The organism is Kineococcus gynurae, from assembly GCF_042433995.1.
GTDB classification, from domain to species: domain Bacteria; phylum Actinomycetota; class Actinomycetes; order Actinomycetales; family Kineococcaceae; genus Kineococcus; species Kineococcus gynurae.
Window position 1 is genome coordinate 226,519 of the sequence record NZ_JBHLUI010000003.1, and the last position, 113,185, is coordinate 339,703.

Here is a 113,185-nt window from a genome sequence, read left to right on the forward strand (position 1 = left end):
GGACCCCGCCCCGCCCCGCCCCGTCGTGCCCCCGGCCGCCCTGTCCCGCCCGTGGCACCTGCTCGGCGTGCTCGTGCTCGTGGTGGCCGCGCTGCCGATCGTCCACCGTTACCTCGTCGCCTACCCCGACGACCAGTGGCAGGTCGACCTGGAGGTCTACCGCGAGGCCGGGATCAGCCTGCTCGTCGGACGACCGGTCTACGACGTCCTCACCGAGGCGCCGCAGCTGCTGCCCTTCACCTACCCCACCTTCTCGGCCGTGCTGGCCGTCCCCCTGGCCTTCGTCCCCTTCCTGGTGGCCGGGTGGCTGTGGACGGCGTTCCAGCTCGCGTTGCTCTACGTGACCGTCGGGCTGGCCTTCCGCCCGCTGCTGGACCGGGTCGACCTGACCGGGCGGGTGCCGCGCGGACTGGTCCAGGGGCTGGTGGCGGCCGCCTGCGTCTGGGTGTCCCCGGTCGGGGAGGGGATCCGGTTCGGGCAGGTGAACGCGATCCTGGTCCTGCTCTGCCTGCTGGACGTGGTGCGCGGGCAGGAGGGTGTGCGCGTCGGACGGTGGTGGCTGCGCTGGCCGCGGGGGCTGCTGATCGGTCTGGCGGTCGCGATCAAGCTGACCCCGGGCGTGTTCCTCGTGCACTTCGTCGTCACCCGGCAGTGGCGGGAGCTGCGCAACGCCGTGGCGGGTGCGGTCGGGGCGACGGTGGCGGCGTTCCTGGTCGCCCCGGAGGCGAGCGCGGAGTACTGGACCTCGGCCCTGCTCTCCTCCGACCGCCTGGGTCCCAACGCCGGCAGCTCCAACCAGTCGTTGCGCGGGTTCGTGCTGCGCCTCTACCTCTCCGACGGGGCCACCCAGCTCCTCTGGCTGGGGTTGGTCGCGGTCTTCGGGACGGCCGCCTTCCTCGTGGCCCGGGCGATGTACCGGCGGGGGTCGCGCTACGGCGAGGTGGCGGCCTGCGGGCTGGCGGCGATCCTCGTGTCCCCGGTGTCCTGGTTGCACCACCTGCACTGGGGGGTGCTGGCGATCGCCGCGGTCCTCGGCGCGGCCCGCGTGCGCCGACGCGTCGTGGTCGCCGTGGCCCTCTACGCCGGGCTGGTCGTGGCCTGGCCGTGGTGGGGGGCCAACCTGCTGGCGGGCTCGGCGCCGGTCGTCCTCGCCCGCTTCGTGCAGAACGGGGACCTCTGGTGGGCCATGCTCGCGCTGCTCGCGTTGCACCGCTGCGTGCGCGACACGGCGGGCGACCACCGAAATATGACGAAGAGTGACCAAAGCGTCGCTTAGCGTTTAGATTGGGTCACCCACGGGCATGAGCAGCATGACCGTGCCGCGACACCTCGTGAGGGGGACCCATGAGCGCCGAGACCACTCGCCCGACGTTCCTCCAGCCGCCCACTTCCCTACGCCCGACCAGTGACGACTGGGAGTGGCAGCTGCGGGGGGCCTGCCGCGAGGTGGACCCCGACCTCTTCTTCCATCCCGAGCTCGAACGCGGGGCGGCCCGGCAGCACCGGGACGCCGCGGCGCTCGCGGTGTGCGCCGAGTGCCCGGTGCTGCTGCAGTGCCGCCGCCACGTGCTGCAGCACCGGGAGGCCTACGGCGTCTGGGGCGGGTTGACCGAGGACCAGCGCGAGGGGCTGCGCTCGGGCGGCACCCGGCGGCTGCGCCGGGCGGGCTGAGCGAAGGCCCGGCCGGAGGACGGGCCGCGCCCGGTTACCCTCCGGCTGTGCCCAGCCCCACCACCGCCCCGACCGTCCTGAGCTACGCCTACTTCGGCCCGGAGGGGACCTTCTCGGAGGCGGCCCTGCGAACGGTGGTCCCGGACGCCGTCGCCCTGGCCCAGAGCAGCGTCGACGCGACCATCGACGCCGTGCGGACGGGGGCCGTCGACATCGGGTGCGTGCCGATCGAGAACTCGGTCGAGGGCGGCGTCCCGGCCACCCTCGACGGCTTGGCCGTCGGCGACCCGCTGGTGGTGGTGGCCGAGGTGGTCATCCCCGTGACGTTCGTGCTCGCCGCCCGACCGGGCGTACGGCTCGCCGACGTGACCCGGGTCAGCACCCACTCCCACGCCTACGCCCAGGTGCGGCGCTGGCTGCACGCGAGCCTCCCCGGGGTCGCCTACGTGCCGGCCACGTCGACCGCGGCCTCGGCGCAGGCCCTGGCCGGGGAGCAGGCCGGGGGCGAGCCCGCCGGTTTCGAGGGCGCGATCTGCGCCCCCTTCGCCGCCGCTCGTTTCGGTCTGGACGTACTGGCCGAGCAGATCGAGGACCGGGCCGGGGCCCAGACCCGGTTCGTCCTGCTCGCCCGACCCGGTTCGGCCGCCACCCCGCCGCCCACGGGGGCGGACAAGACGTCCCTCGTCGTCTTCCTGCGCGAGGAGCGGCCCGGGGCCCTGGTCGAGGCGCTGGAGCAGTTCGTCACCCGCGGGATCAACCTCACCCGCATCGAGTCCCGTCCCTCGGGGGACGCGCTCGGCCGCTACTGCTTCTCCATCGACTGCGACGGTCACGTCGCCGACGCCCGCGTCGGGGAGGCCCTGATGGGTCTGCACCGGGTCTGCGAACGGGTCCGCTTCGTCGGCAGCTACCCGCGGGCCGACGCCGGGCACACCATCCTCGGCTCCGGTCCGACCGAGCAGGCCTTCGTGGACGCGCAGCAGTGGCTGGACCGGATCCGGGGCGGCGGGGCGGTCTGAGCCGCGGAAGCCGTCGGGGGCTCCCGGTCAAGGACGGCTCGCCGGGGAGGTCCGGGCCAACCGGGTGATCGTCGCGCCGGTGATCGGTCGGGGGTGAAGGTCGCGGCGTTCCCGGCCGATGGACTGTCCGTGCAGAGTGCAGACGAGCGCCGGCCCGGCGCCTCGCGACGGTCGGGGGGCACCCCCGTCCATTGGCGCACCCTGCCCGGGCCGCTCGCCCTGGCCGCGGCGGCGCTGGTGCTGCTGGCCTCGATCGGCTTCCACGAGCACCACCAGCACGACGGGGTCCCGCTCCGGCTGGCCCTGCCGGGGGCGCTGCTCGTCGTCGCCGCGATCCTGTTCACGCTGCTGCAGCGGGCCGAGGCCGGTCGTGACCGGCAGCTGCACGATCCCCTGACCCAGGTGCTCAACCGGGCCGGCCTGCTGGCCTCGGGGTCGCCGCTCGGCGTCGGGGGCGACGAGGCCCTCACCGTCGTCGCGGTCGTCAAGTTCGACGACCTGCGCCAGATGCGGCTCACGCTCGGCACCGACGCCGCCGACTCCCTGCTGGTGATCGCGGCCCGACGCCTCACCGAGGTCCCCCAGGCCCGCGTCGCCCGCATCGACTCCGACGCCCTCGCCGTCGTCATCACCGACACCTGCGCCGGGGCCGTCTCCCCGACCGACATCGCCGCCGGCGTCGGCGAGGCCGTCCGCTTCCTCCTGGTCGACCCCATCAGCGTCAGCGACGGGGGTCTGCTGGTGCGCCCCGAGACCAGCGTCGGCGTGGCCTGGGCCGGTGAGCACGGTGACGACCTGGCCGCGCTGCTCGCCGCGGCCGACCTCGCCACCATCACGGCGGCCGGCAGCACCGGCCGGGTCGCGCTGGCCGAGCGCGGTGACGCCGACACCGACCGCGACGCCCTGGCCCTGCAGGCGGAGCTCCCCGGGGCCATCGAACGGGGTGAGCTGCGGGTCTTCTTCCAGCCCCTGCTGGACGCCCACCACGGTCGGCTCGTCGGGGCCGAGGCCCTCGTGCGCTGGCAGCACCCCGAGCGCGGCCTGCTCGGACCCGGCGCCTTCGTCCCGCTGGCCGAGCGCAGCACCACGATCGTCGCCCTGACCCGGTGGGTCCTCGCCGCCGCGGTCGCGCAGTGCGCGGCCTGGCACGAGGATGGTCTGCCCATCGGCGTGTCGGTCAACCTCTCCGCCGCCATGCTGGCCGAGTCCGACCTGGTCGAGAGCGTCGAGGACCTCCTCCTCGCCTACGACCTGCCCCCGTCCACGCTCACCCTCGAGGTCACCGAGAGCAGCCTCGTCGAGGACCCCGACCGGGCGCGCGACGTCCTCCGGGCGCTGCGGGCCGCCGGCACCAAGGTCTCCATCGACGACTTCGGCACGGGGTACACGTCGCTGACGCTGCTGCGCCAGCTGCAGGTCGACGAGCTGAAGATCGACCGGTCCTTCGTCGCGGCCGCCGCCGACACCCCGGCCGACGCGGCCATCGTGCGCGCCCTCGTCGACCTGGCCCACCGCATGTCCATGGAGGTCGTGGCCGAGGGGGTCGAGGACGAACGGACCTCCCGCCTCGTCGTCCGGCTCGGTGTCGACGTCCTGCAGGGGTTCCACTACGCCCGCCCCGTCCCGGCCGAGCAGTTCCCCGGCCTCGCCGGCACCCCCGTGCACCCGGCCTCGGCCCTCAGCGGCCCGGTCTCGCGGGAGGAGGCGGCGCGGCTCACCGCTGGGCTGCGGATGGGGGACGTGTTCTCCGACAGCCGGGTGTTCCTGGAGCAGGTGTGCGCCCTCGCGGGTGCGGTCAGCGGTCGTCCGGTCGCCGTCGTCGCCCGCGTCGAGGCGGACGTCGTGCGCGAGCTCGCCGCCTTCCCGCACCGGACCGAGGCCTCGACCTGCTCGCGCGAGCGGTCCATCTGCTCGTGGGTGGTGGGGACCAACCAGCTCCTCGACGTCCCCGACCTCAGCACCGACCCCCGCCACGTGCTCGCCCCCGGTACCGCGGGGCCGGTCCGGGCCGCCGCCTGCTTCCCGGTGCGCGACCCCCAGGGCCGCGCGGTCGCCGTCCTCGGCGTGTACTCCCCGGAGGCCGGCGGGCTCGACGCCCGTCGGCGGCTCATCCTCTCGGGGCTGGCCGACCTCCTCAGCGAGCACCTCGCGGGCGCCGACAGCGCCCGGATCGTGCGGCGCATGCAGGCCGCCCTCGTCGACGCGGGTACGCCCGTCCCGGCGCGGGAGGAGACCGGCACCGCACGCGTGCACCTCGCGGCCCGCCTCGCCGCCCTCTCCGCGACCCTCCTCGGGGCCGAGGGGGTCGTGGTCGCCGAGGCCGACCCGCCCCACCGCTGGACCGACCCCGGCTCCGGCTGGCACAAGCTCGCCTGCTGGGGCACCGCGCCCGCCACCGACCGGGTCCTGCTCGACGTCGGCGGCGAGGTCCTCGACGCCGTCCGGCGCAGCGGACGACCGCTGTGGATCCCCGACGTGTCCGCCTCCCCGCACGTCAGCGCCGAGCTCGCCGACCGGCTGGGCGACGCCGGGCTGCTGCTGCTGCCCGTCGGCGTCCCCGGCCGCCGGCCGTGGGTGCTGGCCGCCCGCTGGTCGCCGGGTCTGGAGATCCTGGCCCCTGCCCTGCGGGAGACCGCGCGCGGGCTCTGCCTGTCCCTCGGGGAGGCCATGGCCGCCCTCGAGGTGCCCGCGGCGCCCCCGGTCACCGGCAGGGCCGGGTCCGACGCCGGGTCCGACGCGCTCCCCGCCCAGGCCTCCCGTGCGGATCGCGTCCCCGTGCGGACGCTGCCCCAGGGACTCCCGGCATGACCGGCTCCCGGCGCGCGGTGCTGGGTGGCGCGGTGCTCACGGGACTGCTCGCCCTGCTCGGCGACGTCCGCTTCGGCTGGGGACCTCAGGCCCCGGCCCTGCTGATCCTGCCCTCGCTGGTCGTCCTCGGCGTCCTCGTCGGGGTGGTGCGTCGGCGACCGGACCGGCGGCGGTGGTGGCCGCTGCTGCTGGGTCAGGTCCTCGTGCTGGTGGCCGACGCGCAGACGCTGCTGCTCGACCCGGGTACGCACGTCCACGTCGCCCCGATGCCCGCGCACGTCCCGCACGGCTGGGGGACGAACCTGACCCTGGTCGCGGCCGGCGCGTCCACCCTCGTGGGCGCCCTGCTGCTGCTGCGCCGACCGGGCGGTCCGAACCGCCGGGGGCCGATGCTCGACGCCCTCATCGCGACCGTCTCCGGCGCCTCGTTGATCGCCGTCCTCGTGCTGCTGCCGCGCCTGGACCACCTGCCCGACGACCCGTGCCGCTGGGCGGTCGTGGCCGGGCTGGCCCTGGACGTGGCCGTCCTCTGGGTGGTGGCCCGCTCGCTCGCCGCGGCCCCGCAGGTCGGCACCACCCGTCGCTGGGTGGTGGCCGTGCTCCTGGCGGTCGTCCTGGCCGACACCGTCCGGATCGCCGGGGTCGGTCCCGGCGACCCGGGCCTGGCCGGCTGCGCCCCGTTGATGCTCTGGCTGACCCAGGGCGTGGCCTTCGCGGCCCGGCTGCTGCTGCTGGTCGCCGCCTGCTCCACGGGCTCGGTGGGCCGCGGCGAGCCCGCCGCCGTGCCCGGGGAGGAGCGCCCGCTGCTGCTCATGGTCGCCGCGTTCGTCTGTCCCGTGGCCGACCTCTCCCTCGTGCTGGTCGGCAACGACCAGCACGACGTCGGCATTAGCATCGCGGCGGCCTCGGTCGCCGCGCTCGTGCTGCTGCGCACCCGCGAGCTCCTCGCCGTCGTCACGCGTCAGGCCGCCCACCTCACCCGGCTCGCGGCCACCGACGCCCTCACCGGCCTGCCCAACCGCCGGGCCTGGGACGCCGAGGTCGACCTCGCCCTGGACGGCGCCCGACGCAGCGGCGACCACCTCTCGGTCGCCCTCCTCGACCTCGACCACTTCAAGGCCTACAACGACCGCTTCGGCCACGAGGGGGGCGACGACCTGCTGCGGTCGGTCGCCGACCTCTTCCGCCGTCGGCTGCCGGGCGTCCTCGTGGCCCGGTGGGGCGGCGAGGAGTTCGCGATCCTGCTGCCCCGGACGACGGCCGGGACCGCGGTCGCGCGGCTGGCCGGGTTGCACCGCGGCATGCCCGCCCGCCAGACCTGCTCGATCGGGGTCGCCACGCTGACGGGGGACGAGGACGCGGGGACGCTGCTCGCCCGGGCGGACAAGGCCCTGTACGCCGCCAAGAGCCAGGGCCGGGACCGGACGGTCGCGGCGGAGGACGCCGCCCCGGCTCCGGCCGACGCGGTCCCGACCCGACCCCGCCCGTGGCTGCCCGTGCTGCTCGCCCTCCTCGCGGGCGCCCACGTCCTCACCTCGGGGGGCACCCAGGTCGCCCTCTACCTGGCGCTGGTCACCGTGACGACCCTCGCGCTGACCGCGCACGTCGTCCGCCTGCCGCTGCGGCGCCGGTGGCTGCCGTTGACCGCGGCCAGCTGGCTGTTCCTGGTCGGGGCCGGCACCGAGCAGTGGCTGGACCTGCACGGCATCGACGGGACCCCGTCGGCGGCCGACGTCGCCTACACCCTGGGGGCGATCTGCGCGGTGGTCGCGATCCCGGTGCTGGTCCCGGTCGCCGACGCCGTGCTGCGGCGGCAGATCGTGCTCGACGCGGCGATCCTCATGGTCACCCTCGGGGTGCTGCTGGCCGTCTACGTGATCCTGCCCGGGCAGGGACTGACCGGGACCCCGGTCGACCGCGCGATCCTCGCGGTCTACCCGGTGCTGGACCTGCTCAGCGTCTACCTCCTGGTACGGGCGTTCGGGGCCTACCGTCGACCCCCGGGCGCCCTGCGCTGGATGGCGCTGAGCGTCACGTTCATGCTCGCCGCCGACGGCACCTTCTTCGTCCTCGGCAGCGTGTGGGACGTCAACCCCCCGGCCTGGGTCGAGTTCGGCTGGGTGCTGGCCTACGCCGCCGCGGCCTTCGCGGCCCGGCACCCCTCGGCCCGCGAGCTCGGTCGTCCGCCGCGCCGGCAGATCGCGACCACCCGACCGCGTGCCGCGATGTTCCTCGTCGCCGCGCTGCCCCTGCCGCTGGCCGACGTGGCCGGGTCCTTCTGGCTCGACGGCACGGCCAACCTCCTGCTGGGCATCGGTTCGGCCCTGGTGCTGGCCATGGTCCTGGTGCGGATCGCCGACCTGCTCAGCCTGTCGCGGGCCCAGGCCCGGGTGGTAGCAGAGCTTGCCGAGACCGATCCGCTCACCGGGATGCCCAACCGTCGCGCGTGGGACGCGCGGGTCCGCCCCGAGTTCCAGGCCGCCCGGGCGAACGGGTGCGGGGTGGTCGTGGCGATCGTCGACCTCGACCACTTCAAGGCCTACAACGACCGGCACGGCCACGACCAGGGCGACGTCCTGCTGCGCGGGATGGCCGACGCGTTCGCGACCGCGCTGCCCGGGACGTTCGTCGTGCGCTGGGGTGGCGAGGAGTTCACCGTCCTGCTGCCCGGGCTGGACCTCGACGAGGCCGAACTCCGGCTGCGGGCCGTGCACGAGGCCATGCCCGAGGCACAGACCTGCTCGATCGGGGTGGCCCGCTCCGAGGGCGACGAGGAGCCGCTGGCCGTCCTCGCCCGGGCCGACGACGCCCTCTACCGGGCCAAGGCGGCCGGCCGGAACCGCACGATCCGGGCGGTGGACCCGGTGCGCCGCAACGCCTCGGCGGCCCCGGACACCCCGGCCCCGCGGCGTCCGCTCGAGCCGTCGGGGACCGCGGGGGCCTCAGCCGGGGGCGCGGACCAGTAGCGCCCCGGCGTCGACCTCGACGTCGAGGCGTCGGGCCGGCCCGATCGGGTCCCCGTCGAGCTGCACCTCCTGGGCCTGCTCGCTGACCACCGACATCCGGACCCCGCGCAGGTGCTGGACCCGGCGCTGGCCGCGCCGGTCGCGGGTGAGGATGGCCCAGGCCACCTCGCCCCAGCCGATCCCACCGCGCGGGGAGATGGCCACGGCGTCCAGCAACCCGTCGTCGATCTCCGCCGCCGGCATGAGCACCAGGCTGCGGGTGAGCTTGCCGCAGTTGCCGACGACGACCGCCCGGGTCCGCAGCGAGAACGGCTCCCCGTCGTCGATCCGCATCCGCACGCGCGCCTGGGGACCCCACAGCGCCCGGGCGCCCGAGACCACGTAGGCGCCGTACCCCAGCCGCTGCTTCAACCGCGGCGGGGCCCCCGCGACCATCGCCGCGTCGAAGCCCATCCCGGCCATCACCAGGAACACGAAACTCTCGACCTCGGTGTCCTTGCCGGTGCGGTTCACCCGCAGCCGCCCGACGTCGATCCGTCGGTCGGGGGCGGTGAAGATGAGGTCGAGGGCCTTGGCCAGGTCGGCGTGCGGGACGTCGAGGTTGCGGGCCAACAGGTTCCCCGTCCCCGCCGGCAGCAGCGCCATGGGCACCTCCGAACCGGCCATGGCCTCGGCGACCGCGCGCACCGTCCCGTCGCCGCCGCAGGCCACGACCACGTCGACCCCGGCGGTCAACGCCTCCCGGGCCTGCCCCGGGCCCGGGTCGGCCACGGTCGTGGACAACCACAACGGGTCCGCCCACCCGTGCGAACGGAACACGGCGTCGACGTAGGCCCGCCGGCGCTGCTGCGCCGCGTCGTCGAGGTCGGCGAACTTGGCCGGGTTCACGATCATCGCGGCGCGCTGCGGCCGCGGGGTTGTCTCCTCGGGCGGGCTCGGCAGGATCACCGGCGTCAGCAGCTCGGCCCGCTCACGGGTCCGCCGCAGGGCCCGGTGGTCGCGCCACCAGAGCAGCGCGGTGACGACGAGCAGCGCGAGCAGCACCCCGGACGCGACCGTCGTGTCCAGGATCTCCGCCACCGTCATGTCGGCAAGCTACCGGGGTCCGGCCCCCGCGCCCGCCTGCGCGACCGTCCGGGTGAGAACCGGTGTCCGCACAGGTGAACGCGGGCGCGCGGGCTCCGGCCCGCCCCGTCGACGCCCGACCCTGGTCAGGAGCGTCCCGGTCCCGGGACCGACCGGGACGGAGGTGGTCCAGTGCCCTCGGAGGCCCTGCGCGGACTCGGCCGGGCCCGTTTGGAGATCCCCGCCGGGTTCACGCCGCTCCCGCTCGGACCCTCGCTGCCCGAGGGGTCGCCCGCCGCCGACCTGACCCGCCACCTCGACGCTGAGGCGGTGGCCGCCGGGGCCCGGTTGTGCCTGCTGGCCCTCGACGTCACGCCGTCGTGGCACCAGGTGCTGACCCTCGCGGTGACCGACGGGGTCGCCGATCCCGAGCGCGAGGTCCGGGCGCTCGCCGCCGTCACCGAGGCGGAGTTCGCGACGCGCCCCGACCTCGCCTGCGGGGTGCGGGTCCTCGACCTCCCCGGTGGACCGGCCGTGCTCGACGGGCACGTCGAACGGGTGAGCGTGCCCGGGGCGGCGGTGGTGGAGCAGGCCCGGTTCACCGTCACGCTGCCGACCCCCCGGCTGACGGCGCTGCTGACCCTGGCGACCTCGCAGACCCGCGGTCCCGACCCCGCCCGGTTGCTCGCCGCGACCGCCCGCACGCTCCGCGTCGAGCCCTGGGGGCGTGGCGGATAGAGTCGGACGGGTGATCGACCTGCGACAGCTGCGCGACGACCCCGACACGGTCCGCGCCAGCCAGCGAGCCCGGGGCGAGGACGAGAGCCTCGTCGACGCCGTCCTCGACGCCGATGTCCGCCGCCGCGGGGCCATCGCCGAGTTCGAGCGCCTGCGCGCCGAGCAGAAGTCCCGCGGCAAGGACGTCGCGAAGGCGAGCGGCGAGGAGAAGCAGGCCCTGCTGGCCGGGGTCAAGCAGCTCGCCGAGCAGGTCAAGGCCGCTCAGGCGGAGTCCGAGGCGGCGGGGGAGGAGTTCGACGGCCTGCTGCGCCGGATCCCCAACGTCGTCGTCGACGGCATCCCCGCCGGCGGCGAGGACGACTACGAGGTCCTGCGCGAGGTCGGCACCGCTCCCGAGCTGCCCGCGGGCCTGGACGCCTGGCGCGACCACCTCGACCTCGGCGAACTGCTCGGGGCGATCGACGTCGAACGCGGCACCAAGGTCTCCGGCTCGCGGTTCTACTTCCTCACCGGGGTGGGGGCGCGGCTCGAACTGGCCCTGCTGAACCTGGCCGTGGCCAAGGCCGTCGCCGCCGGTTTCACCCCGATGATCACCCCCACGCTGGTGAAGCCCGAGGTCATGGCCGGCACCGGTTTCCTCGGCGCCCACGCGGCCGAGATCTACCACCTCGCCGACGACGACCTCTACCTCACCGGGACGAGCGAGGTGGCGCTCGCGGGCTACCACGCCGACGAGATCCTCGACCTGTCCGCCGGGCCCAAGCGGTACGCGGGCTGGTCGGCGTGCTACCGCCGTGAGGCCGGTTCCTACGGCAAGGACACCCGGGGGATCATCCGGGTGCACCAGTTCCACAAGGTGGAGATGTTCTCCTTCTGCCGCGTCGAGGACGCCGCCGAGGAGCACGCCCGCCTGCTGGCCTGGGAGGAGGAGATGCTCGCCGCCGTCGAGCTGCCCTACCGGGTCATCGACACCGCCGCGGGCGACCTCGGGAGTTCCGCGGCCCGCAAGTTCGACTGCGAGGCGTGGGTCCCGTCCCAGGGTCGCTACCGCGAACTCACCTCGACCTCGAACTGCACGACGTTCCAGGCCCGTCGCCTCGGGATCCGCGAGCGGGTGCCCGAGGGCGACGGCGGGACCCGTCCCGTCGCCACGCTGAACGGCACGCTGGCCACCACCCGGTGGCTCGTCGCGATCCTGGAGAACCACCAGCAGGCCGACGGGTCCGTGCGCGTCCCGGCTGCGCTGCAGCCGTTCCTGGGTCTCGAGGTGCTCGAACCCGTCCGCTGAGGTCGCTGGAGGTCGCGCCCGTGCCGCACGGAACCCGGACACCTCTCCGTCGCCGCGATCTGAACCCTCGGGTCAGCGCGCTGCGGTGACGACCAGGTACCGCGCCTCGGTGGACCCGGGGTTGGCGAACGTGCAGTCGGCGGCGGGGCCGAGTTCGAGGCAGTCGCCGGGTCCGAGGGTCGTCGTCCGCGAGCCCTCGGTCAGCGCGACGGTCCCCTCGAGCACCCACACCTGCTGGTGCAGGCGGACGTAGGCCTGGGCGGGGTAACCGACGCTCGCGCCCGCCGGGAGGCGGATCTCGGTCAGCTGGACGGGCCCGGCGGGTGACGGGGAGAGCGTCCGCCGCCGGTACCCGGTGGCCGGGTCGGTCCAGACCGGGGCGTCGACCCCCCGCACGAGCCGCCCGGCGTCGGCGCGCGTCTCCTCGACCCGGGCGAACAGTTCCGACAGGGTCAGCCCGAGCGGGGCGCAGACCCGGCCGAGCAGGGCGGCCGACGGTTGGGTCGCACCCGCCTCCAGCTTGAGGACCGACCCCCGCGACACCCCCGCCGCGCGGGCCAGGGCAGCCGTGCCCAGTCCCCGGTCGAGGCGGGCGGCCTTCAGCGCCCCGGCCAGCCGCGCGGCCAGGGGGTCGTTCTCGGCTGCCGGCTGCTCGTCCACCACGGTGTGCACTCTAGTGACGCACATGCCTACTGTGGTGCGCATGACCGCCGAGACCCGTCCCGACCGTGCCCCCGTCCCGCCGCGTCCGGCCCCGCCGGGGGCGCACGCCCTGGTGGTCGGGGCCACCGGCATCACGGGGTCGGCGCTGGCCCGACGCCTCGTCGACGAGGGGTGGCGGACGTCGGGGTTGTCGCGGCGCCCCCCGACCGTGGAGGGGGTCGAGCACGTCGCCGCCGACCTGTTCTCCCGCGACGACCTGGCCGCGCGGCTGGGCGAGCTGGCCCCCACCCACGTGTTCATCACCGCCTGGTCCCGGCAGGAGACCGAGGCCGAGAACATCCGGGTCAACGGGGGCATGGTCCGCGACCTGCTCGCCGTCCTCGGCCCGCAGCGGTCGGTGCGGCACGCCGCGCTGGTGACGGGGCTCAAGCACTACCTCGGCCCGTTCGAGGCCTACGGCCAGGGCGACCTCCCGGACACGCCGTTCCTCGAGGACGCCCCCCGCCTGGATGCCGAGAACTTCTACTACGCCCAGGAGGACGAACTCTTCGCCGCCGCGGAGGGGTTCGGGTTCACCTGGTCGGTGCACCGCGCCCACACCGTGATCGGGTACGCCACCGGCAACGCGATGAACATGGTCCCGACGCTCGGGGCCTACGCCGCGATCGTCGGCGCCACCGGGCGACCGTTCCGGTTCCCGGGGTCGCGGACGCAGTGGGACGGCGTGGTCGACCTCACCGACGCCGACCAGCTGGCCGACCACCAGCTGTGGGCGGCGACGACCCCCGCCGCGGCGGACACCGCGTTCAACGTCGTGAACGGCGACGTCGTCCGCTGGCGACGGTTGTGGCCGCAACTCGCCGGGCATCTCGGCGTCGACCCGCTCGGGCCCGACGACGAGCCCGCCCCGCTCGCCGAGCAGATGAGTGGCGCGGAACCGGTGTGGGAACGGCTGGTCGCCGAGCACGGCCTCGTCGAACCCGACCTGGGCAAGGTCGCCTCGTGGTGGCACAGCGACAGCGACCTGGGTCGGGAGGTCGAGGTGCTGGCCGACATGACTCGCAGCCGGCTGGCCGGGTTCACCGGGTACGTCAGCACCGAGAGCGCGCTGCTGAACCTGGTAGACCGCTACCGGCAGGCGCGGATCCTGCCGCCCGCGGTCAGTCGCGGGTGACGACCAGGAGCCCGTAGATCACGCCCGGGACGTGACCGAGCACCTGCAGCAGCAGGGCGATGAGCACCTTCCCGCTCAGCCCGTCCTTGAGGAACACGGCCAGCGGCGGCAGGAAGAAGCAGAGGACGATCAGCGCGATCTTCATGTCGGGATCATGGTCCCGGTCGGGGCGTGCCGCACGCCGGGGCGATCAGGCCACCGGGGCGGTCGACCCGCGCTGGACGACGCGGCACCCGTTCACCACGACCCCGGACTCCGGTCGCCCGTCGATGGCCGCCGCGAGGGCCTGCGCGGCTCGTCGCCCCAGTGACTCCAGACGCATGTCGACCGTGGTCAGTGCCGGTCGCGACTCCCGGGCGATGGCCTCCCAGTTGTCGAACCCGATCACGGCGACGTCCTCCGGCACGCGAAGCTGCGCCTCCTGCAACGCGTCGAGCACGCCCCGGGCGATCTGGTCGGACCCGGCGAAGATCGCGTCGACCGGCTCGCCCTCCTGCAGCAGCCGCCGGGTCGCCCCGCGTCCCCACCCCTCGGTCCAGGCGCCGAACCACACCCGGCCGGTGACGAGGCCCAGGCTCTCCTCGGCCAGGCGCTCCTGCGCGCCCCGGGCGCGGTCCTGGGCCGCGCTGTAGTCGGGTTCCCCGGTGATGTGGGCGATGCGCGTGCATCCCGCGGTGCGCAGATGGTCCACCGCGAGCCGACCGCCTCCGACGTTGTCGCACACCAGGGACAGGTCGGCCGGGTTCTCGGAGGGGGAGTAGGCGTAGACGACCGGGACGGACAGGCGGGCGCCCAACGACGGGCGGGAGTCGGGTCGGGCCCCCACCACGATCAGACCGTCGACCTGTCGGGAGAGCAGGGCCCGGAGGTGGTGCTGCTCGCGGATGGCGTCGCCCCGCGCGTCGCAGAGGAAGACCGAGGTCTGCTCGGCGCCGAAGGCGTCCTCCGCCCCCATCAGGATGGGCAGCGAGAAACGCCCCTCCAGGTCGGAGGTCAGCAGGCCGACCGTGCCCGTCCGCCCCGCCGAGAGACTGCGCGCGACGGCGTTGGGGGAGAAGGACAACCGGGACGCGGCCGCCAGCACCCGGGCGCGGGTCGCGGCGTTGACGTCCGGTCGTCCGTTGAGCGCCTTCGACGCGGTGGCGGTCGAGACCTCGGCCAGCCGGGCGACGTCGCGGAGCGTCACGGCGCGCATCGGCCGGTCCAGGGCCACCGGCGGGCCCGCGTCGTCGCTCACCTGCACTTTCTACCCCCTCCTTCCTGCCCGTCCCGCATCCGTGCACGGAGAGCCCGCCGACGGGGTCGACCGGATCGTGACCGTTCGGACGGTTGACACCCGCAGACCGTGGGTCTAGCGTCGAAACCGGTTACGAAACTGCACGCCGGATCTCGCGGGCAACGCGGCTTGAAGGCCTGGCGATGCAGCTCACGGCCCTCTGCGTGAGTTCTGCCGTTTCGAAACGCACTTTCGGGGACGACGACGGACGTCGTCCCCGGGCGGTCTGCTCGAGGAGGAGCGCATGAGAGTCAACCGGTACGGGCGTCGTCGTGGAGGTCTCGCCGCCCTGGCGGCCGCCACCCTGGTGCTGGGCCTGTCCGCCTGCGGGGGCGGGAACGGCGGGTCGGGCCAGACGGCCGACATCAGTGGTCCCGAGGGCACCGACGACGGCACCGAACTGACCCTGTGGACCCGGGCACCGCTGGAGCTGCAGGCCAAGGCGCTCGTGGAGGCCTACAACGCCTCCCACGAGAACCAGGTGACGCTCACGGTCGTCCCCAACGACGACTACGTGACCAAGGTGGGCGCGGCCGCCGGCAGCGGGGGGTTGCCCGACCTGTTCGCCGCCGACATCGTCTACACGCCGAACTGGACGTCGCAGGGGTTGTTCAAGGACATCACCACCAACATCGACGACCTCCCCTCGGCGGACACCATCAACAAGGGCCATCTCGAGGCGGGGACCTACGAGGACAAGGAGTACGTCCTCCCCTTCGTCCTGGACCTCTCCGTGATGATGTGGAACAAGGACCTCTACCGCGAGGCGGGGCTCGACCCGGAGAAGGGCCCGACCACCCTGGCCGAGTTCGAGAGCCAGGCCCGTGCGGTGCAGGGACTCGGGAAACCCGACACCTACGGCACCTACTTCGGCGGGAACTGCGGTGGCTGCAACGTCTTCACCTGGTTCCCGATGATCTGGGCCGACGGTGAGGAGGTCATGAACGAGGACGGGACCGAGTCGCTCCTGGACGGCGAGACCGCCCAGGAGGTCTACTCCACCTGGCACGACCTGCAGGCCGCCGGGGCCATCGCCCCGGGATCGCGCGACGAGACCGGCGCGACCTGGACGGGTGCCTTCCAGGAGGGGAAGGTCGGCGTCATGCCCTACCCGGCGACCCTGCTCTCCACGGTCTCCAAGACCGTCGACGTCGGGGTGGCGCCCATCCCGGGGGTCGACGGCGGGGGTTCCACGTTCATCGGCGGGGACGGGATCGGCATCTCGAAGGACTCGTCGAAGTCGGACCAGGCCTGGAACTTCCTCTCCTGGCTGATGTCCGACGCCGCGCAGGTCGACGTCCTGGCCGCCAACGGGACGACCCCCTCGCGCACCGACCTGGCCGAGAACTCCTTCACGGAGGACGACCCCCGGCAGCAGGTCATCAACGAGGTCGCCGGCGCCGCCGACAGTCGCACGCCGTTCTCGCGGAACTTCCAGACGGCGTTCAACGCGACGGGGAGTCCCTGGGTCACGTTGATCCGCGACCAGGTCTACAACGAGAACCCGGGCGACCTCGAGGCGCAGAACGACGCCATCACCGCGGCCCTCGCCGACTGAACCGGCGAGAACTCCGCGGGACGGTCGGGGGCGCGGCGACGGGCGCGTCGTCCCCCCGACCGGCCGCCCCGGCAGCGGGGCCACCCCTCCGCCCGAACGAGCGAAGAGAGTCGATCTCGTGGCCGTCACCACCACCCCCTCCACCCCACCGGCACCGGTGGCCCGGACCGCGCGGTCCCGGTCCCGGGCGAGGGCCGGTGCGGGCTGGCTCTACGCCGCACCCACCGCCGTGTTCGTCGTCGTCTTCTTCCTGGTCCCCACCCTGCTCGTCCTGCAGATGTCCGTCTCGGACTGGGGCCTCTTCAACGGCAACCAGGGGTTGAACCTGCCGGACAACTTCACCGCGGCGGTGTCGCAGACGTTGTTCTGGCCGGCCGTCCGGTTCACCCTGCTGTACACGGTGATCACCACGGTGATCCTGCTGGCGCTGGCCCTCGGGCTGGCCCTGCTGGTGCAGGAGTCCGGCCGCTGGAACTCGGTGCTGCGCACGGCTTTCCTGCTCCCCAGCGCGCTCGGGCTGGCCTCCGCCTCCCTGCTGTTCTACGCGCTCTACTCCCCGCAGGCGTCTCCCGTCCCGGGCCTGCTGGCCCTCGTGGGCATCGACGTGGGTCCGATCTCCTTCCTGGGGACCCCGGGCGCCGCCCTCGCCTCCACCGTCGTGCTCGTCGTCTGGCGGTTCGCGGGTTTCTACATGCTCCTGCTCCTGGTCGGCCTGCAGGGGATCCCGGGCGAGGTCTACGAGGCCGCCCGGATGGACGGGGCCAGACCGCTGCAGATCTTCCGGCTGATCACCGTCCCGCTGCTGCGTTCCTCGTTGGCCCTGTGCACGATCCTGTGCGTGACGGGGTCCCTGCTGGCCTTCGACCAGTTCTACATCCTCACCAAGGGCGGACCCGACAACAGCACCGTGACGATCGTCCAGCTGGTCTACAACGCGGCCTTCCAGGGGCAGAACGACCTCGGACGCGCCGCGGCCCTGTCGATCATCGTCCTGGGCGCCCTCGTGGTCCTCAACGTCCTGCAGTTCCGCGGTCTCCGCGGGAAGGAGAACTGACATGGCGCAGAACGCCACGATGGAGCTCGTCGAGCGGAGCACCCCTCCGGCCCCGCGGTCGGGGCGTCGACCCTCCGCCTCCATGCCCCGGCACGTCCTGACCGGCGCCCTCGCGCTGCTGTTCGTGGCCCCCCTGCTGTGGGCGGGCGGTGCCTCGGTGAGTCCGCAGGGCGGCACGGCCCAGGCCGTCGGCTGGGGGTTCGGGAACTACGAGACCCTGGCCGGGTACCAGGCCGGTCTGCTGCGGTACCTGTGGAACTCCACGTACCTCTCGCTGCTCACCGTGGTCTTCACCCTGGTCGTCTCGACGCTGGGCGGTTACGCGTTCGCGGTCTACCGGTTCCCGGGCAAGAACGTGCTGTTCCTCTCGGTGCTGGCCATCCTCATGGTCCCCTACGCGACACTCCTCATCCCGCTCTACGTCCTCCTCAACCAGCTCGGGCTCCAGAACAGCCTGGTCGGGGTGGCCCTCGTCATGACGATGTTCCAGCTGCCGTTCGCCACGTTCATGATGCGCATCGCCTTCGAGGCCGTACCCCGCGAACTCCTCGAGTCGGCCCTGGTCGACGGGTGCAACTCGGTGACCGCCCTGCTCCGCGTCCTGCTGCCCGCGGTGCGACCCGGGCTCGTGACGGTGGGGTTGTTCGCCTTCCTCGCCGCCTGGAACGACTTCATCACCCCGCTGGTCCTCATCAGCGACACCACCAAGCAGACGCTGCCGCTGGCCGTGGCGAACCTCCGCAGCCAGGTCATGGGCGTCGTCGACTACGGCGCGACCGAGGCCGGGGTGGTCGTGCTCGCCCTCCCGTGCGTGCTGCTGTTCCTGCTCCTGCAACGCCACTACGTCGCCGGCTTCATGTCCGGTGCCCTCAAGGGGTGAGGGCCGTGACCGCCGACCAGCTGACCGAACCGAAGGAACCTTCCGTGACCACCTTGACCGACCCCTCCGTCGTCACCGTGACGTCCCGCCCGCTGGCCCCCGGGTCCGCCGTCCTGCACGACGCGTTCTGGGCCCCGCGGATCGAGACCGTCCGCCGCCGCACCCTTCCCGCGCAACGGGACCAGTTCGACCGGGTCGGGCACCTGCGGGCGCTGGCCGGCACGCCGGCCCCGGGGGACGCCGCTCCGCACGTGTTCTGGGACAGCGACGTCGCGAAGTGGATCGAGGCGGCCAGCTACAGCCTCGCCGCGCACCCCGACCCGGAGCTGGAGGCCCGGGTCGACGAGGTCGTGGCCGTCCTGGCCGCGGCCCAACGACCCGACGGGTACCTGAACACCTACTACACGACCGTCGACCCGGCCGGGCGCTTCACCGACCTGCGCGACGCCCACGAGCTCTACTGCGCCGGGCACCTCATCGAGGCCGGGGTCGCCCACCACGCCGCGACCGGCAGGACCACCCTGCTCGACGTGGTCCGCCGCTACGCCGACCTGGTGGAGCGGACGTTCGGGACGGGGCCGGGGCAGCTCCGGGGGTACGACGGTCACGAGGAGATCGAGCTCGCGCTGGTGAAACTGGCCCGGGCCACGGGGGAGGAACGCTACCTGCGCCTCGCCGCGTACTTCGTCGACGAACGGGGTCGTGAGCCGTACTTCTTCGACGAGGAGGCCCGGCGGCGGGGGACCCCGGGCTGGTTCGCAGAGCACTTCGCCGGGGTGGAGCACCCCGGGCGGACCCGGGAGTACCTGCAGGCCCACGTCCCGGTCCGGGACCAGCACGAGGCGGTCGGGCACGCGGTCCGGGCCATGTACCTCTACTCCGCGATGACCGACCTGGCCGCCGGCACCGGGGACGCCTCCCTGCTGCGGGCCTGCCGCCGCCTCTGGGACCACCTGGCGACGACGCGCACCTACGTCACCGGGGGGATCGGGAGCTCGGCGGCGAACGAGGGTTTCACCCGCGACTTCGACCTCCCGTCGGAGACGGCCTACGCCGAGACGTGCGCGGCGATCGGTCTGGTGATGTGGGCGCAGCGCATGCTCACCGTCGACCGCGACCGTCGCTACGGCGACGCGCTGGAACGCACGCTCTACAACGCGGTCCTCTCCGGCCTGTCGGCCGACGGCGAGGAGTTCTTCTACGACAACCCCCTGGCGAGCCGGGGCGGGATCGGCCGGCACCGGTGGTTCGAGGTGGCCTGCTGCCCGCCGAACATCGCGCGGCTGCTGACCTCCCTGCCCTCCTACGCCTTCGCGCACGGCGAGGACGAACTGGTGGTGCACCTGCCCCTGGGGGCCGAGGTGACGATCCCGGTCACCGGGGGCACCGCGACCGTGCGGGTGGAGACCGACGGTCCCTGGGGTGGACGGACGTCGCTGCGCGTGCTCGACACCCCGGGGGGGCGCCTCACCCTGTCGCTGCGGGTCCCGGGCTGGGCCCGGGGGCTGCGCATGCGGGTGGCCGGGCACGACACCGACCCGGGGCGGCTCCTGGGGGACGACGGGTACGTGTCGGTGACCCGGGACTGGGCCGTGGGGGACGAACTCGTCCTCGAGCACGAACCGGAGGTCCGGCGCGTCTGGGCCGACCCCCGGGTCACCACCGAGGCCCAGCACGTGGCGCTCACCTGCGGGCCGTTCGTCTACGCCGCCGAGGAGGTCGACAACGGACCCTCGCTGGTGGACCTGCGGATCCCCCGCCGGGCCGCCGTGGAACGGGTCGACGTCCCGGGGCTCCCCGAGGTCACGGGCCTGCGCCTGGGCGGGGAGCGGGTCGAGCACCCCGGTGACGGTCTCTACCGCACCGAACCGCCGCGGCGGGTGCCGGCCGAGGTGGTGCTGGTCCCCTACTACGCCTGGGCGAACCGGGGAGCGGGGGAGATGCGGGTCTGGCTCGGGGACGCGGAGGAGGCGTTCCCCGGGTGATCGGGGGGCGGGCGGGTCCGCGCGGTGACAGGCTCGCCGGGTCGACCCCCGTGATCGGGGCCCGCCGGAGAGGACCCCGTTCGTTGAGCACCTGGACCGAGCACGTCATGTGGTGGCACGTCTACCCCCTGGGGTTCACGGGTGCTCCCGTCCGGCCCGCGTCCCCGGCCACCGACGTGGTCCACCGCCTCGACCGGATCGAGGGGTGGCTGGACCACGTCGTGCGGCTGGGGCTGAACGGGATCCTGCTCGGTCCGGTGTTCGCCTCCTCCACCCACGGCTACGACACCGTGGACCACTTCCGCATCGACCCGCGGCTCGGCGACGAGGCGGACTTCGACCGCCTCGTCGCCGCCTGCCGGGAACGGGGGCTGCGGATCGTCCTCGACGGGGTCTTCAACCACGTGGGTCGCGAGCACCCCGCCTTCCGCCAGGTGCGCGACCTCGGCCCCACCGCCGGCACCGCCGGGCTGTTCCGCCTCGACCGGGAGGGATGGGGCCCCGGGGACGAACCCCGGGTCGCGGTCTTCGAGGGCCACGACGCCCTCGTCGCGCTGGACCACGACGCCGAGGAGGTCGCCGAACTCGTCACCGCCGTGATGCTGCACTGGCTCGACCGCGGGGTGGACGGCTGGCGCCTGGACGCGGCCTACGCCGTGCCCCCCGAGTTCTGGGCGCGGGTCCTGCCCGCGGTGCGCCGCCGCCACCCCGAGGCGTGGTTCACCGGCGAGGTCATCCACGGTGACGCGGTCGACCTGGTCCGGCGCTCCACCCTGGACTCGCTGACCCAGTACGAGCTCTGGCAGGGGATCTGGCACGCTGTCGCCGACCGGAACCTCTTCGAGCTGCAGCACGCCCTGGGCCGCCACCGCGACCTGCTCGCCACCTTCGTCCCCACCACCTTCGTCGGGAACCACGACGTCACCCGCATCGCCTCCGCCGTCGGGACGGAGTTCGTCCCGCACGCCCTCGCCGTCCTCCTCACCGTGGCCGGGGTTCCCTGCGTCTACGCCGGTGACGAGTTCGCGATGACGGCCCGCAAGGAAGAACGCCTCGGCGGGGACGACGCCGTCCGCCCGGAGTTCGCGCCGCACCCGCCCGCCGACGACGATCTCGACCCCGCCGCCCGCGAGGTGCTGCACGCCCACCGCGCGTTGATCGCCCTGCGCCGCCGCCACCCCTGGCTGCACCGGGCCCGCTCCGACGTCCTGCACGTCACGAACACCGCCCTCGTGCTCCGGACCGCCACCGGTTCCGGCGCGGTGGTCACGGCCCTGAACCTCGCCGACGGACCGGTGGACCTGCCGGCCGCCGACGGTGCCGAGATCGCCTGCGGCGCCGGGCAGGTCATCGCCGGATCGCTGACGCTCGGGCCGCGCGGGTGGGCGGTCCTGACCTCAGCGGGTTCCTGAGGACCGACCGGGATCACAGACCGGTCATCGCCTGCATCTCCGCGCTGTACCGCTCCCCGGCGATGCCGAGCCGCTCGGCCGCGGCGTCGAGACTTTCCCGGTCCCCGGCCGGGAGGTCCAGCTCGGCGGCGGCCAGGTTCTCGGCGAGCCGGGTCAGCCGGCGGGTCCCCGGGATCGGGACGAGTCCCGGCCGCCGGCCCAGCAACCACGCGAGCGCGACCTGGGCCGGCGTGGCATCGACTCCCGTCGCGACCTCGGCCAGCAGGTCCACCAGCGCCTGGTTCGCCACCCGGTTCTCCTCGGTGAACCGGGGGATCCGCCGCCGGATGTCGCCCTCGGTGAACTCCGTGGCCGCGTCGACGGTCCCGGTCAGGAACCCCTTGCCGAGCGGGCTGAACGGCACCAGCCCGATCCCGAGCTCGTCCAGGGTGGGGAGGATCTCCGTCTCGATCTGCCGGGTCCACAACGAGTACTCGCTCTGCAGGGCCGTCACCGGGTGCACGGCGTGGGCCCGGCGGATGGTCGCCGCCCCCGCCTCGGACAACCCGAAGTGGGCGACCTTGCCCGCGGCCACGAGTTCCGCGACCGTCCCCGCGACCTCCTCGATCGGGACGTCGGGGTCGACCCGGTGCTGGTAGAAGAGGTCGATCCGGTCGGTCTGCAACCGTCGCAGCGAGGCGTCGGCCACGCGCCGGATCTGCTCCGGGCGGCTGTCCGTCCCGACCATCTTCCCGTCGCGGATGTCCCAGCCGAACTTCGTCGCGAGGACCACGCGGTCCCGCAGCGGCTCCAGGGCCTCCCCGACGAGTTCCTCGTTCACGTAGGGGCCGTACACCTCCGCGGTGTCGAACAGGGTGACCCCCTGCTCGACCGCGCCGCGCAGGAACGCGATCATCGCGTCCCGGTCCCCGGGGTTCGGGCCGAAACTCTGACTCATCCCCATGCAGCCCAGCCCGAGGGCCGAGACCGTCAGGCCTCCGTCGTGGGTACCGAGCGTTCTGCTGCGCACGTCGTCTCCTCCTCCGTCGGCGCCCCGGTGGCGCTCGCCCCAGCTTCGCCCGGGACGTCACGGGCGCGGGAGTCACGGCCCCGAGGTGTACGGCCCTGAGGTGCACCACCAGGGCACCCCGACCCTCCCCGCCGTGCGGCCGCGGATTCCTAGACTCGCGGACGTGGACAACCGCGACGAGGTCAGGACGTTCCTCACCACCCGCCGGGCCAAGCTCTCGGCCGCCGACGCGGGACCGGCGGGGTTCACGACGGGCCCGCGACGGGTCCCGGGGTTGCGGCGCGGTGAGGTCGCCCAGCTGGCCGGCGTCAGCGTGGAGTACTACGCGCGGTTGGAGCGCGGGAACCTCGCCGGGGTGTCCGAGAGCGTCCTGCACGCCCTCGCCCGCGCCCTGCGGCTGGACGACGCGGAACGGGCGCACCTGTTCGACCTCGCCCGCGCCGCCGGTCCCGGCCCCCGGCGGACCCGCCGCCCGGCCCCGGCCGGGGTGCGCCCTCCCGTGCAACGCCTGGTCGACGGTCTGGCCGACCTGCCCGCCTACGTCCGCAACGCCCGCCTGGACCTGCTGGCGGTCAACCGCCTGGCCCGCGCCCTCTACGCCCCCGTCTTCGAGCCGGGGTTCGACCCCGGCAGCGGGCAGACCCCCAACACGGCCCGGTTCACCTTCCTCGACCCGCGCGCCCGCACGTTCTGGCCCGCGTGGGAGCGGATGGCCGACGAGACCGTGGCCGTCCTGCGGGGGGAGGCCGGCCGCGACCCCTACGACCGGGGGCTGAGCGACCTGGTGGGTGAGCTCTCCACGCGCAGCGAGGAGTTCCGGACCCGCTGGGCCGCCCACGACGTGCGGCAGCACTCCACCGGCACGAAGGACTACCACCACCCGGTCGTGGGCGACCTGCGCCTGGACTACGAGTCGTTCGTCCCCACCGCCGACCCTGCGCTGACCCTGATCGTGCTGTCCGCCGCCGCGGGTACGCCGTCGGCCGACGGACTGCGGCTGCTGGCCTCCTGGGCCGTGGCCGAGCACCCCTCCTGACCGCGCTGTGGCGGAACTGTGTCCGTGACGGGCGGTTCCGGGGCGGCTCGGCGCTTCGCGACCCGCGGGGGTGATCTTTGCGCCACAGTGTCGGCATGGAGGTCGGGGCCGAACCGGTGAACGCGCGGGGCGGTGACGCGACGACGAGCGCCCCGAGCGGGCACAGTGTGGCGGTGACGGATCACCCGCCGGCCGACGAGCGCCTCCCCGGCCTCGGTTCAGCCGTCGGAGACCCGGCGCAGCGAGGCGAACACGTCACCGGTGACGGGACCGCGCCGTCCGCGCTCGACGAACCACTCCCGGCCGAGGACCACGTCGGCCAGCGGTCGGGGCAGCGCGCCCAGCAGGCCCACCCCGCGCAGGGCGCGGCGGGCCGAGCGGGTCTCGGTCTGACTCGTGTGGGCCCGCAGGGCCGCGCGCTTCGCCCCCAGGTGCTCCCGCACGTCGACCCGGTGGGTGATGTCCGCCCGGTCGCTGAAGCCGGCGCCCAGCCCGTGGGCGGTCGCGTCGCTGACGAAACCGGGCACGAGCCGGGCCAGCCGGACGCCGCGCCGGATCAGGGTCCGGTCCACGGTCGCCTCCAGCAGGACCCGGGTCCCGGCGAGCACCGCGGCCCGCTGCGCGACGCGGTGGACGTGGACGTGGTCGACGTGCCCGTACCCCCCGGCGGGGTCGTAGCCGGTGAGCACGTCGGCACCCTCCTCGCGCAGCACCGCCGCCAGCTCGTGCGCGACCTGCTCGACCGGGAGCCGGCTGAACACCTCCCCGGCACCCGTCCCGGTCGCACCCCCCGCACCCGGACCGGCGAAGCCGCTGTCCAGGTGACCCAGCCGGACCACGCGGTGCACCCCGAGGGCGGCCGCGGAGTCCATGAGCTCCTCGACCCGGCGGCGGCCGAGCCCGGCGCCCGGTTCGTCGGCGGCCAGACCCGCGTCCCCGTCGGTCGCGGTCACCAGGACGACGCGGTGACCCTCCGCGGCGGCCCGGGCCAGCGTCCCGCCGGTGAGCAGGGCCTCGTCGTCGGGGTGGGCGTGGAAGGCGACCAGGACGAAGCGGTCGTCGGCGGTGGGCACGTCGGCAATCTGCCACGTCGCCCCCTCCTCCTCCCGCGCCGGTTCGTCCTCGGGCTCGCGTCCTTCGCGCTCGCCGGGGTCTGCCTGTGGCAGCTGCCGCGGCTGGTGGGCACCACCTGGGAGGCCGTGCTCGGTCTGGTCGACGCCGTCCCGGGCGGGCACCTGCTGGCCCTGGCCGCGCTCTGGGGGATCGGCCTGTGGTCCTACAGCTGGACGCTCACCGGCGCCCTGCCCGGTCTGTCCCAGCGTCGGGCCCTGCTGCTCAACCTCACCGGGAGCGCCGTCTCCAACGTCCTGCCCGCGGGCGGGGCGTTCGGGGTCTGGCTCAACACCTCGATGCTGCGCCGCTGGGGTTTCGGGTTCCGACGCATCGCCGACTTCACCATCACCAGCAACGTGTTCGACGTCATCGGCAAGCTCGGGGTCTGCGGCGCGGCGCTGGCCGCCACCGCCCTGCTGGGACGGTTGCCCGCGCACGTGCTCGCCCCCACCGCGGGCGTCGTCGCGCTGGTCGCGGTGGCCGCGACCCTGGCCGCGGTCGCGTTCTCCCGCAGCGGGTCGGCGGTCCTGGCCCGTCGGGTCGCCGCGGTCGGCCGCCGCCGCGTCGGGCTGCGCCGCATCGTGCGCTGCCGCCGGGAGGCCCTGGCCCTGCGGGGTCAGGTCCGGCGCACGATCCGGGGTCGGTGGCGCCCGCTGACCGCCGGGGTGGTCAGCTACGTCCTGCTGCAGGGGGTCCTATTCGGCGCCTGCCTGCACCTCACCGCGGCCGTCCCGACGCTGTCGGTGCTGGTGGTGGCGTTCGTGGTGGACCGCCTGGTCAGCTCGGTGCCGCTCACCCCGGCCGGGGCGGGCTTCGCCGAGGCGGGCGCGGCCGGGGTCCTGCTGGCCGGCGGGGCCGCGCCGGGGGCGGCGGTGGCCGGGGTCCTGCTCTACCGCGCCTTCGTCGTCCTGCTGGAGGTCCCGGTCGGCGGGGCGGCGCTCGCCGGGTGGTGGGCGCTGCGGCGCCGCCGCCGCGGACGGCTCGGCGCGGAGGCGGGTGCGGCGTGAGGATCGTCCTGGTCTCCGACAGCTACCTGCCGGTCCTCGGGGGCATCGAACTGCACGTGCGCGACCTGGCCGAACGGCTCACCGGCCTCGGTCACACGGTCGACGTCGTCACCCGCACCCCCGCCGAGGGGGACCGGACCCCGGTCGACCTGCGCGAGGTCGTCCCCGGGGCGGGCCGCGTCGTCCGGCTCGGCGGGTCCGCCTTCCTGGGATCCCGGCTGGCCCGCGTCCTCGCCGGGGCCGACGTCGTGCACGCGCACTCCTCGGTCGTCTCGCCGCTGGCCTGGCGGGCCGCGGCGTCGGCCCGGGCCGAGGGCATCCCCGCGCTGGTCACGGTGCACTCGATGCTGCCGCACGGGGCGACGCTGCCGATGGCGGTGGCCCTGCGCGCGGCCACCGCGGCCGGGTTGCGCTGGACGGCCGTCAGCACGGTCGTCGCCGACCCGCTGTCACGCACCCTCGGGGTTCCGGTCCCCTTGCTGCACAACGGGATCGACCCGGCGCCCTGGCGGGGCGAGCTCGGCGGACGGAGCCGGCGGGAGGCGGCGGGTTCGACCTTCACCGTGGTCAGCGCCCTGCGCTTCGCGGCCCGCAAGCGGCCGGTGGCCCTGGTGCGGATGCTGGCCGACCTGCACCGGCAGCTGCCGCCCGACGTCGACCTGCGGGCCGTCCTGGTGGGGGCGGGGCCGCTGCTGGAGGCGACCCGACGCCGGCTGAGCGCGGCGGGACTGGCCGGGCGCGTCGAGCTCGTCGGCCGGGTCGACCGTGACCGGGTCCGGACGTTGCTGACCCAGGCCGACGTCTACCTCGCCCCGGCCCGCCTGGAGTCCTTCGGTCTGGCCGCCCTGGAGGCCCGGTGCGCGGGGCTGCCCGTGGTCGCCATGGCCTCCAGCGGGGTGACCGAGTTCGTCCGGCACGACGTGGAGGGCCTGCTCGCCCGCGACGACGAGCACGCCGTGCAGCTGCTGCGCGAGCTGGCCGTGGACCCCGCCCGGCGCGACCGGATCCACCGCCACAACCTCGCCACCGAAACTGACGCGACCTGGTCGCGGACGCTCGCGGCGACCCTGCAGCGCTACGCGGAGGCGGGTGCGGGGACGGAGGGCACCACCCGGACGGCCGTCGTTCGCCCGTTCGTCTCGCAGGGGTCCACCCCGCCTGCTTAGGGTGATCGTCCGCTCGTCGACGGAGGTTGCCGTGGAAGAAGTCCCGACCCTGCTGGTCGCGCTGGACGTCGACGGGACCGTGCTGGACCACGACGGCCGGTTGTCCGACCGGGTCCGCGACGCCGTGCGTCGCACGGCCAAGGACGGGGCCGCCGTCGTCATCGCCACCGGGCGCTCGCTGCCGGGGACCCTGCCGGTCGTGCAGCGGTTGGGGTTGCAGCGGGGTTTCGTCGTCTGCGCGAACGGGGCGCTCACCGTCGAGCTCGACCTCGGTGCGCCGGACGGTCACCGCATCGTCGAGCACCACACGTTCGACCCGTCGGTGACGGTCCGGCTGCTGCGCGAGACCTTGCCGACCGGTCTGTTCGCCGTCGAGGTGCCCGGGCGGGGGGTGCTGGCCAGCGGTCCGTTCCCCGACGGGGAGCTGGCCGGCGAGGTCGAGATCGTCCCGTTCGAGGAGTTGTTCGCCCAGGAGGTCATGCGGGTCGTGGTCCGCAGCCCCGAGCACACCTCCGAGGAGTTCCTGCGGCTGGTGGACACGGTCGGGCTGAAGGGCCTCACCTACGCGGTCGGCTGGAGCGCGTGGCTGGACCTGATGCCCGAGGGCATCACCAAGGCCAGCGCCCTCGAGGACGTCCGCCTGCGTCTGGGGGTCCCGCGCTCGGGCACGGTGGCGGTCGGCGACGGCCGCAACGACCTGGAGATGCTGGCCTGGGCCGCCCGGGGCGTCGCGATGGGCAACGCCTCGGCCGACGTCCGGGCCGCGGCCGACGAGGTCTGCGCCCCCGTGGGCGAGGACGGGGTGGCCGACGTGCTGGACTCCCTCGGCGCGGCGGGGGCCGCCCCCGCGTGAGGCAGGATGAAGGGGTGAGCACCCCCGCCGGCCCGCTGCTGGACTCCCACGACGGACCGGTCGCCGGTCGCCCGGTCGCGCACGAGGCCGGGTTCGCCCCCGGGTGGCGGCTCGTGGCCACCGACCTCGACGGGACGATCCTGCCCCGCGACCGGCCGGTGTCGGCCCGCACGCTGGCCGCGTTCCGGGCCTGCGCCGAGGCGGGTGTGGCGGTCATCCCCGTGACGGGTCGCCCGCCGCGCTGGGTGACCCCGCTGGCCGAGGAGGCCGGGTTGAGCGGACAGGTCGTCTGCGCCAACGGAGCCGTCGTCTACGACCTGGACACCCGCGCCGTCGTGCGTCAGCACACCATCCCCGAGGACGTGGTGCGCGAGGTGACCCGGCGGCTGCGCCCCCTGCTGCCGGGCATCGGGTTCGGTCTGGAGGCGGTCGTCGGGTTCCGGCGCGAGCCGCAGTACGAGACCCGGTTCGACACCGGGCTGGAGCAGCGGGTGGCGGACATGGAGGAGCTGCTCGCCGAGGACCTCCCGGTGGTGAAGATCCTGGCCAAGGCCCCGCCGGTGCCGAGCGACGAGATGGTGGCCATCGCCTCCGCCGAGCTGGGGGACCTGGTCACGATCACCCACTCCAACGCCGCCGACAGCCTCGTCGAGATCATGGCCCGCGGGGTCACCAAGGCGTCCACGCTCGCCGAGGTCGCGGCCGAGCGCGGGCTGGGGGCCGAGCACGTGGTGGCCTTCGGGGACATGCCGAACGACCTGGAGATGCTGCGTTGGGCGGGGCTGTCCTACGGCATGGCCGACGGGCACGCGGACGCGCGCGCGGCGGCGGCCGGGGTGGCCCCGGCGTGCGACCAGGACGGGGTCGCCCAGGTGCTGGAGCGGCTGCTCAGCTTGCGCGGGCGGTGATCCGGCCGATCACGTCGATCCGGACCGGGACCCCGTCCACGGTGTCGGGCAGGTCGGGGGTGTCGTCGGCGTCGACGACGTTGACCTTCACCGCGTAACTGCTCTGCCAACGGGTGATCCCCAGCCCGTTGACCCGTGCGTCTCCCGCCAGCATGCGGGCGACGTGCGCCTTGGCGGCGCGTGCGTCCTCCCGGCTGGACGTCCCCGGTTCAGCGCTCACCCCACGAGTGTCGCACCGAGAGCGCTGAGCACAAGGCCGATCGGGTTGCAGAACGTCAGCCCGGTGCCGTTGTCCCCGCCGCGCTCGCTGCCCGCGAAGAGCAGCCCGACGGCCTGACCCGAGCCGGGCAGGTAGACCAGCGACCCCGAGTCCCCACCGGCCGAGAACGCCCGGTCGTGCCCGGTGACCTCGAACTGCCCGTCGAAGGACACCACCCCGACCGGGTACTCCACGGCCACGTCGTCGAGCTCGATCGCGGAGATCCGACCCGTCGTCCACCCGGTGGTGCGCCCGACCTTCTCGACGTCGACCTCGTCCTCGGGGTCGGTGAAGCCGGTGATGCGGCCGACGGGGTAGGTCGGGTCGAACTCCTCGCCGTCGGCGAGCAGCGCGATCGCCGCGTCGACCGTGTTGCCGTCGCCCGCGGCGAGGGGGATGGCGCGCGCCAACCGGGCCACCCGGTCGGCGGCCTGGCCACCGTCGGCCGGCCCCGGCTGCAGGATCGGGTCGTCGACGCTCGCGCGGTCGGAGTCGGCGATGACGTGGTTGTTGGACAGGATGTAGACGCCGTCGGAGCCCTCGACCCGCACGAACGCGCCCAGCGTCCCCGCGGTGACGTCCTCCTGGGCGATCGAGAGGCCCGGGTGCAGGGGGCGGGTGCGCTGCTGCAGCGTGGTCGCGGCCCAGCGGGTGTCGGTCCCCGTGCCCCCACCCGGCCCACCGGTCGGAGTGGACCCGGTGGGGAAGGACAGGGCTCGGATCCGGCCGACGTCGCGCACGTCCAGCTCGGCCCCCGCGGCGGTGCTGGTGAGGGCCCGGGCGCGTTCGGCCAGGACGTCACCGCGGGCCCCGGAGTACCGCACGGCCAGGCCGTAGCGCGGGCCTTCCGACCCGCGGCCCAGCACGCTGATCCCGACGCTGGCGACGCCGCCGGGCACCGAGCCGTAGGACCCGGCGGGCGCACCGGCGCCGCCCCGGAGTCCCTGCGACCGGATCTCGTCGAGGGCTCCGGCCCGCAGCTGGGCCTTGAGTTCACGGGCCGAATCGATGTGCACGGCGATCTCCTTGGTGGCTCAGCGGCGAGGGCGGTGCCCCGTCCGGCGGTGGGAGCTCACACTCTGGCACCGACCTCCGACACGGGGTACCGGAGACCGGCCCGCACCGGTTCAGGCGGGCGGCGGGACGAGCCCGGCCAGCTCCTCGGCCTTGCGCACCGCCCGCTCGACGGCCGCGACGCGGGCCGGGTCGACCGGTGTGGGGGCGCCGGGGTCGACCTCGACGCGGATCATCGCCGCCGCCTCGGCCGCCTGCGCGCACGCGGTCGCGGTCCGGGTCAGGCGGCGGTGGGTGTCGCGGGCCCGGCCCTCGGGTCCGTTCGGGATCCGCATGTCCGCGGAGGGCGTCTCCGCCTGGGCCGCGCGGCCGGTGGCGGTGGCGGCTCGGGCCACGAGGTCCACGCGGGGCAGGAACGCCTCCAGCGCCACCTTCGACGGGCCGGGCGGGCACCCGTCGACGACCTGCTCGTAGCGGCGGACGGCGCGGTCGACCCCGTGCACGGCGCGCTGCCAGACCCCCTCGCCGAGGGGGTCCGGCTCCCGCCGCCAGAACGCCCAGCGCGGGCTCAGAGGTACTGGCCCGTCCCCGGCGGGGTCACCCGGGGCATCCCGTCGCGCCCGTCCCCACGGGCCGGCGGGTGCGGGGCGCCCGCGGGCAGCGCCCGGCGCATCTCCTGCAGCTGCGCCTGGGCGGCCATCTGCTGCGCGACCAGGGCGGTCTGGATGCCGTGGAAGAGGCCTTCGAGCCAGCCGACCAGCTGGGCCTGGGCGATGCGCAGCTCGCTCTCCGAAGGGGTCTGGCCGGCGGCGAACGGCGACGCGATGCGGTGCAACTCGTCGACGAGGTCGGGGGCGAGACCGTCCTTGAGCTCGTCGATCGAGCGGGAGTGGATGTCGGCCAACCGGGCCCGCCCGGCCTCGTCCAGCGGCGCGGACCGCACCTCCTCCAGGAGCTGCTTGATCATGCTCCCGATGCGCATCACCTTGGCCGGCTGGCTGACCAGGTCGGCCGGGCCGGGCTCACCGTCCTCGGGGGGTTCGGCGATGCCCATGCCCTGCGGCGTCACCACGACGACGCGCGGGTCGCCGCCGTCGGCGCTCTCCCGGGGCGCGTCCGGCGGGGTGGGGTCCTCGGGGTCTGCCTGCATCGGGTCCTGGGACATGCCCCCCATCTTGCTCAGTCCCGACGCGCCTCGCGCGGGAGGGCCCGGGCCACCAGGAGAACCGTCGCGGCCGCGACCAGCCCCCCGGAGGCGGCCGAGAGGTCGAGGGCCGAGACGGGCAGGGTGCCCGTGGGCAGCGCGTAGACGAGCAGCAGCGCCCCGGCCGCGAGGGCCGGGACGAGGACCGCGGCCTGCAGCACCGCCCCGGGCGGGGCCGCGACCCGACGGGTACGGCCCGACCCGACGGGCAGGACCGCGGTCACCGTGGCCACGAAGGAGGCCAGCAGCGCCGAGGCCAGGACGTCGGACAACCGGTGCCACCCGTGCTCGACGACCATCGCCCCCATCGACCCGGCCGCGACCGCCGCGACGACGGCCGCCGGGGCCCGCCACCGGCCCGGGGCGAGCAGGACCAGCCCGAGGCCGATCCCCAGCGCGGCCGACGTGTGCCCGCTCGGCAGGCTGTTGGTGGCCGCCGCCCCCGCGGTCCCGGCCAGGTCCGGACGTTCCAGCAGCACGTGCTTGAGCAGCTCGGCCAGCCCCATCGTCCCGAGGGCGGTGGCCAGGGCGGCGAGGGTCAGCCGCAGCCGGCGGCGCAGCAGGCCGACGACGGCCAGCACCCCCAGACCGATCACGAAGTGCCAGGGCTGCAACCCCTCGACGAGCGTGGTCGCGAAGGAGAGCCACTGCGGGGAGTCCCCGCCCTCGGCGGCCCGGCGGTAGGCCTCGCCGTGCAGGACGTCCTCGGCCAGCTGCCCGGGGCGGGTCAGCACGCAGACCACGAACAGCACGGCGAACGCGAGGGCCTGCACGACCGCGGCCAGCAGGTACCCCGCGGTCCGCGGGCGGGCGGCCCGGTACCCGCCGGGCGCGGTCGAGGAGGCGGTCATGGTGCTCACCCTTCCACTGTGGGGCATCGGTGACCCGGTGGCGACGCGCTCCGGCGGACCTCCCGCGGACCTCCCGCGAAGGTCCTGCGCACGTCCCGGGGGACGCCCGGCACCGGCTCCCCGGCGGCGCGCCGGACGACGTCGACGCACCCTGATCCACCCGGCGGGCCCCGACAGTGCTGTGATGAGGACCATGGGGATCGCGCAGCGGGTCAGGGCCGCCGTCCGCAGCGGTCGTGACCGGGTCGAGGTGGCGCCGGCCCCCGTGGTCGACGACCTCCCGCCGAGCCTGACCATCGGCATCCTGACGTTCTCCCTCTCCCAGCTCGGGGACCTGCACACGATCGCCAGCGTGACCGCCGCCGCCGCCCGGGCCGGGTGCTCCACGGCCCTCTACGGCCTGCGCGCGGCGACCACGGACGACATCGACCAGGGCATCTCCCGGCTCATCGCCCGCAAGGTCGACGCCCTGGTGGTGGTCGAGGCCGAGGTGCTGGAGACCCCCGAGTTCTCCGTCCCCTCGAGCGTGCCGCTGGTCGTCACCGACTGCGTCGCCTCGCAGGGCTACCCCGCGGTCAGCATGGACCAGGTCGACGGGGCCTGGCAGGCCACCGACCACCTCCTCGACCTCGGGCACCGCACCGTCCACCACCTCGCCGGCCCGGCGGGCAGCCGCGTGGCCTGGGACCGCACGCGGGCCTGGCGGGCGAGCCTGCGGCACCGGGGCCGCAGCGTCCCGCAGGAGTTCCTCGGCGACTGGACCCCGTTGTCCGGGTACCGCGCCGGACAGGCGATCATGGAGCGGCCCCGCGGGGACGTGACGGCGGTGTTCTGCGCCAACGACCAGATGGCCCTGGGCCTGATGCGCGCCTTCCACGAGGGTGGGGTCCGGGTCCCCGACGACATCTCGGTGGTCGGCTTCGACGACGTCGGCGAGGCGGAGTTCTTCTGGCCGCCGCTCACCACCGTCCGGCAGGACTTCGACCAGGTCGGCGTGCTCTGCGTCGGGCTGCTGACCGAGGAGCTGCGCCGCCGGGCGCTCCCGCCGGAGGAGGCCGCGCAGCTCGCCCCCGTCGAGACCGCCCCGCACCTCGTCCCGGTCGAGCTGGTGGTGCGGGCCTCGACCGGCCCGCCGCGGCGCTGAGCACCACCACCGACATCCCCGACGACATCCCTCCGACGACCCCCAGGAGCAGCACCGTGCCCCAGCACCCGTCCGGGCGAGACTTCCGCATCGGCACCGAGGACTTCCTCCTCGACGGGCGTCCGCACCGGATCCTCTCCGGCACGCTGCACTACTTCCGCATCCATCCGGGACGCTGGCGCGACCGGATCCGGGCGGCCCGCCACCTCGGGCTGAACACCGTCGAGACCTACGTGCCGTGGAACCGGCACTCGCCGCGGCGCGGGGAGTTCGTCGTCGACGAGGGTCTCGACCTCGGCGCCTTCCTCGACGTCGTCGCCGAGGAGGGGATGCACGCGATCGTCCGGCCCGGGGCCTACATCTGCGCGGAGTGGGACAACGGCGGTCTGCCGGTCTGGCTGACCCGTTCCGGCGCCCGGCTGCGGATCGACGACCCGGGGTACCTCGAACCCGTGCAGGAGTATCTGGAACGCGTCTACGAGATCGTGGTGCCGCGCCAGATCGACCGCGGGGGACCCGTCCTGCTGGTGCAGATCGAGAACGAGTACGGGGCCTACGAGACCGGCACCGGTCCCGAGGACGCCGCCGCCCGACGGCGCTACCTGCACCGCCTCGTCGACATCACCCGGGGTGCCGGCATCACCGTCCCCCTCACCACGGTGGACCAGCCGACCGACGAGATGCTGACCGCGGGAACGTTGCCGGACCTGCACACGACCGGTTCCTTCGGCGGTCGGGCCGCGGACCGGCTGCAGACCCTGCGCCGCCACCAGCCCGACGGCCCGCTGATGTGCTCGGAGTTCTGGGTCGGCTGGTTCGACCACTGGGGTGCGCACCACCACACGACGACCCCGGCCGAGTCCGCCCACGAGCTCGACGTCCTGCTGGACCACGGGGCCTCGGTGAACATCTACATGCTGCACGGCGGGACGAACTTCGGGTTCAGCTCGGGGGCCAACGACAAGGGTGTCTACCAGCCGACCATCACCAGCTACGACTACGACGCCCCGCTCGACGAGGCCGGGGCCCCGACGGCGAAGTTCCACGCGCTGCGCGAGGTGATCGGACGCTACGTCGACCTCCCCGCGGGGGAACTGCCCGGCAGCGTCCCCGGCCCCGTGCTCACGGCCCCGGTCACCGCGGCGACCCCGTTCCTGGAACTGCTGGACTCCCCCGGGGTGGAGGGCCTGCACCCCCTCGACGACCTGGAGCGCGCCGACGGGTCACCGGTGGCGCTCGCGGTCTTCCGCACGCTGTCCCCGGGTTCGGCGACACCCACCCTGTTCTCGGTCGGGGAGATCCGCGACCGCGCCGTCGTGCTGCTCGACGGGGTCCGGGTCGGGGTGCTGCAGCGCGACCAGCACTCGGTCGCGGTCGTGCTCCCGGCCCACCCGGCCGGGGCGCGTCTGGACGTCGTCGTCGAGGACATGGGCCGGGTCAACTACGGCCCCCGCCTCGGTGAGGCCAAGGGTCTCGTCGGCCCGGTGCGACTCGGCGGGGAGGAACTCCTCGGCTGGCGTTCGGTGGGCATCGACGACGGAACCCTCCCCGGCCGCGAGCTGACCCGCGACGAACCCGTCGAACTCGCCGGTCCGGTCCTCGCCCGCGCGGTCCTCGACGTCGCCGAACCCGTCGACCTGTTCCTGGACACCGCGAACTGGGGCAAGGGCGTCATGTGGATCAACGGGTTCTGCCTGGGCCGGTACTGGCGCCGCGGCCCCCAGCGGACGCTCTACGTTCCCGGCGCGGCCGTGCGGGCCGGGCGCAACGAGGTCGTCGTCCTGGAGTTCGACGGGACCACCGACCCGATGGTCCGAACCCTCCCCGGGTTGGACCTCGGCCACACCGAGTCCTGACCGTCTCACCGACGCTCGACGCATCGATGACAGCTGCGCTCCTCCTGCCAGGATCGCCGTCATGGCCTCCCCGCAGCACGAGACGCTGAGGTTCAACCCCGACAACGCCACCACCGGCACCGTCGAACGCGTCCGCGCCTCCGACGGCAGCACCCGGGTCCACAAGCAGCTCCGACGGGCCGGGACGGTTCCCACCGCACCCGCGCACTGGGCCGCCTCCACCGCACCCGGCGACTGGAACTACTGGGCTCGCGAGGCCGAGGTCTACACCGACCCACGACTGCGAGCTTCCCTGAGCGGCACCGGCCTGGACCTACCCGCCGCCGAGGTCCAGCCCGACGCGCAGGGCACCCACCTCTGGCTGGAGGACGTGCACGGCACCGTCGGCGCCGACTTCACCCTCGCCGACCACATCGCCACCGCCGTCGGTCTCGGCCGCTGGCAGGCCCGTCCCTTGCGGCCCGCACCGGCCTGGGCCTCACGCGGATTCCTGCGGGCCTACTCCACCAGCCGCCCCGGCGACGTCGCCCTGGTCGAGGACGACGCGGCCTGGACCCAGTCCCTCATCGCCGGTACCTGGCCGGTGGACCTGCGGGCCGGGTGGGCGCGACTGCTGACCCATCGCGAGGACCTGCTCGACGTGATGGAAGCCCTGCCCCGCGCCCTCTGCCACCTCGATGCGTGGGTCTCCAACGTCATCCGGCGACCCAGCGGCGAGGTCGTCCTGCTGGACTGGGCCTTCGCCGGCGACGGCGCCGTCGGGGAGGACCTGGGCAACTACCTGCCCGACGCGGTCTTCGACCTCTTCTGGCCGGCCGAGCGCCTCGCGGAGCTGGAAGCAGCGTGCTGGCCCGCCTACCTCGACGGGCTCCGCGGCGGCGGTTGGGACGGCACCGAACGCGAGGCCCGGCTCGGAATGGTGGCCTCGTGCGTGAAGTACACGTGGCTGCTTCCCCTGCTGCTGCAGAGGGCCACCGACACCGAGCACGACGCCTACCACCAGCGTGCCGACACCGAGCACCTCTACCGCCAGCGCGGAGCAGCACTGGCGCACCTGGTCGGCTGGTGCGACGAAGCACTCGACCTGGCGGGCTGAAGGACCGCACGGTCCGATCGATGCCGTCATGGCCACCCACCTGTACATCAGCTACCTTCAACGTGTACATGCCGAGGAGGTCCGCCATGAGCAAGACGCACATCGACATCGACGACGACCTGCTGGCTCAGGTAGCCGCCATCACCGGAACGACCACCAAACGCGAGACCGTCGAGGCCGCCCTGCGCGCCCTCCTGCGCCACGAACGCCGCCGTGCTGCTGCCGAACGCCTCATCACCCGCGCCGAGAGCGGCTACTTCGCCCCCCTCATCCAGGAGCACCCGAAGGCCACCGGCGAAGACACCGGTGAGGACGCCGAGGCTCCGGGCACCGACGATCGAGCACGAGGCGCTGCGTGAGTTTCCAGCTCGACAAGTCAGTCCACGCCCGCTGGCACCAACCTGCCGTGGCCGCCCGACTGAACGAACTCCTGCGTGAAGACCTGCTGCACATCGCTCGGCCCAGTGTGCTGGAGATCGGGTTCTCCGCCCGTTCTCCTCAGGACTACCGCGAGGTCGTCGCCGACGTCACCGAGGCGATGACCGTCATCGAGGTCGACGCTGCGGTCAGCGCCCGCGCACAGGACCTGCAGGAACGCCTCACCCACCGGGGATGGCACCGGGCACCGGGTCCGGTGGACCTCCTCCTCGCAGCCACGGCCATGGAACACGAGTTGACGCTCCTGCACCTGGACAAAGACTTCGAGCTGATCGCCCGTGTCAGCTCCTTGCGGCAAGAGCGCGTCGTCTCCCGCGACGCACCCACTGCGTGACCTCGACGGGGCGGCGCTCGACCGACGACCGCGTCGACTTCTCGGTCACCCCGCATCCCTGGCGAGCCTCGGGTCAGGCGGTGGCCGCCTCGTCATCCCCACCACCGTCGCTGTCGCCGCCTACCCGCACCGCCGCGCTGTCACCTCCCTCGCCCGTGTCGTGCTCCTGTTGTCGACCTCGTCCGTCGGTCGTCATCGCGTACCTCCATCGGCGCACTTACTCGGTCTGCTGCCGGCTCATGCTGCTCGCTCGACACCAGGCCACGGCGGGTGGGGTCGGGGCATCAGGGGACTCTTGCCGGGCGACATCATCGCCTCGGGATGGTGTCCGGGAAAGCGGGTCAGGCTCCGGGCGTCTCCGACGCGCCCCTCGGTCACAGCAGAGTCACTGCCCAGATTCCAGCACCTCGAGCTCGTCGTCGGGCGTCACCGTCAGGTGCAGGTTCGCGCCCAGCACGTTGAGATCAAGCTCTACGCCTCCCGGTCGCGTCGAGCCCGCCGCGCCTGACGTGGTTGGTACCAGAGCGGTACCATTCCTGCATGGCGATGAACCTCCGACTGACCGACGACGAGACCGAGGCTCTGCGCCGTCGCGCCGAACAGGAGGGTCGCTCCATGCAGGAGGTCGCCCGCACCGCCATCGCCGAGTACGTCTCCGCCCGCCCCGCCCGCCTCCGCGCGGCCATCGACCGGGTACGCACCGAGGACGCCGAACTCCTCGCCCGCCTGGCGCAGTGACTCAGCCCGAACACCCGCTGGACCACCTCTCGACCGAGGACCTGCTCGAGATCGCCGCCGGCGTCGTCGAGAACGTGCAGGTCCGTGACCTGGGACTGCTCGCCTCGGCCGCTGCCCGCCCCCGGACCACCGTCTTCGGCGATGATGCCTACCCCACCCTGGCGGACAAGGCCGCCGCCCTCATGCACTCCCTGGCCCGCAACCATCCGCTGGTGGACGGCAACAAGCGCCTGGCCTGGTCTGCGACCCGCGTCTTCTGTCTGCTCAACGGCACCGACCTGATCATGGATGTGGACGACGCGGAACAGATGGTGCTGGCGGTGGCCGCCGGGCACATCGACGCCGCGGAGCTGACGGAGGTCATCGAGCGGCACCTCGGGTAGGACGCGCGGCCATCCGCGCTGCCCGCCACCCGCTTGCCCAGGGGAGGATCAGGTGTGCGATCCGCCGCTGACGAACCCGACCTCCCCGTCCCGCCGGCCACCGACCGCGCGCGAGAGGCGGCGGCCGTCCGGGACTACTACGACGACTTCGCCGACCACTACGTCCCGGGGTGGCGGTCCCTGCAGTTCTACGGCCCGCTGGTCGCGGACTTCCTGCACCGGTCGGTCACGCCGGAGTGCCGGGTGCTGGAGATCGGCTGCGGCCCGGGGCAACTGACCCGAGACCTGGCCCCGGACGTGGAGGTGCTGGGGACCGACCTGTCCCCGGCGATGCTCGCCGAGGCGCGGGCACAGCGTCCCGAGGGGCGCTACGAGCGGCACGACCTCCACGACCCGGTCCCGGGGGAGTGGGGGCGCTTCGACGTGGTGGTCGCCGTGGGGTGCCTGGAGTTCTGCCGGGACCTGACCGTCACGGTCGGGCACCTCGCGGTGGCGTCGGCCCCGGGCGCCCGGCTGCTCCTCGGGATCGTCGAGGACCGCGCCGTCGGGACACGGCCGTTCTCCGAGGACGGGTTGCCCGGGGTCGTCATGAACTCCTGGACGGCGACCGAGCAGCTCGCGGCCATCACGGCGGCCGGGTTGTCGCCCGCGTCCTACCGCCACGTCCCCGCCTGGCGGCACGACGAGTACGGCTACGTCGTCCGCTACGGGTTGTGGGAACTCACCCGGGACCGGGCGGAGCGCCCCACCACGGTCCCGCTCACAGCAACCTCCGGGCCGCCGCCCACCGCGTGAGTTCGTGCCGGCTCGAGAGCTGGAGTTTCCGCAGCACCGAGGACACGTGCGTCTCCACCGTCTTCACCGAGATGAACAGTTCCCGGGCGACCTCCTTGTAGGAGCGACCGCGGGCGATGAGGCGCATGACCTCGCGCTCCCGGGCCGAGAGGCGGTCGAGCTCGTCGTCGGCGACGGCGACCTCGCCGCTCATCGCCCCGAACGCGTCGAGCACGAAACCCGCCAACCGGGGACTGAACACCGCGTCGCCCTCGGCCACCCTCCGCACGGCGGCCGCCAGGTCGGGACCCGAGATGGTCTTGGTGACGTAACCCCGTGCGCCACGGCGGATCACGGCGATCACGTCGTCGGCGGCGTCGGAGACCGACAACGCGAGGAACCGGACGGGTCTCTCCTCACCGCCCGCCCCCAGGCAGCGGGCGAGGACCTCGGCACCGCCGGAACCGGCCCCGGCCGCCGGAGAATCCCCCTCGGCGAGAGGGAGGTGCACGTCGAGCAGCACCACGTCGGGGCTCAACCTCGCGACCGCGGCGACGGCGGACTCGACGTCGGCGGCCTCGCCGACCACCTCGACGTCCTCGGCCGCCGCGAGTTCGGCGGTCACCCCGGTGCGGACCAGACGGTGGTCGTCGACCACCAGGACCCGGATGCTCACGTCGCCTCCTTCTGCGCCACGGTGGACCGCAGCACGACCTCGGTGCCCCCGTCGAAGGGGCGGCGGATCTCCGCGCTCCCCCCGGCCCGGGTCATCCGACCGATGATGGACTCCCGCACCCCGAGGCGGTCGGCGGGCACGGCGTCGACGTCGAAACCCGGACCGCGGTCGCGCACCGAGACCTCGATCGCGGCACCCGCACGTTCCGCGTAGAGCGCGACGGGTCCGCCCGCGTGCCGGGCGGCGTTCAGCAACGCCTCGCGGGTCGCCTGGACGAGCGCCCCGGTGGCGCGGTCGAGGGCCAACCCGTCCAGGTCGCCGACCACGACCACCTCCACCGCGGCCCCGGTGAGGTCCTCGACCTCCTCGGCCGCGCTCCGCAACCCCGCCCCGACGGTCCCCTCCTGCTGCCCGTGGTCGCCGTACAGCCAGCGCCGCAGGTCGCGCTCCTGGGCCCGGGCCAACCGGCTGACCTCCGGTTCGGCGCTGCGCCGCTGGATGAGGGCCAGCGTCTGCAGGACGGAGTCGTGGACGTGCGCGGCGAGCTCGGCGCGCTCCTGCTCGCGGGCCCGGGCGGCGCGCTCGGCCCCGAGGTCGCTCCACAACCGGACGGCCCAGGGGGCGGCGACGATGGCCATCCCGACGAGCATGGCCAGCGAGGCCAGCGTCGAGGCCCCGAGGGCGGCCGGGTCGCTGCCGACCAGCAGGGCGACCAGCCCCGCGGCGACCAGCGAGGCCCCGGCCGCGACCCGCACGGCGGCCCCACGCCCGGCGCCCGCCCCGTCCACCAGCCGACGCCGGCGGGCCGCGTCCAGCTGGCTCCAGGCCAGCACGAGGCCGGCGACCACGACGAGGACGGGCAGCAGCACGCGCGCCGACAGCGGCAACCCGCTGAGCCGCAACGCCGTGGCCGCCCCGGCGACCACGAGGATCCCGCCGAGCAGCGCGTCGCGGTGGGCGAGCACCCAGTCCGAGGGGGTGGGACGCTGCGGGCCCGCCTCCCGTTCGTCGGGGACGAGCAGCCACCAGACCGCGTAGAGCGCGAGCCCCGTCCCGCCCAGCAGCGCGGCGGCCACGAACGTCGTCCGCACGCGCTGGACCGGCAACCCCGTGTGCGCGGCGAGCCCGCTCGCGACCCCGCCCAGCCGTCGCCCGCCGACCGGGCGGACGAACGCGGGGGAGGGGCTCACCCGGCGATCGTGGCACGGACGAACCGTGGGACGGAGACCCCGCCGCGGGGTCCGGGGTCGGTTCAGGGTTGTCCCCCATACCGGGCGCGGGCCCCGGGGCGGCAGGCTGGAGCCATGACCGAGGGCTCCCCGACTCCGGGCGCGTCGACCCCGACCGGGGCCGCGCGGTTCTTCGGCACCGTCCGTTCCTGGGGGGTCCGGCGCGACGAGGACCGGTGGTTCGTCGGGGTCTGCGGGGGCGTCGCCCAGCGGTTCGGGGTCGACCCCCTCGTCGTCCGCGGGGTGCTCGTCGCGGTGACGCTGGTCGGCGGGGTCGGGTTGCTGCTGTACGGCCTGGCCTGGGCCCTCCTGCCCGACGGGCGTCCCGGGGACCGGCAGGGACGGATCGAGGCGGAGGCCGCCGTCCGGGGCGACGTGTCCGGCGGGCTCGTCGCCGCCGGCGGCCTCGTGCTCACGGACCTGGTGTGGCAGCGCGGGATCCTCGGCCTGGGCTGGGGGGCCTGGGACGGGCGCGGCTGGGGTTTCCTCGTCACCGGGGCGGCGGTGGTCCTCGGGTGGTGGCTGCTCCGCGGCGGCGCCCCCGGCCCCCGACCGGAACCGGCTCCCGGGCCGGGTCGGACGGATCCGCCGACGGCCCCGGTACCCGTCACGCCCCCGCACCCGGTCGACCTGCGCAAGCCGCCCACCGGAGGGACCCCGCTGCACCCGCCGGCCCCCTTCGCCGGCCACGGGTCGGCGACCGAACGGACCAAGGCCGAGCGGCAGACCCCGCCCACCCCGCCGCGCCCGCCCCGCCCGGGTTCGCCCCTGCTGACGTCCTTCGTCCTGGGCTCGGCGCTGCTCGCCGTCGGCGGGTGCGTGCTGGCCGAACGGCTGGGGGTGCTGCCCGGCGGTCCGGGCGCGCTGGTCCCGCTGGCGGGTGCCCTGGTGCTGGCCCTCCTCGGGCTCGGCGCCGTGCTGGCCGGTGTCCGCGGGCGCACCTCGGCCCTGGTCGGGTTCGGCTGGCCGGTCGCCCTGGTGGCGCTCGCCGCGTCCGTGCTCCCGGGGGCGGAGAACTGGCACTGGCAGCGGTCGGGGGTCTGGACCCCGACCGCGGCCTCGCAGGCCGCCGAGCCGGCCTGGTCGGCGGTGGCCGGTGACCTGCGGGTCGACCCGAGCCGCCTGCCGGGCGCGGCGGGGCCGGCCGTGGCGACGGTGGCGGCGGGCACCCTGGTGGTCGAGGCCCCGCGCTCCGCGGCGGTCCTGGTCGAGGTGTTCGTGGGGGCCGGCGGGATCACCGTCCCCGTCGCCGACGACGTGGTCCGCGTCGGCGCGACGGGGTCGGACGACGCGCCGGTGCGCTACGGCGAGGTCACCGACGGGGGGATCGAGGGCGTGCTCCTCCGCCCGGTCTTCGCGGTCGGGCCGGGGGCCCGGGACCTGGCCGCGGCGACGGTGGTGCGCGGGGACGACCCGGCGCGGTGGCAGGTCCCCGACGGCACCGGGGTGCTGCAGGCCCGCGCCTGGGCCGGCGAGGTCGAGATCCGTCCGGGGGCGGACTCGTGAACCCCGACCAGAACCCCGTGGCCGTCGGGACGCTCGTCGGCGGACTGGTCTGGCTGGCCGTGGCGGTCGCCCTCGGCCTGCACGAACTGACCGGGCGGAGCCTGGACTGGCGGTGGGGGGCGGCCGCCGTGCTGCTGCTCGCCGGCCTGCTCGTCCTCGTCGGCACCGCCGTCGCGGGGCTCCGACGCCGCCGGTAGGTTCCCGAGGATGACGACGAACGGCGACGGGGTCACGCACGACGGCGGCCGGTGGCAGCTGGACGACGGGACCGTGCGCGTCGCCCTGCTCGACCACGGTGCCCGGGTGCAGTCCGTGACCGCCCCCGACCGGGAGGGCCGTCCGGGCGAGGTCGTCCTCGGTTTCGCGAGTCCCGAGCCCTACCGGGAACCGAGCGGGGAGTACCTGGGCGCCAGCATCGGCCGCTACGCGAACCGCCTGCGCGGTGGCCGCTTCCAGGTCGACGGGGTGGAGTTCGCCGTCCCGGCCAACGACCGCGGCAACGCCCTCCACGGTGGGCCCGAGGGGTTCTCGGGCCGGGTCTGGGAATCCCGGGCCCTGGACGACCGGCGCGGGGTGCGGTTCTCGTTGCTCAGCCGCGACGGGGACAACGGCTTCCCCGGCAACCTCAGCGTCCACGTCGACTACGTGCTGGACGACGCGTCCCTGATCGTCGAGTTCTCGGCCACCACCGACTCCACGACCGTGCTGAACCTCACCAACCACGCCTACTTCAACCTGGCGGGGGAGGGGTCCGGCAGCGTCGAGACGCACCTGCTCCAGGTGGAGGCCGAGTCCTACCTCCCGATCGACACCACCGGGCTGCCGGAGGGGATCCGCCCCGTCGCCGGGACGCCGTTCGACCTCCGCCGGCCGGCGTCCGTGGGCGCGCGGCTGGCCGAGGGCGGGGAGCAGCTCGACCGGGGCGTCGGTTTCGACCACTGCTTCGTCCTCTCCGACGAGCCCGGGGGCTCGCGGGCCCTCTCGCCCGCGGTCCGGCTGGTGGAGGAGGGCAGCGGCCGCTCGCTGGAACTCTGGACCGACCAGCCGGGCGTGCAGGTCTACACGGGGGGTCACTTCGACGGGACCCTCGTGGGGGCCTCGGGCCGGTCCTGGCCGCGGTTCGCCGGGATCGCCCTGGAGCCGCAGGGTTTCCCCGACGCGCCCAACCGACCGGAGTTCCCCCCCACCGAGCTGCGGACGGGGGAGGAGTTCCGCTCCGTCTCGGAGTTCCGTTTCGGCCTCGCCTGAGGCCTCGCGCGGGACGGGCCGCCCCGGATACGGCGAAGGGCTGGCTCCGGGCCCGGTGGTCCCGCCATCATCGGGAGCGACACCTACGTCGACGCCGACGGCTCGCTGCGACACGCCGAGCCCGACCGGGCCGGAGGACGGACGGGACGATGACTGCCATGGATCTGGGCGAGGACACCCTGCAGAAGGCGCTGCGCGTCAACCTCGACCCGCGCTGGTACGGCACGATCGCGGAGATCGGCGCCGGGCAGGAGGTCGCCCGGTGGTTCTTCCGGGCCGGTGGGGCGGCCGGGACGATCGCGAAGTCGATGTCCGCCTACGACATGGCGGTCTCCGACGCGGTCTACGGCCGGTCCGAGCGCTACGTCTCCCTGGGCCGCCTCCGCGCCATGCTGGAGCACGAGTACACCCTCAACGTCGAGCGGCTGTCCGAGGCCCGGGGCGACACCACCTGCTTCTTCGCCTTCGCCGACACCGTGGTCGCCCGCAGCTACCGCGGCGGCAACGAGTGCCACGGCTGGATGGGGGTGCGGTTCCAGGCCCACCCCGAGGACCAGCCGAACGAGATCCTCGTGCACGTCCGGATGCTCGACGACGACGCCGCGCAGCAGCAGGAGGCGCTCGGCATCGTCGGGGTGAACCTGCTGCACGCCGCGTTCTTCGAGCGGCACGAACCCGACGAGATCGTCGCCAGCCTGCTCGACCGCCTCAGCACCGGGCGGATCGAGGTCGACATGATCAAGTTCTCGGGGATCGAGTTCCGCAGCGTCGACAACCGCCTGATGGCCCTGCAACTGGTCCACCTGGGGCTCTCCGGGGTGGCCATGTTCGGGGCCGACCGCGAGGTGCTGCAACCGTCGGAGGCGCTGCGCCGGCGCCCGGTCCTCGTCGAGCGCGGCAGCTTCCGCCCGCCCACCAACGTCAACACCGACATGCTCGCCTGCGCGCAGCGCCAGTTCGCGCAGGACCCGGCGGTGGCGGGCAAGGCGGTCCTCTCGCTGACCGAACTGACCATGAGCAACCTCCTGGCCGGGGGGACCAAGGTCGACCGGCGCGACTTCCTCGCCCGCGCCGACCTGCTCTCCGCGACCGGCAACACGGTCCTCATCTCGAACTTCGCCGACTACCACCGCCTGGCCGCCTACCTGCAGGCCCGGACGTCGGAGCGGATCGGCATGGTCATGGGGGTTCCCAGCCTGGAGGCCCTGTTCGACGAGGCCAGCCACGCCCACCTGCAGGGCGGCCTGCTGGAGAGCTGGGGGCGGCTGCTCAAGAACGACCTCCGGTTGTTCGTCTACCCCAAGCGGGACGTCGACACCGGGGAGATCGTCACCGTGGAGGACATGCAGGTGGGGGAGGAGCTGCAACCGCTCTTCGACTACCTGGCCGGGCGCGGCAGTTTCGTCCACCTCGCCGACTACGACCCCGACTACCTCTCGATCCTGTCGCGCGACGTGCTGCGCCGCATCGCCGAGCACGACGAGACCTGGCGCGACATGGTCCCGGGCGAGGTGGCCGACCTGATCGCCAAGCGGCAGTTCTTCGGCTACAAGCGCGACGCGCTCTAGTCGTCGGCGACGACGCGCAGCGGTCGCAGCTCCTCCCACGCCTCCCGTGCGCGCTGCTCGGCCGCGGCCGCCCGGTCCGCGGCCCGGGCGGCGCGGTCGCGCGACCGGATCGCGTGCTGCCGGTCGCCGCCCGACGTCTCCAGCTCGGTGCGGGCCTGGTCCAGCCGCCGGGTGAGGTCGGCGACGGCCGTCTCCGCCTCGCGGTGGCGCCGTTCGGCGTCCTCCAGGTCGTCCTCCCGGTCGTGCAGCTCCTCCTGCGCCTCGGCGGCGACCCCCACCGCCTCGTCCAGGGCCGCCCGACGACGCTCCCGTTCGGCGCGTTCGCGTTCGCTGCGCTCGCGCTCGGCCCGCTCCCGTTCGGCGCGTTCCGGTTCGGGTTCGGGTCCCGACGCAGGTCGGACCGAGCGCAGGGCCCGGGCCGGGGGAGCCGTCCGGCCGCCCGCCGGGCGGGTCGCCCGCACCCCCGGGGTGGCCCGACCACCCGTCGCCGCCACCGCCTCGTGCACGTCGACCTCGCCGAAGCCGGTGTGCTCCAACGCCCGCATCAGCCGGGCGCTGCGGACGGCCTCGGCCGCACCGGGGTCGGCCATGGCGGCCCGCAGGGTGCTCAGCACCTGCTCGCCGGGGGCGGTCCCCAGGGTGACCCCGGCCTCGCCCGCGGCGCGGCGGGCGGTCTGCAGCAACCCGCGCAGCACCTGCTGGACCTGGGTCTGCAGGCCGCGCAGGGTCGGCCCGTCGAGCTGGTCCTGGGCCTCCCGCATCTGCGCGCCGACCGCGAGCAGCGGTTCCAGCTCCGCGGCGTGGCCGCGGGCCAGGGCGTTCACCGCCCACGCGGCGGCGGTGGGCCGCCCCCAGCCCTTGACCAGCGCGGCCAGGGAACGGTCGACGCCGCGCAGCTGCCCGACGAGCTCGTCGCGGGCCTCGACGAACCCGGCCGGGGGCAGCGCGTACAGCTCGACGGCCATCGCCACGACCTCGTCCTCGTCCACCCCGTGAGCATCGCCGCGGCCCGCGCCCCGGGGCAACGGGAGGTGCCCACGTCGTGGATGGATGTTGAACGAGCGCTCCTCGTCCACAGGGGGCACGATTCTTGAAGTGTGCGACAGACGACCTCGGGCGGAGACGTCCGTGCAGTGGGACCTCTCCGCTGCCCGGGCCGCTCGACGCTTCCTCGAGGAGCACTGGTGCGACGAGCACACCGCCGTCTCCCTGGAGCACGCCCACCTGCTCGTCTCGGAACTGGTGACCAACGCGGTCCAGCACGGCTCGCCCCCGGTCACCGTGGCCCTGGACTGCGACCCGGAGACCGGGGCCACCATCCGGGTGCACGACGGGGGTGACGCCGGTCCCCGCCTGACCACGGCGGTCCCGGAGGACACCTCCGGCCGGGGGGTCGCCCTGGTCGCCGCGGTCAGTGCCGACTGGGGGGTCCAGCGAGACCCGCAGGGTCGTGCGGGCAAGACCGTCTGGTGCCGGCTGGCGCCCTGAACCCACCCGGGGTCCGACACCGGGTCCACCCGTGGGGTGATCCGACCCCTCCCTCGGTCGGGGACGACGCTCGACGGATGCGGTCCCCGGGGCGGACGACCGCGCGACCCCCTTCCCGCCAGGCTGGAGCCACAGGCACCGGTCGAAGGGAACACGCACGTGAGCACGGTCCAGCTGGTCGATCCACCGCGCGGGGTGCGACGCGAGGCTCCCCCCGCACCTGCCCCCGACCGTTCGGCGTCTCTGCGGCGCCTCGCCGCCCGGATCGGGGCGGCCGTCTTCGGGATCTCCGGGTTGTTCTCCCTGGTGCTCGCCTTCTCGGCGCCCCTGCTGGACCGGGTCTCCGACGGTCCGCCGCTGGTGGTCGGTCTCGTGTTCGCCACCAGCTGGCCGAGTTTCGGCTACGGGGCGGTGATGCTGCTCCTGGCCCGCTCCCTGGGTCGGCGCAAGCGGGCCGCCTGGTGGGCCGCGGTCCTGGTGACCGGGCTCAACGCGATCTTCAACCTCGCCTGGAGCGCCAGCGCCAGCGACCCGGCGATCCTGTGGCTGCTCGGGGTCCAGATCCTCGTCGTCGCTCTCCTCCTCGTCGCCCGCCGCGAGTTCCGGGTCCTGCCGTCCCGGTTGGGCGTCCGGCAGGCCGCCCTCATCGGGGGTGGGGCCGGGGCGGTCTGCCTGGCCGTGGGCACGGCCGTCGTCGTGGCGACGCAGGACGCGGGCGGCGCGGTGCTGACCCGGCTCTGGTACGCCGCGGCCGGGCTGCTCGTCTCGGTCGACAGTTTCGTCATCTTCCCCTCCGGGGTCGTCGTGCCCGGCTGGGTGGACGTCCTGCTGAACTCGCTGGGGCTCGTCGTGGTCCTGCTGGTGACCTGGTTCCTGTTCCGCCCCGCCGCGGACCCGACCGCGCTCGGTTCGGCGGAGGACCGGTTGCGGCACCTGCTGGCGACCGAGGGGGAGGGCGACGCGCTCGGCTACTTCAACCTGCGGCGCGACAAGTCCGCGGTGTTCTCCCCCAACGGTCGGGCCGCCGTGGTCCACCGCGTGGTGGCCGGGGTCAGCGTGGCCAGCGGCGACCCGGTCGGCAACGAGATGTCCTGGCCCGCGGCGGTCGCCGCGTGGCGCGAGCAGCTCGCGGCCCACGCCTGGGTCGGAGCGGTGGTGGGGGCCTCGGCCGCCGGCGCCGAGGTCTACCACCGGGCCGGGATGCAGGTTCTGGAGGTGGGCGACGAGGCCGTGCTCGACGTCGCCTCCTTCAGCCTGGAGGGCCGGGCCGTGCGGGGTGTCCGCCAGGCCGTGAACCGCACCCGGCGGGGTGGGGCGAGCGTCAGCATCCGGCGGCAGGCCGACCTCGGACCCGACGAGCTCGCCGAGATCGCCGCGGCGGCCGCCGGGTGGCGGATCGGCCAGGAGCGGGGTTTCTCGATGGCGCTGGGCCGGTTGGCCGACCCGGCCGACCCCGAACTGCTCGTGGCCACCGCCCGGGACGCGGCCGGCGGTCTGCAGGCCGTCCTGACCTTCGTGCCGTGGGGTCGGCGCGGGGTGTCCCTGGACCTCATGCGGCGGGACCCGGCCGCCCCCAACGGAACCGTGGAGCTCGTCGTCACCGAGGTGGTCGCCCACGCCCGCCGGCACGACGTCGAGCGGGTGTCGTTGAACTTCGCGGTGTTCCGCTCCGTCTTCGACCGGGGGTCGCGGCTGGGGGCCGGGCCGGTGCTGCGGCTCTGGTACCGCCTGCTGGTCGTGTTCTCCCGGAGCTGGCAGCTGGAGCAGCTCTACCGCAGCAACGCCAAGTACCAGCCGCGCTGGGTCCCCCGCTTCCTCTGCTTCGACCGCTCCGCCGACCTGCCCCGCATCGGGCTGGCGGTGGCCGTGGTCGAGCAGTTCCTGCCCACCCGGACGTTCGGCCGCCGTTCACTGGCGGGCCCGGGCGGGCGGGCCTACGGTGATCCCGCCAGGATTGTTGAAACTGACACCGTTTGACCAGGGAGCGAAGAGATGGCTGTCAAGGTCGCGATCGTGTACTACTCCGCCACCGGAACCGTGCAGGGGATGGCCGAGCTGGCCGCCGCCGCCGCGGAGTCCGCCGGCGCCGAGGTCCGGCTGCGTCCGGTGGCCCGCCAGGGGGGCGGCGACCGGGAGGCGAGCGAGGCCCAGCAGCAGGCGGCCGAGCAGGCCGAGCAGAACCCCTCGGCGACCGCCGAGGACATCGTCTGGGCCGACGCGGTGCTGTTCGGTTCGCCCACCCGCTACGGCAACGTCGCGGGGCAGCTCAAGCTGTTCATCGACTCCCTCGGCGCGCAGTGGGCCCAGGGTCAGCTGGCCGACAAGGTGTACGCCGGGTTCACGGCGAGCCAGACCGCGCACGGGGGCCAGGAGACGACCCTGCTGGCGCTGTACAACACGATCTACCACTTCGGCGGGATCATCGTGCCGCCCGGCTACACCGAGGGCCTGAAGTTCGTCGACGGCAACCCCTACGGGGTCTCGCACGTCACCGGGGGCGACAACGACATCCCGCTCGGCGACGCCGAGAAGGCGGCGCTGGACCACCTGGCCCGGCGGGTCGTGACCGTCGCCGGCCGCCTCACCTCCGCCTGACCCCTCCCCGCCAGACCCACCACGGCCCCCGGTCGACCAGGACCGGGGGCCGTCGTGCGTCCCGGTTTCATCACTGATCGTTCTCAGGAGGTTGCAGAGGGCTACGGTGATGGGGTGACGACCTCCCCGCGCCGTGCCGCGCGCCTCCTCGCGTCCGGACTCGTCCCGGGACTGGTCCTCACCACGACGGTCGCGGTGACCACGCTGACGACGACGACCGCCGCCGCGGTGCCGCAGACCTTCACCCCCGCGAGCGGGACGCAGACGTTCTCCGCCGGCGGCTGCCGGGTGTTCCTCGACATCACCGGCGCCTCCGGTGCGTCCGCGTCCAGCACCCCGGGGGCCCAGGACGGCCTGAACCGCGGCGGTCGGGGTGGTCGCGTGGTCGTCTCCGTCCCGGTCTCGGCGCTGGACCAGGTCACCGTCGAGGCCGGTCCGCGCAGCGCCTCGAAGAACTCACCCGGCAACGGCGGCGCGGGGGCGAACTCCGCCGGGGCCGGTGGCGGGTCGTCGCGCGTCGTCATCACCCCCGCGTCCGGAGGATCCCCGCTGACGTTCGTGGCCGGGGGTGGCGGTGGGGCCGGGGACGACGCGGGCGGGATCGCCCCGGGGGGCGACGCCGGACCCGTCGGCAGCGCCGGTGGCGGTGCGAACGCCGGGACGGGGGGCACGGAGACCGCGGGTGGTCTGGCCGGGCCGATGGCCGGTTCCCCGGCCGACACCCCGGTCGACGGCGCCGCGCTCGCCGGCGGCCGGGGCGGGACCGCGCCCGGCACCGGACTCTCCGGCGGCGGTGGGGGCGGCGGGTGGTTCGGCGGCGGTGGCGGCGGCGCCACCCCCGGGGCCAGCACCACGACCGGCGGCGGCGGGGGCGGGTCGAACCACGTGCCCCAGGGCGTCACCGCCGAGGTGAACGGCACGGCCACGGGGACGGGTGACGGCTCCGTCACGGTCGAGGTCGGCGGGTGCCCGACGAGCACGAAACTGACCGCGACCCCGCTCGACGGTTCCGCCCGGATGGACTTCACCGTCCCGGCCGACAACGGTTCACCCATCACCGGCTACCAGTACCGGGTCGACGGGGGCTCCTGGACCGCGGTCGCCGCGAACGTCTCCGGGGGCAGCGCCTCGCTGGTCGTGACCGGGCTCAGCAACGGCACCTCGCACGCCGTCGACGTCCGCGCGGTCAACGCGAACGGTCCGGGTGAGGTGTCCACCGCCTCGGTCACCCCCGTCGCCGTGCCCACCGCGCCGTTGAACCTGACCGCCACGGCGGCGGGGTCGGGGGCGGCCGTGCTGGCCTTCGACCCCCCGGCCGCGGGCTCCCCGACGGGGTACGAGAGTTCCGTCGACGGGGGGACCACCTGGCAGTCCCTCACGACGTCGCCGGGTTCGGGAACCGCCTTCGCGGCGACCGTCGACGGGCTGGCGAACGGGGTGGCGACGACCGTCCGGGTCCGGGCCCTGAACTCCTCCGGCGCCGGGTCCCCCGCCGCGGCCGGGACCACCCTCCCCGCCGGGCCGCCCTCGGTTCCCGTGGCCCTGACCGGGGAGTCGCAGAACGCCGCCCTCGCCCTCGCCCTCACCCCCGGTGCCGACGGGGGTTCGCCGGTCCAGCGCTACGAGTACCGGCTCAACGGCACGGGTTCCTGGGTCACGCTGCCCACCACGGTCAGCGGTTCCGGGCTGACCGGGACGGTCTCCGGTCTCACCAACGGCACGGCCTACGCCGTCGAGGTCCGGGCCGTGAACGCGATCGGCGCCGGCCCCGCGCGCGGCGCCGGAACCCTCACCCCCGACGTGCGCGCGAGCGCCCCCGGGTTGTCGGTCTCCCGCAGGGACGCGGCACTCACCCTGTCGATCACCCCGCCCACCGGGTACGGCGGAACCCCCGTCACGGGGTACGAGGCCAGCCGCGACGACGGCGCGACCTGGGCCCCGCTGAGCACGTCGTCGTCGGGTGGTCTCGAGGTCGGCACGCTCTCCGGTCTGACCAACGGGCAGAACTACCCCGTGCGGGTCCGGGCGCTGAACGCCGGTGGACCCGGAGCCGCCTCCACGAGCCGGCCCGGAACACCGGCCCGCCCGCCCGTGCTCTCGAACGTGGGTTTCGTCGGCCGGGACTCCTCGGCCCGCATCACCTTCGCGGTCGCCGACGGGGGCTCCCCGGTCACCGGGTACGCCTACCGCGTCGCGAGCGTCGGGAGTTTCGTCCCGGTGACCCCCACGTTCACCGGCCCGGGGGTGGGTTACGTCGACGTCCCCGGTCTGACCAACGGGAGCACCGACCAGGTCCGGTTGCGGGCGACGAACGCGGTGGGCGACACCGACACCGCGGACGGTTCGGTGACCCCCTACCGGGTCTCGGCCCCCTCGACCCCGACCGCGGTTCCGGGGGAGTCGTCGATCCTGGCGAGCTGGCCGTTGCCCGGATCGCTCACGAACGTCACCGGGTACCGCGCCACCGCCGTCAACGGCGGGGGTTCCTGCACGGTGACCGACCCGACGGTGCGTTCCTGCGTCCTGGGCGCGGTGGCCGGGACGAACGACCAGGTGACCGTGGTCTCGCTCGGGGCCAACGGCGTGGACTCGGTTCCCAGCAGCCCGTCCGCCGCGGTCGAGGCGGACCCGCCCACGGTTCCGGCGGCGTTGCCCCCGGCCGTCCCGACCACGCTGACCGCGGTCGGGAACCCCACGCAACCGGCCATCGGTGAGCAGGTCGTCGTGGTCGGGACGGGTTTCGCCCCGTTCTCCACGGCGTCGATCGCCATCTACTCCACCCCCACCGCGCTCGCCACGGTCACCACCGACGGCCAAGGGAACTTCTCCCAGCCGGTGACGGTGCCCTCGTCCCTCACGCCGGGGGGCCACACGTTCTTCGCGGCCGGGGTCACCCCGACCGGCACGACCCGGCAGATGGCGCTGCCGGTCACGGTGGCGCTCGCCCCGGTGGCCGTGCAGAACGCTCCCGGCGCCCCGACCGGGCTGACCGTCACCGGTGCCAACAACTCCCTCGCCCTGACCTTCGTCGCCGGACCGGCGGGCACGTCGGCGATCACCGGGTACGAGGTCTCGACCGACGGGGGCCGTTCGTTCCGGGCCCTGACGACGACGACCGCGGGCGGAACCCTGCGGGCCACGGTCACCGGGGTCGCCAACGGGCAGAGCTACCCCGTCACCGTCCGGGCGGTCTCCGGGATCGGCGCAGGGGCGGCGAGCGTCGTCGTCTCCGCCACCCCGCAGGCCCCCACGCTGCTGCGGTTGTCCGGGAACTCCCGGGTGCAGACGTCCGTAGTCGCGGCCCAGCAGGTGTTCCCCGTGGCGGCCCGGGCGACCGCCGCCGTCGTGGCGACCTCGACGACGTTCGCCGACTCGATCGGCGGCGCGCGCCTGGCCGCGAAGGTCGGCGGCCCGCTGCTGCTCACCGGGTCGGCCGACCTGGACTCGGGTGTGGCCGCCGAGGTCCGTCGGCTGGTCCGTCCGGGTGGCACGGTCTACGTCCTCGGGTCCGACTCGGCCGTCTCCGCCACGGTGGCCGACCAGCTCGCCGACCTGGACCGCACCTACGAGGTCGAACGACTCGGGGGCGCGAACCGCTACGCGACCGCGGTGCGGACGGCCGAGCAGATCGGCGGGGCCGGTCCGGTCTACCTGGTCTCCGGCGTCGACTACCCCGACGGCCTGACGGTGTCCGCGCTCGCCGCCGCCACCGACGGGACCGTCGTGCTCAGCGCCGGTCCGGTGCTGCCCGCCGTCACCGCGCAGTTCCTGGCCCGCGTCGATCCCACCGGGGCCCGCACCGTGCCCGTCGGCGGGGCGGCCCGGACGGCGGCCGGGAGCCTGCCCGCCCCCGCGGCGGCCGCGGCGACCCGGGCGGCCGTCGTCGGCGCCGACCGCTACGACACCGCCCGCCTGCTGGCCGAAGGGTTCCCGGGTACCGCCCGGGCGGTCGGGCTCGCCTCGGGCACCGCCTGGCCCGACGCGTTGGTCGGCGCCGCGGCGATGGGCGTGCTGCAGGGGCCGCTCGTGCTGACCCGGGGCGACGACCTCACCGCCACCGCCCGCACCGCGGTCACCGCGGCCACCGACGCCGGGGCCCGGACCGGGTTCGCCTTCGGCGGCCCGAACAGCCTCGAGGACGGTCCGGTCACGGCGTTCGGACGCCTGCTGCGCGACTGAGGCCGGCCGGTCCCGGTCCGGGACTCAGCGGGGGCGGCGGTAGTCGGCCGGGTCGTAACCCCAACCCGGCCCCGATTCCGGTTCCGGCTCGGGTCGAGGTTCAGGTCGCGGGTCCGCGTGGGCCGGCCGGGGCGCCACGACCCCCGGCGGTTCGACCAGGGTCGGCGCGTCGCCGTCGGGTTCCTGCTCCTCGGGTTCTTCGACGGGGTCCGTCGCGAACCGCAGCAGACCCCACGCCGAGACGGCCAGCACGACGGCCACGGCCAGGAACTGCCCGAGGTCGGGCAGGGTGGACAGGGTGCTGCCCCGCATCGCCCAGGGCAACGCCGGGATCCCCGCCCCCGTGTCCATCGACCGGACCGAGGTCACGAATCCCACCACGCAGACCACGGTCCCGACGCCGGCGACGACGGCGGCCGCCAGCCGGGCCGATCGGCCGACGTGCAGGCCGGCCCGCACCAGCGCGGCCAGGGTCGCCAGGGGCAATGCGGCCGCGATCAGCGGCGCGGTGCCGACCTGGGAGAGCAGCTGGGACAGGCCCCAGAACCGGTCGACCTGGTCGGGCGGGGTTCCGTCGGACGTCGTGTACTCGATCAGCCCGTCCGGGCCGACCCCGCTGGAACCGAACATGAACGGGTCCAGCTCCCCGCCCAACGCCTCGCGGACGACCTCCAGGACACCGAGCAGGGCCACCGCCGACGCGGCGACCAGGGCCCACACCCACCACGGCTGACGACGGTCCACCCGCCCACGGTAGGCGGGGATCAGCGGGGGCGGTGGTAGTCGGCCGGGTCGTACTCCCAACGCTCCGGTTCCGGGGCGGGAACCGCGGGCGTCGGACGGGGTTCCGGTTCGTCCTGGACCTCGACGACCCCCACCTCGGCGTCGTCCCCGTCCTCGTCCTTCGCGTCCGGTTCGTCGTCCTCGTCCGGTCCGACGACCGCCGGGACGTGCCGGGCGCCCGGCCGGAGCAGCAGCCAGGCCGCCACCCCGAGCAGGAGGGCCACGGTCAGGAACTGCACGAGGTTGGGCAGCAGCTGGAAGGAACTGCCGAACCACGAGGTGTCGGAGTCCGACCCGTCCTGGTTCGCCCCCGCGACGGCGAGCATCGTCTGCACCGCCAGCGCGCCCAGCGCGAGGGCGGTGACGCCGGCGGCCGCGGCGACGGCGAGGCGCGCGGCTCGGGCGATCGGCGTCCCCGTCCGCGCCAGAACCGCCAGGGCGATCGGGGGGAGGGCCGCCACGCCCAGGCTGCTCCCCAGCCCGAAGTAGCCGAGCTGCCAGAGGAGGCCCAGACGGTCCCCGAGCGTCGGCGGGGTGCCCTCGATCGTCACGTAGGTGGTCGGGGTGTCACCGGGACCCTCGTCGGGGGAGAACAGGGCGCTGTCCAGCTCCCCGCCGACCAGCCGTCGGACGGTGTCCGCGAGCAGCAGCGGCAGCAGGAACGAGGCGACGGCGACGACCCAGACCCACGGGGGTTGCCGGGGCTGCCGCGACGGGGGTTCTTCGACGGCGCTCACGCGTTCACCGTAGGGGTCGATCACCCGATCCGGGCGAGCGGCCACCCGCCGGCGGCGAGCCGGGCCGAGACCCGGGCGACGTCGGCCTCGCCCGGTTCGTCGAGGGTCGCGCGGGTGATGAGGCGTTCGACGTCGGCGACGGTGATGACCTCACCGACGCGGGCCATCCCGGCCAGTTCACCGGCGATGGAGTGGACTTCCTCCTCGGTCAGCTTGCGACGCAGCAGACCGAGGAGGGCGACGTAGTCCTGGCGCGGCACCCCGGTGGGGTACCCGGCCCGCAGCCAGTCCAGGACACGTCCGGGCAGGGCGGCGGCGTTCGCCATCGGCTCTCCCTTACTTGTCGACCAGGGTCGGGATCACGGAGTCGAAACTCAGGGCCTTGCCGAAACCGCTGGCCACGATGAACGTGACCCCGAGCGCGACCGCGGCCACGACGACCGCGAAGCACACGACGGCGAGCGGCCGGCCGAGCGGGTGGCCCGGGGCGCCACCGGTCTCGGCGTCCCCGCCCGCACCCCAGGCCAGGGACCGGATGCCCGCGGAGAACAGGACGGGGATCCCGGCCCCGAGGACCAGGGCGGCGATCAGGATGCGGCCGAGGGCCTCGGTCGCGAGGGGCAGCAGGGCGGACATGCGGTTCCTCTCGGGCTCAGACGGAGGCGGGGGTCGGCTGGGGGGTGCTGGTGGCCTCCCAGTCGTCGTTGACGTTGTCGGCGTGGACCGGGTTGCGGCGGGAGCGCACGACCATCCCGACCGTCGCGGCCAGCAGGATCAGCGAGATCGCGAGGGCCCCGACGGCCCCGCCGCCGAGGACGTGGGCGATCCACCACATGAGGGCCCCGACCAGACCGGCGGCCGGGATGGTGATGAACCACGCGGCGACCATGCGCCCCATGACCCGCCAGCGGACGGTGGCCCCGGGCTTGCCGAGCCCGCTGCCGAGGACGGAACCCGTGGTCACGTGCGTCGTGGAGAGCGCGAAACCCATGTGGCTGGAGATGAGGATGACCGCGCCGGAGGAGGTCTCGGCGGCCATGCCCTGCGGCGGGGAGATCTCGATGAGGCCCTTGCCCAGCGTGCGGATGATGCGCCATCCGCCGAGGTAGGTGCCCAGGGCGATCGCGAAGGCGCAGGTGCACTTGACCCAGAACGGGATCTCGGTCGTGGAGGTCCAGTGCCCGGAGGCGATGAGGGCCAGGGTGATGACGCCCATGGTCTTCTGCGCGTCGTTCGTCCCGTGCGCCAGCGAGACCAGCGAGGCCGAGCCGATCTGCCCCCAGCGGAAACCCTGGTCGGTGAAGCGCTGCGCCACCCCAGCGGTGACCTTGTGGACCAGCCACGTCCCGACCGTGGCCACGGTGATCGCGATCAACGGGGACGCGACGGCCGGGATCATGACCTTCCCGATGACGCCGTCGATCTTGCTGCCGTCCCCGGCCCAGTTGACCCCGGCCCAGCCGAGGCCCGCGACCGTGGCGCCGATCAGCCCGCCGAAGAGGGCGTGCGACGAGCTCGAGGGCAGGCCCAGCAGCCAGGTCAGCAGGTTCCAGACGATGGCCCCGACGAGCCCGGCCAGGATGATCAGGAGCAGGGCGCTGCCGTTGCCGGCCAGGAGGTCCGCCTTGGGGGAGCCGTCCTTGTTCTGGATCTTGACCACCGCGTTGGTGACCGTCAGGGCGACCTCGACGGAGAGGAACGCGCCGATCAGGTTGAGGATGCCCGAGAGGGCGACGGCGACCTTGGGCTTGAGCGCCCCGGTGGCGATGGACGTGGCCATGGCGTTGGCTGTGTCGTGGAACCCATTCGTGAAGTCGAACGACAGTGCGACCACCACGACCAGGGCCAGGATGAGAGTTGCGGTCTCCACGTAGGCCAACGGTGAGGCACGGGGAGGCCCGCCGGAAGCCCCATCACCCAGACCTCGCGAGTGTTCATCCACAGTTCATCGAGGACCCGGAACTTGGTGATCGAGCGAGGACGGAGGGTGAGATGCCGGAGGGTGACAGCGTGTTCCGGGCGGCCCGGCGGTTGTCCCGGCTGGACGGGCACGAGGTCCTCCGCTCCGACTTCCGGGTCCCCCAGCACGCCACGGCGGACCTGACCGGCGCGACGGTCCTGGGCACGGCCTCGCGCGGCAAGCACCTGCTGACCCGGTTCTCCACCGGCGTGACCCTGCACACCCACCTGCGGATGGACGGCGAGTGGAGCGTCCTCACCCCCGGCAAGCGACTGCCCCGCCGGCTCGAACCGGACATCCGCATCCTGCTGCTGACCGACGGGCCGTCGGCCGCGGCCCTGCGGATGCCGGTGGTCGAGCTGCTGCCCACCGCCGACGAGGCCGACGCGGTCGGTCACCTGGGGCCCGACCTGCTCGACCTCGTCACGCCCGTCGACGACCTGGTGGCGGAGGCGGTCCGGCGCCTGGGGCGGCGTCCGGACCGGACGGTCAAGGCGGCCCTGCTCGACCAGCGCAACCTCGCCGGGATCGGCAACCTGTGGGCCGACGAGCTCTGCTACCTGCGCGGGCTCTCCCCCTGGGTGCCCGTGGGAGAGGTCCGGACCGAACCGCTCGTCCGGCTCGCGATCAAGGCGCTGCGGTTCTCCGTCAGTCCCGCGGGAGCCCCGCAGGTGACGACGGGGGACACCCGCCCGGGGCGGCAGCACTGGGTGTCGGGGCGGGCCGGTCAGCCGTGCCGGCGCTGCGGGACGACGGTCGAGGTCATCCCCGAGGTGCCGGGTGATCCCGAGCGACGGCGGACGTGGTGGTGCCCCTCCTGCCAGCCCGGGCCCGCAGCTCCACCGCCGCCGGAGCCCAGCGCGGGTGGGCGAACTCGAACCCCGCCGCCAGCAGCCGACCCGGGACCACGCGTCGGCTCTTGAGCAGCAGCTCGGGGTCGGTGCGCAGGACGAGCGCGCCGAGGGCGGCCATGCCCGCCGTCGCCGGCAGGCCGACCGGCACCCCCCAGGCCCGGCGCAGGTCCCGCATGAACTCGCGCTGGGGGAGCGGTTCCGGGGCGGCCAGGATCACCGGGCCGTCGAGGTCGTCACGGTGCAGCAGGAACTCGACGGCCCGCACGAGGTCGGTCTCGTGCAGCCAGGAGACGTACTGCTCCCCGCCCGCGACGGGGCCGCCCAGGCCGAGACGGGCCATCCACGACAGGTAGTCGAAGATCCCGCCGCGATCGGGGCTCATCACCATCGCCGAGCGCAGCGCCACCCGTCGGGTCCGCGGGGTGGGAGCACCGAACAACGCCTCCTCCCAGCGTCGGGCGATCCGGACGCTGTACTCCCAGTAGAGGGGGACACCGGGTTCCTCCCCTCCGAGGAACCCGGTGGCCTCGTCGTGGGGCCGGTCGTCGGCGCGGCTGCGGGCATCGGCGTAGACCGTGGCGGTGCTGGCCTGCAACCACACCGCGGGGGGCTGGGCGGCGCGGGCGATCGCCTCACCGACGACCCGGGTCGAGTCGACGCGCGAGGCCATCATCGTGCGCAGGTTGTCGTCGGTGTAGCGGCAGCTGACGCTGCGCCCGGCCAGGTTCACCACCGCGTCGGCCCCGTCGACCTCCTCGGCCCAGTCGCCCAGGGTCCGTCCGTCCCAGACCCGGTGGCGGATACCGGGCTCGAGCCCGACCGGGTGGCGGCCGAGCACGACGACCTCGGCGCCCTCCCGGTGCAGCGCGCGGCGGAGGATCCCGCCGACCTGACCCGTCCCGCCGGGGATGACGACCTTCATGACCGGGCTCCTCGGGTCTCGGGTTCGGGTTCGGGCGCGCGCACGTCGGCGACGACGTCGAGCAGGTCGTGGAGAGGGCCGCGCAGGAGTTTCAGCCGGGTGAGGGGCAGCGTCCGCCCGAGCAGCGGGGCCACCCGCCGCACCAGGGCGGTGCTGCGCCGTTGGCCGGAACTGCGGTCGTGGACCCAGTGGACCGTGACGCCGAGGTGGGCCAGCCAGAGCAGTTCGGGCAGTTCCGCGCGCAGCCGGGCGTCCATCCGGTCGGTGCTGCCCTCGACCACGGTTCGCGCGATGGCCACCGCGGCCTCCCGGGCGGGGCCGGACTCGGGGCTGAAGGGACTCACGGAACTGTTCGGGTCGGCGGCCAGGGCGAAGAACTTCCCGGCGAACCGGTGCCAGGGGCGGGCCACGTCGAGGAACGTGAGCTCGTAGACCGTCCACCGGTCGGCCAGCGAGGTGAGGCCGCGCAGGGCCCCGGTGCAGGCGACGAGGTGCTCGGCCTGGATGCGTTCGTAGTACCCCTGCACGAGGTCCTGCTTGGACCCGAACCAGTAGTACGCGTTGCCGAGGCTGACCCCGGCCCGGGTCGCGACCGCCCGCATCGTCGTCTTCTCGTAGCCGTTCTCCTCGAACAGGGCCATCGCGGCCTCGAGGATGCGGCCCCGCGTCTCGGCCCCACGGGTCGGTGGTTCCACCTCGCTCGCCCCCTTTTTGAACACGTTCAAGTCCGAGGGTAGACCACAGGCCCGGGGCGGAGGAACCCCGAGATCTAGCGCACGGCGTCCAGAACCGCCTCGACCCTCGCCCGCACGGCACCCGGGAGCGGCGTCGGGCCGGGGACCACCCGTTCCCACCCGGCCAGGTACTCACGGGAGTACTTGTGGCCGTAGCCGAACGGCGTCCGGGCGGCACCCACCAGGTCACCCGTCGCCTGCACGAAGGACACCAGAGGGACCCACGGGTGGGGCCAGGTCGGGGTCGGCCGCCACAGCAGGCCCGGAGACCAGGCGGCCACCGGATCGGTGTCGTGGACGAGGGTGGTCTGCCCCTGGCCCACCCGGTCGTGGACCTGGGCGGGCACCCCCACCCAGAGCCCGTGGACGTCCCCCCGGCCCGCGAGGGCGGTCAACCCACCGATCGCGCCCAGGCTCTCCCCGGTCACGACCAGCGTGGGGACGGGCAACCCGGCCCGGCGGCGTACCCGGAGCTCGCGACCGACGGCGTCGAGGAGGTCTCGGGCCGAGTCCGAGGCCGCGTCGGTTCCCTGCACGTAGGCCAGGAAGCTCGACGCGGCGGCGTACTGCTGGACGACGATCGCCGTGTCACCGTCGTGCAGGTACTCGACCGCGGCGGCGGAGGAGGGGTTCACCCACCCGGTTCCCGTCGGGATCGCGACGACCAGCAGAGAGCGCGTCAGGGCTCCGGTCCGGCGCAGTTCCCGGACGGCCAGGTCGGCGCGGGCCCGGGCCGTGGGGGCGTCGTCCAGGCCGACGTAGACCCGCACGGGGGTGCGGGCCGGCCGACCCGTCACCGCACCGATGTCCTCCGCCCGTGGGGTCGACGCGAGGAACTGGTGGCCCTTCACGTGCGGGTCGACCCCGGCGAACCGGGTGAGCAGCACCCCCGAGGAGAGGGTGAGGGCGACCAGCACCACAGCCGCGACACCCCGCCGCACCCTCGTCCGGCGCACCCGGTCGAACAGCGCCAGGATCGCCCGGGCGACGCCCAGAGCGCCCAGCACCGACACCGCCTGGGTCCACCCGTCGGGCGGGGTGACCCGGACGACGTCGGCGAGCACCCGCTGTCCCAGCAGGCCGACGACGGCGGCGATGACCAGGACGGCCGCGGTGAGCGCGCCGAGGACGCAGCGGGCGGCCGTCGGCCACGGAGCCGCTCGCTGCCCCCGCACCCGCTCGCCACCGGCCGCGACCAGCCGGGTCAGGCCGTAGGTCGACAGGGCGACCACGACGAGAAGGACGGCCTGCACCATCGGGTCGCGCGGCAGGACCGAGGGGAGCAGCAGCGCGGCCGAGGCCAGGAGCGCGAGCACCGTCGCCGGTCCGTGCGGACGGACGTGGCGTGGGGACCGGTCCGCGGTGCGCGGAGGCCGGAGGGGTTCGACGAGCGGGGTCGGCGAGGCGGCGAGGAGCAGCATGGTGGTTCCCTGGGCTGACGGTCGCCGGCCCGGGGCCGGCGTGCGGGTCTGCCGAGGATCCGTGCCGGGTGGACGGCACGGGAACCGTCCAGGCCCACCCGTGCCCACCCGGGTCGCGACTACGTGCCAGCACGGGGCGCGGGAACGCACCGAGGGACGGGGGCAGGCACGCTGGGTCGCGGTCCCGACCGCCGAAACCCTGGGGGCATGTCCGAGACCGACGACCGGCACCCCACCCTCGACCGGGTTCCCCGCCTCGGCGACGAGGTCCTGCTCACCGCCTACCGCGAGCACGTCGACGACATCGCCCGCGTCGTCGAGCAGCAACGGACCCGGTTGCGGGACCACCCCCGGTTGCGGCCCCAGCTGGACGACGTGGAGGCCGAACTCACGTACGCGCTCGTCCGGCACCTGCGACCCCGCCGGGTCGTGGAGGTCGGGTGCTTCTGGGGCTGGTCCACCACCTGGTTGCTGAGCGCCCTGCGGGACAACGGAGAAGGGGAACTGCACAGTTTCGACCGGGTCGGGCACGTCGAGCGCACGGTGGAACCGGAACTCACGGACCGGTGGACGTTCCAGCTCGGCGACGTCAGGGAGCGGCTCGTCGAGATCCGGGCCTCCGACCCGGACCACGTCTTCGTCGACGCCGCCCACACCCGTCGGTTCGGCCGCTGGATGACGTCCACGCTGTTCCCCGCGCTCACCCCGGGAACCCCGGTCAGCGTGCACGACGTCTACCACCACCGGACCACGGCACCGTGGAGCGAGGGACGCGAGGTCGAGAACTGGGCGGTGCGGTCCGGCGTGCCGATCCTCACCGCCGCCCGGCCGCGGGCGACCTGGCTGCGCCGGGAGATCCTCGAACTGCGGCACCGCGCCGGCATCCAGGGGGCGCGGGGGACCACCACCGACCCGATGGTGTGGTTCGACCTCCCCGGGCGCGGACCACGTCGGGAACCCTGAGCGCGTTACGGTCGACGGGGCCGCCGTCGACGGCCGCGGCGGTCGAGGGGGTCGGGATGCGGGGTGCGCCGGGGCGGTTCGCCCGCCGCGCAGGGGTGCTGCTCGCCTACCGCCTCGCCTCGGTCGTCGTGCTCCTGCTCGCCGTCCTGGTCCTGGGACTGCTCGTCGTCTCGGTCCTGCTCTCGGTCACCGCGCTGGGCGTCCTGCTCCTCGCCCTCACGCTGCGCCTGGCCCGGTGGGTCACCGCGCTCGACGCCTGGTTGCTGCACGTCATCGTGGGTGAGGACTGGCGCTGGCCCGCCGCCCGGGGCCCCGTCCAGCGCGGATGGGCCCGGTGGTGGCGGCTGGTCACCGACCTCCGGGGGTGGTCGGCCTGCGGGTACCTGCTGGTCAAGATCCCCCTGGGTCTGGCCGCGACCTACGTCCCGTTCCTCACCGGGGCCGCGATCGTCATCGATCCCGAGCGGGGGATCTGGGGCGCGGGCCTCGACCCGACGACCGGTGCCGTCCTGTCCGTCCTCGCCGCCCTGGTCCTCTGCCTCGTCCTCACCGTCCTGGACGTCCGCCTCGCACGGGTTCTCGCCCGGGCCGCGACCCGCCAGGTCGAGCGGGCCAGGACCCTGGAGCACCAGCGGGCGAACCTGCTCGTCGAGGCCTCGACGGCGCGGCGACGACTCGAACGCGACCTGCACGACGGGACCCAGGCCCGGTTGACGGCGCTCGCCCTGACCCTGGACCTCGCCCGCCAGGCCGAGGGTCTGCGGCCAGGTGCGCCCGCCGCCCGGTTGGTCGACGAGGCCCACCTGGCCGCCGTGGCCGCCATGGCGGAACTCCGTACGATCGTGCACGGGGTCTCCCCACCCGCCCTGCACGGCGGGCTCGCCGACGCGCTGCGGGAGGTGGTCGGGAACTCCGGTCGGCAGGCCGACCTCGACCTGCAGGAACCGTTCGTGGAACCCGACGACGCCATCGCCCTGATCGCCTACTTCTGCGTCACCGAACTGCTGACCAACGCCGCTCGACACGGTGGTTCGCGACGGGTGGGTGTCCTGGCCCGCAGCGGTTCCGACCGGGTGGAACTGGTCGTCTCCGACGACGGGCCGGGAGGTGCCGATCCGGCCCGCGGCAGCGGTCTGACCGGTCTGCGGGACCGGGTCGCGACCGTCGACGGGACCATGGACCTGCACAGCCCGCCGGGGCGGGGGACCCGGGTGACCGTGGTCCTGCCGCTGCGGATCTGACCGAGCACGAGGGGGAGCGATGGACGTCCACGTGAAACCGCCCCGCGGCGGCGCGGGGCACGGGGGTCTGGCCGTCGCGGTCGCCGAGGACAGCGCGGTGGTCCGCGACGGTCTGGTGCGTCTGCTGGACGCCCACGGGCACCGGGTGGTGCACGCGGCCCGGGACACCACCGGCCTGGTCGAGGTCGTGGGTGGGGGATCGGTCGACGTCGCCCTGCTGGACGTGCGGATGCCCCCCTCGTTCACCGACGAGGGGGTGCGGGCGGCCCTGGCCTGCCGGGAACTCGTCCCCGACTTCCCGGTGATGCTGTTCTCCCAGCACGTCGAGTGGCGTACCACCCAGCGCCTGGTGCACCGCTCCAGCACGGGCATCGGGTACCTGCTCAAGGACCGCGTCGCCGACTCCCGGACGTTCGTGCGGTCGTTGGAGGAGGTCGCCGGGGGCGGCACCGTCATCGACCCCGGGGTCATCCAGTCCCTGGTGGGCCGCCGGTCGGGTGACGACCCCGACCTGGAGCGGCTGGGGGACAGGGAGACCCAGGTCCTGCAGCTGATGGCCGAGGGGATGAGCAACGTGGCCCTCGCCCAGCAGCTGGGCATCGCCGAACGGTCCGTGGAGAAGCACATCGCGAACATCTTCACCAAGCTCGGGTTGGAACCCTCACGCACCGAGCACCGCCGCGTCCTGGCGGTGCTGAAGTACCTCGCCGGCCGCTGAGTCCGAACCGGGTCGACCGGGTCGACCGGGTCGACCATCCGGGCAACCCGGTCTGGCGCGCCGATGAACTCTCGGCGTCCTCGCCGCCCGAGGTCTGGGGGTGGGGAGTTCCCGGGGCTACCGTCGGGGACGTGCGCAAACCCCTCGTCGTGGCCCACCGCGGATACTCCGTGGTGGCGCCCGAGAACACCCTGGCCGCCGTCGAGAGCGCCCTCCGGGTCGGTGCCGACCTGGTCGAGATCGACGTGCAGCTGACCGCCGACGGGGTCCCCGTCGTCCTGCACGACCAGCGCCTCGACGCCACCACGTCCGGCTCGGGGGAGATCTCGCAGGTCTCGACGACGACCGTGTTCGGCCTCGACGCCGGCTCGTGGTTCTCCCCGGCCTTCTCCGGGCAACCCCTCCCGCTGTTCGCCGACGTGGTCGACCTGCTCGCGGCCCACCACCGCGGCGGCCTGCTCGTCGAGCTCAAGGGGACGTGGTCGGTCCCGGCCGCCGCGGGTCTCGTCGACACGGTGCGCGAGGCCGGGATCGAGCAGCGGTGCAGTATCCAGGGGTTCGACCCCCGCAGCGTCGCCGCGGTCGGGGACGTCGCGCCGGACCTGCGGCGGGGGTTGCTGCTGATGCGTCCCGGACCCGACACGGCCGCCGAGGGCGAGGCGCTGCGCCGCGACCTCGGCATCTCGTTCGTCGCCCCGCACGCCGGCGCCGCTCTCGAACCCGACGTCGTGGCCGGGTACCACCGCGCGGGGTTGGACGTGGCCGTCTGGACCGTGGACGAACCCGCGTTGTGGCGGGCGCTCGTCCGCAACCGGGTCGACGCGATCATCACGAACCGGCCGGGAGAACTCCTCGGCCACCTGGCGGCCCGCGAACTGGCGCTCACCCAGGACGCGCCCGTCCCGGACGCCGACGCCCTGCACCGCCTGGCCGCCGCGCAGGGGTTGCGCGCGGTCGGCACCCGGCGGGGCGTGGCCTAGACCATGGTCGCCCCGCGGTCCCGTTCACCCCTGGTGATCGCTCACCGCGGGGCCTCCACGTCGGCCCCCGAGAACACCCTGGCCGCCTTCGCCGCCGCCGTCGCCGTGGGGGCCGACCTGCTGGAGCTCGACGTCCGACAGACCGCCGACGGGGTGCCGGTCGTCCTGCACGACGCGACGTTGGACCGGACGACCGACGGTCGCGGACCGGTCGCGCGCAGGCCGTGGCGTGACGTCGCTCGGCTCGACGCGGGGGCGTGGTTCGCGCCCGGTTTCGCGGGCGAGCGCGTCCCGACCGTGGCACAGGTCGCCGACCTGGTCCGGGTCGGGGGGCCGGGTCTGCTCCTGGAGCTCAAGGGCCGGTGGGACCCCCGCCCGCTGGCCGGGTTGATCCGGTTGTTGCGACCCGGGGGGCTGGCCCGGCGCTGCGTCGTGCAGAGCTTCGACCGCGAGGTGCTGGCCACGTTGCGCCGCGAGGCGCCCGACGTCGGGCGCGCCCTGCTCGTCGTCCGTCCCTCGCGGGGCCTGCTGCGCTCGCGCGAGGCCGCTCGCATCCAGGCCGAGCGGGCCCGCGTCCAGTTCGGGGTGCTGGCCTGCAACCCGCACGTCGGACGCGGCCTGACCGCCGCGACCGTCGCCGGCTACCACGACGCGGGCGTCCGGACCTTCCCGTGGACGGTCGAGGACCCGCGGCACTGGGCGGAGCTGGTCGCGGCGGGGGTCGACGGCATCATCACCGACTCGCCGGGGCGCTTGCGGGCGTTCCTCGACGGCGGCGGGCCGGTCCCTTCGCCCCGAACCCCCGTGGACGTTGCTCCGGCCGGTGGATCGCCCGGTCTTCCGCTTCGGTGACGCTCGGGAACGACCGATCCCCTTCCCGTGCCCTGGTCCCTCCCGCCGACGTCGCCGGCCCGTCCGGCAGCGTTGTTCGCCCCGCGCAACCCGCGCGCGGCGCAGGTGTGGGCGGCCCTGTCGTTGGCCGTGGCGGCGCTGACCAACGCGCTGGTGCAGGCGGTGGCTTCGGACGACGGGATCAGTCCGAGCACCCTGCTGACCACGGTCGGCGTCGTGCTGGGGGCCCTCGTCGTCGTGCGGGCCCGACCGGAGCGGGTGGCGCCGTGGATCCTGCTCGTCCCGCTGCTCGGTGTCCTGGTCGTCGTGACCCTCGACCTGCGGAGCGGCGACGCCGGTGTCACCGGCCAGGTCTTCTTCGTCATCCCGGTCGTCTGGGCCGCCGCGCACCTCCGTGTAGGCGGCGTCGCCGTCGTGACGGCGATGACAATCGCGGGGGAGGCGACCGTCGTCTTCTCGATCCTTCCGCGAGCCCAGGCCTGGGTGGAGTTCACCTACCTCGCCGTCCTCGTGGCCGTCGTCGGGGCCGTGCTGGCCCGGTCGGCCGCGAACCAGGAGCGGCTCGTCCGAAGGCTGCGGGAGCTCGCCCGGGTCGACCCGCTGACCGGCCTGGTCACGCGCCGCGTCCTGGAGCGGGCGACCGCGGCCCTCGGGTCCGCCGATCGAGCCGCCCTGGTCCTGGTCGACCTCGACCGGTTCAAGACCGTCAACGACGTCCACGGTCACCGCGGTGGCGACCTGGCCCTGGTCCACGTGGCCGAGATCCTCACCTCCCGCTGCCGCGACTCCGACGTCGTGGCCCGGTTGGGCGGGGACGAATTGGCCGTCCTGCTCCGCGGGTGCTCGATCGAGGACGCGCGCACCCGCGCCGACGACCTCGTCCGGGCGGTGCGGGAGACCCCTCTGGCACTCCCCGACGGGACCCGGGTCCCGCTCACGGTCAGCGTCGGGACGGCGATGCACCTGTTCCCCGGCACCCCCGACGAACTTTATGAACGCGCCGACGTCGCCCTCTACACCGCCAAGCGGACCGGCCGGGACCGGGCCGTGCTCGCCGCGACCTGATCAGCCGGGGGCGTTGACGGCGATCGCGTCGCGGGTGAACGCGACGTCGGGGGGGTCGAGGTCGAGCGAGCGGTGGATCGAGACGCCCTCGATCAGCGCGTCGACGCGGCGCGCCTCGTCCGGGGTGAAGTGGCGTTCGAGCTCTCGCCGACTGGCCGCCATCCAGTCCCGGGTGATCTGGCGGAAGGCGGGTTTCCGGGCGGCGAGGGTGTAGAGCTCGAACGTCAGGACGAGGTCGCGGTCGGTGTTCGGGTCCGCCTCCGTCCCGTGGATGAGGTCGACCACGGCCGCCCGGGCCGCATCCCGGTCGTCGGCGCCGCTCAGGACCCGGTGGAACCGGGCCACCCCGCGCTCGGCGAACCGCGAGAACGCCTGGTGCAGCAGGTCGTCCATCCCGTCGAAGTGGTAGGTCATCGACCCCAGCGGGACGTCGGCGCGTTCGGCGATGACCCGGTGGGAGGCCCCCGCCACCCCCACGTCGGCGATCACGTCGAGGGTGGCGTCGACGATGCGGCTGCGCCGCTCGGGATCGTGCCGTCGTGTGCCCATCGGCGCCTCAGACCGTCCGGACCACGCGGGCGGGATTCCCGACCGCGACGGAGCGGGCCGGGACGTCGCGGGTGACGACCGCACCCGCGCCGATCACCGCGTGGTCGCCGATGGTGATGCCCGGCAGCACGATCGCACCGCCCCCGATCCACACGTTGTCCCCGATGACGATGGGTTTCGCGGCCTCGAGCTTGGCCCGGCGGAGGTCAGGGTCGAGCGGGTGGGTCGGGGTGAGCAGCTGCACGTTCGGACCGATCGCGCAGTCCGCCCCGATGGTGATCCGGGCGACGTCGAGGGCGACCAGGCCGTAGTTCACGAACGTTCCCGCCCCGATGCTCACCCAGGTCCCGTAGTCGACGTGGACGGGTGGGCGGACGTGCGCCGTGGGGTGGAACTCCCCGAAGAGTTCGGCCGCGATCGTCTGGGCCGCGTCGACGTCCTCGGCGTAGGCGGCCAGGAACCGGGCGGCGAGGGAGATCGCGCGCTGCTGGGCCGCGGCGATCTCCGGGTCGTCGGCGACGTAGAGGTCGCCGGCGAGCATGCGCTCGTGGTTCGTGCGCGGGTCCCCCGCGAAATGGTCGGCCATTCCGGGATCGTAGCGATTTAGCGTACGATCGTACACATGACCCCTGACCTCGCCCGCCGTCGGGCGGCGATCTTCACCGTGATGCTGGTCGTCGGCATCGGCACCGCGTCCTGGGTGGTGCGCACCCCCGCCGTGCGGGACCTGGTCGACGCCAGCACGGGTCAGATGGGCCTGGTCCTCTTCGGGTTGTCGGTGGGTTCGATGACCGGGGTGCTGTCGTCCGCGTCCGTCGTGCGCCGGTACGGGGCCCGGGCCACGATCGGGGTCGGCGGCGCCTCGTTCCTCGCGGGGATCGCGACGATCGGGGTGGGGGCGCAGTTCGGCACCCAGGCCGGGTGCTTCGCCGGGCTGGCCCTGGTCGGCCTCGGCATCGGCCTGTGCGAGATCGCCATCAACATCGAGGGTGCGGTGCTGGAGGGGGAGTCGGGGCGTTCGATCCTGCCGATGCTGCACGGCTGCTTCAGCCTGGGCACCGTGGTCGGGGCGCTGGCCGGGGTCGGGCTGAACGCGCTCGACGCCCCGGTCGTCGGGCACCTCGGGTTCGTGGCCGTGGCGGGGACCGTCGCGGTCGTCTGGGCCGTCCCCGTGATCCATGCCGATACCGGCCGCGTGGCTCCGGGTGCCGCCGTCGGCGCCGGCGCCGGATGGCGGGCCCAGCTGGGGCAGTGGCGTCAACGGAGGATCGTCCTGCTCGGTGCCGTCGTGCTCGCGCTCGCGCTGGCCGAGGGATCGGCCAACGACTGGCTTCCGCTGCTGATGGTCGACGGGCACGGCATGTCGGCCACCCTGGGGTCGTTGGTGTTCACCGGTTTCGCCGCGGCCATGACCGTCGGGCGTTTCGTCGGCGAACCGCTCCTGCAGCGGTTCGGCAACGCCGCGGTCCTGCGGGCCAGCGCCCTGGTCTCCGCCGCCGGCATCGCCGTGGTCGTGTTCTCCGACAACGCGGTCCTGGCCGGCTGCGCCGTCGCGCTGTGGGGACTGGGGGCGGCGCTGGGGTTCCCGGTCACCCTCTCGGCCGCCGCCGACAGCGACGACCCGACCTCCTCCGTGGCCGCCGTCGCGGTCGCCGGGTACCTCGCCTTCCTCGTCGGTCCGCCGCTGCTGGGTTTCCTCGGGGAGTACTGGGGACTGCGTACCGCGATGGTGGTCGTGCTCGTCGTCGTCGCCGCCGTCAGCCTGCTGACCGGCGCGGCGCGCCCCCGTGAGCGGACGCCGGTGACGGCATGAGTCCGGCCGACGCACCGCGGTCGCTCAGCGGGGTCGAGCAGTTCCTGTTCCCGGGGTTCGACGCCGACGCCCTCGACCGCTGGGTCTCCCGGGTGTGCGACTCCGCGCTGGGCCGACTGCTCAGCCGGCGGGAGGACTACCGCTTCGGCAACTGACCCGGCCATGACGCGGACCCGCCGATCCGTCGTCCGGTTCAGTCCCGGAAGGCGCCGACCTCGAGCACCGGGCGACCTCCTGATGTGCTGCCACCCGCGGGGACACCCACTCCGCCGCAGGCCGCGGCGGCGGCCGCCCCGGACGCGCCGAGGTAGGCGGTGAGGTCGTCCAACGGCGATCCCCAGGTCTCGACACCGTCACCCACGCCCCCACGATGCCCGTCGGGGAGCACGATCTGTTCCGCGACGGGATCCCAGGTCGTCTCCGCCGGCCAGACGAGCAGCGCTTCGTCCATGACGAGGCAGTCATCGTCCCGCCCCACGATCCCCAGTCGCGCCGGGAGCTCCCGCATCGTGCCCGGATCCCCGGTGACGGTGATGACCCCGCCGGGAGGTGCGGAGACCGGTTCCGGCGAGGACTCGAACGAGGCGACGATCCGCCAGGGGGCGTGGTCGGAGTTCCGGACCAGGGTGATGTCCAGGGGGGCTTCGTACTTGCCGACGACGAGCTGCCCGCCGTGGTCCCATCGGAAGGTCACCGGCACGGAGACCAGTTGCCCCCATCCGCCGGCCGCTACCCTGGCCTCGGGGTCGGCGGACCCGAAGCGTGGTGAACCGATGTCGACCCGGTCGACGTGGAGCGGTTCCCCCGCCACCTCGGCCCCGGGCACCCAGTAGGTGGCGTAGGCCCGGGCGTCGTCACCGGCCCGTCGAGCGTCCAGGTAGTCGCGGACGACCTGGACGGGGTCGCTCCCCTCCGCGGCGACGGTGGTCCGGTCCGCCCGGGTCCGGTCGTGCACGGTGTCCGTGGCCACACCGGCGGCGGCGAGAACCGCCAGGGCGGTGGCTCCGACCACGAGCCGGGTCCGGGTCCGGCGGCGGTGGCCCCGTCGTTTCAGTGCGGGAAGGTCCCAGGTGGGGGCCGGGGCCGGACGCTGGTCCAGCGCGGTGCGGAGCCGGGTCACGAGGTCGTGCTCGTCTCGATCGGTCGGAAAGGTCATCAGCGGACTCCGTCAGGGGAATGCGGGTCGGCGAGGCGTTGGGTCAGGAAGCGGCGGGCGTGGTGGGCCTGGCTCTTGATGGTCCCCTCGCTGCACTGCAGCAGATCGGCGACCTCACTGATCGGGAGGTCTTCCAGGAAGCGCAGGACGGCGACGGCCCGCTGCCGGACGGGCAGGTGCCGAAGGAGTTCCAGCGCGTCCAGGCGGTCCACGAGATCAGCCAGTTGTTCCGGGGCGACGACCCGAGTGCCGCCGGCGAGGTTCTCGTCCAAGGAGAGCGACTCGCGGCGCCGCCAGGCGCGTCGATTCTCCGTGATCAGGCGGCGCACCAGGGTGGTGCGGGCGTACGCGAACTCCTCCCCACCCCGCCGGACGCGCGGCCAGGCGGCGTACACCCGTTCCATCGTGTCCTGGACGACGTCGTCACTGTGGTGCCAGTCGTGGCACCAGGCGTACGCCAGCCGCCGCAACCGGGGCATGGCCGAGACCGCGAAGGCGTCGAATGCCGCCTCGTCCCTGTCGCGCACCCGCCACCCCCTCCGTCACCACCATGTACGCCACAGCCGGTCGTGGAGGTTGCACGGGCTCAGAACGGGGGAGTGGCGTCACCGCCCCACCCGCCACCGGCTACCGCCGCGCGACGACGGCGGTGGGCGGCGCGGTGCTCGAACAGGTACAGCGTCTTCTGCCGGTGATGCCGTCGGCAGGAAGCGTGCAGGTTCGACCGGACCGTCCGCCCGCCCTCTTCGAACGGGACCCGGTGGTCGAGGTCGCAGTCAATCGCCGGGACGAGACAGCCCGGGGTTGTGCAGGTGCGGTCTCTCGTCTGCACGAAACGTCGTAATGCGGCGCCGGGGCGGTAGACCCGCGGAGACACGTCCAGAACCTCGCCCGACACCGGGTCGGTGAGGATCCTCCGCCAGTCGCCGTCGGCGGCCAACGCGCGGGCGAGGGCGGCGGGGACCGGGCCGATGCCGGCGACCTCACCGGGATGGTCGTCCAGACCCAGCAGCGTGCGGGCGGCGATGGTGACGTGGTCGGTGGTGGAGGAGGCGGGGCGGTGGGCGCGGACGTGCTTCACCGGGTTCCCCTCTCCCGCCTCCGCGAGCTCGGTGGGGTCCGACAGGGCCGGGACGCCGTCGCGCATCGCGGTGGTGAGGACGTCGGTGAACACGTCGGCCCGGCGCTGCTGATGCGTCCGGTGGTCACGGGTGCCGGTGGCCGTGGCGTAGTCGGCGGCCGCGTCGGCGGCGGCGGTCAACCACCGGTCGAAGCGCAGCGCGACGTCCTTGCCGATCAGGGCGGTGAGGTGCGCGGAGAGACCGGAATCCTCACCGGTGTCGCAGAGGTCGACCGAGACGTGACGGTTCGCGTCCGCGACCCGGACTGCGACCGGAACGTAGTCGGGGGTGAGTCGGCGGATGACTTTCGTGCAGTGCCGGGCCAACTGCTGCGGGGTGGGATGAGCAGTGGCGATGTGGGCCAGCGCCGAGGCGGTCAACTCCGCCCGGGCGGCAGCGAGTGTGTCAACGTCGAGAACGGGTTCCCCGAACGCGCCCACCCGAACACCCTCCGAACGCTCGATGGGGACGAGGGTGGCTTCGCGGGCGGCGAGGCGGTCGTGGGCGCGGCGGATCACTGCGCGATGGGTGGCGGTGATGGCCCCCGCCCGGTACGCGTCGTGCAGCACCGGGTCGGCCACGGCGTCGAGGGCATCCCCGACCTGACTGACGGCTTGCAGGTGGGACAGGTGCCGCGCCTCGGCCAGGATCATCGCGGCCACCTCGGCGATGAGGTGGTCGAGCAGTTCGGGGGTGAGTTCCTCCCCGTCGCGGGTGCAGCCGAGGTCGCGGGCGCGGACCACGTCGGGGTGCTCGCGGCGGACCCAGTCGAGCAGGGCGATCACGGCGTCGATCGCCATCGCGTGACCGGTGGAGCGGAGCCGTTCGGAAGCCTGCAGCAGCTCGGTGAGAGCGTCACGCGGCGCCGACGCGACCGGTTCGGCAACCTCCGTGAGCATGTCCGAATTCTACTCGAACACCACCCGTTGATCAAGAGAAAAACGAGCTGAAAACGTTGCCGCACAGTGTGTCAGCGGTCGACGGACGCAGGCGCACCCGCGGTCCGCCGAGTCAGCACGACACCCTCCCGGGCGGTTCCGGCCCGGTCCGGACGGGAGCTCTGCCGCGCCACGGCGATCACCCCGCACAGCACCATTCCCAGGCCCAGCCAGCCCGTCGCCGTCAGCCGTTCACCGAGGACGAGGACCGCCAGCAGGGTTGCCGCGAAAGGTTCGACGAGGGTGAGCGTGGTCGCCTGCGAACTCGTCACCGAGCGCAACCCGTGGCCGAACAACAGGTACGCGATGACCATCGGACCGAGGGCGAGGTAGGTGACGACCTGCCACGGAGCGGGGTTCCCGAGGGCCAGCGCGAGTTCCGAGGCGGACCCCGCGGCGGGTGCGTCGCCGAGCAACGGGCCGCCGGTCAGGATCAGTACCGGCCACAGCAGGAGTGCGCCCAGGCCGAACTGCGCGCCGACCGCACCGCGCGACGGGAACCCGTCGGCCAGGAGCCGGCCCGCGGTTCCGGTGTACCCGGCGTAAGCCAGGCCGGCCACCGCGCCGCAGGCGATCCCGAGCGGGACGTTCGGGGGTTCGGTGCCGGGACCGCCGGGTGCGGGACCGTGGCCGAACAGGGCGAGGATCGCGACCCCGGCGACCGAGGCCCCGGCGGCCCGCATCCATCGGGCCGACGGCGGACGGCGGCGGGACGGAGTTTCCCGGAGGAGTTCCAGGACGACGGCGAAGACCGGGGCGGTCCCGAGCGAGACCACGTTGCCGATGGCCACCCCGGCCAGGCTCATGGACGAGTAGAAGGCGAGGGGGTAGACGCCCACGAGCACCGCACCCGGAACCAGTTCTCGCCAGGTCCCGCGTCCACCGCGCAGAACCACGGCGACCCGGCGGGGCGCGCTGAGGGCGAGGACGATCCCGCCGAGGGCCATCGTGGCGGCGCCCACGGCGAGCGGGGTGACGTTGGACGGCAGCAGGGTGGCGGCGGTCCCGGTGGTCCCCCAGAGCAGGGAGGCGAGCAGGACCGGGATCACGGCACGGTCGCCAGGAGCGTTCCCGCGAGTGTCCGGGCCCGCACGATCGGGGCCGGGTCGCCCTCCAGTCCCGCGCGCGCCATGGACCCCTCCAGCAGGAAGAACAAGTGATCGGCCAGGTCGTTCGCGTGCCGGGCAGAGGTCAGCTCGCCGAGGTGGGTGCGCACGAGACCCAGCACCTCCTGCTTGTGCCGGTGCGCGGTCGAGCGTCCCGGGTCCCCCACGGGGAGCTCGGCGGCGGCGTTCAGCAGACCGCAGCCGCGGAACCCGTGCTCGTAGGCGCTCTCGGCGTGGTCCAGGTAGGCGTCGAAGACCGCCAGCACCCGCTCCTGGGGGGAGGTCGCGACCGCGACCCGGGCCGCGTGAAGGTCGAGCCACTCCTGGTGGCGGGCCTCCAGGTAGGCCTGCACGAGGTCGGCCTTGGAGGCGAAGTTGTTGTAGAGGCTCATCTTCGCGACCCCGGCCTCGGCGGTGACCGTGTCGATCCCGGTGGCCGCGATGCCGTCGGCGTAGAACCGCCGGGCGGCGGCGGCCAGCAGCCGCTCCCGGGCGGGTCGTCGTCGGGCGGGGGTCGTGGCTTCCGGCACGCAGGCATCTTCCAGCAAAATGGGTAGACCTGTCTACCCACGACAGGGACCGCCGAGGGCCCCGGCAGACGCACGGTCAGCCGGCGAGCCGCACCGAGCTCGAGATGAGCCCCGCGTGGACGAACGCCTGCGGCAGGTTCCCGCGCAGCTGCCGCTGCCCGACGTCCCACTCCTCGCTCAGCAGGGCGGCGGGACCGCAGGCGGCCCGGTTGCGCTCGAACACCCGGAACGCCTCGACCTCGTCGCCGACGGCGTGCAGGTTCTCGGCGAGGATGAACCCGCAGAGCAGGAACGCACCCTCGGTGCTGCCCAACGGCATCGAGTCGGGGGAGTAGCGGTAGACGTGGTGGTCCTGGACCAGGTCGCGTTGCACCGCCCGCAGCGTGGCGCGCTGCCGCGGGTCGTCGACCGGGATCCCGCCGTGCAGCGAGGGCCGCAGCAGCGCGGCGTCGACCCCCGGTTCGGAGGGACTGCGTTGCCACCGCCCCTCGGTCGGGTGCAGGCAGCGTTCGGCCGTCGCCGCGAGGATCTTGTCGGCCAGGGTCGCGGCCCGGGCGGCGTCGGCGGGGTTGGCGACCGAGGCGATGCTGCGCAGCCCCGCCACGCACTCCAACCGGGAATGGGCCCACCAGTCGTCCTGGATCTCCCAGATCCCGGCCTCGGGTTCGTCCCACCGCTCCGCGATCGTCGCCACGGCGAGTTCCACCGCCCGCCACCCGTCGGCGTCGAGCCGGTCGAAGGCCTCGGCGGTGGCGAGCAGTTGCAGCACCTCGCCGAACGCGTCGAGCTGGAACTGCTTGCGCACGTGGTTGCCCGCGATGTCCCACCCGCCCGGATACCCGGGCAGCCCGACCGAGCGTTCCTCGGGGACGGGGGCGCCGAGGACGGTGTAGGCGGGCACGAGGTCCCGCCCGTCCTCGAGCACCCGGCCGGTGACGAACCGGACGAGGGAGTCGAACAGCGGGTAGGGGCCGCCGCACTGGGCCATCGCCAACCCGGCGTAGCACTGGTCCCGGATCCAGGCGTAGCGGTAGTCGTAGCTGCGGCCCTTGCTGGCGTGCTCGGGCAGCGACATCGTGGCCGCGGCGACCATGCCACCGTCGTCGGACGTGAGTCCCCGGATCACCGCGTAGGAGTGCCGGGCCTCCGCGGGGGCGACGGAGTTCTCGACCTCCGGGACCGCGGAGCGCCAGGTGTGCTCCGTGGCCGTCCAGGAGTGGGCGGGGTCGACGCGTTCGTCGAAGTGCCCGGTCCCGACCTCCAGCACGAGGTCGTGCCGCTGACCGGCCGGCACGCGCAGCTCGGCGCGCAGGACGCCGTCGTCGTCGACCCGGGCCTGCGGCAGACCCGTCAACCGGACCCGGAGATCTCCCGTGCGGGCGGTGAAGACCCCGTCGTCGTCGCGGTGCAGCTCGCGCAACGACCGGGCCCCGAACCCGGAGCGGAGGTCGAGGACGACCTCGACCTGGGCGTCCCCGGCCTCGGCGTGCACCTGCCGCAGCACCACGGCCTTGTCCGGTCGGCTGGGCATGCCGAGCGCGTCGCGGCAGGTCATCGTGCCGTCCCCGCGGCTCACCCACCGGTGCCGGAAGATCAGGGTGCCGTCCTCGTAGTGCCCGCCCCAGACGAAGGGGTGGGTCGGGGTGACGGCGAAGACCCCGCGTCCCCCGAGCAGCGAGGAGAAGATCGCGTCGTCGTGCCAGTGCGGCGCGCACATCCAGACGATGTCCCCGCGCGGCCCCACCAGGCCGCCCCGGGCACCGTCGGCGATGAGGGCGTAGTCGCGCAGGACGTGCGGGGGGAACTCGCGGCCCAGCGCGGGGGGTGCCGCGAGTCGCGCGGAACTCACGTGGCGCCGCTCACGCGGCACCCGTGGTGAGCAGGATCTTGCCGACGTGCCCGGACTCCTCCAGCAGCCGGTGGGCCTCGGCGACCTCCTCCAGTCCGAAGGTGCGGTCCACGACCGGACGCACGGCGCCGTCGGCCACCAGGGGCCAGACGTGGTCGCGCACGCTGTCGACGATCTCCGCCTTCTCCGCCGCGGGTCGCGACCGCAGGGCCGTGGCGGTGACGGAGGCGCACTTCGCCAGCAGCGCCGCCAGGTCGAGCTCGGCCCGGGCGCCCCCCTGCAGGCCCACGACGACGAGACGACCGTGCCGGGCGAGCACCTCCACGTTGCGGGACAGGTACTTCGCCCCGACGACGTCGAGCACCACGTCGGCCCCCCGCCCGTCGGTGGCGGCGGCGATCTCGGCGACGAAATCCTGCTCGCGGTAGTTCACGAGGATCTCGGCGCCGAACTCGGCGCACCGCTGCAACTTCCCGGCGCTGCCCGCGGTCACCGCGACCCGGGCGCCGATCGCGGTGGCCAGCTGGATCGCCATGGTCCCGATGCCGCTGCCGCCCCCGTGGACGAGCAGGAGGTCGCCGGGACGCAGCCCCGCGCCCAGGAACACGTTGCTCCACACCGTGCAGGTGACCTCGGGCAGGGCGGCCGCCTCGACCAGCCCGACCCCGGCGGGCACGGGCAGCACCTGCCCGACCGGGACGGCCACGCGCTCGGCGTACCCGCCCCCCGCCAGCAGCGCGCAGACCTCGGTCCCGACCGGCCAGTCCTCGACCCCGTCGCCCACGGCGGCGACGCGGCCGGACACCTCCAGCCCGAGGACCTCCGAGGCGCCCGGCGGGGGCGGGTAGTGGCCCTGCCGCTGCATGACGTCGGCCCGGTTCACCCCCGCCGCGACCACGTCCACGAGCACCTCGCCGGCGGCGGGGACGGGGTCCGGCACGTCGCGGACCAGCAGCGACCCGGGGTCACCGGGGGCTTCGACGAGGACGGCGCGCACCCTGCGGACCCTACGACCGCCCCGGACGCCCCGCACCGCCGGAGATCGCCCGGGACGCGCGGTCCAGGTCGTCGGGGGTGTCGACGTCGAGGCACTCCCGGTCGGTGAGGGCGACGTCCAGCAGCGGGGTGCCGAACGCGGCCCGCAGCGGGGCCCCCGGGACCGGGACCCCGAGGCGCGCGCGCCGGTGGGCCGACAGCAGCGGCTGGGGGTACCCGGACGGGTCGCGGCCGAGGACCCCGGCCGCGGTGGGGTCCTCGGACAGGGCCCCGAGCAGGCGTGGGACGGCGGAGGCGGCGAAGGGTTGGTCGGCGCCGAGGAGCACGAGGACGTCGACGTCGGGCCCGGCGGCACCGAGGGCCGCGGCCAGCGCCGCCGCCGGTCCACCCCCCGGCGGGTCCTCCCGGACCCGGCGCCGCCCCTCGCCGCGATCGGGTCCCACCAGCAGCAGGTCGTCGACGACACCCTCCTCGCGCAGTCGGTCGAGATCGGCCAGAAGCCGACCCAGCACCGTCGAGCGGCCCAGGGGCGCCGCGAGCTTGTCCTCACCCCCGCCCCCGGACCGGAACCGGCGACCCGCGCCGCCGGCCACGACCACCACGAGCGAGCGCATCGACCCTCCCTGACGTGACTCTTTGTAGCTACTATGCGACACGCGGTAACTCGCGGGACGGACGGGACGACGGTTCGATCACAACGTCCTGCTCGTCCTCAACCGTCCCACCCGTCCCACTCGTTCCCCCGTCCGGCTCGGATCGGCCGTTCGGTGGCCGATAGCCAGACGTCTGCTCCACCTCCGGCCCGGAAGGTCGTCATGCTGCGGAACCTCAGCATTCGCGCATCGCTGCTCGTCACCCTGGCGGTGCCCCTGCTCCTTCTGCTGCTCGCCGTCCTGGGTCTCGTGGCCGTCGCCGGATCGACCGGCGGGGCCCTGCAGCTCCCGCTGGCCCTGGGTGGTCTGGTGCTGCTGACGGTCGGCGCCGTGGTCTCGGTGGCCGCGGCCCGGCACGCCCTGGCCCGGCTCGACGACCTCGCCGCCACCACCGGTCGGCTGCGCGAGGAGCTGCCCGGTCTGCTCAGCGGCGACGGGGGCCTCAGCATCACGCGTCCCGACGAGGCCGGCGAGGCCGACGAGGTGGGCCGGCTGGAGACGGTGCTCGCCGACCTCGGGGGGACCACCGCGCAGATCGTCCAGGAGCAGGCCGCACTCCGGGTCGGCATCACCCAGACCATCGTCACCGTGGCCCGCCGCGACCAGACCCTCCTCTCGCGGCAGCTGACCCTGCTCGACTCCCTCGAACGCAGCGAGCAGGACCCCGACGACCTCGAGAAGCTGTTCGTCCTGGACCACCTGGCGACCCGGATGCGGCGCAACGCCGAATCCCTGCTCGTCCTGGCCGGGACGCCCTCGGGGCGTCAGCTACGCACCCCGCTCGCCCTCTCCGACGTCGTCCGGACCGCGGCGGGTGAGATCGAGGCCTACGCCCGGGTCGACCTGGCGCCCGGCACCGAACGTCGGGTCCACGGCTACCTCGCGCTGCCCGCGGCCCACCTCGTCGCCGAGCTGCTGGACAACGCCACCCGGTTCTCCGACCCGGACAAGCGCGTGCTGGTCCGCACCCAGGAGACCGACCGCGGGGTGGAGCTCAGCATCGCCGACGGCGGGCTCGGGATGAGCGAGGAGGACATCAGCACCGCCGGCTACCGCATCCTGGCCGGGGGAGCGGGCGGCGAGGAGTTCATCGGTTCGCCCTGCCTGGGGTTCTACGTGGTCGGGCGACTCGCCGCGCGGCTGGACGTCGAGATCGAGTTCGCCGCCGAACCCGGGGACGGGACGACGATCACCCTGGTCCTGCCGCCTACGCTGTTCGAACCCGCGATGTCCGACCCGGCGGTGACCGACGACCTCGCCGGCCTCGACGACCTGGACCCGTTCGGCGACCTCGTCGACCCCGCGACCACCCCGTCGCCCGATTCGACGGAACCGGCCGTCCCGACGGAACCGGTGGTCGCGGCGGTCGGAACCGACGCGGGGGCCGGCGCCGACACCATCGTCACCCCGGACCTGACCCGCTTCACCTGGGGCGAGAGCACGTCGGAGTTCGTGCCGGTCGCGGTCGCCGACGGCACGGACGCCGTCGAGATGCCCCAGCGCACCCCGCAGGTGATGCCCGCGACGCTCGGGGCGGCCGAGGACATCCTCCCCAAGGCCGGTCGGCACCGCGCGAGCCGTCGGCACCCGGCGCAGCGGCGCGGGGTGGCCGCGGCGTTCTGGTCCACGCGCAAGGGGGGCCGCTACTCGACGAGCACCCCGATCGTCCCGCCGCTCATCACGCCCGAGATCGCCCGCGAGATCGAGGACGAGATGAGCGTGCAGGCCCGCGCCGAGGCGGCGGCCCCCGCGCCGACCGAGGGGTTGCGGCCGGTCGACGCGTCGGGCTGGTTCGACCCGCCGCCCGCCGAGACCTCGGCCGCGCGGACGCGGCGCCGCACCCGGAACCGTCGGAAGTCCGACGCCGCGTCGCCCGTGGACGTCCCGACCACCACGCCGGGAACCCGTCCCGGGACCACGGATGCGGCACCGGAACCCGGCGGGACGTCCGTCGAGGCACCCGGGGCCGGACCGGCCCCGGTCGAACCGGTCGACCGTGAGGTCGCGGAGGTCGCGGAGGTCGCGGAGGTCGCGGAGGTCGCGGAGGTCGCGGCGGAAAAGGCCCCGGTCGAGTCCGAGGACCCCGGACGCTACGTCCCGCAGGTGGCGGCCGGCGGGGTTCCGCTGGTCCGACGTCCGGCGGCCCCCGTGGTGGAGACCCCCGCCCCGGAACCCCGTCCCACGCCGGAGTCCCGGCAGCGCCGCGCCCCCGCCGACGTGCGGTCGATGCTGTCCGGTTTCCAGGCCGGGGTGGACCGGGCCCGGGCCGGGGGCGGGGAACCGCCCGCGGCCGCACCGGAGCCGGCCCCCCCGACCGGGGCCGGTGACGAACCGACTCCGGAACCGACCCCGGCGACGGCCGGACGGATCGGGCTCAAGCCGACGCCGACCCGTCCGCGCAGCCCCCGCCCGGCCGGCGTCCCCGCCGACGCCGCCGACGAGAGCGCCGACGACCGCTGAACGACGACCGCCCCCGAACCCCCGATCCCGTCCCCCGCGAGAGGACCCCCACCGTGAGCCCCCTGAGTTCCGAGGCCGCCGACTTCAGCTGGTTGCTGGACACGTTCTCCCGCACCACCCCCGGGGTCCGGCACACCGTCGTCGTCTCCGCCGACGGCCTGCTGATGGCCATGTCCACCTCGGCCGCCGCGAGCGGTTCCACGGCCGGGGAGGCCGACCTCTCCCGCGAGGCCGGGGACCAGCTCGCCGCCATCGTCGCCGGGGTCGCGAGCCTCGCGCGGGGGGCCGCCCGTCAGCTCGAGGCCGGCGACGTGCGGCAGGCCATCATCGAGATGGACGACTCGTTCTTCTTCCTGGTCAACATCTCCGACGGTTCGGTCCTCGCCGTCTCCGCCGAGGCCGGGTGCGACGTCGGCCTCATCGGCTACGAGATGGCGATGCTCGTGCAGCGGTGCGAGGCGGTCCTGACCCCGCAGCTCGTCTCGGAGATGCGGGCCAAGCTGCCCGTGACCATGGCGGTGAGCCCATGACCGAGGTCCCGGAGACCCCGGCGGAGTTCGAGACCGGTGCCGTCGTGCGTCCCTACACGCTGACCGGTGGACGGACCCGTCCGGCCGTCGAGCTCGGGTACGAGACGCTCGTCGAGGCCCGCACCCCGCCCCGGGCCGGGATGCTGCCCGAACGACGCCTGATCCTGGCCCGCACCGCCCACGAATTCCTCTCGGTGGCCGAGCTCTCGGCCCACCTGGCCCTGCCCGTCGGGGTGGTCCGGGTCGTCGTCGGGGATCTCGTCGAGGGCGGTCAGGTCACCGTGCACACCGCCGCCCGTCCCACCGAGGCCACCGCCCAGCAGCTTCTGGAGAGTGTTCTGCATGGCATTTCCGCGCTCTGACGCCGCCACGGGCCGCGACCTGCGGGTCCAGCGCTCCACCCCGCCCGCCGCGACCGGGGCCCCACCCACGGTCGTGAAGATCGTCGTGGCCGGCGGGTTCGCGGTCGGCAAGACGACCTTCATCGGGTCGATCTCCGACATCGACCCGTTGCGCACCGAGGCCGCGATGACCGAGCACTCGGTCGGTGTCGACGACGCCGGACTCAACACCGCGCGCAAGACCGCGACCACGGTCGCCATGGACTTCGGCCGGATCGCCCTGCCCGGCAACCTCTGGCTGTACCTGTTCGGGACCCCGGGTCAGGACCGCTTCCTGTTCATGTGGGACGACCTGGTGCGCGGCGCGATCGGTGCGGTCGTCCTGGTGGACACCGATCGTCTCGACCAGTGCTTCGCGGCCGTGGACTACTTCGAGTCGCGGGGCATCCCCTTCGTCGTCGCGGTCAACTGCTTCGACGGCATCGCCCAGCACGAGCTCGACGCCGTGCGGGACGCCCTGGCCGTGGCGCCGCACGTGCCCGTCCTCTACACCGACGCCCGCAGCCGTTCCGCGACCAAGCACGCCCTGATCACGGTCGTCCAGACCGCGCTCCGCCGCCTGCAGAACCCCTGATCGCCCGCGGTTCAGACTCGGGGCCGTCCTGCCGATGAGGTCGGGGTAGAGCAGCGGCCCGCCAACGGGCCACGAGTGACCTGGGAGCGGCCGCGCATGGACGACATGGACGAGATCGTCCAAGAGTTCCTCGTCGAGAGCTACGAGAACCTGGACCAGCTGGACTCCGACCTGGTGGCCCTGGAGCAGCAGCCCGACTCGCGGGAACTGCTGTCGAGCATCTTCCGCACCATCCACACCATCAAGGGCACCAGCGGCTTCCTCGCCTTCTCGCGCCTGGAGTCGGTGACCCACGTCGGGGAGAACCTGCTGGCCCGGCTGCGGGACAAGCAGATGACGCTGGTCCCCTCGACCACCGACGTCCTGCTGCGCATGGTCGACACCGTCCGCGCCCTGCTCGCCAGCATCGAGGCGACCGGCTCCGAAGGGGCCGAGGTGAACGTCGACGACGTCGTCACCGCCATCCGCGCCGTCCTCGACGGCGAGGTGCCCGCGCCGGCCGCCGCGGCCCCGGCCACCCCCGTCGCCGAGGCTCCCGCCACCGAGGCTCCCGCCACCGAGGCTCCCGCCACCGAGGCCCCCGCCGCCGAGGCGTCCGCCGAGACCCCCGCGACCCCGGTCGTCGTGGCCCCCGCCGCCGAGGCGCCGGTCGAGACCCCCACCCCCGCTCCCGCCCCGGCCCCCGTCGCCGAGGTGGCTCCCGTCGTCCCCGCGACCCCGGCCCCCGCGACCCCGGCCCCCGCGGCTCCGGCCCCCGCCGCTCCGCCCGCCCCGGCGACCGAGGAGAAGGCCACCTCCAGCGCCGTCGCCGAGGCCTCCATCCGCGTCGACGTGGAGCTCCTGGAGTCCCTGGTCCGGCAGGCCGGCGAGCTGGTCCTGGCCCGCAACCAGATCCTGCAGCGGGCCGCCGCCCTGCGCGACGAGGAACTGACCCGCGCCTGCCACCGCCTGAACCTCGTCGCGAGCGAGATGCAGGAGGGCGTCATGCGGACCCGCATGCAGCCCATCGACCACCTCTGGTCCAAGCTGCCGCGCGTCGTGCGCGACCTCGGCAACCAGCTCGGCCGCAAGATCCGCCTGGAGATGGAGGGCGGCGACACCGAGCTCGACCGCACCCTGCTCGAGGCGGTCAAGGACCCGTTGACCCACATCGTCCGCAACGCCGTCGACCACGGCATCGAGCCGCCGGACGTGCGGGTCGCCGCGGGCAAGGACGAGACCGGGCGCCTGAAGCTGCGCGCCGCCCACGAGGGCGGTCAGGTCCTCGTCGAGGTCAGCGACGACGGCAAGGGCATCGACCCGGCGGTCATCGGCGCCAAGGCCGTCCAGAAGGGCCTGGTGTCCCAGGACCGGCTGGCGGCCATGTCGACCACCGAGATCCTGCAGTTCCTCTTCATGGCCGGTTTCTCGACCGCGGCCGTCGTCACCAACGTCTCCGGCCGTGGGGTCGGGATGGACGTCGTGCGCACCAACATCGAGCGCATCGGTGGTTCGGTGGACGTCGAGTCGGTGCCCGGCAAGGGCACCGTGTGGCGGCTGCGGATCCCGCTGACGCTGGCGATCGTCCCGGCCCTGACCGTCGAGTGCGCCGGGCAGCGCTTCGCGATGCCCCAGGTCAACCTGCTGGAACTGGTGAGCCTGGACGCCGAGCGGATGCCCAAGGCCATCGAGGACGTCGGGGGCGCGAAGGTCTACCGCCTGCGCGGCACCCTGCTCCCGCTGGTCCGCCTGGAGGACGCCCTGGAGCTGGTCCGTCCCGAGGACGAGCAGCTCGACAGCTTCGTCATCGCGGTCCTGGAGTGCGACGGGCGCCGGTTCGGCCTCATGGTCGACCGCGTCCTGGACACCGAGGAGATCGTCGTCAAGCCGCTGTCGGGGGCCCTGAAGGCCATCGGCAGCTACGCCGGGGCGACCATCCTCGGCGACGGCCGCGTCTCGCTCATCCTCGACGTGCAGTCCCTGGCCCGGCGCATCATGCGGGCCGACGGGGCCGAGGCCGCGTCGAGCACCCGCAGCGAGCACGTCGCCGCGGCGCAGGACGAGCAGCGCCTGCTGGTCGTCGCCATCGGCGAGCAGCGCCGGGTCGCGATCCCGCTCGACGTGGTCACGCGCCTGGAGGAGTTCCGGGTCGAGAACATCGAACGCGTGGGGCGCCGCGAGGTCGTCCGCTACCGCGGCGAGATCCTCCCGCTGGTCCGGCTCTCCGACCACCTCGGTGGGGCGTGGGGCGCCGGCGAGGGCGGCCCGCAGACCCTGCCCGGCGTCGTCTACTCCGCCCGCGGCCGCAGCGTCGCGATCGTCGTGGACGAGATCGTCGACATCGTCTCCGGCTACGGGATCCGCAGCGACATCGACGACGCGGGCCTGGTCGGTTCGGCCGTCATCCGCGACCGGGTCACCGAGCTCCTCGACGTCCGTTCGGCGATCCTCGCCGCGGACCCGAACTTCTTCTCCGAACGCGCCCAGGCGGACTTCGCCGAGGCCGGTCAGCGACTGGGGGTCTGAACATGTCCACGGCCATCGCGCCCGCCACGACGCAGCTGGCGACGTTCCACCTCGCCGGACACCTCTTCGGTGTCCCGGTGAGCCTGGTGCAGGAGGTGCTCACCGAGCAGCCCCGCACCCCCGCGCCGCTGGCCCCCGGGGCCGTCGCGGGTCTCATCAACCTCCGCGGTTCCGTCGTCACCGCCCTCGACCTGCGGCGCCGGCTCCGGCTGGCCGACCGCGGGCCGGACCAGGTCGCCATGAACGTCGTCGTGCGCAACGCCGACGAGGTCTGGTCGCTGCTGGTCGACTCCATCGGCGAGGTCGTCCAGGCCGCCGAGGGCACCTTCGAGCCGCCGCCGGACACGCTGCACGGGCCCCTGCGCGAGCTCATCAAGGGCGCCTACAAGCTGGACGGTGCGCTGCTGCTCGTGCTCGACGTGCACAAGGCCCTGGACCTCGACTCCGCGGTCTGAGACCCCACCGGCCCACCCTTCCGGACGCACGGTCCTGACCGAGCGTCCGGAGGGGGGAGCCGATGCACCCGAAATGGTGAAGTCGTCTGGCCTATCCCGGGACGGCGGTGCCAAGGTTCAGGGGTGCACTACTCCCTGGTGAGCTCCCCCGTCCTCGGCTTCGACCTGTGCCGGTTGCCGGCGGGATCGGCCGTGGCCGACGTCCTGCTGCGCGGGTTGGCCTGCACCGAGGGTGACCTCGCGATCCTCGCCGCCCACCACGACGCCGCGGGCCGGGCCCGGCGCTGGGACGCCGTCCGGGCGGCGGCCACCGCCCAGCCCGACGTCGCGCAGTCCCTGCGTCGCGTCGAGAGCGACCTGCTCGGCCGCGGCCGCTCCGACGGCAGCGAGCTCGACGCCGACGAGGGCCTCGTCCGGGTCCTGCGCTCGAGCCCCCTGGCCGACGCCGACGCGCTCGTCCGGCTCGTCCACGACGACGTCCTCGACTGGACCTGGTCCCCGGCCGTGACCGAGGGTGGTCCCCGTCTGCGCACCACCGAGGCCGCCCGCGCCGCCGACGTCCTCGCCGACGCGGCCGTCTCCGCCTACCTGGCCGACCACCTCGACGACGACCTGCGCCGCGCGCTCGCGGCCCCCTTCGTCGCCGCCCTGCGCGAGCTCCCCGAGGACTTCTTCGCCTCCAGCCCGCTGGACGGTCCGCTGGAGGGCATGACCTGCCTGCTCTCCACCCTGGGTGACCTGCGCGCCGACGTGCGGCACGTCCTCGACCAGCTGGCCCGGCTGCACGGCGCCGACCGCGCCGCGCTGCGCGCCGCCGCGGGCACCGACCGCCCCTGCGGCACCGAGTGGGCTTCCGCCGTGCACGAGGCGTCCTGGGCCGTGCACCTCACCGGCCGCACGCGGACCGCGGCCGCCGCGCAGCTGCTGGCCGTGCGCGCCTTCCGCGCGGGCGGTCTCGACGCGACCGACGGCGCCGACGGCCTGTGGAACATCGTCAGCGGCGTCGTGCACGCCGAGGTCGTCGTCGACGTCCTGTCCTACGACGCCCGCGCCATCCTCGTGCGCGTCTGGGACTCGGTCTTCGGCCGCGACTAGGGGGTACGCCCCCTCCGCGTGATGTCCGTCGATCGGAGCAGCGTCGCGCGTTCAGACCGGGCCCTCTCCGGCCGATGAGAACGGGGACGCCACGACGGCGTCTCGTTCGGCGGCACGAGAGTCGCCCGGAGAGGTCAGGTGCGGGGTGCCACGACGCGTTCGTGTCCTCGTCGTCGACGACTCGGCGGTGATCCGCAAGCTCATCACGACCGTCCTCTCGGCGGACGCCGACATCGAGGTGGTCGGCACGGCCAACGACGGTGCCCAGGGGTTGCAGCTCATCGAGGAGCTGAAGCCCGACGCGGTCACCCTCGACATCGAGATGCCCGTCCTCGACGGGTTGCAGACCATGCGGCAGATCCGCCAGCGGTGGCGGCGCCTGCCGGTCATCATGTTCTCCACCCTGACCGAGCGGGGTGCCTCGGCGACGCTGGAGGCCCTGCACGCGGGGGCCTCGGACTACGTCACCAAACCCAGCAACCACGGCTCGTTCGACGAGTCGATGCGCTCGGTGCGCGAGCAGCTCATCCCGCGGCTCAAGGCGCTCACCGCCTCGGCCCTGAACCCGCCCCCACCGCGCACCAGCCTGCCCGCCACGAGCACCCCGCTGCCCGTCGCCGCGGACGGGGCCCGACGCCCCGTGGCGACCGGTCGTCCGCGGGCCCTGGTCATCGGGTCCTCCACCGGTGGACCCGAGGCGCTGCTGACCGTGCTGCAGGGTCTGCCCGCGACCTTCCCGGTGCCCGTGCTGATCACCCAGCACATGCCCCCGGTGTTCACGAAGATGTACGCGCAACGCCTCGACGGCATGTGCGCGCTCAAGGTGGTCGAGGCCGGTGACGGGGAACCCGTCGTGGCCGGCTCGGTCTACGTGGCCCCCGGTGACTTCCACATGGAGGTCGTGCGCGGCGGCAACGGACCGCAGATCCGGTTGCAGCAGGGCCCGCCGGAGAACTTCTGCCGGCCCGCCGTCGACGTGATGATCCGCTCCGCCGTGCGGTTCTTCGGCGGCGACCTGCTCGCGGTGATCCTCACCGGCATGGGTTCCGACGGGCGCAACGGGTGCCGCGAGGTCTCCACCGCCGGCGGGCAGATCGTCGTGCAGGACGAGGCGACGTCGGTCGTCTGGGGGATGCCCGGTGCGGTCGCCCGCGACGGGACCGCCCAGGAGGTCCTGCCGCTGGACCGGATCGCCGAGGCCATCCGCCGACGCACCCCGGGGGCCGGCCCGGCTCGACCCGCGGCCCCGGCCGTCGCGGACCCCGCGCCGGGCGCCCCGCCCCCGCGCGCGACGCTCCCCGCCCGGCCGACCCCGCCGCGGACCCCGCTGCCGGCGCGGACCCCCGCGTCCCCGACGCCCGCGACCCCCGGTCGGCGCTTCGTGTTCCCGAACCGGGTCACCACGCCCCGACCCGCCGTCCCCCGTCCCACGCCGGACCCGTCCCGGTCCGCGCGTCCCGCCACGACCCAGTCGCCCCCCGGCTCCGGTCGACAAACCCCTGGAAGGTGGTGAGCAGTGGCCCTCTCGCCCAGTGCGTTCGAATGGGTCTGCGGCCTCGTCCGCCGGGAGAGCGCGATCGTGCTCGAACCCGGCAAGGAGTACCTCGTCGAGTCCCGGTTGGTCCCGCTGGCCCGGGCTGCCGGAGCCAGCGACGTCAGCGCCTACATCGACGGGGTCCGGGTCCGCGGTGACCGGCGCTCGCAGGCCGCGATCATCGAGGCGATGACGACGAACGAGACCTCGTTCTTCCGGGACCAGGCCCCGTTCACCGCCTTCACCTCCCACATCCTCCCGGCCGTGAAGCAGGCCCGGCGGACCACGCGCACCCTGCGCATCTGGTCGGCCGCCTGCTCGACGGGTCAGGAGGCCTACAGCCTCGCCATGCTGCTGTCGGACACGGTGGCCGAGGGGTGGCGGGTCCAGATCGTCGGGACCGACCTCTCCACCGAGTGCGTCGAGAAGGCCCGCTCCGGGAAATATTCGCAGTTGGAGGTCAACCGCGGGCTCCCGGCGCCGATGTTGGTGAAGAACTTCCGTCGCGCGGGTGCGCAGTGGGAGGTCAACGACAACCTCAAGAAGATGGCCACGTTCCAGACGATGAACCTGATGTCGCCCTACACCGCCCTCGGTCGGTTCGACATCGTGTTCCTGCGCAACGTGCTCATCTACTTCGACGTCGCCACCAAGCGCGACATCCTGCAGCGCGTCCGACGAGTCCTGGCGCCCGACGGGTTCGTCCTCCTGGGAGGTGCGGAGACCACGCTCGGCGTGGACGACGGCTGGGACCGGGAAATGATCGGAAGAGTTTCGGTGCATCGCCCCAAGAACGGAGGACTGAAATGAGAGCACTCGTCGTCGACGACTCCCGCGCGATGCGGAAGATCATCGCGGGGGCGTTGCGCAACCTGGGTTACGAGACGGTGGAGGCGGCGGACGGCCAGCAGGCGCTCGACGTCCTGGCCGAGGGGCCGCTGCCCGAACTCGCCACCGTCGACTGGAACATGCCGGTCATGGACGGGCTGACGTTCGTCACCCAGGTCCGGACCAACCGCGCCTACCGGTCGATGACCATGATGATGGTCACCACCGAGGCCGAGCACGGCCAGATCGTCCGCGCGCTCGCGGCCGGGGCCCACGAGTACCTCATCAAACCGTTCACCGTGGACGCCATGCAGGAGAAGCTCGGTCTCCTGGGGCTCCTCCCGGAGGTGGCCGGCGCATGAGCATCGATTCGCAGACCGACGTCCTGCTGGGGGACGAGGACCTCGCCCAGATCGTCGCCGCCACGTGGGAGTCCTACCTGGACCACGTCGACGGCCTGCTGCCCGCGTTCGACCCGCACCCCACCACCGGGCCGGAGTCGTTCGTGGAACTGCACGCCTCGGTCGTCATCGACGGTCCGACGCCCAGCCTGGTCTCCGTCCTCGTCGGCGACGCGGTGTCCGGCCTGCTGGCCGCCGCGATGCTGCACGAGGAGGGTGAACTCCCCGACGAGGACGTCGCCGACGCCCTCGGGGAGATCGCCAACGTCATCGGCGGGAACGTCAAGGCGATCCTGCCCGAGGTGTCCGCGCTGGGCCTGCCCCAGGTCCTGCGCGGCAAGATCCGCTTCGACAGCTCCGACTGCCTCGCGCGTCACGACGCGTTCTGGCTCGGGCACCCCGTCACGTTCGTCGTCACCGGCGGCCCCCGCCGCGTGGACGAGGACTCCGTGACGGACACTGACAACGACGACTTCTGGAAGGTGTGACGATGAAGGTCCTGGTGGTGGACGACAGCCGGGTGATGCGGCAGATCGTCATCCGCACCCTGCGGCAGGCCGGTTTCGACTGGTTCGACGTGGTGCAGGCCGAGGACGGGCGGATCGCCTTCGACCTCGTCCGTACCGAGGCTCCCGGTCTGATCCTGTCGGACTGGAACATGCCCAACATGGGTGGGCTGGAACTGCTGCAGACGCTGCGCGGCTCCGGCGACACCACGCCGTTCGGTTTCGTGACCTCGGAGGGGTCCGACGACATGCGGGAGACGGCGCTCGCCAACGGCGCCCTGTTCCTCATCCAGAAGCCGTTCACCGCCGAGGGGTTCACCGAGGCGCTCGACCCCGTCGTCGGCGCGCTCCGGTGAGCGCCGACACCGTCGTGGTGACCTCGCCGGTCCCCACCACCCACGCGGTCCGCGTCCTGCTGGAGGACCTCCTCGGCCGCGACGTGACCGTCGGCGACGGCGACCCCTGCACCGTCGGGGGCCGCCCGGGTTCGGCCGTCGCCCTCTACGTCGACGACCACCTGCGGTCGGCGGCCGTCGGGGTGTTCGACTTCACGCTGACCGCGCACATGGGTGCCGCGATCGGCCTGCTCCCCCCGGGGGCGGCCGAGGCGGCGATCGAGGACGGCGAGATGCCGGCCAACCTGATGGAGAACGCCGCCGAGGTGTTCAACATCATGGCCTCGCTGTTCAACCTGCCCGACGCCCCGCACCTCAAGCTCTACGCCTGCTACGCACCGGGTGAGGTGCTGCGCAACGACGTCGTCGAGGGCGCGACCCGCAACGGGCCGCGGCTGGACCTGAACGTCGAGGTCGCCCGCTACGGCAAGGGCCGCCTCAGCATCGTCTGCCTCTGAGGCACCCGGGCCCCGGCCCGACCAGTTCGACCCCTCGACCGGCGTCCGCGACTCAGCGGGCGCCGGTCGAGCCGTTCCGGCGCATCTTCAGCACCGAGGTCATCGCCTCGCCGATGATCGCCGAGGACATCTTCGAGGCCCCCCGGGTCCGTTCGGCGAACCGGATCGGCACCTCGGCCACCGTGGCCCCCCGTTCGAGGGCGGCCAGCGTCGTCTGGATCTGGAAGGCGTACCCGGTCGCGGTCAACCGGGACAGCGGCAGCGACGCCAGCAGCGGCACCGTCCACATCTTGAAGCCCCCGGTGAGGTCGGCCACGGGCGCGCGCAGCAGGGTCCGGGCGTAGACGTTCGCCCCCTTCGACAGCGCCTTGCGGTACCAGGGCCAGGCGTCGTCGAGGGCCCCGCCCGGCACGTACCGGGCCCCGAGCACGAGGTCGGCACCCCCCTGCACGGCCGCGAGCATGGCCGGCAGGGCCGAGATCGGGTGCGAACCGTCGGCGTCCATCTGGACCACCAGGTCGTACTGGTCGGCCCCGAACGGCGCGATCTCCAGGGCGCGGGCGAAACCCGCCCGGTAGGCGGCGCCCAGCCCCTCCTTGCCGGCCCGGGTCAGCAGCCGCACCCGACCCTCGTCGTAGCGCTCGGCGATCTCCAGGACGATCCCGCCCGTGCCGTCCGGGGAGGAGTCGTCCACGACGAGGACGTCGGGGGCGATCGGGGAGTTCAGCAGCGCCGGCAGCATCTCGGCGATGTTCTCCGCCTCCTCGTACGTCGGGACGACGACGACGGTGCGCAAGGCCTGGGTCACTGCTGCTCGTTTCGACGGATCTGCTGCGGACGGACGTCGGACGCTACCCGAGGACGGCGCGCGATGATTTCCTGACCTGAGACGGGTCTCAGTCGCGGACGGTCCGCGACCGGCGGCCCGAGGACCCGAACGAGAACCCGGAGACGGCCATGGCCCAGCTCAACCCGTACCTGCACCTCGACACGACGGCCCGCGAGGCCATGACGTTCTACCAGGGCGTCCTGGGCGGCGAGCTCTCCATCATGACGTTCGGCGACATGGGCGCCCCCGAGGGCGTCGATCCCGAGGGGGTCATGCACGCGCAGCTCGACGTGCCCGGCGGGATCACGCTGATGGCCTCCGACCTCCCCCCGGGGGCGGACCCCGTGCCCGTGCAGGGCATGACGGTGAGCATCAGCGGCGACGAGGTCGACACCCTCCGCGGCTGGTTCAGCGGGCTGTCCGAGGGCGGTCAGATCCAGATGCCCCTGGAGAAGCAGATGTGGGGCGACGAGATGGGCGCCTTCGTGGACCGTTTCGGGGTGCCGTGGCTGATCAACATCTCCCTGGGTGGCGCACCGGAGTGACCCCGACCGCCCCGGTCGAGGTCAGAGGCGCGGGCTGCGAAGGAGCAGTTCGACGGTGTCGACCGGGGCCAGCGGCACGTTCATCGCGAAGGAGGGGCGGCGCGGTCGGTCCTCGCGTCGCCAGGCCACCCGGGTCCGTCGTTCCCCGCTGCGCTGCACCGAGTACCGGACGTCCCGGATGGTCACCGTGGTTCGGTCGCCGGGGGCGCCCGCGCCGTCCTCGCCGTCCTCGCCGTCGGGGTCCAGGTCGATGCGCAGGTGCACGATCGACAGTTCGTCCGGGTTGGACAGGCAGACCTGTTCCGGGGCGACGTCGCGGGGGATCCAGTACACCTCGACCTGGTCCGGCTCGGCCGGCTCCGTGGCCCCGCCGACGGGCAGCGGACCCCCGGCCCGGGTGAAGCAGCGGCGGTCGTGACCGACGTCGTCCAGCGGGGCCAGCTGGGTGAGGGAGAAGTCCAGCCACTCCTCCACCTCCTCGTCCGGGCGCAGGACGAACGTCGAGAACAGGGGCTTCTCCTGGTGCCGCTGGTGGGCGCCGCCCACCGGGCGCATCCGGGTCGCGGACCGCAGCTGCTCCAGGACCGAACGCACCGGGGCGGCCAGCGGCAACGACACGACCGGTGCGGGGTGCGTCTCGACCCACTCCCGGGTGGCCCGCTCCCGGACGGGGGCGGCGGCCGGTCGGCCCGTCTCCCGGGCGCGGGTGGGGGGCTCCTCGGGCCACGCGACGACCGGTTCCCCGGGGGTCCGTCGCCCCGTGGACCGTTCGGAGTGCGCGCGCGTGGCCTCGCTGAACGCGGCCAGGACGAAGCGGGCGGTGTCCTGGTCGAGACCCTCCAGCCCGGCGCCGAGGTTGAACCCGGCCGGGGCCCGCCCGGCGAGGGCCGCCGCCAGCAGCAGCAGGAACGGGTCGCGCCCCGGGGTGCGGGCCTCGTGGTGCAGCGGGCCGTCCCAGTCGACGGCTTCGACCGCGCCACCCCACCGGATGACCGCGCGGGGCCGGGAGTCGGGGTCGTCCGGGTGCGGGGCGCCGACGGAGACGAACCCCGCCCGGTCCAGCTCGCTCAACCAGGTGCCGGTGCGGCGGAGGAGCTCGACGGCCGCCAACCGCCCGCCCCCCACCTCCTCGAAGGCGCGGACGAGGGCCTCGCCGAGCGCCTCGGCCCCGAGGCCGCTCGGACTGGCGAAGGTGTCTTGATCGGACCACACGAGTTCATGATGATCAGAGTCGCGGCCCGCTGTCACGGGTTTCGCGCCGAGCGACGCCCACCCGGCCGGTCATCACCGGTCGACGCGGCCGTGTCACAGACGAGGACTGCGGACCAGGAACTCCACGGTCTCCACGGGTGGCAGCGGGACCTCCATGGCGAACCTGGGGTCGCCCGGCAGGTCGTCCCGGCCCCAGGCGACCCGGGTGCGGCGGTCGGCGAAGCGCTGCACGGTGTACCGGACCCCGCGGACGGTGACCGACGTGTACCCGCCCGGGGCCGAGTCGAACCGGGTCGTGGGCCGGTCCTCCCGCGGGGAGGGGTACCGCTGGAAGCCGATCGAGAGCGGCAGCACCGACAGCTCGTCGGGGTCGGCGAGGTGCACGGCAGCCGGGTCCACGTCCCGGGGGATCCAGTACACCCGGATGGCCTCCGGGGGGTCGTCGATCTCCCCGGGCCGCGGGAGAAGCGGCCCGGGGTCACGGGTGAGGCAGTGGCGGGTGTGGCCCACGTCGCGCAGCGGAGCCGGCTCGGGCAGCGGGAAGCCCAGCCAGGCCTCGACCTCGGGCTCGTCGCGGTGGACGAGGGCGGCGAAGAGCGGTTCCCGGAGGTTCCGCGATCGGGCCAGGCCCGCCCCGCGCATGCCCGTGGCGTACCGCAGGCGTTCCAGCACCGAGCGGACCGGGACGGACAGCGGCACGCTCACCTCGGGGGCGGGGTTCGCCAGGGCCCAGTCCAGCGCGGCGTCCTCGGCGAGACGGGCCGGGAACAGCGGCAGCTCGTCCTGGGTGGACGGCTCCTGGTCCGGCGCGTCGGGCCACGGGACCAGGGTGCCTACGAACCGTTGGCCGCTGCGCCGGTCGTCGCGACCGTCCGGGAGACGACGGGGGACGGTCTCGACGTGGGACTGCGTGCTGAGGCTGATCGCCGCCAGGACGTAACGCGTCGTCTCGCGGTCGAGACAGCCGAGACCGCCGCCGAGGTCGAACCCGGGCGGGCACCGGCCGGCGAGCGCCGCGGCGAGCTGCAGGAGGAAGAGCCGGGGCCCCGTCCCCCATCCGTCGTCGTGCAGCGGCCCGCCCCACTCGGCCGCCTCGAGCGCCCCGCCCCACCGGATGATCGCCCGCGGCCGGGCGGCCGGGCGTCCGGGTCGTCGGGGTGCGGGGCGCCGACCGAGACGAACCCGGCCCGGTCCAGGTCGCTCAGCCAGGTCCCCGTGCGGCGCAGGAGTTCCACCGCGGCCTGCCGTCCGCCCCCGACCTCCTCGAACGCGAGCACGAGCGTGGTCCCCAACGCCTCGGGGTCGAGTCCGCTCGGGCTGGCGAAGGTGTCCTGGTCGGCCCACACGCCGCCATCATGATCGGCGGACCGCGGGCTGTCACCACCCCGCGGGGAACGATCAGACGTCGGCGGCGATGAACCCGATCAGCCGGGTCCAGCGACCGTGGGGAGCGCTGGGGACCTGACGGCGGTGCGGTCGGCGCGTGGTCGCCGGGGACGGCGACGCGGTCGGGTGCAGGGCCCGGGCCCGGCTGGCCCGCCACGCCCACCCGTCGTCGGGCATCAGGCAGCGGAAGCGGGTCTCGTAGGGGTGGCCCGTGCTGAGCGACTCCTCCAGGGCCGCCGCGACGCGCGGCTGGTCCGCGGGGTGGATTCGGGCCGGGGCCCTGGTGTCGAGCGGGCCCTGGCCGGCTCCGTCGGGCAGACCCATCAACCGGGCGGCCGCGTCGTCGAAGCTGAGCAGTCCGGTCACGGCGTCGTACTCCCAGGCCCCCGCCTCGGGGGCGGGGAGGGCGGCCAGCCCGACCGGGGCGGGGGTGCCGCCCACGGCGTCGACGAGGCGGCGTCGCAGACCCTCGGGCAGGTGGGCGAGGGCCCGGCCGTTGGGACCGGCCTGGACGAGGGCGGCGACGAGCTGCGCGTAGCCGAGCCCGTCCCCGCGGACCACGAGGCGCTCCTCCCGCCCGAGGTCGTCGTCGGCGGCGAGGGCGTCGATCATCGGTCGCAGGTCCGTGGTCGACCGGGAGGGTGGATCCCCCCAGAGGCCGACGACGAGGTCGGCGACCTCCGCGGTCCGTCTGCGGTACGCGTCCTCCGGGTGAGTCGGGTCGGCGGGTGCGTCCACCGTGTCCATCGATTCCCCTCCCCTGGAGAACGGGGCGACGACCCCGTGGTTCGTCCTCCAGCATTCCTGCGGATCGTGGCGGTGTCGACCGTGGGATGCTGGCGCGGCGGTGCCCCACCGAGGGCGACCGCAGCAGGAGGGCTGTCTGAGCGGCCGAAAGAGGCGGTCTTGAAGACCGCTGAGGTGCAGTGCGGCATTTCGGGGCCAGAAGCAGTTCACAGGGTCTGAGAAGCGCAAATTACGTGGGGTAGATCGGTCATCACCTGCCACCGTCTGCCGTTGGTCAGGAGAGAGAGTGGGGAGGGATGAGCGAGAACCCCTGACCATGATGGACAGGGGTTCTCGCGCGTCAATCCCAGACGACGAGGCTGACACCTGCGTTGCCCGAGTCGAGACCGGCGTCCAAAATCCGCATGACTGCGGTCCGGCCCTCGTCGGTCTTGACGCAGTAGATCTCCTCCTCACGAGGCGCCGCGATGTGGTCCGTCTGGCCAGTCGTCGATCGGCAGCGATCGCGCAGGTCGGGGCTGTTTAACTCGGCGCCCGCAGGGTCGATGATCAGAGCGCCTGCCGGGACAGTGAGACCGTTCGTGCAGCAGTCCGCGGTGAGGTCAAGGCCCTCCCCGTACTGATCGTCTGCGTAGCGCCAGTCAGGCTGCAGAGTGTCCAGGTCCACGGAGTACCCACTGAAGAAGTCGTGGGGAAGCACGACATCGCCAGCCCGCCGGGGCGCGTCGGCGGCGGGCACAGAGGTGACCGTCACCGTGGTCGGTGGTTTGGTCACCGTAGCGGTGACCACAGGACCCTCCACCTCGGTCGTGACGGTGCTGGTGGGGACGTTGCCCTCCGACCCGAAGATCACGCCGCCACTGTTTGACAGCAGCGTCGAGTTGGTGATGAGCGCGGCCACGATGCCGACCAGGGCTGTGACGAGTGCACTGGCCGCGGCGGTGATGATGCCGTCGCGCAGCTTGTGACTCTCTGCGGGCGCCGCCCCGGCGCCTGGGCCAGGGTTGGACGGTGACGGGTTCGGCGGCGTGCCTCCACCCGAGGGAGCGCTGCTTGTCACGGCGTACCTCGCGTCATCGCTCGTTCGGCCCTCTGGACTCGCTGACCGTAATCGAGGGTGACCCGCTGCGTCAGGAGAACGAAGCAAGACGACAGACCCGGCAGCTGCCGGGGCCTGTCGTGCGTGGGGAGCGTCAGACGGCGCCCGCGCAGATCAGCAACTCCTCTCAGGTGAGTACCCAGCCGTCGCGGGCCAGAACCAGCGCGGTCTCCCGTGCGGTCTTCGGGAGAGCCGCCCAGTCCCGCTTACGGCGTTGGGCGAACTTGTCGATCTCCTTCTGCGTCACAGCCCCGAGGGTCTGCCCCCGGTCTCGTTGACTCTCGTCGGTAGGGGCGTTCAGGCCGCGCGAGCGGTCTAAAGCTGTGTCTCAAACTCGATGGGAGTCAGTCGACCAAGAGCCTGCTGACGGCGGCGACGGTGGTGGGTCCGCTCGATCCAGCTCACGATCGCCAGCCGGAGCTCCTCTCGGCTCGACCAGCGCCGGCGGTTCAGCACGTTCTTCTGCAGCAGGCTGAAGAAGGACTCCATCGCGGCGTTGTCCGCGCAGGTCCCGACGCGGCCCATCGATCTTCGTACCCGCGCTGCCGACAAGGCGCGAACGTACGCGTGAGAATGGAATTGACCGCCCCGATCGGAATGTCCGATCACCTCCGGAGCCTCGGTGCCGCCACGCACCGTCAATGCGTTCTGCAGGGCTTTGACCGCCAGAGCGGCAGTCATCCGCGCGTCGTTGGAGTACCCGACGATGCGGTTGGAGCAGGCGTCTTTCGCCGCGCACAGGTACAGCTTGCCTTCGGCAGTGGGGTGCTCGGAGATGTCGGTCAGCCACGGCTGGTTCGGCTTCTTGGCGGTGAACTTGCGCTGGACGAGGTCGTCGTGCGCTGGGGGACCAGGACGGCAGCCGGTGCCACGCCTGCGGGAGTGGACCGAACAAAGCTTCCGCAGGCTGCACAGGCGGTTGATGCGGTTGCGACCTGCGGTGAGACCCTTGTCTGCGAGTTCGTAGGCGATGAAGCGGTAGCCGAACTCGGGGTCGTCGTGGTGGATCGTGATGGCGGCGTTGATGAGGTGCGCGTCGTCCCAGTCGCAGTCGGTGACGGGGTTGGCGCGCCACCTGTAGTGGGCCTGCCTGGAGAAGCCCAGCACCCGGCAGGTCACCGCGACGGGGACCGGGAAGGTCGTGTCGTCGGCAAGGTCACGAACCAGCGGGTAGATCATTTTGGGAGGACGTCGCGGGCGAAGTAGGCCGTCGCTCGGCGCAGGAACTCGTTTTCTTGCTCCAGTTGCTTGGCCCGCTTGCGCAGCTCCCGGTTCTCCACTTCCAGGTCTGAACCCGCTTCCGAGGCGTCGGTGCCCTGCGAGATGGTCTTGCTGTCGTCGCGGTCGGCGATCTTCAGCCAGCGACCCAGGCAGGACTCGGAGATGCCGAAGCTGCGGGCGATGTCTGCGCGGGAACGGCCGCCTTGGCGGGCGACGGCGATCACGTCGCGGCGGAACTCCTCGGGGAACGGCGTTGGCACGGTGCTCATCCTTCAAGTGAGGACCATGATCCTCACAGGTCAGGAGTCAACCGAACCGGGGGCAGACCCGCCAGGACACGATGACGCCTAAGATGACGACGATGAACTCTAGAACCTCCAACGACTGATCTTGGCATGCTTCGGTCGCTCAGCGTGGCCGTTCGCGGCACCCGGTGACGGAAGGGGCAGTCCTCGATGCGCGCTGTTACGGGATCTCGTCACGCAGTGGCAGACTCGGCCATGTGAGTGATCAGCAGCCGTCCGGCGATCAGGTCGCCGAGGAGCAGCTCGACGTCGACGAGACCGAGAACGCCGGCGTGCTCGACCTGGCCGGCGCCGTGCGCCCTGTCGGCACCGAAGGCTGGCCGGAGGGGTACATCTACGGCGCTACGCGGTACGCCGATGTGATCTTGAAGCAGTCGTTCCCCGACCGCTTCGAGGATCTGATCAAGGCACTCACTGACTTCACCCCCACTCTCGACGAGCTGCGCGCTGGGGGCGGTGGTCGCACTGTCTTCGTCAAACGCTTCGACGACTCCCTGGCCGACATGAAGAGCCCCGACGGCGAGAAGGTCTGGGGCAAGCAGAACGTGACCATCGACAAGGTGGTCAGCCTCGACGGCACCGAGATGGTGCGTGCCCGGACCCGAGGCCACGAGATCGACATGTTCGGCAAGGGCACCCTGGAGGAGCCCATCCCCGGCATCGCCGTCGAGATGGAGTGGAACAACAAGGACCCGTTCTACGACCGCGACCTGATCAACTTCCAGGCGCTCCACCACGAGGGCGCCATCGCTATCGGCGTGATCGTGACGCGCGGGCCGAAGCTGCAGGAGCTGATCGGGTCGACGATCCGCAGCAAAGACGGCGGCTACAAGTACGGGCAGAGCACCACGCACTGGTCCAAGCTGATCCCCAAGGTCAACCTCGGAGGCGGGGGTGAGTGCCCCCTGCTCCTGGTGGGGATCGAGCCGGAGCGCATCGAAGGCGTCGATCTGGCGTGGCAGGTCTTCGCTAAGCTCGAGGGAGCCAAGACCTTCAGAGAGAACTGGCGCGACGAGTACACGGCCTGGAGGGGCGACGCCGAGGTCGTCTACAAGGTCATGATCGCGGAAGCCGAGGACCTGATGCCGCCCGTCAAGGAAGCGAAGGTCACCGACTGATCGGGTGCGCGCCTACTTGGTCCCGTCGTACGTCTGTGCGAGAGTTCGGGGCACCGTACGACCCCCGGAGGACCCGCTGTGACGCTCCAGGCTGAGCCTGACGTGATCGACCTGACTGCGACCGTCAAGACCCGCAAGAGGCGCGCTGAGCCGCTCCGTGCGGACGTCAATCAGTGGGAGGGGCTGCCGCTCACCAGCGTCGGCACCGGGTTCCAGACCATTCTGGCGGACCCGCCGTGGCGCTTCTCGAACCGCACCGGCAAGGTCGCACCGGAGCACCGCCGTCTGGACCGCTACGACACCATGACGCTTGATGACATCTGCAACCTGCCGGTAGCGGATGTCGCGGCGGACAACGCGCACCTGTACCTGTGGTGCCCGTCGAGCCTCCTGCCCGACGGGCTGCGCGTCATGGAGTCCTGGGGCTTCCGCTATGTCACGCAGCTCGTCTGGGCGAAGCGCCGCAAGGACGGCGGGCCTGACGGGAGGGGCGTGGGGTTCTACTTCCGCAACGTCTTCGAGCCCATCCTCTTCGGGGTGCGCGGCTCGATGCGGACGCTGGCACCGGGTCGCAGTCAGGTCAACATGATCGAGACGCAGAAGCGTGAGCACTCGCGGAAGCCTGACGAGCAGTACGAGCTCATTGAGAGCTGCTCGCCCGGTCCGCGCCTCGAGCTCTTCGCGCGCTACCCGCAGCCGGGTTGGACCACCTGGGGTGCAGAGTCGGCGGAAGACGTCGTCCCGCGGGGACGTGTCCACAAGGGGTACGCAGGGGCTGCTCCGGTGCAGGCCTGAGCTGGCGATCACTCGGCGTCACGGGCAAGATCCACCCATGCCCGAGACGTCGATGCCGCAAGCTCCTCCACGGCGGCGCATGGACCCGGTCGACAAGGAGGTCGCTGGGGCAGCGCTACTCGCCGACTACCAGGCAGGGGCGAGCATCCGTGAGCTCGCGACCCGCTACAGCTTCAGCATCGGCCGGACGCGCCGGCTGCTGGTGGACGCTGGCGTCGAGTTCCGTCCCCGCGGTGGAGGCCCCCGCACCCAACGGTCCGGTTCTACGAGCGCTCGACCGTAGCCTCCGGCGGGTAGCCCCACGTCGTGAAGCCTTGACCAGTCGTGACGCGCTAAGACCTCGTCGAGCTCGTCCAGCGACCAGAGGAGGCGCACCGGCTCGCTGCCTTCGACAGCCGGTCCATGCCCTCCACGTACTCCAGGGCCTCGTCGACGTTGACGCGCGAGTTGTCGGCGCCGTCGGCCATCGTGAGCACAAGCTGGTCACCTTTGAGGCGCGCAGTGCATTGAGCGATCAAGGCCACGACCCCATGATCTTTTAGGGCTGCGCCTGGCGCGCCGATGATGGAGGTGAACTGCACCCACCGCCGAGCTCTCGGAGGATCCCATGGAAGACGACGACCTGAACGCCTAAGTCCGAGACTTTTGGCCACGCGCTGAAGCTGCACCTCGAGCTCGACTCCCAGCGCCCTGCCGCCTACGCGCTCTCGGTGATGGCCAGCACGCCCGACGACCTGGCTGCCGAGTGGGCCAGTCACACCCCGGTGCGGAGTGGGACCACGAGCCCACCGACGAGGAGCTACGCCTGGCCTTGGTGGCCTAAGCGTCCCGCGCGGTCTTCGTGACCTGGCGCCCGGTTGACGGCGTGCGCTTCGGCGTCGCGGCCGCCAGCACGGCTTACTGCCTCCACTTCAGACACGAGGCGCAGCCCACCTGCGGTGATGTACTCGACCACGAGACCCCGTTCATGGACCGCCTCACCGAGACACTCTGCACCGCCCTGGCGGCCTGATCCACCACGCACGACCCTCTTCAGCAGGAGGGGCCGTCGTCACGACACGGGTCCGCGCAGCCAGATCCCGAGGTACAGCAGGGCGAAGATGGCCAAGGCGATGACGACGGCGAACAGGTAACGCATGGCTCCGCGGGGCTCGTGCGGCTGCCCAGGCCACGGTTTCTGGGATTGAGCACAACTGGCGAAACAGATCCTGGGGCGCGACAGCCGCAGCCGGGAAGGGGACCCGTAACATGGCGGTGTTCGCGCAACTGTCGTGCAATAAGCAGTGGCACGGACGGGTCCGTAGCGGTCTGCATAGGTCAACACGGGCAGCAGGACAAAGGACATCAGTGCAGGTCAGACCGGCATTGGTGCATCTGGAGGGCTGGCCGAGTGGTTGAAGGCGGCGGTCTTGAAAACCGCTAGGGAGGTAACCACCCCTTCCTCATGGGTTCGAATCCCATGCCCTCCGCCCCCGAACCGTTCCAGCACCGTCCCCGCAGCACCCAGGAGGAGAACGCGTGGCCGTCGTCGGTCCCGAGCTGAGCCCCACCCGTCGGCACCGGGCGATCCGGGCCTACCAGGCCCTGCCCGCCGAGGACCGGCGCGAGGTGCTCGCGCTGGCCCGGCAGGGGCGGCGCCACCCCGACGAGCGGGTGATGGCCGTGGCCTGGTGGTACGCGGCGGCCGTCCTGCAACCGCGGTGGTGGAACCGGATGCCGGTCTGGTTGCTGCCGGTGCTGGCGTTCGTGCTGCTCACGCTGGCCGTCGTCGGCGACCTCCGGCCCCTGGCCGTCCTCGCGTTCGGCGTCCTGGTCGTCGGGGTGGGGCTCGGGTGGCAGCGGCTGGCGACGCTGCCCGTCCTGGTCCTCATGCGCGCGCCGGAGGCCGGCGACGTCCCCGACGGGGTCGAGCCCACCCTCTGATCAGCGCAGGCGGATCGCCAGGAGGGCGCAGTCGTCGTCGGGGTGCCCGCCGACCAGGTCGAGGATGACCTGTTCCAGCAGGTCCGGCAGCGGCACCTCCGAATGCCGGGACAGGGCCTGCTGCAGGTGCTGCAACCCGGTCGCCAGCGACCGGCCCCGGTGCTCGACCAGGCCGTCGGTGAACAGCAGCAGGGTGTCGCCGGGGGCGAGGTCGACGTGGTGGGTGGTGCGGTCGACGTCCGGCAGCACCCCGACCAGCAGCTCCGGTCGGGTCCCGAGGAAATCGACCGTCTGGTCGCGGTGCAGCACGACCGGCGGCGGGTGGCCCGCGTTGGTCCAGCAGAACGTCACCGCGCCCGGCGCCCGCTTCTCGAAGCGACCGGCCACCAGCGTCGCCATCCCCGAGATCTGCAGGGTGGGCAGGGTCCGGTCGAGCCGCTGGACGAGTCCGGCCGGGTCGTCGGAACGGTCGGCGGCGAAGGCGCGCAGGGTGCCGCGCAGCTGCCCCATCGTGGCGGCGGCGCGTACGTCGTGACCGGTCACGTCGCCGATCGCGACGCTCACCGAGTCGTCGGTGTCGAGCAGCGCGTCGTACCAGTCGCCGCCGATCGCCTCGCCGCCCGCGGTGACGTAGCGCGCGTAGAGGTCGAGCCAGGGCACCTCGGGCAGGCGCGTCAGCAGCGACTGCTGCAGCACCTGGGCGGCGGAGCGTCGGGCCGCCTGCAGCCCGGCCCGGACCAGCGACTGCGCGATGATGCGCCCGATCCCCTCCAGCAGCGTGACGTCGGCGCCGAGGTCCAGCTCCTCGTCCCACGTCGCCACCGCGATCCCGAGCGCCTCGCGCCCGTTCATCAGGGGGACCACCACGACCGAGGACATCTGGCGCAGCACGTCGGCCACCGTGCCGACCGGGAACGCGGCCCGGACGTGCTCGGCGGTCGGGTAGACGAGCACCTGACGGCTGCGCAGGGCCTGGTGCAGGGGGGAGCGGCTGGTGCTCGGGCCGTCGACGGGCAGGGAGCGCTGGTGCTCCGGGATCCCGAGATCGCGACCGTCCACGAGTTCCAGGAGGTGCCGGCCCGCGTCGAGGGTCATGAGCCCGACCCAGTTCGCGTGGATCTCGCGGCGGGCGACGGCGCGCACGGCCGCGGCGACGGACGTGAGGGTGTTCGCCTCGGCGAGCGCCTGGGTCAGCAGGAGCAGGAGGCGCGCGTTGCGTTCCGCGGTCCGGGCCTCGACCTCGGCCTCGCGCAGCTGCAGTTCCGTCGAGCACGCCGCGGCCAGGTCCTCCAGCAGCGCGAGGTGTTCCGGCGTCCACTCCCGGGGTTTGTCGTCGATGGCGCAGAGCACGCCGACGACGGCGGCGTGGTCCTCACCCGCGAGGGTCGCCCGCAGCGGGACACCCGCGTAGGCGACGACCCCGAGTTCTCCCGCCCGGGTCCCGAGCACGCGCTCGTCGGTGCGGATGTCGGAGGTCACGAACGGCCGCCCGGACCCCTGCACGTACTGGCAGATCGACTGCGACAGCGGCGATTCCCGGGCGGTCTGGGCGTGCTCGGGCAGACCGACGGCACCGGGGAACCGTTGGCGGGTCTCCTCGACGACGGTCACCAGGGACACGGGGACCTGCAGCGCCCGCGTGGCCATCCGGGCGAACCGGTCGAGGACCTCGTCGGGTTCCTGGGTCAGCGGACGGTCCGCAAGGTCGAGGGCAGACATCGCACGGTCACCTCGGCATCCCCGGGGACCGCGAAGATCTCTCCGTCCAGCTGCAGGGGCATCGGCTGCAGCGTCCGGAAGGCGTACGGCTCCGACCGGGAGATCACGGGGTGCTCCTTGCGGAGGATCCGGGTGACGTCGGCCAGCAGTCGCAGTTTGCTCCGGTGCGGGATCATGAGGGTCTCGTAGCGGCCGTCCTCGACGCTGGACTCGTCGGAGAACTCGGCGTACTTCGCCATCCGGTTGATGTTGGCGAAGATCAGGCTGTCCACGCTGATCTTCTCCTCCCCGGTGGCCGTGTGGTGCGAGATCGTCATCGGACGGTAGCGCCAGAACGCGCGGACCACCAGGAAGGTCTCGCGGACTGCGTCGAGGTCGTGCTCGTTCAGCGCCTTGGCGGCGACGGGGGAGATGCCCAACCCGATGTAGGAGTGGGCGACCCGCGACGGGAGGGCGTCGGCCTGCAGCTCCAGCAGATCCATCCGCTGCGACATGCCCTGGGCGTGGGCCTCGAGGATCGCGTGCACGAGCGGACGGTGCTGGGTGGCACCGGCGTGGTCGTTGGCGTTACCCGAGGCGAGGACGGCGGCCGCACCGAGACCATGGCCGTCGCGACCGGCGCTGACCACGCCGTTGACCACCTCGTGGTACCCGCCGTCACCGCTGGCCGAGACGACGAGGACGCCGTCGGACCCCGACACCGCCTGCCGCGCGATCTCCTCGGCGTGCCCGGCGTACTCCGTCCCCTGGATCTGGACCGGCAACCCCGGTGCCTGCTCCGCGAGGGTGCGCTCGAGCTCCCGGGCGTTGTCCGGCCCATCCCCCGTGCTGTTGGGGTTGCAGACGATGACCACTTTTCGCAACTCCACGATGGTCACCGTACGGGGACGTGGCCCCGGGCACCCGTCGAGACCGCGGGATCCGTGCACCGGGGTACCGGCTTCGGCGCGCGGGTGATCCCCGTCCTCGGCATCCTGATCCGGCGGGCCGCGGTGCGCCCGGTGATCAGGACAGAGGAGGAACCATGTCGGTCGACACCCGTCGTGCTCAGGGCTCGGACTCCGTCCGTGCCGCCGTGGTGCTCGTCAGCGCGATCGTCATGCTGGTCGGGTCGTTCGTCGGTTCCGGGGTGGTCGTCGGGACACCCATCAACGAGGCCGCGGGTGGTGCGCTGGCCGCCGACTCGACGCTCGTCGCGCCGGCCGGCCCCGCCTTCTCGATCTGGTCGGTCGTCTACGCCGGGCTGCTGGCCCTGGCGGTCTACCAGCTCCTCCCCGCCCAGCGCCGGGACGCCCGGCAGCGGCGGGTGGGGTGGTGGTTGGCGCTGTCCATGCTGCTCAACGCCGCCTGGATCCTCACCGTGCAGGCCGGTTCGGTGGCCGGGAGCCTCGTCGTCATCGCCGCGCTGCTCGTGGTCCTCGTCCTGACGTTCGGGATGCTGGGCGGCGACCGGACGGGGGTCCCCGCCCTGCAGCGGGTGCTGCTCGACGGGACCGTGGGCCTGTACCTCGGCTGGGTCAGCGTCGCCACCGTCGCCAACACCGCCGCCTTCCTGGTCGCCGACCTCGGCTGGTCCGCCACGGGCGCGGTCGCCGTCGGCTGGAGCCTCGCGGTACTCGTCGTGGTGGCCGGGATCGCCTTCCTGGTCGGGGCCGGGCGACGCTTCGCCCCCGCCCTGGCCATCGCCTGGGGCCTCACCTGGATCGCCGTCGGCCGTCTTCAGGGGGCGCCCGAATCGGTGCTCACCGCCGTCCTGGCCCTCCTGGTCGCCGTCTTCGCCCTGATCGCCCCGGTGCTCCGCGCCCGCCGCTGACGCCCCCAACCCCCCGCCTTGCCCACCCCACCCCCACCATTCCACCCCGCTACCCTCCCGTGATCAAGGAATCCTGACGAGGAGATTCCTTGATCACGGGAGGGTAGGGGGAGGTCCGTCCACAGGCGGCGGGACAGGACGACAGGGTCCACAGGTGGAGGCGGGGCGGCGGTGTCGCCCGTGAGGTCCCGTCAGCCTCGGCGGATCTCCGATCTGCGATCCGCACAGAACGTCCGGCTGCGGTACACGCGTGGGGTCACGAGCGCCACGCCGGTCGAACGCGAACGCCTGACCCGCTTGCAGCGACGCATGCCCGTGGGAGCGGTGGCGGGCCGACGTACTGCGGCCTTCCTGCACGGCATCCATCTGGACATGCCCGGTGAACAGGACCGACCCGTGGCCCTGCAGGTCCTGCGTTCTCCCGGGCTCGAACCCATGGCTGCTCACCTCGCGGGGATCCAGGGGTTCACGGCGACGCTCGACGGGGACCGCGACGAGGTGCTGGGGATCCCGGTCACCAGCCTGGAACGGACGTTGCTGGACGTGGCGCGGTTCGAGAGCCCGCTGCTGGGGTTGGCGACGCTCGACCACGCGTTGCGGGACGGGTTGTTCGACCCCGCCGATCTGCTGGACCGGGCGCAGGCGTTCCGGGGGGAGCGGTGGGTGGCGCGGGCTCGTGACCTGGTGCGGTGGGCGGACCCGGGGGTCGAGTCGCCGGGGGAGTCCTGGGCCCGGTTGCGCATCCTGCAGGCCGGGCTGCCGCGGCCGGAGACGCAGGTGCGCGTCGACCGCGACGACGGTCGGTCCTGGTGGCTCGACCTGGGTTAACGGGATGCCGGGGTGGCGATCGAGTACGACGGGTTCGCGTTCCACGTCGGTCGTCGCCCCGTCGAGCGCGACTCCCGACGGCGGGCGGAGCTGGTCCGACGGGGTTGGACGATCTTCACCGTCGGCGCGGGTGACGTCCTCGGACGGTCGACAGCGCTGGAGGAGGGTCTCGTCGAGGCGTTGGGCCTGTCGCGGACCGTCCCACCCCGACGCTGCTGACCTCCACCCGCCCGGAAACCCGAAACCCCCCGTGATCAAGGAATCGTGGCGGGCCGGATTCCTTGATCACGGGGGGGAAGGGGGTGGGGGTCAGAGGGTGGAGGTGTCCAGGACGAACCGGTAGCGGACGTCGGAGGCGACGACGCGGTCCCAGGCCTCGTTGACCTTGTCGAAGGGGATCACCTCGACCTCGGCGCCCAGGTGGTGCTCGGCGCAGAAGTCGAGCATCTCCTGGGTCTCCTTGATGCCGCCGATCATCGACCCGGCGTAGGAGCGGCCGTTGGTGATGAGGCTGAAGGCGTTGACCGACAGCGGCTCCTCGGGGGCGCCGACGTTGACCATCGCGCCGTTCACGTCGAGCAGCGAGAGGTAGGAGTCGACGGGGATCTTCGCGCTCACGGTGTTGATGATGAGGTCGAAGGAGTTCTTCAGGTTCGCGAAGGTGTCCGGGTCGCTGGTCGCGTAGTAGTGCTTCGCGCCCAGGCGGAGGCCGTCCTCCTGCTTCTTCAACGACTGCGAGAGGACGGTCACCTCGGCGCCCATGGCGACGGCGATCTTGACCGCCATGTGGCCGAGCCCGCCCAGCCCCACGACGGCGACGCGCTTGCCGGGGCCGGCGTTCCAGCGGTGCAGCGGGGAGAAGGTGGTGATGCCCGCGCAGAGCAGCGGCGCGGCCTCGTCCAGCTCGATCCCGTCAGGGATGCGCAGCACGAAGTCCTCGGCCACGACGATCTCGTCGGAGTACCCGCCCGCGGTGGGGCGACCGTCGACGTCGGTGCCGTTGTAGGTGCCGATGTTGCCCTTGACGCAGTACTGCTCCTCGTCGTTGCGGCAGTTCTTGCACTCGCGGCAGGAACCGACCATGCAGCCGACGCCGACGCGGTCGCCGACCGCGTGCCGGGTCACGTCGGAGCCGACCTCGGCGACGACACCGGCGATCTCGTGCCCGACCACGATCGGGTAGGAGATCTCGCCCCACTCCGCCCGGGCGGTGTGGATGTCGGAGTGGCAGATGCCGGCGAACGTGATGTCGATGCGCACGTCGTTCGGGCCGAGGTCGCGACGCTCGATGGTGGTCGCCTCGAGCGGTCCGTCGGCCGACGGCTTGGCCCAGGCCTTCACGGTGGTGGTCACGGGAGTGGTCCTCCAGAGAGGGTGGGTGGTCCCGGTTCGGGTGCGAGCCGGGCGGATTCTTGAACGCTACGTCAGCCCCTCCCGACGGCAACTCGCCGCGCAGGACCACCCCACGCGGCCCGCGTCGAAGCCTCCCCGTCCACTTCACGAAGAATGAAGAACGCGCAATCTTCACCCCGGCAACTCGTTCTCCGAGGCTTCGAACCGCCCTAGTGTCGACGCGAAGCCCTCCTATCACAGTAGATCGGACTCCCTGGTGACCCTGACGAACGAGGCCCCCGCCCCCGCCCCCGAGACCACGACCGCGCCCGCGTCGACCCCCGCCACGACCCCCGCCACGACCCCCGTCGTCGCGACCGGCCCCGCCGCGCGCACGCTCTCGGCGGGCCACGTGATCGTGGAGGCCCTCGCGGCCCACGGCGTCGAGCGGACCTACGTCGTCCCCGGTGAGAGCTTCCTCGACGTCCTGGACGGGCTGCACGGGTCCGACATCGAGACCGTGGTCTGCCGGCACGAGGGCGGGGCGGCCTACATGGCCGAGGCCGACGGCAAGATGTTCCAGCGCCCGGGCGTCGCGATGGTCACCCGCGGCCCGGGGGCGGCCAACGCGCACGTCGGCCTGCACACGGCCTGGCAGGACTCGACCCCGATGGTGCTCTTCGTGGGGCTCATCCCCTTCGCCCACCGCGACCGCGAGGCGTTCCAGGAGTTCGACGTCAAGGCCTGGTTCGACACCGGGGCCAAGCGCGTCATGGTCCTCGACCACGCCGAGCGGGCCTCCGAGATCGTCGCCGAGGCCATGTTCGCGGCGATGTCCGGTCGGCCCGGCCCGGTCGTCGTGGGTCTGCCCGAGGACGTCCTGCAGCACGAGATCGACGCGACGCCGCACCCGGTGATCCCGGTGGCGCACGGGGGCATGACGCTACGCGACACGCAGGCGCTCGCCGCGGCGCTCGCCGCCTCCAGCAAGCCGCTCTTCGTCACCGGCGGCAACGACTGGACGGCCGAGGCCGCCGAGGCGCTGACCGCGTGGCTGGAGAAGCACCACCTCCCGGCTGCCGTCGAGTGGCGCACCGAGGGCACCATCCCGTTCGACTCCCCGAGCTACGTGGGTCCGATCGGCTACGGCCGCCCGAAACCCACCTACGACCTGTTCGAGGAGACCGACGTCCTGGTCTTCGTCGGGACCGTCCCGGGGGACACGCTCACGGACGGGTTCGTCGCGCGGCAGGACTGGAGCAAGAAGAACTTCCTGGTGACGATGGACCCGTCCCTGCGCGGACGGTCCGGACCGGTCTCCTCCCAGATCGTCGCCAAGCCCGAGGTGTTCGTCCGCGACCTCGTCGGCATCGAGCTCGAGGTGAAGCCCGAGTGGACCGCCTGGACGCGGCGGATGCGCGCCGAGCAGGTGGCGTTCTCCACGCCGCCGTCGCTGGAGCCGCGGGAGGGGCGGGCCACCGCGGACACGTTCATGGCCCACCTGGTGAAGGACCTCCCGCGCGACGCGATGGTCACGTTCGGCGCGGGCGAGCACACGAACTGGGCGCACCGGTACTTCCCGACCCACGGGTACGCGTCGATGATCAGCGCCCGCAACGGGTCGATGGGGTACTCGGTCCCCTCGGCCGTCGCCGCGTCGCTGGCCTTCCCCGGGCGCCGCGTGGTGACCATCGCGGGCGACGGGGAGTTCCTGATGAACGGTCAGGAACTGGCCACCGCGGCGCAGTACGGCGCCACCCCGCTGGTGGTCGTCTTCGACAACCAGGAGTACGGCACGATCCGGACGCACCAGGAGCGAACCTACCCGCAGCGGGTCAGCGGGACCCAGCTGAAGAACCCCGACTTCGCGCTCATGGCCCAGGCGTTCGGGGGTTTCGGGGTCCGCGTCGAGCGCGACGCCGACGTCCCCGACGCGCTGGCGGCCGCGCTGCGGGCCATCGACGAGGAGCGGACCTTCGCCCTTGTCCACCTGGTCACCGACCAGCGCGTCCGCGCCTACTGAGCCGTCTCCGAAGCTGTCTCCACCGAAGGGAAACCGAGAACCATGGGGATGACCCCCGAGCAGGAGCAGAACGTCCTGAAGTCCGTCCCCACCCAGTTGTTCATCGGGGGCCGGTGGCGGGACGGGGAGAACGGCGGCACCATCCCGGTCGAGGACCCGGCCACCGGTGAGACCCTCGCGAGCGTGGCGGACGCCACGGTGGCCGACGGGGGTGCGGCGCTGACGGCCGCGCACGAGGCGCAGAAGACCTGGCGCAAGGTGCCGGCGCGGGAGCGCGCGGAGATCCTGCGGCGTGCCTTCGAGCTCGTCGTCGCCCGCGCCGACGAGTTCGCGCTGCTGATGACCCTGGAGATGGGCAAGCCGTTGGCCGAGGCCGCCGGTGAGGTGAAGTACGGCGCCGAGTTCCTGCGCTGGTTCTCCGAGGAGGCTCCGCGGATCGGGGGACGGTACTCCGAGAACCCCGTCGGCGGTTCCCGGCTGCTCACCATGAAGGCGCCCGTCGGCCCGTGCCTGATGATCACGCCGTGGAACTTCCCGCTGGCGATGGGGACCCGCAAGATCGCCCCGGCCGTCGCGGCGGGCTGCACGATGGTCGTGAAGCCGGCGACGCAGACGCCGCTGACGATGCTCGCGCTGGCGGGGGTGCTCGAGGAGGCCGGTCTGCCCCCGGGCGTCCTGAACGTCGTCACCTCCTCCACGACCGGCAGGGTCATGGAGCCCCTGATCCGCGACCCGCGGTTGCGCAAACTGACGTTCACCGGGTCCACCGCGGTGGGGCAGCGTCTGGTCGAGCAGTCGGCGACGCAGCTGCTCCGGACCTCGATGGAACTCGGTGGCAACGCCCCGTTCCTGGTGTTCGACGACGCCGACCTGGACAAGGCGGTCGAGGGTGCCATGGCCGCGAAGATGCGCAACATGGGTGAGGCCTGCACCGCCGCCAACCGGTTCTACGTCCAGCGTGGCGTGGCCGCGGAGTTCTCGCGCCGCTTCGCCGATCGCATGGGGTCGTTGCGGATGGGCCGCGGTACGGAGGACGGCGTGCAGGTGGGGCCGCTCATCGACGGCGGGGCCCGCGACGACGTCGCCCGTCGGGTCCAGGAAGCGGTCTCGGGCGGGGCGACGGTCCTGGCCGGGGGTGAGGCGCCCGAGGGGGCCGGGTACTTCTACGCGCCCACGGTGCTCGCCGACGTCCCGGCGGACGCGCGGTTGCTGACGGAGGAGACGTTCGGCCCCGTGGCACCGGTGGTGACGTTCGACACCGAGGAGGAGGCGCTCGGGTTGGCCAACGCCTCGGAGTACGGGTTGATCGCCTACGCGTTCACCGAGTCGCTCTCGCGCGGCCTGCGGGTCAGCGAAGAGCTGGAGGCGGGGATGATCGGCCTGAACGCGGGGGTCGTCTCCAACGCGGCCGCACCGTTCGGGGGCGTCAAGGCCTCGGGTTTCGGGCGCGAGGGCGGCGCGGAAGGCATCGAGGAGTACCTGGAGACCAAGTTCGTCGGCATCCCGGTCTGACGGGACGCGACGGCAGGACCACCGTGCGCCCGACGACGAGCGCACGGGCACGAAGACATCGAGACGCAGACACCGAACCGAAGGAGCGACGCAGACGTGGTTGATCAGACCTGGACCCTCAAGGTAGGGCTCGCCGAGGCGATGGTGCCGTTGATCGGACGGCTCCACCGCGACTACGGGGTGATCCCGACGGTCCACGGCCGCAGCCTGGTCGGCAAGTCCGCCGTGGCGATCATCAAGGCCCACCGTTTCGCCCGGCGCGTGGACGACGTGGAACTGTCCCTGGAGGACAGCCTCGAACTCGTCCGCCTGCTCTCCCAGCTGAACCTGGCCCCCTGCGCGGTGGACCTCGCCCGCCTCGGCGGGAGCGCCTCGCGCGTCGATCTCGAGGGCCACGTGCGTGCCGCGCTGGCCGAGGTCATCGGCGGTGGTGGGGTCGCGCCGGCCGGCAGCCGCGACGTCGTCCTCTACGGGTTCGGGCGCATCGGGCGCTTGCTCGCCCGCATCCTCATCGAGCAGGCGGACGACCCCTACGGTCTGCAGCTGCGCGCCGTCGTCGTGCGCCGCGGATCCAGCAACGACCTGGTGAAGCGGGCCAGTCTGCTGCGCCGCGACTCGGTGCACGGCGCCTTCCAGGGCACGCTCACGGTGGACGAGGAGAACGAGCGGCTCATCGCCAACGGGACCCCGGTGCAGTTCATCTATTCCGACGACCCCGGAACCGTCGACTACGCGGCCCACGGCATCGAGGACGCGCTCGTCATCGACAACACCGGGCGGTGGCGCGACGCCGCGGGTCTGGGCCGGCACCTGCAGAGCCGGGGCGCCGGCCGCGTCCTGCTCACCGCCCCCGGCAAGGGCGAGGTCAAGAACATCGTGCACGGGTTGAACGAGGGGACGCTGGAGGAGCGCGACCGCATCGCCAGCGCCGCGAGCTGCACGACCAACGCCATCTCCCCGGTCCTCAAGGCCGTCAACGACCGTTTCGGCGTCGTGCACGGCCACGTCGAGACGGTGCACTCGTTCACCAACGACCAGAACCTCATCGACAACTTCCACAAGGGCGACCGGCGCGGACGTTCCGCCGTGCTCAACATGGTCATCACCGAGACCGGGGCGGCCAAGGCCGTCGCCAAGGCCCTGCCCGAGCTCGCGGGCAAACTCACCGGGAACTCGATCCGCGTCCCCACCCCGGACGTGTCCCTGGCCATCCTCAACCTCACCCTGGCCGAGGGCGTGGACAAGAGCACGATCAACGACTACCTGCGGGGCATGTCGTTGGGGTCGTCGCTGCAGGACCAGATCGACTACGTCGACTCCCCGGAGGTCGTCTCCACCGACTTCGTCGGCACCCGCAAGACGGGCGTGGTCGACGGGTTGGCGACGATCGCCGACGGTTCTCCGAACGTCGTCCTCTACGTCTGGTACGACAACGAGCGCGGGTACTCCGAGCAGGTCATCCGGGTGGCCGCGACCATGCAGGGGGTCACCCTCCCGGTGTTCCCGCCCCTGCAGCCCGGCGTCGACGTCGCCGGTCCGAGCGTCCAGGAGAACGAGGAGGTTCCCGCATGAGCACCGTCACCGAACCCACGACCGTGCCCGTCGGCATCGATCCTGCCGACCCGGTGTTCCTGGCCCACCGCGGTGGCAAGACCGCGACGGGTTCGCGGGTGAAGCTGGAGGACCGCGACGACCTCTCGATCGTCTACACCCCCGGGGTGGCCCGGGTGTGCACCGCCATCGCCGAAGAACCGGAACTCCGCTTCGAGTACACGTCCGCCCCGCGCACCGTCGCCGTGGTCACCGACGGGACCGCGGTCCTCGGGCTGGGCGACATCGGTCCGGCGGCCTCGCTGCCGGTCATGGAGGGCAAGGCCCTGCTCTTCGCCAAGTTCGGCGGGGTCGACGCGACGCCCATCGCGCTGGCCACCACCGACGTCGACGAGATCGTCGAGACCGTGGTCCGGCTGGCGCCGTCCTTCGGCGGGATCAACCTCGAGGACATCTCCGCGCCCCGGTGCTTCGAGATCGAACGACGTCTCGACGAGGCCCTCGACATCCCGGTGTTCCACGACGACCAGCACGGCACCGCGGTCGTGACCCTGGCGGGGTTGCGCAACGCCGCCGCGGTCACCGGTCGGCAGCTCGCCGACCTGCGCGTGGTCGTCTCCGGGGCGGGGGCGGCGGGCACGGCGATCGCCGACGTCCTGGTCGCGGCCGGTGTCGGCGACGTCGCGGTCACCGACCGGACCGGGATCCTGCACCCCGACCGCCCCGGCATCGAGGGGGCGAAACTCGCCCTCGCGCTGCGGACGAACCGGCAGGGGCGGCAGGGGACGCCCGCCGACGCCCTGGCCGGGGCCGACGTGTTCATCGGGGTCTCCGGCGGTCAGGTCGGCGAGGAGGCGCTGTCCCGGATGGCCCCGGGCTGCTTCATCTTCGCGATGGCCAACCCCACGCCGGAGGTCCACCCGGACCTGGCGCACCGCTACGCCAGCGTGGTCGCCACCGGGCGCAGCGACTTCCCGAACCAGCTGAACAACGTGCTGGCCTTCCCCGGGATCTTCCGGGGGGCCCTCGACGCGCGGGCCACCCGCATCACCGTCGGGATGCGGCTCGCCGCGGCCGAGGCCCTGGCCGGGGTCGTGGCCGACGAGTTGTCGGTCACGAAGATCGTGCCCGACCCGTTCGACCCGCGGACCGTCCCGGCCGTGGCCGCGGCGGTCGCCGCGGCCGCCCGGGCCGAGGGCGTCGCCCGGGCCTGACCCTGCCCGCCCCCGCTCGCCCCGGCCGCGGTCCGGGGGTGGCGGCGGGGTTCTGCGAGACTCGGGTCGTGCCCGCGTCGACCAGGACCCCGCTGTCCCTCCGGATCGTGCTGGTCGCGTGCGTGGTGGGTTTCCTCGCCGGCGCCGCGCTGGCGGTCTGGCAGGGTGCCCAGGGTTTCGGCTGGGACGTCCTCATCGGGGTCGTCCTCGCCGCGTTCTTCGCGGTGCGGTTCTGGGTCACCCTGCGCCGGCTGCGCCGCCTCCAGGCGCAGAAGGCGTTCGACGAGTACGCGGAGCACTGGTCCCCGGACCGGCTGCGGGCGCTGGCGCTGCGCGACGACATCGATCCCGGTCGAGGCCGGGGCCGGGCGCAGCTGGCCAAGGTGCTGCAGGAGACCGAGCCGGGGCTGACCCCCCGGCAGGCGCAGCGGCTCGTGGACCGGTTGCGCTGACCGGTTGCGCTGACCGGGACGCCTGACCGGCGTCGCGTCAGTCCCCGCCCAGCCCCGCCTCCCGGGCGCGCAGGACGGCCGCGGTGCGGTCGGCCACCCCGAGCTTGGCGACGACGTTGGCGACGTGGTTGCGCACCGTCTTGGGCGAGAGGACGAGCCGCCGGCTCATCCCCGCGGTGTCGTGACCGCGGGCCATCAGGTCGAGGATCTCGCGTTCGCGGTCGGTGAGGTCCGGGAACGCGTCCCGGC

Annotated in this window: 111 protein-coding genes, 1 tRNA gene and 1 pseudogene (2 of these 113 running past the window's edge); 70 read left to right on the forward strand and 43 right to left on the reverse strand. The window is 73.5% G+C overall.

The window, feature by feature from the left end; all coding sequences use genetic code 11:
• The 5 genes from ACFFKU_RS02435 to ACFFKU_RS02455 all read left to right on the forward strand — a co-directional run.
• On the forward strand, positions 1-1,276 hold the 3' portion of the coding sequence (locus ACFFKU_RS02435; protein ID WP_380135252.1) for a glycosyltransferase 87 family protein. Its footprint begins 2 nt before the window's first position; the window shows 1,276 of its 1,278 coding nt (coding positions 3-1,278); only part of the start codon is in view: it crosses the left edge, with 1 base visible at position 1; the stop codon is at positions 1,274-1,276.
• A gap of 68 nt (positions 1,277-1,344) precedes the next feature.
• Positions 1,345-1,671, forward strand: a complete 327-nt coding sequence (locus ACFFKU_RS02440; RefSeq protein ID WP_380135254.1) for a WhiB family transcriptional regulator — start codon at positions 1,345-1,347, stop codon at positions 1,669-1,671.
• Positions 1,672-1,718: 47 nt separating this feature from the next.
• Positions 1,719-2,690 carry a prephenate dehydratase gene (gene pheA, locus ACFFKU_RS02445; protein ID WP_380135256.1) on the forward strand — a complete coding sequence of 324 codons (972 nt, stop codon included), beginning with the start codon at positions 1,719-1,721 and terminating at the stop codon, positions 2,688-2,690.
• 129 nt (positions 2,691-2,819) lie between these two features.
• Positions 2,820-5,498, forward strand: a complete 2,679-nt coding sequence (locus ACFFKU_RS02450) for an EAL domain-containing protein (RefSeq protein ID WP_380135259.1) — start codon at positions 2,820-2,822, stop codon at positions 5,496-5,498.
• Complete coding sequence (locus ACFFKU_RS02455; protein ID WP_380135262.1) at positions 5,495-8,464, forward strand: diguanylate cyclase domain-containing protein; 2,970 nt, start codon at positions 5,495-5,497, stop codon at positions 8,462-8,464. The genes ACFFKU_RS02450 and ACFFKU_RS02455 overlap by 4 nt, the downstream gene beginning before the upstream one ends.
• On the opposite strand, the gene ACFFKU_RS02460 is transcribed toward ACFFKU_RS02455, so the two are convergent.
• The gene (locus ACFFKU_RS02460) at positions 8,441-9,550 is read right to left on the reverse strand and encodes a diacylglycerol/lipid kinase family protein (protein ID WP_380135263.1); all 1,110 of its coding nucleotides are present in this window, start codon (positions 9,548-9,550) and stop codon (positions 8,441-8,443) included. The two genes, ACFFKU_RS02455 and ACFFKU_RS02460, sit on opposite strands and share 24 nt — an antisense overlap.
• Positions 9,551-9,721: 171 nt before the next feature.
• On the opposite strand from ACFFKU_RS02460, the gene ACFFKU_RS02465 reads away from it, so the two are divergent.
• Complete coding sequence (locus tag ACFFKU_RS02465; protein ID WP_380135265.1) at positions 9,722-10,267, forward strand: hypothetical protein; 546 nt, start codon at positions 9,722-9,724, stop codon at positions 10,265-10,267.
• Positions 10,268-10,277: 10 nt separating this feature from the next.
• Positions 10,278-11,555, forward strand: a complete 1,278-nt coding sequence (gene serS / locus ACFFKU_RS02470; protein WP_380135266.1) for a serine--tRNA ligase — start codon at positions 10,278-10,280, stop codon at positions 11,553-11,555.
• A gap of 72 nt (positions 11,556-11,627) precedes the next feature.
• Here serS and ACFFKU_RS02475 read toward each other — a convergent pair whose 3' ends face one another.
• Entirely contained in the window at positions 11,628-12,218 is a 591-nt protein-coding gene (locus ACFFKU_RS02475; protein WP_380135269.1) for a helix-turn-helix domain-containing protein, read from the reverse strand.
• A 40-nt stretch (positions 12,219-12,258) separates the two neighbouring features.
• On the opposite strand from ACFFKU_RS02475, the gene ACFFKU_RS02480 reads away from it, so the two are divergent.
• Positions 12,259-13,392 carry an SDR family oxidoreductase gene (locus ACFFKU_RS02480; protein ID WP_380135271.1) on the forward strand — a complete coding sequence of 378 codons (1,134 nt, stop codon included), beginning with the start codon at positions 12,259-12,261 and terminating at the stop codon, positions 13,390-13,392.
• Here ACFFKU_RS02480 and ACFFKU_RS02485 read toward each other — a convergent pair.
• Both ACFFKU_RS02485 and ACFFKU_RS02490 read right to left on the reverse strand, forming a co-directional pair.
• The gene (locus ACFFKU_RS02485; protein ID WP_380135273.1) at positions 13,379-13,537 is read right to left on the reverse strand and encodes a YqaE/Pmp3 family membrane protein; all 159 of its coding nucleotides are present in this window, start codon (positions 13,535-13,537) and stop codon (positions 13,379-13,381) included. The two genes, ACFFKU_RS02480 and ACFFKU_RS02485, sit on opposite strands and share 14 nt — an antisense overlap.
• A 45-nt stretch (positions 13,538-13,582) precedes the next feature.
• Positions 13,583-14,587 carry a LacI family DNA-binding transcriptional regulator gene (locus ACFFKU_RS02490; RefSeq protein WP_380136094.1) on the reverse strand — a complete coding sequence of 335 codons (1,005 nt, stop codon included), beginning with the start codon at positions 14,585-14,587 and terminating at the stop codon, positions 13,583-13,585.
• 325 nt (positions 14,588-14,912) lie between these two features.
• On the opposite strand from ACFFKU_RS02490, the gene ACFFKU_RS02495 reads away from it, so the two are divergent.
• From ACFFKU_RS02495 to ACFFKU_RS02515, 5 genes are all read left to right on the forward strand, one after another.
• Positions 14,913-16,226 (forward strand): ABC transporter substrate-binding protein, encoded by a 1,314-nt coding sequence (locus ACFFKU_RS02495; protein WP_380135275.1) that lies wholly within the window; start codon positions 14,913-14,915, stop codon positions 16,224-16,226.
• Positions 16,227-16,344: 118 nt separating this feature from the next.
• Positions 16,345-17,280, forward strand: coding sequence for a carbohydrate ABC transporter permease (locus tag ACFFKU_RS02500; RefSeq protein ID WP_380135276.1), 936 nt, complete (start codon positions 16,345-16,347; stop codon positions 17,278-17,280).
• Positions 17,281-17,362: 82 nt separating this feature from the next.
• A complete protein-coding gene (locus tag ACFFKU_RS02505; protein ID WP_380136095.1) occupies positions 17,363-18,160 on the forward strand; it encodes a carbohydrate ABC transporter permease in 798 nt (265 codons plus the stop codon).
• A 44-nt stretch (positions 18,161-18,204) separates the two neighbouring features.
• Positions 18,205-20,145 carry a glycoside hydrolase family 127 protein gene (locus tag ACFFKU_RS02510; RefSeq protein ID WP_380135277.1) on the forward strand — a complete coding sequence of 647 codons (1,941 nt, stop codon included), beginning with the start codon at positions 18,205-18,207 and terminating at the stop codon, positions 20,143-20,145.
• 83 nt (positions 20,146-20,228) lie between these two features.
• Positions 20,229-21,557 carry an alpha-amylase family glycosyl hydrolase gene (locus ACFFKU_RS02515; RefSeq protein ID WP_380135279.1) on the forward strand — a complete coding sequence of 443 codons (1,329 nt, stop codon included), beginning with the start codon at positions 20,229-20,231 and terminating at the stop codon, positions 21,555-21,557.
• A gap of 13 nt (positions 21,558-21,570) precedes the next feature.
• Here ACFFKU_RS02515 and ACFFKU_RS02520 read toward each other — a convergent pair whose 3' ends face one another.
• Positions 21,571-22,566 (reverse strand): aldo/keto reductase, encoded by a 996-nt coding sequence (locus ACFFKU_RS02520; protein ID WP_380135281.1) that lies wholly within the window; start codon positions 22,564-22,566, stop codon positions 21,571-21,573.
• A gap of 163 nt (positions 22,567-22,729) precedes the next feature.
• On the opposite strand from ACFFKU_RS02520, the gene ACFFKU_RS02525 reads away from it, so the two are divergent.
• The gene (locus ACFFKU_RS02525; RefSeq protein WP_380135283.1) at positions 22,730-23,602 is read left to right on the forward strand and encodes a helix-turn-helix transcriptional regulator; all 873 of its coding nucleotides are present in this window, start codon (positions 22,730-22,732) and stop codon (positions 23,600-23,602) included.
• Between the two features lie 218 nt (positions 23,603-23,820).
• Here ACFFKU_RS02525 and ACFFKU_RS02530 read toward each other — a convergent pair whose 3' ends face one another.
• Positions 23,821-24,675 (reverse strand): PIG-L deacetylase family protein, encoded by an 855-nt coding sequence (locus ACFFKU_RS02530; protein WP_380135285.1) that lies wholly within the window; start codon positions 24,673-24,675, stop codon positions 23,821-23,823.
• On the opposite strand from ACFFKU_RS02530, the gene ACFFKU_RS02535 reads away from it, so the two are divergent.
• Genes ACFFKU_RS02535 through ACFFKU_RS02550 form a run of 4 tightly spaced genes read left to right on the forward strand, consistent with a single transcriptional unit; the run spans position 24,634 to position 28,649 of the window.
• Positions 24,634-25,722, forward strand: coding sequence for a lysylphosphatidylglycerol synthase domain-containing protein (locus ACFFKU_RS02535; protein WP_380135286.1), 1,089 nt, complete (start codon positions 24,634-24,636; stop codon positions 25,720-25,722). The two genes, ACFFKU_RS02530 and ACFFKU_RS02535, sit on opposite strands and share 42 nt — an antisense overlap.
• A complete protein-coding gene (locus ACFFKU_RS02540; protein ID WP_380135288.1) occupies positions 25,719-26,888 on the forward strand; it encodes a glycosyltransferase family 4 protein in 1,170 nt (389 codons plus the stop codon). Before ACFFKU_RS02535 ends, ACFFKU_RS02540 begins: the two co-directional genes overlap by 4 nt.
• 31 nt (positions 26,889-26,919) lie before the next feature.
• Positions 26,920-27,741: an HAD family hydrolase gene (locus tag ACFFKU_RS02545; protein ID WP_380135291.1), complete on the forward strand. Its 822-nt coding sequence runs from the start codon at positions 26,920-26,922 to the stop codon at positions 27,739-27,741.
• A gap of 14 nt (positions 27,742-27,755) precedes the next feature.
• The gene (locus tag ACFFKU_RS02550) at positions 27,756-28,649 is read left to right on the forward strand and encodes an HAD family hydrolase (RefSeq protein WP_380135293.1); all 894 of its coding nucleotides are present in this window, start codon (positions 27,756-27,758) and stop codon (positions 28,647-28,649) included.
• Here the strand turns inward: ACFFKU_RS02550 and ACFFKU_RS02555 are convergent.
• From ACFFKU_RS02555 to ACFFKU_RS02575, 5 genes are all read right to left on the reverse strand, one after another.
• Entirely contained in the window at positions 28,630-28,869 is a 240-nt protein-coding gene (locus ACFFKU_RS02555; RefSeq protein ID WP_380135296.1) for a hypothetical protein, read from the reverse strand. The genes ACFFKU_RS02550 and ACFFKU_RS02555 overlap by 20 nt on opposite strands.
• The gene (locus ACFFKU_RS02560; RefSeq protein WP_380135298.1) at positions 28,866-29,924 is read right to left on the reverse strand and encodes a chymotrypsin family serine protease; all 1,059 of its coding nucleotides are present in this window, start codon (positions 29,922-29,924) and stop codon (positions 28,866-28,868) included. The genes ACFFKU_RS02555 and ACFFKU_RS02560 overlap by 4 nt, the downstream gene beginning before the upstream one ends.
• 111 nt (positions 29,925-30,035) lie before the next feature.
• Positions 30,036-30,425 (reverse strand): hypothetical protein, encoded by a 390-nt coding sequence (locus ACFFKU_RS02565; RefSeq protein ID WP_380135301.1) that lies wholly within the window; start codon positions 30,423-30,425, stop codon positions 30,036-30,038.
• A 65-nt stretch (positions 30,426-30,490) separates the two neighbouring features.
• Positions 30,491-31,087: a bacterial proteasome activator family protein gene (locus ACFFKU_RS02570; protein WP_380135303.1), complete on the reverse strand. Its 597-nt coding sequence runs from the start codon at positions 31,085-31,087 to the stop codon at positions 30,491-30,493.
• Between the two features lie 14 nt (positions 31,088-31,101).
• Positions 31,102-31,977, reverse strand: coding sequence for a phosphatase PAP2 family protein (locus tag ACFFKU_RS02575; RefSeq protein ID WP_380136096.1), 876 nt, complete (start codon positions 31,975-31,977; stop codon positions 31,102-31,104).
• Between the two features lie 184 nt (positions 31,978-32,161).
• Here ACFFKU_RS02575 and ACFFKU_RS02580 point away from each other — a divergent pair, with 184 nt between their 5' ends.
• The 8 genes from ACFFKU_RS02580 to ACFFKU_RS02615 all read left to right on the forward strand — a co-directional run bounded on the left by ACFFKU_RS02580 (position 32,162) and on the right by ACFFKU_RS02615 (position 38,761).
• Complete coding sequence (locus ACFFKU_RS02580; RefSeq protein WP_380135304.1) at positions 32,162-33,121, forward strand: substrate-binding domain-containing protein; 960 nt, start codon at positions 32,162-32,164, stop codon at positions 33,119-33,121.
• Between the two features lie 56 nt (positions 33,122-33,177).
• Positions 33,178-34,977 carry a glycoside hydrolase family 35 protein gene (locus ACFFKU_RS02585; RefSeq protein WP_380135306.1) on the forward strand — a complete coding sequence of 600 codons (1,800 nt, stop codon included), beginning with the start codon at positions 33,178-33,180 and terminating at the stop codon, positions 34,975-34,977.
• Positions 34,978-35,038: 61 nt separating this feature from the next.
• The gene (locus ACFFKU_RS02590; RefSeq protein WP_380135307.1) at positions 35,039-36,073 is read left to right on the forward strand and encodes a phosphotransferase family protein; all 1,035 of its coding nucleotides are present in this window, start codon (positions 35,039-35,041) and stop codon (positions 36,071-36,073) included.
• Positions 36,074-36,159: 86 nt separating this feature from the next.
• Positions 36,160-36,432 carry a type II toxin-antitoxin system VapB family antitoxin gene (locus ACFFKU_RS02595; RefSeq protein ID WP_380135308.1) on the forward strand — a complete coding sequence of 91 codons (273 nt, stop codon included), beginning with the start codon at positions 36,160-36,162 and terminating at the stop codon, positions 36,430-36,432.
• Positions 36,429-36,845, forward strand: a complete 417-nt coding sequence (locus ACFFKU_RS02600) for a PIN domain-containing protein (RefSeq protein ID WP_380135310.1) — start codon at positions 36,429-36,431, stop codon at positions 36,843-36,845. The genes ACFFKU_RS02595 and ACFFKU_RS02600 overlap by 4 nt, the downstream gene beginning before the upstream one ends.
• A gap of 540 nt (positions 36,846-37,385) precedes the next feature.
• Positions 37,386-37,583: a ribbon-helix-helix protein, CopG family gene (locus ACFFKU_RS02605; protein WP_380135313.1), complete on the forward strand. Its 198-nt coding sequence runs from the start codon at positions 37,386-37,388 to the stop codon at positions 37,581-37,583.
• Positions 37,580-37,966 (forward strand): type II toxin-antitoxin system death-on-curing family toxin, encoded by a 387-nt coding sequence (locus ACFFKU_RS02610; protein WP_380135314.1) that lies wholly within the window; start codon positions 37,580-37,582, stop codon positions 37,964-37,966. Before ACFFKU_RS02605 ends, ACFFKU_RS02610 begins: the two co-directional genes overlap by 4 nt.
• 54 nt (positions 37,967-38,020) lie before the next feature.
• On the forward strand, positions 38,021-38,761 hold the full coding sequence (locus ACFFKU_RS02615) for a class I SAM-dependent methyltransferase (protein ID WP_380135316.1): 741 nt from the start codon (positions 38,021-38,023) through the stop codon (positions 38,759-38,761).
• Here ACFFKU_RS02615 and ACFFKU_RS02620 read toward each other — a convergent pair.
• On the reverse strand, positions 38,727-39,416 hold the full coding sequence (locus tag ACFFKU_RS02620; protein ID WP_380135319.1) for a LuxR C-terminal-related transcriptional regulator: 690 nt from the start codon (positions 39,414-39,416) through the stop codon (positions 38,727-38,729). The two genes, ACFFKU_RS02615 and ACFFKU_RS02620, sit on opposite strands and share 35 nt — an antisense overlap.
• Positions 39,413-40,606: an ATP-binding protein gene (locus ACFFKU_RS02625; protein WP_380135321.1), complete on the reverse strand. Its 1,194-nt coding sequence runs from the start codon at positions 40,604-40,606 to the stop codon at positions 39,413-39,415. The genes ACFFKU_RS02620 and ACFFKU_RS02625 overlap by 4 nt, the downstream gene beginning before the upstream one ends.
• Before the next feature lie 114 nt (positions 40,607-40,720).
• On the opposite strand from ACFFKU_RS02625, the gene ACFFKU_RS02630 reads away from it, so the two are divergent.
• The 4 genes from ACFFKU_RS02630 (at position 40,721) to ACFFKU_RS02645 (ending at position 44,967) form a co-directional block, all read left to right on the forward strand.
• On the forward strand, positions 40,721-42,151 hold the full coding sequence (locus ACFFKU_RS02630; protein ID WP_380135324.1) for a PspC domain-containing protein: 1,431 nt from the start codon (positions 40,721-40,723) through the stop codon (positions 42,149-42,151).
• Positions 42,148-42,348 (forward strand): hypothetical protein, encoded by a 201-nt coding sequence (locus ACFFKU_RS02635; protein WP_380135327.1) that lies wholly within the window; start codon positions 42,148-42,150, stop codon positions 42,346-42,348. Before ACFFKU_RS02630 ends, ACFFKU_RS02635 begins: the two co-directional genes overlap by 4 nt.
• A gap of 10 nt (positions 42,349-42,358) precedes the next feature.
• A complete protein-coding gene (locus tag ACFFKU_RS02640; RefSeq protein ID WP_380135329.1) occupies positions 42,359-43,399 on the forward strand; it encodes an aldose epimerase family protein in 1,041 nt (346 codons plus the stop codon).
• 158 nt (positions 43,400-43,557) lie between these two features.
• Positions 43,558-44,967: a TonB-dependent receptor gene (locus ACFFKU_RS02645; protein WP_380136097.1), complete on the forward strand. Its 1,410-nt coding sequence runs from the start codon at positions 43,558-43,560 to the stop codon at positions 44,965-44,967.
• On the opposite strand, the gene ACFFKU_RS02650 is transcribed toward ACFFKU_RS02645, so the two are convergent.
• Positions 44,964-45,956, reverse strand: a complete 993-nt coding sequence (locus ACFFKU_RS02650) for a hypothetical protein (protein ID WP_380135332.1) — start codon at positions 45,954-45,956, stop codon at positions 44,964-44,966. The two genes, ACFFKU_RS02645 and ACFFKU_RS02650, sit on opposite strands and share 4 nt — an antisense overlap.
• Positions 45,957-46,095: 139 nt before the next feature.
• Between ACFFKU_RS02650 and ACFFKU_RS02655 the strand changes: the two genes are divergently transcribed.
• The 4 genes from ACFFKU_RS02655 to ACFFKU_RS02670 all read left to right on the forward strand — a co-directional run bounded on the left by ACFFKU_RS02655 (position 46,096) and on the right by ACFFKU_RS02670 (position 53,229).
• Positions 46,096-46,455: an ATP-binding protein gene (locus ACFFKU_RS02655; protein ID WP_380135334.1), complete on the forward strand. Its 360-nt coding sequence runs from the start codon at positions 46,096-46,098 to the stop codon at positions 46,453-46,455.
• A gap of 159 nt (positions 46,456-46,614) precedes the next feature.
• Complete coding sequence (locus ACFFKU_RS02660) at positions 46,615-48,432, forward strand: phosphatidylglycerol lysyltransferase domain-containing protein (protein WP_380135337.1); 1,818 nt, start codon at positions 46,615-46,617, stop codon at positions 48,430-48,432.
• A 15-nt stretch (positions 48,433-48,447) separates the two neighbouring features.
• Entirely contained in the window at positions 48,448-49,050 is a 603-nt protein-coding gene (locus ACFFKU_RS02665) for an NAD(P)H-dependent oxidoreductase (RefSeq protein WP_380135340.1), read from the forward strand.
• 114 nt (positions 49,051-49,164) lie between these two features.
• Positions 49,165-53,229 (forward strand): fibronectin type III domain-containing protein, encoded by a 4,065-nt coding sequence (locus ACFFKU_RS02670; RefSeq protein WP_380135342.1) that lies wholly within the window; start codon positions 49,165-49,167, stop codon positions 53,227-53,229.
• A 24-nt stretch (positions 53,230-53,253) separates the two neighbouring features.
• Here ACFFKU_RS02670 and ACFFKU_RS02675 read toward each other — a convergent pair whose 3' ends face one another.
• Genes ACFFKU_RS02675 through ACFFKU_RS02695 form a run of 5 tightly spaced genes read right to left on the reverse strand, consistent with a single transcriptional unit; the run spans position 53,254 to position 56,619 of the window.
• Positions 53,254-53,973: a hypothetical protein gene (locus tag ACFFKU_RS02675; protein ID WP_380135344.1), complete on the reverse strand. Its 720-nt coding sequence runs from the start codon at positions 53,971-53,973 to the stop codon at positions 53,254-53,256.
• A 20-nt stretch (positions 53,974-53,993) separates the two neighbouring features.
• On the reverse strand, positions 53,994-54,749 hold the full coding sequence (locus ACFFKU_RS02680) for a hypothetical protein (RefSeq protein WP_380135345.1): 756 nt from the start codon (positions 54,747-54,749) through the stop codon (positions 53,994-53,996).
• Between the two features lie 20 nt (positions 54,750-54,769).
• Positions 54,770-55,075 (reverse strand): DUF3349 domain-containing protein, encoded by a 306-nt coding sequence (locus tag ACFFKU_RS02685; RefSeq protein ID WP_380135347.1) that lies wholly within the window; start codon positions 55,073-55,075, stop codon positions 54,770-54,772.
• 10 nt (positions 55,076-55,085) lie between these two features.
• Positions 55,086-55,385, reverse strand: coding sequence for a hypothetical protein (locus ACFFKU_RS02690; RefSeq protein ID WP_380135349.1), 300 nt, complete (start codon positions 55,383-55,385; stop codon positions 55,086-55,088).
• A gap of 16 nt (positions 55,386-55,401) precedes the next feature.
• Positions 55,402-56,619: an inorganic phosphate transporter gene (locus ACFFKU_RS02695; protein WP_380135352.1), complete on the reverse strand. Its 1,218-nt coding sequence runs from the start codon at positions 56,617-56,619 to the stop codon at positions 55,402-55,404.
• A gap of 122 nt (positions 56,620-56,741) precedes the next feature.
• On the opposite strand from ACFFKU_RS02695, the gene ACFFKU_RS02700 reads away from it, so the two are divergent.
• The gene (locus tag ACFFKU_RS02700) at positions 56,742-57,632 is read left to right on the forward strand and encodes a DNA-formamidopyrimidine glycosylase family protein (RefSeq protein WP_380135354.1); all 891 of its coding nucleotides are present in this window, start codon (positions 56,742-56,744) and stop codon (positions 57,630-57,632) included.
• Here ACFFKU_RS02700 and ACFFKU_RS02705 read toward each other — a convergent pair.
• From ACFFKU_RS02705 to ACFFKU_RS02715, 3 genes and pseudogenes are all read right to left on the reverse strand, one after another.
• A pseudogene (locus ACFFKU_RS02705) lies at positions 57,523-58,485 on the reverse strand (epimerase); the annotation flags it as partial. The gene ACFFKU_RS02700 and the pseudogene ACFFKU_RS02705 sit on opposite strands and share 110 nt — an antisense overlap.
• A complete protein-coding gene (locus ACFFKU_RS02710) occupies positions 58,482-59,204 on the reverse strand; it encodes a TetR/AcrR family transcriptional regulator (RefSeq protein WP_380136098.1) in 723 nt (240 codons plus the stop codon). The pseudogene ACFFKU_RS02705 and the gene ACFFKU_RS02710, both read right to left, overlap by 4 nt.
• Positions 59,205-59,254: 50 nt before the next feature.
• Positions 59,255-60,640, reverse strand: a complete 1,386-nt coding sequence (locus tag ACFFKU_RS02715; protein ID WP_380135357.1) for an alpha/beta-hydrolase family protein — start codon at positions 60,638-60,640, stop codon at positions 59,255-59,257.
• Between the two features lie 207 nt (positions 60,641-60,847).
• Here ACFFKU_RS02715 and ACFFKU_RS02720 point away from each other — a divergent pair, with 207 nt between their 5' ends.
• The 6 genes from ACFFKU_RS02720 to ACFFKU_RS02745 all read left to right on the forward strand — a co-directional run bounded on the left by ACFFKU_RS02720 (position 60,848) and on the right by ACFFKU_RS02745 (position 66,459).
• Positions 60,848-61,603 carry a class I SAM-dependent methyltransferase gene (locus ACFFKU_RS02720; protein ID WP_380135359.1) on the forward strand — a complete coding sequence of 252 codons (756 nt, stop codon included), beginning with the start codon at positions 60,848-60,850 and terminating at the stop codon, positions 61,601-61,603.
• 56 nt (positions 61,604-61,659) lie between these two features.
• The gene (locus ACFFKU_RS02725) at positions 61,660-62,844 is read left to right on the forward strand and encodes a sensor histidine kinase (protein WP_380135362.1); all 1,185 of its coding nucleotides are present in this window, start codon (positions 61,660-61,662) and stop codon (positions 62,842-62,844) included.
• Positions 62,845-62,911: 67 nt separating this feature from the next.
• The gene (locus ACFFKU_RS02730; protein WP_380136099.1) at positions 62,912-63,562 is read left to right on the forward strand and encodes a response regulator transcription factor; all 651 of its coding nucleotides are present in this window, start codon (positions 62,912-62,914) and stop codon (positions 63,560-63,562) included.
• Positions 63,563-63,693: 131 nt separating this feature from the next.
• A complete protein-coding gene (locus ACFFKU_RS02735; RefSeq protein WP_380135365.1) occupies positions 63,694-64,542 on the forward strand; it encodes a glycerophosphodiester phosphodiesterase in 849 nt (282 codons plus the stop codon).
• 33 nt (positions 64,543-64,575) lie between these two features.
• A complete protein-coding gene (locus ACFFKU_RS02740; protein ID WP_380135368.1) occupies positions 64,576-65,394 on the forward strand; it encodes a glycerophosphodiester phosphodiesterase in 819 nt (272 codons plus the stop codon).
• 27 nt (positions 65,395-65,421) lie between these two features.
• A complete protein-coding gene (locus ACFFKU_RS02745) occupies positions 65,422-66,459 on the forward strand; it encodes a GGDEF domain-containing protein (RefSeq protein ID WP_380135370.1) in 1,038 nt (345 codons plus the stop codon).
• Here the strand turns inward: ACFFKU_RS02745 and ACFFKU_RS02750 are convergent, their stop codons facing one another.
• Entirely contained in the window at positions 66,460-67,008 is a 549-nt protein-coding gene (locus ACFFKU_RS02750) for a TetR/AcrR family transcriptional regulator (RefSeq protein ID WP_380135373.1), read from the reverse strand.
• A gap of 7 nt (positions 67,009-67,015) precedes the next feature.
• Positions 67,016-67,594, reverse strand: a complete 579-nt coding sequence (locus ACFFKU_RS02755) for a sugar O-acetyltransferase (RefSeq protein ID WP_380135376.1) — start codon at positions 67,592-67,594, stop codon at positions 67,016-67,018.
• A gap of 36 nt (positions 67,595-67,630) precedes the next feature.
• On the opposite strand from ACFFKU_RS02755, the gene ACFFKU_RS02760 reads away from it, so the two are divergent.
• Both ACFFKU_RS02760 and ACFFKU_RS02765 read left to right on the forward strand, forming a co-directional pair.
• The gene (locus ACFFKU_RS02760) at positions 67,631-68,821 is read left to right on the forward strand and encodes an MFS transporter (RefSeq protein WP_380135379.1); all 1,191 of its coding nucleotides are present in this window, start codon (positions 67,631-67,633) and stop codon (positions 68,819-68,821) included.
• On the forward strand, positions 68,818-68,976 hold the full coding sequence (locus ACFFKU_RS02765; protein ID WP_380135382.1) for a hypothetical protein: 159 nt from the start codon (positions 68,818-68,820) through the stop codon (positions 68,974-68,976). The genes ACFFKU_RS02760 and ACFFKU_RS02765 overlap by 4 nt, the downstream gene beginning before the upstream one ends.
• A gap of 38 nt (positions 68,977-69,014) precedes the next feature.
• Here ACFFKU_RS02765 and ACFFKU_RS02770 read toward each other — a convergent pair whose 3' ends face one another.
• The 8 genes from ACFFKU_RS02770 to ACFFKU_RS02805 form a co-directional block, all read right to left on the reverse strand.
• Positions 69,015-69,977, reverse strand: a complete 963-nt coding sequence (locus ACFFKU_RS02770) for a hypothetical protein (RefSeq protein ID WP_380135385.1) — start codon at positions 69,975-69,977, stop codon at positions 69,015-69,017.
• Entirely contained in the window at positions 69,977-70,504 is a 528-nt protein-coding gene (locus tag ACFFKU_RS02775) for an RNA polymerase sigma factor (protein WP_380135387.1), read from the reverse strand. The genes ACFFKU_RS02770 and ACFFKU_RS02775 overlap by 1 nt, the downstream gene beginning before the upstream one ends.
• Before the next feature lie 59 nt (positions 70,505-70,563).
• A complete protein-coding gene (locus tag ACFFKU_RS02780) occupies positions 70,564-71,997 on the reverse strand; it encodes an HNH endonuclease signature motif containing protein (RefSeq protein ID WP_380135389.1) in 1,434 nt (477 codons plus the stop codon).
• A gap of 71 nt (positions 71,998-72,068) precedes the next feature.
• Positions 72,069-73,085 (reverse strand): DMT family transporter, encoded by a 1,017-nt coding sequence (locus ACFFKU_RS02785; protein ID WP_380135390.1) that lies wholly within the window; start codon positions 73,083-73,085, stop codon positions 72,069-72,071.
• Positions 73,082-73,672, reverse strand: coding sequence for a TetR/AcrR family transcriptional regulator (locus tag ACFFKU_RS02790; RefSeq protein WP_380135393.1), 591 nt, complete (start codon positions 73,670-73,672; stop codon positions 73,082-73,084). Before ACFFKU_RS02790 ends, ACFFKU_RS02785 begins: the two co-directional genes overlap by 4 nt.
• A gap of 76 nt (positions 73,673-73,748) precedes the next feature.
• On the reverse strand, positions 73,749-75,521 hold the full coding sequence (locus tag ACFFKU_RS02795; RefSeq protein WP_380135395.1) for a glycoside hydrolase family 15 protein: 1,773 nt from the start codon (positions 75,519-75,521) through the stop codon (positions 73,749-73,751).
• Positions 75,522-75,531: 10 nt separating this feature from the next.
• On the reverse strand, positions 75,532-76,518 hold the full coding sequence (locus ACFFKU_RS02800) for an NAD(P)H-quinone oxidoreductase (RefSeq protein ID WP_380135398.1): 987 nt from the start codon (positions 76,516-76,518) through the stop codon (positions 75,532-75,534).
• A 10-nt stretch (positions 76,519-76,528) separates the two neighbouring features.
• Complete coding sequence (locus ACFFKU_RS02805; protein ID WP_380135401.1) at positions 76,529-77,131, reverse strand: NTP transferase domain-containing protein; 603 nt, start codon at positions 77,129-77,131, stop codon at positions 76,529-76,531.
• A gap of 201 nt (positions 77,132-77,332) precedes the next feature.
• Between ACFFKU_RS02805 and ACFFKU_RS02810 the strand changes: the two genes are divergently transcribed.
• The 13 genes from ACFFKU_RS02810 to ACFFKU_RS02870 all read left to right on the forward strand — a co-directional run bounded on the left by ACFFKU_RS02810 (position 77,333) and on the right by ACFFKU_RS02870 (position 89,312).
• Complete coding sequence (locus ACFFKU_RS02810; protein ID WP_380135403.1) at positions 77,333-79,630, forward strand: sensor histidine kinase; 2,298 nt, start codon at positions 77,333-77,335, stop codon at positions 79,628-79,630.
• A 53-nt stretch (positions 79,631-79,683) separates the two neighbouring features.
• Positions 79,684-80,160 (forward strand): roadblock/LC7 domain-containing protein, encoded by a 477-nt coding sequence (locus ACFFKU_RS02815; protein WP_380135406.1) that lies wholly within the window; start codon positions 79,684-79,686, stop codon positions 80,158-80,160.
• Positions 80,157-80,522: a DUF742 domain-containing protein gene (locus tag ACFFKU_RS02820; protein ID WP_380135409.1), complete on the forward strand. Its 366-nt coding sequence runs from the start codon at positions 80,157-80,159 to the stop codon at positions 80,520-80,522. The genes ACFFKU_RS02815 and ACFFKU_RS02820 overlap by 4 nt, the downstream gene beginning before the upstream one ends.
• Entirely contained in the window at positions 80,503-81,135 is a 633-nt protein-coding gene (locus ACFFKU_RS02825; RefSeq protein WP_380135411.1) for a GTP-binding protein, read from the forward strand. Before ACFFKU_RS02820 ends, ACFFKU_RS02825 begins: the two co-directional genes overlap by 20 nt.
• Before the next feature lie 96 nt (positions 81,136-81,231).
• Complete coding sequence (locus ACFFKU_RS02830; protein WP_380135413.1) at positions 81,232-83,640, forward strand: chemotaxis protein CheA; 2,409 nt, start codon at positions 81,232-81,234, stop codon at positions 83,638-83,640.
• A 2-nt stretch (positions 83,641-83,642) separates the two neighbouring features.
• Positions 83,643-84,095: a chemotaxis protein CheW gene (locus ACFFKU_RS02835; RefSeq protein ID WP_380135416.1), complete on the forward strand. Its 453-nt coding sequence runs from the start codon at positions 83,643-83,645 to the stop codon at positions 84,093-84,095.
• A 123-nt stretch (positions 84,096-84,218) separates the two neighbouring features.
• The gene (locus ACFFKU_RS02840) at positions 84,219-85,190 is read left to right on the forward strand and encodes a hypothetical protein (RefSeq protein ID WP_380135418.1); all 972 of its coding nucleotides are present in this window, start codon (positions 84,219-84,221) and stop codon (positions 85,188-85,190) included.
• A gap of 145 nt (positions 85,191-85,335) precedes the next feature.
• Positions 85,336-86,703 carry a protein-glutamate methylesterase/protein-glutamine glutaminase gene (locus tag ACFFKU_RS02845; RefSeq protein WP_380135421.1) on the forward strand — a complete coding sequence of 456 codons (1,368 nt, stop codon included), beginning with the start codon at positions 85,336-85,338 and terminating at the stop codon, positions 86,701-86,703.
• Positions 86,704-86,706: 3 nt separating this feature from the next.
• A complete protein-coding gene (locus ACFFKU_RS02850; RefSeq protein ID WP_380135422.1) occupies positions 86,707-87,534 on the forward strand; it encodes a CheR family methyltransferase in 828 nt (275 codons plus the stop codon).
• Positions 87,531-87,914, forward strand: coding sequence for a response regulator (locus ACFFKU_RS02855; RefSeq protein ID WP_380135424.1), 384 nt, complete (start codon positions 87,531-87,533; stop codon positions 87,912-87,914). The genes ACFFKU_RS02850 and ACFFKU_RS02855 overlap by 4 nt, the downstream gene beginning before the upstream one ends.
• Positions 87,911-88,441, forward strand: a complete 531-nt coding sequence (locus ACFFKU_RS02860; RefSeq protein ID WP_380135426.1) for a chemotaxis protein CheX — start codon at positions 87,911-87,913, stop codon at positions 88,439-88,441. The genes ACFFKU_RS02855 and ACFFKU_RS02860 overlap by 4 nt, the downstream gene beginning before the upstream one ends.
• Positions 88,442-88,443: 2 nt before the next feature.
• A complete protein-coding gene (locus ACFFKU_RS02865; protein ID WP_380135429.1) occupies positions 88,444-88,815 on the forward strand; it encodes a response regulator in 372 nt (123 codons plus the stop codon).
• Positions 88,812-89,312: a hypothetical protein gene (locus ACFFKU_RS02870; protein WP_380135432.1), complete on the forward strand. Its 501-nt coding sequence runs from the start codon at positions 88,812-88,814 to the stop codon at positions 89,310-89,312. Before ACFFKU_RS02865 ends, ACFFKU_RS02870 begins: the two co-directional genes overlap by 4 nt.
• Positions 89,313-89,364: 52 nt before the next feature.
• On the opposite strand, the gene ACFFKU_RS02875 is transcribed toward ACFFKU_RS02870, so the two are convergent.
• Positions 89,365-90,120 (reverse strand): polyprenol monophosphomannose synthase, encoded by a 756-nt coding sequence (locus tag ACFFKU_RS02875; RefSeq protein WP_380135434.1) that lies wholly within the window; start codon positions 90,118-90,120, stop codon positions 89,365-89,367.
• Between the two features lie 149 nt (positions 90,121-90,269).
• On the opposite strand from ACFFKU_RS02875, the gene ACFFKU_RS02880 reads away from it, so the two are divergent.
• On the forward strand, positions 90,270-90,686 hold the full coding sequence (locus ACFFKU_RS02880) for a VOC family protein (RefSeq protein WP_380135436.1): 417 nt from the start codon (positions 90,270-90,272) through the stop codon (positions 90,684-90,686).
• 21 nt (positions 90,687-90,707) lie between these two features.
• Here ACFFKU_RS02880 and ACFFKU_RS02885 read toward each other — a convergent pair whose 3' ends face one another.
• From ACFFKU_RS02885 to ACFFKU_RS02905, 5 genes are all read right to left on the reverse strand, one after another.
• A complete protein-coding gene (locus ACFFKU_RS02885) occupies positions 90,708-91,898 on the reverse strand; it encodes a serine/threonine-protein kinase (protein WP_380135439.1) in 1,191 nt (396 codons plus the stop codon).
• A 93-nt stretch (positions 91,899-91,991) separates the two neighbouring features.
• Positions 91,992-92,597 carry a hypothetical protein gene (locus tag ACFFKU_RS02890; protein WP_380135442.1) on the reverse strand — a complete coding sequence of 202 codons (606 nt, stop codon included), beginning with the start codon at positions 92,595-92,597 and terminating at the stop codon, positions 91,992-91,994.
• A gap of 699 nt (positions 92,598-93,296) precedes the next feature.
• Positions 93,297-93,896, reverse strand: coding sequence for a PAS domain-containing protein (locus ACFFKU_RS02895; protein ID WP_380135444.1), 600 nt, complete (start codon positions 93,894-93,896; stop codon positions 93,297-93,299).
• 475 nt (positions 93,897-94,371) lie between these two features.
• Positions 94,372-94,932, reverse strand: coding sequence for a hypothetical protein (locus ACFFKU_RS02900; protein WP_380135447.1), 561 nt, complete (start codon positions 94,930-94,932; stop codon positions 94,372-94,374).
• A 513-nt stretch (positions 94,933-95,445) separates the two neighbouring features.
• Positions 95,446-96,611, reverse strand: a protein-coding gene (locus ACFFKU_RS02905) for an IS3 family transposase (protein ID WP_380135449.1) whose coding sequence is annotated in 2 segments (ribosomal slippage) — positions 95,446-96,317 and positions 96,317-96,611 — 1,167 coding nt in all. Because the reading frame shifts where the segments join, the coding sequence is not laid out codon by codon here.
• Between the two features lie 242 nt (positions 96,612-96,853).
• Between ACFFKU_RS02905 and ACFFKU_RS02910 the strand changes: the two genes are divergently transcribed.
• The 3 genes from ACFFKU_RS02910 (at position 96,854) to ACFFKU_RS02920 (ending at position 98,852) form a co-directional block, all read left to right on the forward strand.
• The gene (locus tag ACFFKU_RS02910; RefSeq protein ID WP_380135452.1) at positions 96,854-97,774 is read left to right on the forward strand and encodes a BglII/BstYI family type II restriction endonuclease; all 921 of its coding nucleotides are present in this window, start codon (positions 96,854-96,856) and stop codon (positions 97,772-97,774) included.
• A 78-nt stretch (positions 97,775-97,852) separates the two neighbouring features.
• Positions 97,853-98,569 (forward strand): MT-A70 family methyltransferase, encoded by a 717-nt coding sequence (locus ACFFKU_RS02915; RefSeq protein WP_380135453.1) that lies wholly within the window; start codon positions 97,853-97,855, stop codon positions 98,567-98,569.
• Between the two features lie 79 nt (positions 98,570-98,648).
• On the forward strand, positions 98,649-98,852 hold the full coding sequence (locus ACFFKU_RS02920) for a helix-turn-helix domain-containing protein (protein WP_380136100.1): 204 nt from the start codon (positions 98,649-98,651) through the stop codon (positions 98,850-98,852).
• A 49-nt stretch (positions 98,853-98,901) separates the two neighbouring features.
• On the opposite strand, the gene ACFFKU_RS02925 is transcribed toward ACFFKU_RS02920, so the two are convergent.
• Positions 98,902-99,150: a hypothetical protein gene (locus ACFFKU_RS02925; protein WP_380135456.1), complete on the reverse strand. Its 249-nt coding sequence runs from the start codon at positions 99,148-99,150 to the stop codon at positions 98,902-98,904.
• Between the two features lie 795 nt (positions 99,151-99,945).
• Between ACFFKU_RS02925 and ACFFKU_RS02930 the strand changes: the two genes are divergently transcribed.
• Positions 99,946-100,038, forward strand: a tRNA-Ser gene (locus ACFFKU_RS02930).
• A gap of 49 nt (positions 100,039-100,087) precedes the next feature.
• On the forward strand, positions 100,088-100,492 hold the full coding sequence (locus ACFFKU_RS02935; RefSeq protein WP_380135459.1) for a hypothetical protein: 405 nt from the start codon (positions 100,088-100,090) through the stop codon (positions 100,490-100,492).
• Here ACFFKU_RS02935 and ACFFKU_RS02940 read toward each other — a convergent pair whose 3' ends face one another.
• Positions 100,493-102,211, reverse strand: coding sequence for a GAF domain-containing SpoIIE family protein phosphatase (locus ACFFKU_RS02940; RefSeq protein WP_380135461.1), 1,719 nt, complete (start codon positions 102,209-102,211; stop codon positions 100,493-100,495).
• Positions 102,178-103,080, reverse strand: coding sequence for a diacylglycerol/lipid kinase family protein (locus ACFFKU_RS02945; protein WP_380135464.1), 903 nt, complete (start codon positions 103,078-103,080; stop codon positions 102,178-102,180). The genes ACFFKU_RS02940 and ACFFKU_RS02945 overlap by 34 nt, the downstream gene beginning before the upstream one ends.
• Positions 103,081-103,235: 155 nt before the next feature.
• Between ACFFKU_RS02945 and ACFFKU_RS02950 the strand changes: the two genes are divergently transcribed.
• The 3 genes from ACFFKU_RS02950 (at position 103,236) to ACFFKU_RS02960 (ending at position 105,071) form a co-directional block, all read left to right on the forward strand.
• Positions 103,236-104,024, forward strand: a complete 789-nt coding sequence (locus tag ACFFKU_RS02950) for a TspO-related membrane protein (RefSeq protein ID WP_380135467.1) — start codon at positions 103,236-103,238, stop codon at positions 104,022-104,024.
• Positions 104,025-104,333: 309 nt separating this feature from the next.
• Positions 104,334-104,852: a type IV toxin-antitoxin system AbiEi family antitoxin gene (locus ACFFKU_RS02955; protein ID WP_490054854.1), complete on the forward strand. Its 519-nt coding sequence runs from the start codon at positions 104,334-104,336 to the stop codon at positions 104,850-104,852.
• Positions 104,853-104,864: 12 nt separating this feature from the next.
• The gene (locus ACFFKU_RS02960; protein ID WP_380135471.1) at positions 104,865-105,071 is read left to right on the forward strand and encodes a putative endonuclease domain-containing protein; all 207 of its coding nucleotides are present in this window, start codon (positions 104,865-104,867) and stop codon (positions 105,069-105,071) included.
• Between the two features lie 90 nt (positions 105,072-105,161).
• On the opposite strand, the gene ACFFKU_RS02965 is transcribed toward ACFFKU_RS02960, so the two are convergent.
• Positions 105,162-106,205 carry an NAD(P)-dependent alcohol dehydrogenase gene (locus ACFFKU_RS02965; protein ID WP_380135474.1) on the reverse strand — a complete coding sequence of 348 codons (1,044 nt, stop codon included), beginning with the start codon at positions 106,203-106,205 and terminating at the stop codon, positions 105,162-105,164.
• Between the two features lie 256 nt (positions 106,206-106,461).
• Between ACFFKU_RS02965 and ACFFKU_RS02970 the strand changes: the two genes are divergently transcribed.
• From ACFFKU_RS02970 to ACFFKU_RS02990, 5 genes are all read left to right on the forward strand, one after another.
• Positions 106,462-108,207, forward strand: a complete 1,746-nt coding sequence (locus ACFFKU_RS02970) for a thiamine pyrophosphate-dependent enzyme (RefSeq protein ID WP_380135476.1) — start codon at positions 106,462-106,464, stop codon at positions 108,205-108,207.
• A 42-nt stretch (positions 108,208-108,249) separates the two neighbouring features.
• A complete protein-coding gene (locus tag ACFFKU_RS02975) occupies positions 108,250-109,719 on the forward strand; it encodes an NAD-dependent succinate-semialdehyde dehydrogenase (protein WP_380135478.1) in 1,470 nt (489 codons plus the stop codon).
• A gap of 141 nt (positions 109,720-109,860) precedes the next feature.
• Positions 109,861-111,291, forward strand: coding sequence for a glyceraldehyde-3-phosphate dehydrogenase (locus ACFFKU_RS02980; RefSeq protein WP_380136101.1), 1,431 nt, complete (start codon positions 109,861-109,863; stop codon positions 111,289-111,291).
• Entirely contained in the window at positions 111,288-112,484 is a 1,197-nt protein-coding gene (locus tag ACFFKU_RS02985; protein ID WP_380135479.1) for an NAD(P)-dependent malic enzyme, read from the forward strand. Before ACFFKU_RS02980 ends, ACFFKU_RS02985 begins: the two co-directional genes overlap by 4 nt.
• 68 nt (positions 112,485-112,552) lie before the next feature.
• Positions 112,553-112,936, forward strand: coding sequence for a hypothetical protein (locus ACFFKU_RS02990; protein ID WP_380135481.1), 384 nt, complete (start codon positions 112,553-112,555; stop codon positions 112,934-112,936).
• 37 nt (positions 112,937-112,973) lie between these two features.
• On the opposite strand, the gene ACFFKU_RS02995 is transcribed toward ACFFKU_RS02990, so the two are convergent.
• Positions 112,974-113,185, reverse strand: the end of a protein-coding gene (locus tag ACFFKU_RS02995) for a response regulator transcription factor (RefSeq protein ID WP_380135483.1). 451 nt of this gene lie beyond the right edge of the window; 212 of the gene's 663 nt are visible here — the last part of the coding sequence; its start codon lies beyond the right edge, outside the window; it ends in the stop codon at positions 112,974-112,976.

Coding starts and splice junctions, on each gene's coding strand:
- ACFFKU_RS02440 (WP_380135254.1), top strand. CDS start 1,345: ATGAGCGCCGAGACCACTCGCCCGACGTTCCTCCAGCCGCCCACTTCC.
- ACFFKU_RS02455 (WP_380135262.1), top strand. CDS start 5,495: ATGACCGGCTCCCGGCGCGCGGTGCTGGGTGGCGCGGTGCTCACGGGA.
- ACFFKU_RS02460 (WP_380135263.1), bottom strand. CDS start 9,550: ATGACGGTGGCGGAGATCCTGGACACGACGGTCGCGTCCGGGGTGCTG.
- ACFFKU_RS02480 (WP_380135271.1), top strand. CDS start 12,259: ATGACCGCCGAGACCCGTCCCGACCGTGCCCCCGTCCCGCCGCGTCCG.
- ACFFKU_RS02485 (WP_380135273.1), bottom strand. CDS start 13,537: ATGAAGATCGCGCTGATCGTCCTCTGCTTCTTCCTGCCGCCGCTGGCC.
- ACFFKU_RS02490 (WP_380136094.1), bottom strand. CDS start 14,587: ATGCGCGCCGTGACGCTCCGCGACGTCGCCCGGCTGGCCGAGGTCTCG.
- ACFFKU_RS02495 (WP_380135275.1), top strand. CDS start 14,913: ATGAGAGTCAACCGGTACGGGCGTCGTCGTGGAGGTCTCGCCGCCCTG.
- ACFFKU_RS02505 (WP_380136095.1), top strand. CDS start 17,363: ATGCCCCGGCACGTCCTGACCGGCGCCCTCGCGCTGCTGTTCGTGGCC.
- ACFFKU_RS02570 (WP_380135303.1), bottom strand. CDS start 31,087: ATGTCCCAGGACCCGATGCAGGCAGACCCCGAGGACCCCACCCCGCCG.
- ACFFKU_RS02575 (WP_380136096.1), bottom strand. CDS start 31,977: ATGACCGCCTCCTCGACCGCGCCCGGCGGGTACCGGGCCGCCCGCCCG.
- ACFFKU_RS02580 (WP_380135304.1), top strand. CDS start 32,162: ATGAGGACCATGGGGATCGCGCAGCGGGTCAGGGCCGCCGTCCGCAGC.
- ACFFKU_RS02590 (WP_380135307.1), top strand. CDS start 35,039: ATGGCCTCCCCGCAGCACGAGACGCTGAGGTTCAACCCCGACAACGCC.
- ACFFKU_RS02595 (WP_380135308.1), top strand. CDS start 36,160: ATGAGCAAGACGCACATCGACATCGACGACGACCTGCTGGCTCAGGTA.
- ACFFKU_RS02605 (WP_380135313.1), top strand. CDS start 37,386: ATGGCGATGAACCTCCGACTGACCGACGACGAGACCGAGGCTCTGCGC.
- ACFFKU_RS02630 (WP_380135324.1), top strand. CDS start 40,721: ATGACCGAGGGCTCCCCGACTCCGGGCGCGTCGACCCCGACCGGGGCC.
- ACFFKU_RS02640 (WP_380135329.1), top strand. CDS start 42,359: ATGACGACGAACGGCGACGGGGTCACGCACGACGGCGGCCGGTGGCAG.
- ACFFKU_RS02645 (WP_380136097.1), top strand. CDS start 43,558: ATGGATCTGGGCGAGGACACCCTGCAGAAGGCGCTGCGCGTCAACCTC.
- ACFFKU_RS02665 (WP_380135340.1), top strand. CDS start 48,448: ATGGCTGTCAAGGTCGCGATCGTGTACTACTCCGCCACCGGAACCGTG.
- ACFFKU_RS02685 (WP_380135347.1), bottom strand. CDS start 55,075: ATGGCGAACGCCGCCGCCCTGCCCGGACGTGTCCTGGACTGGCTGCGG.
- ACFFKU_RS02690 (WP_380135349.1), bottom strand. CDS start 55,385: ATGTCCGCCCTGCTGCCCCTCGCGACCGAGGCCCTCGGCCGCATCCTG.
- ACFFKU_RS02700 (WP_380135354.1), top strand. CDS start 56,742: ATGCCGGAGGGTGACAGCGTGTTCCGGGCGGCCCGGCGGTTGTCCCGG.
- ACFFKU_RS02715 (WP_380135357.1), bottom strand. CDS start 60,640: ATGCTGCTCCTCGCCGCCTCGCCGACCCCGCTCGTCGAACCCCTCCGG.
- ACFFKU_RS02720 (WP_380135359.1), top strand. CDS start 60,848: ATGTCCGAGACCGACGACCGGCACCCCACCCTCGACCGGGTTCCCCGC.
- ACFFKU_RS02725 (WP_380135362.1), top strand. CDS start 61,660: ATGCGGGGTGCGCCGGGGCGGTTCGCCCGCCGCGCAGGGGTGCTGCTC.
- ACFFKU_RS02750 (WP_380135373.1), bottom strand. CDS start 67,008: ATGGGCACACGACGGCACGATCCCGAGCGGCGCAGCCGCATCGTCGAC.
- ACFFKU_RS02755 (WP_380135376.1), bottom strand. CDS start 67,594: ATGGCCGACCATTTCGCGGGGGACCCGCGCACGAACCACGAGCGCATG.
- ACFFKU_RS02760 (WP_380135379.1), top strand. CDS start 67,631: ATGACCCCTGACCTCGCCCGCCGTCGGGCGGCGATCTTCACCGTGATG.
- ACFFKU_RS02765 (WP_380135382.1), top strand. CDS start 68,818: ATGAGTCCGGCCGACGCACCGCGGTCGCTCAGCGGGGTCGAGCAGTTC.
- ACFFKU_RS02770 (WP_380135385.1), bottom strand. CDS start 69,977: ATGACCTTTCCGACCGATCGAGACGAGCACGACCTCGTGACCCGGCTC.
- ACFFKU_RS02780 (WP_380135389.1), bottom strand. CDS start 71,997: ATGCTCACGGAGGTTGCCGAACCGGTCGCGTCGGCGCCGCGTGACGCT.
- ACFFKU_RS02805 (WP_380135401.1), bottom strand. CDS start 77,131: ATGCGCTCGCTCGTGGTGGTCGTGGCCGGCGGCGCGGGTCGCCGGTTC.
- ACFFKU_RS02810 (WP_380135403.1), top strand. CDS start 77,333: ATGCTGCGGAACCTCAGCATTCGCGCATCGCTGCTCGTCACCCTGGCG.
- ACFFKU_RS02820 (WP_380135409.1), top strand. CDS start 80,157: ATGACCGAGGTCCCGGAGACCCCGGCGGAGTTCGAGACCGGTGCCGTC.
- ACFFKU_RS02825 (WP_380135411.1), top strand. CDS start 80,503: ATGGCATTTCCGCGCTCTGACGCCGCCACGGGCCGCGACCTGCGGGTC.
- ACFFKU_RS02830 (WP_380135413.1), top strand. CDS start 81,232: ATGGACGACATGGACGAGATCGTCCAAGAGTTCCTCGTCGAGAGCTAC.
- ACFFKU_RS02835 (WP_380135416.1), top strand. CDS start 83,643: ATGTCCACGGCCATCGCGCCCGCCACGACGCAGCTGGCGACGTTCCAC.
- ACFFKU_RS02855 (WP_380135424.1), top strand. CDS start 87,531: ATGAGAGCACTCGTCGTCGACGACTCCCGCGCGATGCGGAAGATCATC.
- ACFFKU_RS02860 (WP_380135426.1), top strand. CDS start 87,911: ATGAGCATCGATTCGCAGACCGACGTCCTGCTGGGGGACGAGGACCTC.
- ACFFKU_RS02865 (WP_380135429.1), top strand. CDS start 88,444: ATGAAGGTCCTGGTGGTGGACGACAGCCGGGTGATGCGGCAGATCGTC.
- ACFFKU_RS02880 (WP_380135436.1), top strand. CDS start 90,270: ATGGCCCAGCTCAACCCGTACCTGCACCTCGACACGACGGCCCGCGAG.
- ACFFKU_RS02895 (WP_380135444.1), bottom strand. CDS start 93,896: ATGATCGACGCCCTCGCCGCCGACGACGACCTCGGGCGGGAGGAGCGC.
- ACFFKU_RS02920 (WP_380136100.1), top strand. CDS start 98,649: ATGGACCCGGTCGACAAGGAGGTCGCTGGGGCAGCGCTACTCGCCGAC.
- ACFFKU_RS02940 (WP_380135461.1), bottom strand. CDS start 102,211: ATGTCTGCCCTCGACCTTGCGGACCGTCCGCTGACCCAGGAACCCGAC.
- ACFFKU_RS02950 (WP_380135467.1), top strand. CDS start 103,236: ATGTCGGTCGACACCCGTCGTGCTCAGGGCTCGGACTCCGTCCGTGCC.
- ACFFKU_RS02955 (WP_490054854.1), top strand. CDS start 104,334: ATGCCCGTGGGAGCGGTGGCGGGCCGACGTACTGCGGCCTTCCTGCAC.
- ACFFKU_RS02975 (WP_380135478.1), top strand. CDS start 108,250: ATGGGGATGACCCCCGAGCAGGAGCAGAACGTCCTGAAGTCCGTCCCC.
- ACFFKU_RS02980 (WP_380136101.1), top strand. CDS start 109,861: ATGGTGCCGTTGATCGGACGGCTCCACCGCGACTACGGGGTGATCCCG.
- ACFFKU_RS02985 (WP_380135479.1), top strand. CDS start 111,288: ATGAGCACCGTCACCGAACCCACGACCGTGCCCGTCGGCATCGATCCT.